Origin of the sequence: Bacillus infantis (assembly GCF_020171945.1) — a bacterium.
Classification (GTDB): Bacteria; Bacillota; Bacilli; order Bacillales; family Cytobacillaceae; genus Bacillus_AB; species Bacillus_AB infantis_A.
Map to the genome: position 1 here is coordinate 57,672 of NZ_JAIVAP010000010.1, position 109,565 is coordinate 167,236.

The window sequence follows — 109,565 nt, forward strand, 5'->3', positions numbered from 1 at the left end:
GGCCCGGATTTCCTTGACACAGTTTGGGGTTCTGTGTAAACTGTTTTATTGTAAAGGCTTTTCACTTAACAAGGGGGAATGAGCTATGCTGGAGAAGACGACGAGGATGAACTATCTGTATGACTTTTATCAGTCGTTGTTGACGCCGAAGCAGCGGAGCTATATGTCCCTGTACTATCTGGATGATTATTCTCTCGGTGAGATTGCCGAGGAGTATGACGTCAGCCGGCAGGCAGTGTACGATAACATCAAGCGTACCGAAGCGATGCTGGAGGAATATGAAGAAAAGCTGCTGTTATTTGAAAAATTTCAACAGCGCAGCAAACTTATTCGCGAAATGAGAACTTTTCTTGAAGAAGGCAGTCCTTCCCATCAAAGTCTGATGGAAGCAGTGGCTGAGCTAGAGAAATTAGATTAGGAGGCGGCATATATGGCATTTGAAGGATTAGCCGACCGACTGCAAAATACGATACAGAAGATCCGCGGCAAAGGGAAAGTATCCGAGGCGGACGTTAAAGAGATGATGCGCGAAGTACGCCTGGCCCTTTTGGAAGCAGACGTCAACTTTAAGGTTGTCAAAGAGTTTGTGAAAAAGGTCAGCGAACGTTCAATCGGCCAGGAAGTGCTAAAGAGCCTGACGCCGGGCCAGCAGGTTATAAAGGTTGTTAAAGAGGAGCTTACCGAACTGATGGGCGGGGAGCAGAGCAAAGTGGCGGTATCCAATCGCCCGCCGACCGTAATCATGATGGTCGGTCTCCAGGGTGCCGGTAAAACGACCACCACCGGAAAGCTTGCGAACCTGCTCCGGAAAAAGCATAACCGCAATCCTCTGCTTGTGGCCGCGGACATCTACCGTCCGGCTGCCATCAAGCAGCTTGAAACGCTCGGAAAACAGATCAATATGCCTGTATTCTCTCTCGGCGACCAGGTATCGCCTGTTGAAATAGCCAGGCAGGCCATCGCCAAGGCGAAGGAAGACCACCATGATTATGTGCTGATCGATACGGCAGGGCGCCTGCATGTGGATGAAGCCCTCATGGATGAGCTCAAGGAGATCAAGGAGCTTTCCAAGCCGGATGAGATCTTCCTTGTCGTAGATGCAATGACAGGGCAGGATGCAGTGAATGTCGCCCAAAGCTTCAATGAGCAGCTGGGGCTGACAGGCGTCGTCCTGACAAAGCTTGACGGCGATACACGGGGGGGAGCTGCGCTTTCCATCCGTTCCGTTACCAGCACGCCGATCAAATTCGTCGGACTCGGGGAAAAGATGGATGCGATTGAAGCCTTCCATCCGGAAAGAATGGCGTCCCGGATACTCGGCATGGGAGATGTCCTTACCCTGATCGAGAAGGCCCAATCCAACGTTGATGAAGAAAAAGCAAAAGAGCTCGAGAAGAAAATGCGGACTGCTTCCTTTACGTTTGATGACTTCCTTGACCAGCTGGGCCAGGTCCGCAATATGGGGCCGCTGGATGAAATCCTGAAAATGATGCCCGGTGCCAACAAAATCAAGGGACTTAATAACATGCAGATCGATGAAAAGCAGATCGCGCATGTCGAGGCCATCATCAAATCGATGACAAAGGAAGAAAAGACGCATCCGGAAATCATCAACTCGAACCGCCGGAAGAGGATTGCTAAGGGCAGCGGCAGGACCGTACCCGAAGTGAACCGTCTCCTCAAGCAGTTCGAGGATATGAAGAAAATGATGAAGCAGATGACAGGAATGCAGCAGAAGGGCAAGAAAAAAGGCTTCAAGCTGCCTTTCAATCCGTTCTGATTTTTGTCCTTCCGCGCCCGGAAATACTGTCCCGGCATGCTCTGAAATACAGCGGAACAGCCGTGGAAATCAAGTTTTTATAACATGTAAAGAAAAAACACTTTACAAACCATTTATCTATTGATATTATACTATCTTGTGTGAAACTATTCGGAGGTGCTTATTTAACATGGCAGTAAAAATTCGCTTAAAACGTATGGGAGCTAAAAAATCCCCTTTCTATCGTATTGTAGTAGCAGATTCTCGTTCTCCTCGTGATGGACGATTCATTGAAACAGTTGGAACTTACAATCCAGTTGCACAGCCTGCTAAGGTTGAAATCAACGAAGAGCTTGCTCTTAAATGGATGAACGATGGCGCTAAGCCTTCTGACACAGTTCGCAACCTGTTCTCTAAAGAAGGCATTATGGAGAAATTCCATAACGCTAAGAACGGCAAGTAATTCTGCACGTGATGAAAGAGCTTATCGAAACGATCGTTAAGCCCCTGGTTGATTTTCCCGATGATGTCCGGGTGGATGTCCGGGAAGATGACCACCGCGTTACCTATCAGCTTTCTGTCAACAAGAGTGACATGGGAAAAGTGATCGGGAAGCAAGGGCGCGTCGCAAAATCGATACGGACTGTTGTATATGCAGCAGGATCATCACAGCAAAAAAGAGTTTTCATGGAAATAACTGAATGAGCTTTTCCCGAGGCATAGCCGGAGGAATTAAAAAAAGGAGGGGGATCCCCTCCTTTTTTTCCCATTCAGAAAAGCTTTTATAAGTAGGTTCGGTACCAGGATGCTGAAGGAGGCTTAAGGGTGAAAATACTTCAAACCGCCACAGTTAAACAGATCTTAACCGAAAAAAGCAAAAGGAAGCTTCTTGAAACCTATATGGAAAGAAAAACGCAGCTTTTGAAAGAATGCGAACAGCTTCGCTTTGAAGTGAAAAAGATGGAGAAGTCGAAAAAGTTCCAGCAGGCAAGCCTGTCTGCCAATTTTGAAAAAGAAACAGACAGGCGCAAAGAAAAGATCAAGCTGCTGGAGTTTCAAATAGAACAACTACATATGCTACCATTAGGCAGTGAACTGAAGGAAAAAGAAGTTCAGGCTGTCGTGGAGATCGGCATTGGCGACGCCTGGGATAAGGTATCGGCAAACAAAACCATCATCATCGAGGATGGAGTCATTAAAGAAATTCGCTAGAGGTGATCGGCAAAGATGGAAAAGTGGTTCAATGTAGGGAAGATTGTCAATACACACGGTGTCAGGGGCGAAGTAAGGGTCGTATCACGCACCGATTTTCCGGAAGAGCGCTATAAGGCAGGCAGCCATTTATTCTTGTTCCTGGCGGGGTCAAAGGAACCTGTGAAGCTGACTGTAAAAACACACAGACAGCACAAATCGTTTGATCTGCTTACTTTTGAAGGCCTGGACAGCCTGAATGAGGCGGAAAAGCTTAAAGGCAGCCTTTTGAAGGTCTCAGAAGATCAGCTGGGGCAGCTGGAGGAGAATGAGTATTATTTCCATGAAATTCTCGGCTGTACCGTGAAAACAATTGATGAAGAAGAAATAGGGGAAATAACGGAAATCCTGACCCCGGGCGCCAATGATGTATGGGTGGTCAGCAAAAAGGGGCAGAAAGATATATTGATCCCTTATATTGAGGATGTTGTCAAGAAAGTGGATGTGAAAGAAAAAGTCATCATCATTGAACCGATGGAAGGCTTGCTGTCATGATGAAAATTGATGTACTTACTTTATTTCCTGAAATGTTCGGCGGTGTTTTCGGGCATAGCATCCTGAAGAAGGCAGAAGAAAATAACGCCGTCAGCTACAATGTAGTCAATTTCAGGGACTATGCCGACAATAAGCATAAAACGGTTGATGATTATCCTTACGGCGGGGGAGCCGGCATGGTGCTGAAGCCCCAGCCGATATTTGACGCGGTTGCTGACTTAAAGGGGAAGGCAGGCGGCGGAGAGCCGAGAGTCGTCCTCCTTTGCCCCCAGGGTGAGCGGTATACCCAGAAAAAGGCGGAGGAGCTTTCTTCCCTTGATCATTTGATTTTTGTGTGCGGCCATTATGAAGGCTACGATGAAAGGATAAGGGAGCATCTTGTGACAGATGAGATCTCCATCGGAGACTTCGTGCTTACCGGGGGGGAGCTTGGGGCCATGGTGCTGATTGACAGCATCGTCCGCCTTCTCCCGGGTGTCCTCGGAAATGAGGAGTCCCATATGAAGGATTCGTTCAGCACCGGATTTCTGGAGCATCCGCATTATACACGGCCGGCGGACTTCAGGGGGATGAAAGTGCCTGATATCCTGACCTCAGGCAACCACCGCCTTGTTGATGAGTGGAGGATGAAAGAGTCTCTGAAAAGGACCTATCTCCGCCGCCCGGATCTCTTTGAAGGGGCAGAGCTGACAAAAGAGCAGGTCCGCCTTCTCGAAGAAATAAAAAAAGAGCATAATAGCTATTGATGACAGGCATTGTTTATGTTATGATAGTTTTTGTGGCTTGGGCTGAGTGATCGGCCGGGTCTTATAACGATGTTCCGCTGCAATAAAGAAAGTCTGTGCAAGAGCATCTGTTGGAAGGAGTTGAAAACGATGCATAAATTAATCGAAGAAATTACAAAAGAACAGCTTCGCGCTGATGTTCCTGCGTTCCGTCCTGGTGATACTGTACGTGTACACGTTAAAGTTATCGAGGGTACCCGCGAACGTGTTCAGGTGTATGAAGGTGTTGTAATTAAGCGTCGTGGTGGTGGAATCAGCGAAACTTTTACAGTACGTAAAGTTTCTTATGGTGTAGGCGTTGAGCGTACATTCCCTGTACACACACCAAAAATTGCGAAGCTTGAAGTTATCCGCCGCGGTAAAGTACGCCGTGCGAAACTTTACTACCTGCGTAACCTGCGCGGTAAAAAAGCTCGTATCAAAGAAATCCGATAATAGTAAAGCGGCGGTGCTCCCTGCACCGCCAATTGCGAAGAAGGAGCTTGTATATCAAGCTCCTTTTTCACATAAAAGCGTTAAGTATGAAGTGCTAATCAGCCGGATCCGGCCTTGGCCAAACTCGGCGCCAGCCGGGTTTTTTCATTTGGCTTTTTTCACCCGATCTCCTTTTGCAGCTGCACGGCCTGACTTCCGGATTTTATCAGGCTCTGGAAGTGCCGGGCGCTTAAATGGCACAAAATAGGCCAATACTAGGAATTATACATCCCATCGTGTTTAGTGCAGTGAAATAATGTAAATGTAAAGAATGAACCATGCAGATTATCAGCAGGACGCTGGATTATATTTTTTAGCAGAGATTGGTGGGAACTAACATGGGAAAGAGCAAAAGTGAATTCTGGGAATGGACAAAGGCGCTGATCATCGCTGTGCTCCTTGCGGCCGTCATCCGCTATTTCTTATTCGCCCCGATAGTGGTGGATGGACTGTCGATGATGCCGACGCTGCACGATACGGACAGGATGATCGTGAATAAGTTCTCGTATAAGCTTGGTGAACCAAAGAGATTTGACATCATCGTCTTCCACGCCCCGGAAAATAAGGATTACATAAAAAGGGTAATCGGCCTGCCGGGTGACAGGATCGAATACAAAGATGATATTTTATATGTAAACGGCGAAGCGGTCGAGGAGCCTTATCTTGATGAATACAAGAAAGAGGTCATCGACGGGCCGCTGACAGAGCCTTTCACACTTGAAGATAAAATCGGGCAGGAGACCGTGCCTGAGGGCCATCTCTTCGTAATGGGCGATAACCGGCGCTACAGCAAGGACAGCCGCCATATCGGCACCATCCCGATGGAAAAGGTGCTTGGGGACACAAATATCATCTATTGGCCCCTTGAGGACTTCCGCATCGTAAAATAGCAATTATTATAAGTCAGGAAAGGGTGGCAGCCTTGACAATACAATGGTTTCCAGGGCATATGGCAAAAGCCCGCAGGCAGGTCACAGAAAAACTGAAGCTAGTTGATATAATCTTTGAGCTTGTCGACGCGCGCCTGCCGCAGTCTTCAAGAAATCCGATGATCGACGAAATCATCCAGCATAAACCGAGGCTTGTGCTCCTCAATAAAGCCGATATGGCTGATAAAGAAGCCACAAGGGCCTGGATCCGATATTTTAGCGATAGAGGGATCAAAGCGCTGGCCATCAACTCACAGGCAGGGTCCGGCATGAAGGATATCTCCTCTGCAGCACAGGAAATATTGAAGGAAAAGTTTGACCGGATGAGAGCTAAAGGTGTAAAGCCAAGGGCAATCAGGGGAATGATCGTTGGAATCCCAAATGTCGGCAAGTCAACGCTCATCAACCGCCTTGCAAAGAAAAATATTGCCAAAACAGGCAATATGCCCGGGGTGACAAAAGCCCAGCAGTGGATTAAGGCCGGCAAGGAAATGGAACTCCTGGATACACCGGGGATTTTATGGCCGAAATTTGAAGATCAGGAAGTGGGCCTCAAGCTGGCTCTTTCAGGTGCGATAAAAGATACGATATTAAATCTTCATGACATTGCCATTTATGCACTGAAGTTTCTTGAAAAACACTATCCTGAAAGACTGCTGGAAAGATACAGCCTTGAAGAATTCCCGGAGGAAGCGGTAGAAGCCTTCGATAAAATCGGAAGGCTCAGGGGCTGCTTAATGGGCGGGGGCGAAGTCGATTATGATAAAGTCGCAGAGCTGATCATCCGGGAAATCCGGACAGAGAAGCTTGGCCCTTTATCATTCGAACACCCGTCAGATTTTGCAGAAGGCGGACCGGCGGAATAAATCGTCTTATTTTTGTCCGCAATACCGTTTTAAAAATGTTAAAATAAAATAGCAGCAATGAATAAAGGCCTCTGCATGGGGCCTTTATTTTTTGATATATATCCGGAAGGGGCTGGCATGGCGACTGGCCCTTCCTTCTACATAACGGCATAAGGGTGGATGGAATGAAACAGCTTACAATCAGTGAAATCAGCGAGAAGCTGAAGGATCTGAAAGACAACAAAGACCCATTCTTGGGAGAGCTTAAATCGGATGGACGCAAAGGGGTACAGCAGCTGCTAGCGAGATGGGGCAGACAAAGGGCCGAGGAGGCCAGGCTTTACGGCCGGTACCAGGAAATGACCGTATACGAACGGAGGCTGAAGAAAAGCGGCTGGATGATGATCGCAGGTACGGATGAAGCTGGCAGAGGGCCGCTGGCCGGCCCTGTTATCGCAGCAGCAGTCATATTGCCGGAAGGATTCTATCTTCCGGGCCTTGATGACTCCAAGAAGCTGTCTGAAGCAAAGAGGGACGAGTTTTATAATGAAATCATGGCCGGCGCCGCTGCTGTCGGAGTGGGCCGGATCGGGGCGGAGGAAATCGACCGGATTAACATCCTTCAAGCTTCAAAGAAAGCAATGCTCCTGGCCTTGGCAGATATGGGCAGCACCCCGGATTATTTATTGACAGATGCGGTCGATCTGGATGTCCCCTATCCGGCAGAGGCAGTCATAAAAGGCGACAGCAAAAGTGTGACGATCGCTGCCGCCTCTGTTATAGCCAAGGTAACGAGGGACCGGTATATGAGGGAACTTGACGAACTGTATCCTCACTACGGCTTCGGCCGGAATATGGGCTACGGCACCCGGCATCATCTTGAGGCGATTGAAAAGCACGGGATCATCAATGAACATCGAAAAAGCTTTGCCCCGATCAAGGGCATGTATTAGAGGTGAAGAGGAATGGATCCGCTGAATATTGTCGGTTCAATACTGCAGAACAAAAACAGCGGCGGTCCTAAGCCGCTTGCCTTGAACCCCGGGCAAATCGTGAGCGCAAAGGTCATCAAGCTTCATCCCAATCAGACGGCAGAGGTCTTGATCGGAGGGCAGAAGGTGATAGCGCAGCTTGAAACAGCACTATCGGTAAATGAGCGGTACTGGCTGCAGGTCCTTCCGGGGGATGGGGCTCCGCGACTGAAGCTTCTTCCTGGGGCTGAAGCACAAAAGGGAATGAACGCTGAAGAAGTATTGCTTAATAAGCTGGCACTTGCAGCCGGCAAGACGAATATTGATATGGTTTCTTTTTTGGTAAAAGAGCAGCTGCCGATTACAAAAGAGGGCCTGTCCGCGATTGCAGAATGGCTCGGCGGCAGCCGTCCTTCACAGAATCAGCTTGAGGCAATCAAGCAGGCCCTGGCAAGGCAGCTGCCGGTATCAGGCAAGGTTTTGGATTCATTGATGGCTGCACAGGGTGGAAAGCCGATACAAGCCCTTCTCACAGAGCTTGTGGACCTGCTGGATCAGCCTGGTGTTAGCACTTCAGGAAAAGCGCTTCTCCATATAGCAGCAGATCTGGGTACTTCCTTGAAGATGAAGCAGGGGGAAGAATCACTCGCTTTCTTAGTGAAAGAATGGCTGGGCAGCCAGGACGGGAAGCGGGCCGAAGGGGCAAGGCACCTGCTGGAGGCAGCCGGTGCCCTGCCAAAAGGGCTGAAGGAGCCTGACATGCTTCAGCGGATTCTTCTAGCCGGCGGACAGGCTGGCAGGCCGGCAGGCTCCCAGGAAGACCTCTTAAAGGCTTTTGCCGGCAGATTGCAGGGGAATATGCCTTTATCCTTTACCGGGGCAGGAGAAGGGACGGAGGGGCCAAAAACTGCACAGAATGTTTCGTTATCAAATTCGAATAGAGAGAACCAGCCTGCGGGCCGCCCTGCTTCCGGTGCTCTGCAGACGGAACAAACTGAGGAAGCATGGAAGGGCCAGCTTTTTTCCGCGCTTGCCAGCAGAGGCATGAAGCCGGCAGATGCAATTCAGCTTCTGCGGATTTTGCATCCGCAAATGCCTGATCTTGAAAAGGTGTCCGAAAGCCTCCAGCTATTATCTGAAGGGAATCCAGAAGAGCAAGGAGATAAAAGTATGGACGCCAGGCAGGCGCTGCTGGGCGAAATCTCGGCAAAAACAGCCGCGGCTGCCGGAGCCGGGGACGGGCTGCTGCAATCAAGGCTGACGCACATACTGAAAAGCCTTGGCTATTCCCATGACCATGCAGTGCTCAGCTTCCTGTCGGGCGGTGATGAAAGCGGCTTAAAGAATGAATCACTTAAAATGATGCTTCTGCAATTCCTGGAGGAAGGTCCTCCCATCCAGCACAAAGAGGCAGCAGAACAGCTGCTGAATAAATTGACAGGAAACCAGCTATTAGCCCAGGAAACTGGGCCGCTGCAGCAGTATATATTCCAGCTGCCTGTCCCGCTGTGGAACAGGACAGCGGAAATGACCATGCAGTGGAGCGGAAGGAAGCTGTCTGATGGGCAGATCGATCCTGCCTATTGCCGCGTCATATTCTACCTTGACTTAGACCATTTAAAGGAAACGGCAGTCGATGTCCAGGTCCAGAACAGGATCGTGCAGATAAAGGTCTTTAACGGGGACAGCCGGATCAGGGAATGGGCAGCCCCTTTTATAGGCGGTCTGAAGGAAGGCCTGGAAAGGCTGGATTACCGGCTTTCTTCGGTAGTCTTTGAAAAAAGCGGCGGGATCCATGCGTATTCGAAAGGCCAGACTCAATACCGGCCATTGTCCGATTCAGGGAAATACAGCGGAGTTGATATTAAGATATGAAACAGAATGACCGGAACATCAGGAAGGAAGCAGTCGCCTTATCCTATAAAGAAGGGCATGAGGCCCCGAAGATTACGGCCAAGGGCAAAGGGCTGACAGCCGAGAATATCCTTGAAAAAGCGAAAGAGCATAATATTCCGATCCAGGAAGATCCGTCGCTGGTCGAATTGCTGGGAAAGCTGAACATAGATGAAAATATCCCGGAGGAGCTGTACCAGGCAGTGGCCGAAATTTTCGCCTTTGTTTATAAAGCCGACCGCCGGGCAGGAGAGCACAGCAGGGGACAGGGATCATAGCCTGTCCTTCTTCGTATTGTGCATTCAAAGCCATTTTGTGGGAAGAACGCTTTTCTAAGTCCTATATTTTCTCTTAGAGAGCGGCGGAAAAGGCCGGGCCCGAACGGTGAATGATCATCATTTTCTTAAATATATTTCTATGCTGCAAAAATAATTTCTTGATCCCAAAAATGAAAACGCTTTAATTTACAGGGTTTTTTATAGATACAAATTTTCAAATTTTTAAAGAAATATAATATTTTAGTCATAATTGTAGACAAGGTTGGACTCATTTTATAAAATGAAAGCGCAGTCTATTTTTTGAAGAGTTTGATAGGAGGATGGGAAATGAATATTCATGAGTACCAGGGAAAAGAAGTCCTCAGAAAATACGGGGTAACGGTTCCGAATGGAAAGGTCGCTTTTACAGTAGAAGAAGCAGTAGAAGCAGCCAAAGAACTTGGCACAGAGGTAGTTGTAGTTAAAGCGCAGATCCATGCCGGCGGACGCGGAAAAGCGGGCGGCGTCAAGGTTGCGAAAAACCTCGATGAAGTACGTACATATGCATCTGAAATCCTGGGGAAAACATTGGTCACGCACCAGACAGGCCCTGAAGGGAAAGAAGTAAAGCGCCTCCTTATTGAAGAAGGCTGTGATATCCAGAAAGAATATTATGTCGGCCTTGTGCTTGACCGTGCAACTTCCCGCGTAGTGCTGATGGCATCTGAAGAAGGCGGCACAGAAATCGAAGAAGTTGCTGAAAAAACACCAGAAAAGATTTTCAAGGAAGAAATCGATCCGGTCATCGGCCTGACAGCTTTCCAGGCGCGCCGCATCGCTTTCAATATCAATATCCCGGGCAAGCTTGTCAACCAGGCAGCAAAGTTCATGCTCGCGCTTTATAATGCTTATATTGAGAAGGACTGCTCTATTGCAGAAATCAATCCGCTTGTTGTCACTGGCGACGGCAAGGTAATGGCGCTTGATGCAAAATTGAATTTCGATTCAAATGCGCTTTACCGCCAAAAAGATATTCTTGAGTACCGCGATCTGGAAGAAGAAGATCCAAAAGAAATCGAAGCTTCAAAGTATGACCTGAGCTACATTTCCCTTGACGGAAACATCGGATGCATGGTCAACGGTGCAGGCCTGGCAATGGCGACGATGGATATTGTCAAGCATTACGGCGGCGACCCAGCCAACTTCCTTGATGTTGGGGGCGGTGCAACAGCAGAGAAAGTAACGGAAGCATTCAAAATCATCCTTTCTGATCCGAATGTAAAAGGAATCTTTGTCAACATCTTCGGCGGCATCATGAAATGCGATGTTATTGCAGAAGGCGTTGTTGAGGCTGCAAAGCAGGTTGGCCTGAAAGTGCCGCTTGTTGTACGCCTTGAAGGCACGAACGTAGACCTTGGCAAAAAGATTCTCGCAGAATCCGATATTGATATTATTGCAGCGGATTCCATGAGTGACGGGGCAGAAAAAATCGTTTCACTAGTAGGTTAAGAAAGGGGAATTTGACGTGAGTGTATTCATTAATAAAGATACAAAAGTAATAGTTCAAGGGATTACAGGTTCAACTGCCCTTTTCCATACAAAGCAGATGCTGGAATACGGCACACAAATCGTCGGGGGCACAACTCCAGGCAAGGGCGGCATGGAAGTGGAAGGAGTACCTGTATTCAATACAGTTCAGGAAGCTGTTAAAGAAACAGGTGCTACTGCCTCTGTCATTTATGTTCCGGCTGCTTTTGCTGCAGATGCCATCCTTGAGGCGGTTGATGCAGAGCTTGACCTGGCCATCTGTATTACAGAGCATATTCCTGTTCTTGATATGGTTAAAGTGAAGCGTTATATGGAAGGGAAGAAGACCCGCCTGGTCGGCCCTAACTGCCCTGGCGTCATTACGCCTGATGAGTGCAAAATCGGGATCATGCCAGGATACATCCATACAAAAGGGCATGTTGGCGTAGTATCCCGCTCAGGTACATTGACTTATGAAGCTGTCCACCAGCTTACACAGGCTGGAATCGGCCAGTCCACTGCAGTAGGAATCGGCGGAGACCCGGTCAACGGAACAAACTTCATCGATGTTTTAAAAGCATTCAATGAAGATCCGGAAACAAAAGCGGTCATCATGATCGGTGAAATCGGCGGAACGGCTGAAGAAGAAGCGGCTGAATGGGTAAAAGCTAATATGACGAAGCCTGTAGTCGGCTTTATCGGCGGCCGTACAGCACCTCCAGGGAAGCGCATGGGCCATGCCGGCGCCATCATCTCAGGAGGAAAAGGAACTGCTGATGAAAAAATCCGTGTTATGAACGAATGCGGAATCCAGGTTGCTGACACTCCGTCCGTAATGGGTGAAACCCTGATTAAGGTCCTGAAAGAAAAAGGCCTTTACGACGAATGCAAAACGCACTAAACCTATAGATTAGATTTTCCGGTCCCCTTGCTTCAAGGGGACTATTTCTCCTTCTTCTAACTCCCTCACCCAATAAAAATCCTATCAGGAGGTCCGCAAATGGACGAATTCAAGCTTAAATTCATCTCCCTCCACCACAGAAGTTCCTGGAGCAGCATTTATCATTACCTAAAGAAAGATCCCCACATGAAAACCTCCCTTTCGGCAGCCTTCTCTGAAAGAGACCATAAACTCCTATTCCCGAATAAAAGCAGCCTGGAGAAAACGATAGAGAAAATCAGACAATACGAGAAAAATGGGATTAACTCTATCACAATATTTGACCCGGAATATCCCCCGCTTCTTAAGGAAATTTATCAGCCTCCATGGGTCATATATGCAAAAGGTGACATCAGTTTTTTGCATATAGATCCAAAGCTTGCTGTCGTGGGCTCCAGGCAGATAACAGGATACGGCAGAAGCGCTATCAGAAAAGTTTTTCCAGGGCTGATGGAAAAGGGTGTCCTCATCGTAAGCGGACTGGCAGCGGGAGCGGATGCCGAGGCTCATGAAGCAGCCATTTCTCTCGGCGGCCGGACAATCGGTGTCATTGCTGGCGGCCTAAATCATATTTACCCAAAATCTAATGAACAGCTGGCCAAAAGGATGATGGAGGATCAGCTTGTCATTTCTGAATATCCGCCTGATGTGAGACCGGACAGATGGCAGTTCCCAATGAGGAACAGAATCATCAGCGGGCTTTCACAAGGGACCTTTATAATAGAAGCAAAAAGCAAGAGCGGGTCGCTGATTACGGCAAACTTTGCCGTGAACGAGGGCAGGGATGTGTTTGCTTTGCCGGGAAGCATTTTCAGCCCTGCATCCGCAGGAACAAATGAATTGATCCAGCAGGGTGCAAAGCTGATTGCGAATGCAAGTGAAATCCTTGAAGAACTGAATTTTTAAGAAAAAAGCGGTTGTCTTGAACAAAGAATTTTTTAGAAAAAGGCATAAAAGTATGCTTTTGAATTGTATAATTCATCACAGTCCATTTTCGCTGAAATAGTCTGAAATTAGAAAATTTATGTCAAAAAGGTTGAAATTATTTAAAATCTGTTATACATTGTGCAACAGACGCAATGTAAAGGCTGCAAAACAGGTTGAAACCGTTTGCGAGTCACGCAAGTAAGTTTGGACTTCAATACATGCTGCTATCAGAGATTTGACAATCAATGTCAGCATGGACAATAATAATGGAATATTTCTCCCCTGCAGGATTGCAGGATAAAAAATATTTAAAATTGAAATCTGCAGCTGCTGAGCTTCTGCAGAATAACTGACAAAAAAAAATAAAACCAGCGCCGCCTGAACACAAAAGACAGCAGGCGGCCAATCTTATCCCTCTTAAGGAGGATGTTTAATGGCAGATTATTTAGTAATCGTAGAGTCGCCGGCGAAGGCGAAGACTATTGAAAGATACCTTGGAAAAAAATATAAAGTAAGAGCATCCATGGGGCATATTAGGGATCTCCCGAAAAGCCAGATGGGCGTAGATGTTGAAAACCGTTTTGAACCAAAATACATCACGATACGCGGCAAGGGACCAGTATTAAAAGAGCTTAAAACAGCTGCAAAGAAAGCCAAGAAAATCTATCTCGCAGCTGACCCCGATCGCGAAGGGGAAGCCATTGCCTGGCATTTGGCGCACAGCCTGGACATGGATGTCCATTCTGACTGCCGTGTGGTTTTCAATGAAATCACAAAGGATGCCATCAAAGAATCTTTTAAAACTCCGCGGCCAATCAATATGGATCTGGTGGATGCCCAGCAGGCGCGCAGGATCCTGGACAGGCTCGTTGGCTATAATATAAGCCCGTTATTATGGAAGAAAGTGAAAAAAGGATTGAGCGCCGGAAGGGTTCAGTCAGTGGCAGTCCGGCTGATCATCGACCGGGAAAAGGAAATCAAAGACTTTGTCCCTGAAGAATACTGGTCGATCGATGGCGAATTCCTGAAAGGAAAGTCCGTGTTCGAAGCGTCCTTCTACAGTGCGCAGGGAAAGAAGACGGATTTGAAATCAGAACAGGATGTAAAAAAGATCCTTGGTATGATGAAGGGGAACAAGTTCACTGTTGCCTCCGTCTCGAAAAAGGAACGGAAACGGAATCCTGCTGCTCCCTTCACAACATCTTCCCTTCAGCAGGAGGCAGCCAGGAAATTAAACTTCAGGGCCAAGAAGACGATGATGCTTGCCCAGCAGCTGTATGAGGGCATTGACCTTGGTTCAGAAGGGACAGTCGGTCTCATCACATATATGAGGACAGACTCGACCCGGATATCTGAAATCGCACAGACCGAAGCGGCAGGATACATCACAGAGTCTTATGGCAAGGATTATCTTCCTGGAGAGAAGAAGAAAGAAACGAAGAAATCCAATGCACAGGATGCGCACGAAGCCATCAGGCCGACAAGCACCCTGCGCGAGCCGGCAGGCCTTAAAGAGTTTTTATCAAGGGACCAGCTCCGCCTGTATAAACTGATATGGGAAAGATTCGTGGCAAGCCAGATGGCATCAGCAATCATGGATACAATGAGCGTGGACTTGAAGAACGGGGAGGTTGTCTTCCGGGCAACCGGTTCTAAAGTGAAATTCCCGGGCTTTATGAAAGTCTACGTTGAAGGCAGCGACGACCAGGCTGAGGAAAAGGATAAAATGCTTCCTGATTTGAAGGAAGGCGACGAGGTCTTAAAGAAGGATATCGAGCCGAAGCAGCATTTCACCCAGCCGCCTCCGCGCTATACAGAGGCAAGGCTGGTCAAGACGCTTGAGGAGCTAGGGATTGGAAGGCCATCAACCTTCGCCCCGACATTGGACACGATCCAGAAGCGCGGCTATGTAGCGCTTGATAACAAACGCTTCATTCCTACAGAACTGGGAGAAATAGTCCTGGAACTGATTCTGGAGTTTTTCCCTGAAATACTGGATGTTGAGTTTACAGCCAAGATGGAGCAGGATCTCGATGACGTTGAAGATGGCAAAGAGAATTGGAAAAGTATTATAGAAGAATTTTATAAAGATTTTGAAAAGCACCTCGCCATAGCTGAAAAAGAAATGCAGGAAGTAGAAATCAAGGATGAGCCGGCAGGAGAAGATTGTGAAAACTGCGGCCACGAAATGGTCTTTAAAATGGGCCGCTACGGCAAATTTATGGCTTGCTCCAATTTCCCTGAGTGCAGGAACACAAAAGCGATTGTGAAAGAAATCGGTGTGAAATGCCCGAACTGCAAGGAAGGGAATATAATAGAAAGAAAAAGTAAAAAACGCCGCATCTTCTATGGCTGCGACCGGTTCCCGGAATGCGAATTCATCTCATGGGATAAGCCGCTTGCCAGACAGTGTCCGAAATGCGATAATGTCCTGGTTGAGAAAAAACTTAAAAAAGGCGTCCAGGTTCAATGCATTGAATGTGACTATAAGGAAGAAAAGCAAGGCTAAGGGTGGGCTTTATGCTCACTCTTTTCTGTTTTGCGGAAAAATGTGGCAGAGTAAGCCTTGAAACTTTTTTATTTTTCATACGTATTGTACAATGCAGATTGGATATGAATGAATGCCGTCTGTTTTGGGAACAAAATTAAAGATTGGACAGGCCTGTGAAAGAGATAAGAAATCCAGCTGGATCAATAAACCAGCTTAACTATTCATAAGTATACCTGGAGGTTCGTAAAATGAAAGAAGCAGTAATCAATGTTATCGGGGCGGGGCTTGCCGGAAGTGAAGCAGCCTGGCAGATCGCCAAAAGGGGAATAAAGGTAAATTTGTATGAAATGAGGCCTGTAAAACAGACCCCTGCCCACCATACTGATAAATTTGCCGAGCTTGTCTGCAGCAATTCACTGCGGGCAAATAACCTGACAAACGCAGTCGGCGTGCTGAAAGAGGAAATGAGGATGCTTGACTCAGTTATCATCCAGTCTGCTGATGCATGTGCTGTACCGGCTGGGGGAGCCTTGGCTGTCGACCGCCATGAGTTTGCCGGCAGGGTGACAGAGCAGGTCAGGAACCATCCTAATGTAACTGTGATGAATGAAGAGGTGACTGAAATTCCAGAGGGGATCACTGTCATTGCAACTGGTCCTCTAACGAGTGAGTCACTGTCCAAGCAGCTGAAGGAGCTGACAGGCGAAGATCATTTATATTTTTATGATGCAGCAGCGCCTATCATTGAAAAAGACAGCATCAATATGGAGAAGGCTTACCTTAAATCAAGATATGATAAGGGAGAAGCGGCTTATATCAACTGCCCGATGACGGAAGAAGAATTTGAAACATTCTATAACGCCCTTATCAGTGCTGAGACGGTTCCATTGAAAGAATTCGAAAAGGAAATTTTCTTTGAAGGCTGCATGCCGATTGAGGTTATGGCAAACAGAGGAAAGAAAACAATGCTGTTTGGGCCGATGAAGCCTGTAGGCCTGGAAGATCCGCGGACAGGCAAGCGCCCATATGCAGTTGTCCAGCTGAGGCAGGATGATGCGGCAGGAACTCTTTATAATATAGTAGGTTTCCAAACGCATCTGAAATGGGGCCCGCAAAAGGAAGTGCTGAGACTGATACCGGGATTGGAAGAAGCAGAGATTGTACGGTATGGCGTCATGCACCGCAACACTTTCATCAACTCGCCGAAAGTGCTGGAGGCAACTTATCAATTCAGGAACCGTGAAGGCCTGTTCTTTGCCGGGCAGATGACAGGTGTGGAAGGATATGTGGAATCAGCAGCAAGCGGCCTAATCGCAGGCATTAACGCAGCGAGGCTCTCAGAGGGCAAAGAACTCCTGGAATTCCCTCATGAAACGGCCATCGGCAGCATGGCAAGATATATCACGACAACAAACTCAAAGAACTTCCAGCCGATGAATGCCAACTTCGGCCTGTTCCCTGAACTGCCGGTTAAGATCAAAGGCAAACAGGAGCGCAATGAGCAGCATGCTAACAGAGCATTGGAAACAATTCAGAACTTTATGAAAAATATGTAAATTTTATTGCACGAGCTATTAAATTGTGATACTATTTAGTAGCTCTTGTGAGGTGAATCATTTTGAGCCCAAATGTGAACGATTCGTTACAATCATTTATTGAATATTTACAAATAGAAAGAAATTATTCACAATATACTATTGAACACTACCAGCATGATATTAAAGAATTTTTCTTGTTCATGTCTGAACAAGCCATTCAATCAGTTAATGATGTAGAATATTTTGATGTCAGGCTTTATTTGACCAAGTTATACGATCAAAAGCTTTCCAGGAAATCGGCAGCCCGCAAAATATCCAGTCTCAGGAGCTTCTATAAGTTTCTGGCAAGAGAGAAACTGGCAAATGACAATCCGTTTTCTGCCGTTTCGCTCCCGAAGCTGGAAAAAAGGCTGCCTGAATTTTTTTATGAAGAAGAGCTGAACTGCCTTTTTGAAAGCTGTGAAACAGATAGCCCCCTTGGCAAAAGGAATAAGGCTCTCCTGGAACTGCTGTATGCCACAGGCATGCGAGTCAGTGAATGCAGCCAGATCAGCCTGAAGGACATCGATATGGCTTTATCGACTGTGCTTGTGCACGGGAAGGGGCAGAAGGACAGATATATCCCTTTCGGAAGCTTCGCGCAGGATGCTCTGGAGCTATACATAACTGAAGGCAGGAAAGAACTTTTAACAGGCAGGGAAAGCCACGACAGACTATTTGTCAATTTCCGGGGCGGTCCCCTTACACCGAGGGGCATCCGGGAAATATTAAATAAAATGATCCAGAAATCTTCTTTGGAAGGCACTATTCACCCGCACATGCTTCGGCACTCCTTTGCTACGCACCTTTTGTCAAATGGTGCTGATATGAGGACTGTACAGGAGCTCCTGGGGCATGCCTTCCTTTCATCCACCCAGGTATATACACATGTTACAAATGAATATTTGCGCAAAACCTATTTGAACACCCACCCGCGGGCATAAGCTCCAAAAGGAGGAATAATCAATGTCTCAATTTCATGCTACAACTATTTTTGCCGTACAGCATAACGGGAAGTGCGCCATGGCCGGGGATGGCCAGGTCACATTTGGAAATGCCGTCGTCATGAAGCATACAGCAAGAAAAGTCAGGAAATTGTTCAATGGAAAGGTGATTGCAGGCTTCGCAGGATCGGTTGCGGATGCATTCACCCTGTTCGAATTGTTTGAAAGCAGGCTTGAGGAGTATAATGGCAACCTGCAGAGGGCGGCCGTTGAGCTTGCGAAAGAGTGGAGAAGCGATAAGGTCCTGAGAAAACTTGAAGCCATGCTCATCGTCATGAATGAATCAGATCTTCTTCTCATTTCCGGGACAGGGGAAGTGATTGAACCTGATGACGGGATATTGGCAATCGGGTCAGGCGGCAATTATGCATTGGCTGCGGGAAGGTCCCTGAAAAAATACGCAGGGGACCACCTGACAGCTAAGGAAATTGCCAGGTCATCGCTTGAGGTCGCAGCTGAAATCTGTGTATATACGAACGAAAATATAATAGTGGAAGAGCTGTAGAAGGCTGCTCCCCGGCAGCGGATAGTCCGTATGCAAGGGGAGGGCGCCTGAAATTTGAGGCTGATGCCATAGGCTTGCTTGTCTTGGCCGGCTAATACAAAGGAGTGCTGAATATGAGCTTAAGTACAAATTTAACACCCAGACAAATTGTTGAACGGCTTGACCAATATATCATTGGACAGAAAGATGCAAAGAAAGCAGTGGCAGTTGCTTTAAGGAACCGCTATCGCCGCGGTCTGCTCGAGGAAGCTATCCGCGATGAAATCAGCCCGAAAAATATCCTGATGATCGGACCCACCGGTGTAGGGAAGACGGAAATTGCCCGCAGGATGGCTAAGCTTGTCGGTGCTCCATTTGTTAAGGTCGAAGCGACGAAATTTACGGAAGTCGGCTATGTCGGCCGTGATGTAGAGTCTATGGTGCGTGATCTGGTGGAGACATCGGTCCGCCTTGTGAAGGAAGAAAAGATGCAAAGTGTGAAAGAAAGGGCAGAAGAGAATGCGAATCGCCGCATTGTAGATATGCTGGTCCCTTCCGGCAAAAAAGCTGCTTCCTACAAAAATCCGCTGGAAATGCTGTTTGGCGGGGGAAGCGGCCAGCAGGAGCAGGAAAACGAAACGGCGGAGGACTACAGCCTTTCAGAAAAACGGAAAATAGCCAGGGAAAAGCTGGCTATGGGCGAGCTTGAAAATGAATTGATCACTGTCGAGGTCGAAGAGCAGCAGCCGTCCATGTTTGATATGCTTCAAGGCTCCGGGATGGAGCAGATGGGCATGAACATGCAGGATGCACTGAGCGGCCTTATGCCAAAGAAAAGGAAGAAGCGCAAGCTGACTGTCCGGGAAGCGCGCAAAGTCCTGTCGAATGAAGAAGCCCAGAAGCTTATCGATATGGATGAAGTGACACAGGAGGCTGTCTTCAGGGCAGAGCAGAGCGGCATCATATTCATTGACGAAATTGATAAGATCGCCAGCAAATCAAGCGGGGGATCAAATGCCGACGTATCAAGGGAAGGCGTACAGCGTGATATCCTTCCTATTGTTGAAGGCTCAACAGTCGTAACAAAATACGGCTCCGTCAAAACAGATCATGTGCTTTTCATGGCAGCAGGGGCATTCCATATCGCCAAGCCGTCTGACTTGATCCCGGAGCTTCAGGGAAGGTTTCCGATCCGGGTAGAGCTGACAAAGCTGACAATAGAAGATTTTTATAAAATCCTGGTTGAGCCTGATAATGCCCTGACAAAACAATATACAGCATTATTGGAAACAGAAGGTATACAAATTGAATTTTCTGACGATGCTATTCGTAGAATCGCTGAAGTGGCATACGAGGTTAATCAGAATACAGACAATATCGGCGCAAGAAGACTTCATACAATCCTTGAGAAGCTGCTTGAGGATCTGTCCTTCGAAGCACCGGAAATTTCAATGGGCAAGGTGACCATCACCCCTCAATATGTAGAGGAAAAACTTGGTGCCATCTCCCGCAATAAAGACCTGAGCCAGTTTATCTTATAGTTTTAACAAAAAGGTGTTAGGGTACAACAAACACATACGTACCAATGCCACTAAGGGATGAACACAGGCTATATCAATTAATAAGCAGTGTGTCACAGCCAATAGGAGGAAGAACAATGGATTTATTAACGAAAACTAGAAAAATTAATGCAATGCTGCAGAAAGCTGCCGGAAAACCGGTAAACTTCAAAGAAATGTCCGAGACACTGAGTGAAGTGATCGAAGCGAATATCTTTGTGGTAAGCCGCCGCGGAAAGCTGCTTGGCTTTGCAGTGAACCAGCAGATCGAAAATGAGCGCATGAAAAAAATGCTTGAAGACAGGCAATTCCCTGAAGAATACACCAAGAGCCTGTTCAATATCCAGGAAACATCATCAAATCTTGATGTGGAAAGCGATTATACAGCATTTCCTGTTGAAAACAGGGAGCTGTTCAAGAACGGTCTGACAACTATCGTACCTATCATCGGGGGCGGAGAGCGCCTTGGCACGCTGATCCTTGCAAGGCTTCAGGAACAATTCCATGATGATGATCTGATTCTTGGCGAATACGGAGCAACAGTTGTCGGTATGGAGATCCTGCGTGAAAAAGCGGAGGAAATCGAAGAAGAAGCCCGCAGCAAGGCTGTCGTGCAAATGGCCATCAGCTCCCTTTCATACAGCGAGCTGGAAGCAATTGAGCATATCTTTGAAGAGCTTAATGGCAAAGAAGGCCTGCTTGTTGCTTCTAAAATTGCCGACAGAGTCGGAATTACGCGTTCTGTCATCGTAAACGCATTGAGAAAGCTGGAAAGTGCGGGAGTTATTGAATCGCGTTCACTTGGGATGAAGGGAACTTATATTAAAGTTCTTAACGATAAATTCCTCGTTGAACTGGAAAAACTGAAAACAAGCTGATGATATCCCAAAAAACCTGTTTCTTTAGAAACAGGTTTTTTTTATGGGGTTCTGGTTTTGACTTAAGGGATAAATTGTTACGGATGTTACGGGAATTTTACATAACCTTTCGGAAAAGCCTGGTAAATCATAGAAATATTATTATATCTTGATAATGATAAAAGTCATATTTTAGCTAAAAGGCGAGAGATGCAAAAAAAATTAGTGGGTTAAAAGACCTAATAGCCCGGCTCTATGATTTTGATTAATAAACCGCGGTCTGCAAGGAAAAAAAGCAAGAAAGGACAAAGGTTTCTGCATAAAAAAGGATTTTGTTCGTTCCAAAGAATGATTCCTTAAAATAGGACTTATGAATTATTAATTTTAACTTTAAGTTCATAGACATATTATTTCAAATTCATTACAATAGTGATTAAGATTGAAAATTCGCCTATTATCATCAAAATTCAACAAGAAATAACATTTTTTCTACTTTATGCTGGCAGGTGCTGAAATTGAATATTTTTTCTAATACTATATCGACACTTGAAACTTCTTTAAATCAAGCGTCCTTGAAACAAAAAGTCGTAGCGCAGAATATTGCGAATGCAGACACCCCGAACTATAAAGCAAAGGATGTAAGCTTTAAGTCTGTTCTTCAGTCAGAAATGGCCACAGGCGGGATAGAGGCGAAACGGACGGATGTCCGCCATTACAGCTTCAGTGCTGAAGGCAGCGGGCAGTCTGGAGTCATCATCAAAAAAAATACGGACTTTAATCATAATGGCAATAATGTGGATATGGATAAAGAAATGTCAGAGCTGGCAGAGAACCAGATATACTATAACGCACTGGTTGAAAGGATCAGCGGGAAATTCACGAGTCTTCAGAATGTAATAAGAGGTGGAAGATAATCATGAGCATGTTTCATAGCATGAATACAACGTCCTCTGCCCTGACAGCCCAAAGGCTGAGGATGGACGTCATTTCGTCAAATATGGCAAACGTTGATTCGACCAGGGGGAAGCTTGTCAATGGCGAGTGGCAGCCTTATGCAAGGAAAGAAGTTGTGCTGCAGCCGCAGGAAAAAAACTTTTCTTCATTCCTGAATACAGCTATGAATGCGGGAAGCGAAGGCAGCGGCGTGCGTGTATCAGAAATCCGGGAAGATCAGACTCCGTTCAAGCTTGTTTATGACCCAAGTCATCCTGATGCAAATGAAGCAGGCTATGTACAGATGCCGAATGTGGATCCCCTGAGAGAAATGGTGGACCTGATAAGCGCAACACGTTCTTACGAGGCAAACGTCACAGTATTCAATGCTTCCAAAAGCATGATGATGAAAGCCTTGGAGATAGGAAAATAAAGGAGACTAGATAATGAATAATATATCTTTTTCGCCTGTTTCAAGCATCATGCAGCCAGCGAAGATTACAGGACAGGCTGCCGGAAGCGCGGCAGAAGGACAAAAAAGCTTTGCTTCAATGCTTAAGCAATCAATTGATAATATTAACAGCTCCCAGCTGCAATCTGATGTTATGACAGAAAAGCTTGCCCGGGGAGAAGATGTCGGCCTGCACGAAGTGATGATTGCTTCGCAGAAAGCCAGCATTACCATGCAGGCTGCGCTTGAAGTCAGGAATAAAGTGATAGAGGCATATCAGGAAACCATGAGAATGCAGGTTTAATAGATTGCTGAATAAAGATTATGATGTTTAGCGGTTATTAGCTGCGGCTTGCTAGACAGGATAACCGGGGGATTGTGATGAAAGAAAAGCTTCAAAAATTTTTCAACCCATTAAAAGAATTTTGGCAGAGCCGGACTAAGAAGCAGAAGGGGCTGATGGCTGGCTCTCTTATTTTGCTCATATTGATTGCTTCCGCTGCTGTACTCCTGGCAGGGAGGACAACAATGGTTCCTTTATACAGCAATCTGTCACCTTCTGAAACAGGGGCAATAAAGGAAAGTTTGGACGGAAGAGGGATTGCTTCCGAAATCGCCGATGGGGGCTCAACTATCATGGTTCCAGAGGAAGTTGTGGATACTTTGAAGGTAGAGCTTGCCGCAGAAGGCATCCCGAAATCGGGCAGCATTGATTATTCATTTTTCAGCCAGAATGCCGGGATAGGAATGACTGAAAATGAATTCAACGTCCTGAAGCTGGATGCTATGCAGACAGAGCTGTCCAATCTGATAAAAGGGATAGAAGGTGTCAACGATGCCAAAGTCATGATCAATCTTCCTGAAAAGGGAATTTTTATAAATGACCAGACAGAAGAAGCATCGGCCAGCATCGTTTTGAATACAAAGCCGGGGTATCAGTTCGAAACTGAACAGATCAAATCCCTGTACCATCTGATTTCCAAAAGTGTTCCTAACCTTCCTACAGACAATATCGTCGTGACGAACCAATTCTTTGAATATTTTGATCTGGAAAACAGCAATAATACTTCAGGCAAAACGATCACGGCCCAGCTTGACGTGAAAAAACAGATTGAGAGAGATGTCCAGCGCCAGGTCCAAAGCATGCTCAGTACGCTGATGGGCCCGGAAAAAGTGGTGGTTTCCGTTTCTGCTGATATAGACTTTACCCAGGAAAACAGGGAAGAAAACCTGGTTACTCCTGTAGATGAAGAAAATATGGAAGGCATTGCGATCAGCGCCAAGAAAATCACTGAAACCTTTACTGGAAGCGCGGAAGAAGCAGGCGGTATTGCAGGCACCGGTGATAATGAGATTACTAATTATCCTGGAGCAGCTGAAGGCTCAAATGGGGATTACGAGCGGATTGAAGAAACGATCAATAATGAAGTGAATAAAATCCGGAAAGAAATTGTAGAAAGCCCTTATAAGGTAAGGGATCTCGGCATTCAGGTTATGGTAGAGCCGCCGACGGCTGACGATCCGACTTCTCTTCCGCAGGAGCGGGTCGATGATATTACACAGATTCTCAGCACCATTGTCAGGACCACGATCGATAAGAAAGCTGCTGGTGCAGAGCTTACCGATGAAGATATTGCTGACAAAGTGGTTGTATCTGTTCAGCAGTTCCAGGGCAAAACTGAATTCCCTGAAGAAAGTGCCGCCGTTATTCCTTGGTGGGTATACGCCATTGGCGGTGTTCTGGTTGCAATCATCCTTCTTCTGGTGTTCCTGTTTATCAGGGCGAGGAGGAAGAGCCAGGAAGAGCAGGCAGAACTTGAAGAACAGCTTGAACCCGTCACCATCAAAGATGTGAACGAAGAACAGGAAACAGAAAGCAGCCTGAGAAGGAAGCAGCTTGAAAAGATGGCAAAAGAAAAACCGGAGGACTTTGCGAAGCTTCTGCGGTCATGGATTGCAGAAGACTAGGAGGGTTTTTAATTGGCAAAAAAAGAATTGAAAGAATTAACGGGAAAGCAAAAAGCAGCCATACTGCTGATCTCACTTGGACCTGATGTGGCCGCTTCGGTGTACAAGCATTTAAGTGAAGAAGAAGTAGAAAAGCTGACTCTTGAGATCTCAGGGGTAAGAAAGGTCGAGTCCCATTCCAAGGAGGAAATTCTTGAAGAATTCCATAATATTGCCCTGGCGCAGGATTATATCTCCCAGGGAGGCATCGGCTACGCAAAAACGGTTCTGGAAAAAGCGTTAGGAGAGGAACAGGCAGCCCTGATCATTAACAGGCTGACCTCATCCCTTCAGGTCCGGCCATTTGATTTTGCCAGGAAGGCAGATCCGGCGCAAATCCTTAATTTTATCCAGAATGAGCATCCACAGACAATCTCGCTGATTCTTTCCTATCTGGATCCTCCCCAGGCTGGGCAGATATTGTCTGAGCTGCCGCAGGAGATGCAGGCGGATATTGCCAGAAGGATAGCGGTGATGGACAGTACTTCACCTGAGATCATCAATGAAGTTGAGCAGATTCTTGAACGGAAGCTTTCTGCAACAGTGACCCAGGATTATACGCAAACCGGCGGTATTGAAGCGGTTGTTGATGTTCTTAACGGCGTAGACAGAACAACAGAGCGGACAATCCTGGACGCTCTTGAAATCCAGGATCCTGAACTTGCAGAGGAGATCAAGAAGAGAATGTTTGTATTCGAGGATATTGTCACCCTTGACAGCCGAGCAATCCAGCGGGTGATCAGGGACTGTGAGAGTGAAGACCTGATGCTTTCATTGAAGGTCTCCAGTGATGACGTCAAAGACATTGTCTTTAAAAACATGTCCACCAGGATGGTTGAAACCTTCAAGGAGGAAATGGAATATATGGGTCCTGTCAGGCTGAGAGATGTAGAAGAAGCCCAATCAAGGATCGTGGCCATTATCCGCCGTCTTGAAGAAGCCGGGGAAATCGTCGTAGCCCGCGGCGGAGGGGATGATATCATTGTCTAGGCTGATCAAGTCACACTGGGCCCAGCCTTCAGAACTGCAGAAAAAAGTCATATCCATTAAGCAGCTGAATCAGGATTTGCCTGCTGCCGAGATGCAGGAAGAAGCGCCATTCAATCAGCAGCTGCTTATAGATGAGGCCCGCAGGGAAGCAGAGGCCATCATTCAGCAGGCGAATGAAGAATCCCGGCAGCTCCTTGAGCATATAGAACAGGAGCGGATTCGATTCGAGCAGGAGAAAGAAGAGGCAAGAGAGTCAGCGAGGCATGAGGGCTTCCAGGAGGGCCTGGCGGAGGGAAGGCAATCTGGCTTTATGGAGTTCAGTGAAACGATTGGTTTTGCAAAAGATATTGTAGAGACATCCAAGGCTGACTATCAGAAAACGATAGAATCTTCAGAAGGAACTATCCTTGACATTGGCATCAAAGTAGCTGAGAGGATACTCAGCGGGGTGCTGGAAGAAGACAGCAGCAAATTCCTGCCGGTTGTCAAAAGAGCCCTTAAGGAGTCGAGGGAATACCGGGAAGTCCAGCTCCATGTCCATCCCAGCCGCTACAGCTTCCTGCTTGAGCATAAGGATGAACTGCTGGCCCTTTATCCAAGGGAGACTAATCTTTATATTTACCCTGACGAAGAGCTTAAAGAGGACAGCTGCTTCATTGAATCTCCCGGCGGAAGGATAAATGCCGGTGTTGACAGCCAGCTTGAAGTAATGAAAAGGAAGCTGATTGAACTGCTGGAGAGTGAAGACAGTTGAAGGCTGAAGATCTAATTAACGAGATCGGGCAGATTGATACGTATAAACGCTATGGAAAAGTAAAAAAAGTAGTAGGGCTGATGATTGAGTCCCAGGGGCCTGAAAGCTCCATCGGGGATGTCTGCATCATCCATGTGGGTTCAGGGAAAAAGCGGAAGATTATGGCCGAGGTTGTAGGCTTTAAAGAAGAGAATGTAATTCTGATGCCTTATACAGCCATAAGTGAAATAGCTCCGGGAAGCCTGGTGGAAGCGACTTTAAAGCCTTTGGAAATCAAAATCGGCACTTCCCTTATTGGCGAGGTCATAGATGCACTGGGGCATCCGCTTGACGGGAAGGCTTTGCCAAAGGGGCTGGCATCTGTTCCGACTGAACAGGACCCGCCTAACCCGATGAGCCGGCCGCCCATCTCTGCACCGGTAGAGGTAGGTGTAAGGACGATTGACAGCCTTCTTACAGTCGGCTACGGCCAGCGTGTAGGCATATTTGCAGGGAGCGGCGTCGGCAAGAGTACACTGCTGGGAATGGTCGCAAGAAATACAAAGGCGGACCTGAATGTCATAGCGCTCATAGGCGAGCGCGGCAGGGAAGTCAGGGAATTCATCGAGAATGACCTTGGCGAAGAGGGCCTTAAAAGGTCCATCGTCATTGCCGCTACGTCCGACCAGCCTGCACTTATGAGGATAAAGGGAGCATATACAGCCACCGCCATTGCAGAATATTTCCGGGATAAAGGCTTGAATGTCGTGTTAATGATGGATTCTGTTACACGGGTAGCAATGGCGCAGAGGGAGGTCGGCCTTGCCATAGGAGAGCCTCCGACCACGAAAGGCTATACGCCGTCTGTATTCGCGGTGCTGCCAAAGCTGCTTGAACGTACAGGGACGAACCATAAAGGGTCGATCACAGCCTTTTACACGGTGCTGGTCGACGGAGATGATATGAACGAACCAATCGCAGATACGGTAAGGGGAATACTTGACGGGCACTTTGTCCTTGACAGGGCGCTTGCCAACAAAGGGCAGTACCCGGCCATCAATGTATTAAAAAGCGTCAGCAGGGTGATGAATAATATCGTTCCGCATGAACATAAGAAAAGCGCAGAAATTCTGCGCGAACGACTGAGCACTTATATAAACTCCGAAGATCTTATCAATATAGGAGCCTATAAAAAAGGGACGTCAAGGGATATTGACCAGGCTGTCAGCCTCTACCCGGAAATCATCTCATTTTTGAAACAGGGGACAGAAGAAAAAGTAACGATGCAGGATAGCATACAGCGTCTGCTCCGTTTAATGGAAACAGGTGAATAATTCATGCAATATCAATACAGATTTGAAAAGGTAATGTCGATACGGGAAAGGGAAAAGGATGAAGCCCTGAACAGCTATAACCAATCAGTCCAAAGATTTGAAGAAGCGGCAGGAAAACTTTATGAGCTTCTAAAGAAGAAAGAAGACCTGGAAGAGTTCCAGTTCTCCAAACTGGCCAGCGGTTTGCCGGTCCAGGAAATCAGACATTATCAGCATTTTATCCATAGCCTGGAAAAAACCATCGAACACTATCAGCAGGTTGTATTTAATGCAAGAAATCAAATGAATTATTATCAGGATAAATTAACGGAGAAAAATATTGAAGTAAAAAAATACGAAAAGATGAAAGAGAAAGATATTGTCCGTTTTACTGAATCTATGAAACTGGCAGAAAGCAGGCAAATGGATGATATCTCGATTCAGCTGTATGCCAATCGGGGAAGCCAGGTGGGCCAATGAATAAAACGGTAGAAGAAACAGAAAAAAAATACAGCAAGTTTCAAATGTTCTTCATATTGGTAGTGATTCCTCTTCTTTTTGCGGTAGCCGTTACTCTGGTTGTATTAACGGTAACAGGGAGAAACGTATTCGAAACCGGCAGGGAAATTGGCAGCAAAATTCCGGTTATCTCAGAGATGATCGATAAGGAACAGTCAGCTGCTGATAAAGTGGCTGATCAGAAAATCGTCGAACTGGGCGCTGCTATTGAAGACAGAGAAGCGCAGATCGAGCGGCTTGAATCCCAGCTGGAATCAAAGGACAGCGAGATTGAGGAAAATGAGCTGGAAAAGCAGCAGCTGCAGAATCAGATTGACGAACTCCTGGCCATACAAGAGGAAAACAAGCGTGCGTTCAAGGATATTGTAAAAACATATGAAACGATGTCAGCCAAAAATGCTGCGCCTATCCTTGCACAGATGAATGATGATGAGGCACTTCAGATCCTTACCAATGTAAAGCCTGACACGCTGGCAGGCATTATGGAAAACATGCTGCCTGAAGATGCTGCAAAATACACAGAGCTTTTGACAAATGAAAGCAGCCAGTCAGCTGCAGAATGATAAAGGGTGATATGAAAGGGGGTGAAAGAATGCAGCTAACAGGTTTGGGGGCAATTGTCAGTGCAGGTCCGGCCGCTGCAAATGCGGGGAAAACTGAGGCAGGCCAGGGATTCACAGCTATGATGTCATTGCTTTTGGCAGGACAGGGAGAAATCCAGCAGGAGTCCAGCGCTAAACCCCCTGAAGTTGATCAGGAGGCTCTTCTATCATTGGCTGAATTCATGTCTGCTAGTTCCCTGCTTGATCTTGAGGGCGGTTATCAGCTGCTCGACCAGCTTTTGAGCGGTGAAGATACCGGTTTGCTTGAACAGATTCAGAGCTATCTGGGATTGTCTGACGAAAGGATGGCAGACATACTGGATCAATTGAAGTCTTTGCTTACAGATAATGTGGAATTAATACCAGAGGGAACCGATGCTCGTATTGAAACTGATGCAGCAGAAAAAGAAGAGACGATGCACTACTTGGAAACCATCATGAGCGTCCTTGATCAGTTGACAGCTCTTCCGGAAAATAAGTCACCCGGCGCTTTATCCAAAGAATTTATGGATGGGGCTAAAATCGTAAAATTATACGACCTTCTTCAAAAAAATGCCGACTTTGCAGGTGAACAGCCTTTGGCCAAAGAAACAAGGCAATTGCTTGAAAAGCTCGATGCTTTTATCATGTCGGCAGCAAGCAAAGAAAAGGTCCAACATTTGCAGAAAGCATTTACCCAGCTTTCAAATGAATTAAACTTAAGGCAGCAAAAAAGCAATGAAGGTAAATATCAGTTGCCAGATGGCGGGAAAACCACTTCCAGGCTGGATGCAGGTGCACCTTCGTTCACTCTTGTGCCGCAGATGACAAAAGTTGAGCACCTGACACTGATGCAGCCTAACCAGGGGAAAATGGTCTCAGCTGAACAGCTAATCGAACAATTTGAATCTATCCTGGCAAAAAGCCAGCTCACGAAAACAGGCGGGGTCCAGCGGATGTTTTTGCGGCTCAATCCCGAAAATTTAGGATCGCTGCGAATTGAATTGATCCAAAAGGATTCCCAGCTTACAGCCAGGATCCTGACTTCGACAGGAGCAGCTAAAGATATGCTTGATGCCCAGGTCAATGGACTTAAACAGGCACTTCATTCACAGAATATCCAGGTAGAACGGATTGAAATTACACAGCAGCTGAGCCAGCAGGAAAGGATGCCGAACCGTGACGCCCAACAGCAGCAAGGGCAGAATCAGCCTGACAGGCAAAAAGAACAGGCTCGAAGAGATGAAGAATCAGCCGGTGAATCTTTTGAAGAAATTCTATTAAATACAGAAGCATAGGTGGTAGCATGGCAAATACAATTGATTCGTCTTTGATGCTTTCAAGCTATAAAAAGGAAGAACGGAAAACCGGGTCAGATATTTTGGGCAAAGATGATTTCTTAAAGATATTGATGGTCCAGCTGCAAAACCAGGATCCGACTAATCCCTTGCAGGATAAAGATTTTATTGCCCAGATGGCAACATTCTCATCTCTTGAGCAGATGACAAACATGAACACTAACATGCAAAAGCTGGTCCAAATGCAGGAACAGGATTCTCTCATTGCCTATAGTGAATTTGCCGGCAGGGAAATCAAATGGCATAAAGTTGCAGAATCAGAAGATCCGAATGCACAGCCTTCTATTGAGGAAGGAACAGGAAGAGTTGCTTCCATCCAGTTCAAGAACGGCAATGCTGTTTTTATCCTGGAAGATGGGACAGAGCTGGCACCGGCCAATATTTCTGAAGTCAAGGGAGGCTCCCAGGATAATAGCCTTATGCAGGCGAGTATGCTGATTGGAAGATTGATAACCTATGTTGGGGAAGATGGGACTGAGCAAAAGGATAGTGTTAAATCGGTCAGTCTTAAAGGCGGAGTTACGCTCTTCCAGCTTGGCAATGGTACAGCTGTGAATTCATCTCAAATTACCGAAATCGAATAGGATAGGAAGTGATTGGATGGGCAGGAAAATGTATCTTCCAATTCAATCGCAATTAAATCCGGCAGTTCCAAGAAAGCCGCAGGCACACAAAAGTTCACATCTGGCTTCTTTTTCAGATCATCTGCAGAATGCCATTAATAATCCAACAAAGCTGAGTATCAGCAGGCATGCCAGTGAAAGGCTGCAGCAGAGGGATATACATATCACCGCTGACCGCTGGGATCAGGTTGAAAGTAAAGTGGCAGAAGCAAAGGGAATGGGAATCGCAGAATCGCTTGTGCTGCTGCCGGAAGCCGCATTGATAGTAAGCGTCCGGAATAACACGGTGATTACGGCGATGGAACGAAAGGAAGCAAACAGCCAGATTTTTACGAATATTGACGGAACGATACTGATGGATTAACACTAATTTGGCCGGACCTCATTGAGGAAGCCATAGTCTGCCGACTGACTGAAGCAGACTTATCATGAAAGGAGCAGATAAAATGCTGCGTTCAATGTACTCAGGAATTAGCGGAATGAAAAACTTCCAGACAAAGCTCGATGTAATCGGCAATAATATTGCCAATGTTAATACTTTTGGATACAAAAAGGGCAGGGTTACATTCAAGGATATGGTTAGCCAAACCGTTTCTGGGGCTACACAGGCAGGCGAGAACCTTGGCGGCATGAATCCAAAGCAGGTAGGATTAGGTTCCCAGCTTTCTGCAATTGACACTATTGATACCCAAGGAAGCCTTCAGACTACGGGAAGAGTTCTTGACTTAGGAGTACAGGGGGATGGATACTTCCAAGTGAAGAAAGGCGACAATATTTTCTACACTAGAGCAGGTAATTTTTATTTTGACAACACAGGAAATATGGTTACCGGTTCAGGTGAATTTGTTTTGGATACCGAGGGAGAAGCAATAAAAATTGATGATATTGACACTATTGAAAATTTGAGTATTGGTGCTGACGGAACCATTTCCTTTGTTCAAAATGGCACAGCTAATAGTGAATTTCAGATAGGAGTTGTAAGGTTCGCCAATAACGGAGGACTTGAGAAAGTAGGAAATAATCTTTACCGCGAGACTAATAATTCGGGTGAGCCTAGCGAAGAAGCAATTCCAGGAGACAACGGCGCCGGAACAATTGTCTCAGGATCCCTCGAAATGTCCAATGTAGACCTTTCTGAGGAATTCACAGAAATGATCGTGGCGCAGCGCGGATTCCAGGCGAATACCCGCATCATCACAACTTCCGACGAAATCCTGCAGGAACTGGTAAACTTAAAACGTTAAGCTGAGGAGGGACAGGGCTGAAGGCTTCCTTCAGTCCTGGCGCTTAAAATGATTACTGTTACAAGGCTGAATGGAAAGACATTTACAATTAACGCTGTTTATATAGAAACGGTCGAATCTTTTCCCGATACGACTATTACACTGGCCAATGGAAGAAAGTATGTGGTGAAGGATGATGAGGACTCTGTGAAAAGGAAGATTATCGAGTTCTATCAGTCTATCGGATTGCTTGGGCAAAAACAGCTGGAGGGAATGGAAAATGAAGAATAATAAGCTCTTAATGATCATGCTGTTTTTGCTCATAGCTATCACTCTGGTTGGTGCGGTGGCATTGGTCGTTTTCATGAAATATACAGACGGTGCAGAGGCAAAAGAGCCTTCAATTGAAGAAGTGCTGGAAGCATCTGTAGACATCAACCAGATTACAACGAACCTGGCCAGCGATGATTTTATACGCATCTCCTTCAAGGTTGAGACTGACAGCAAAAAGGCGAAGGAAGAGCTCGAGAAGAGGGATTTCCAGGTCAAGAATATTATCATCCAGGAGCTTTCAGAGAAGAAGGCGGAAGACCTGCAGGGCAAAGAAGGAAAAATCAGCCTGCAGGAGGACCTTAAATCGAAAATTAACAGCCTGATGCAAAACGGAAAAGTAGAGAGTGTCTATATCACTGAGTCTCTCCTCCAATAATCCGGATTTTCCTCGGCAGATTACGAAGATGGAGGTGAGGGTTCATGTCTGGTGAGGTTTTATCGCAAAATGAAATTGACGCACTGCTTTCCGCTATATCAACAGGGGAAATGGATGCAAATGAATTAAAGAAAGAACAGTCTGAGAAGAAAGTGAAAGTTTATGATTTTAAGAGGGCACTCCGGTTTTCAAAAGACCAGGTCAGGAGCCTGACCAGGATTCACGAAAATTTTGCCCGTCTATTGACGACCTTCTTCTCGGCGCAATTGAGGACATATGTCCAGATCTCTGTGGCTTCGGCCGACCAGATACCATATGAGGAATTTATCAGATCAATTCCTAAAATGACGATATTGAATGTATTCGAGGTACCCCCGCTTGACGGAAGGATCCTGATGGAGGTCAACCCTAATATTGCCTATGCGATGATGGACCGGATGATGGGCGGCAGGGGTTCGAGCATCAATAAAGTCGATACATTGACAGAAATCGAGACAAAGATCATGTCCAATACTTTTGAACGGGCATTTGAGCATTTGAGGGAGGCATGGAGCACGATTAACGAAATCGATCCTTTCCTTGCCGAATTTGAAACCAATCCGCAGTTTCTGCAGATGGTCTCACCTAATGAAACGGTTGTCGTCATATCGCTGAACACCATGATCGGCGAAACAAGCGGGATGATTAATATTTGCATTCCCCATGTTGTGCTTGAGCCTATCATTCCCAAGCTTTCTGTCCATTACTGGATGCAGACAGAGAAAAAGGAAAGGGAGCCTGAGGAGCTCGGCAGGCTTGAGGACAGCATACAAAAGGCACTGGTGCCGGTTTCCGCAGAACTGGGTTCTGCCGATATTTCCATCCAGGATTTCCTGATGCTTGATCTCGGGGATGTCATTGAGCTGAACCAGGCGATTGACCGTCCGCTGACTATCAAAATCGGGGATATCCCTAAATTTACGGGGCAGCCCGGTAAGGCGAATAAAAAGCTGGCTATTCAAATACTTGATACATTGAAGGGGGGAGACAGCGATGATGAGTGACGATATGCTCTCGCAAGATGAAATAGATGCCCTTTTAAGAGGAACCGACGACATAGAAGAAGATGATAGTTTTTCAGTTGAAGATTACCTCTCCATGATGGAGCAGGATGCGCTTGGTGAAATCGGGAATATCTCTTTTGGCAGTTCTGCCACTGCTTTATCTACACTTTTGAATCAAAAGGTTGAAATAACAACCCCGACTGTTTCTGTCATATTAAAAAGAAAGCTGCAAGAAGAATTCCCGCATCCGTATGTGGCCATCCAGGTCAGTTATACAGAAGGGTTCTCAGGAAGCAATCTGCTTGTAATCAAACAATCAGATGCTGCAATCATTGCTGACCTTATGCTTGGGGGAGACGGGATAAACCCGGCTGATCTGCTTGGCGAGATCCAGCTGAGCGCTGTGCAGGAAGCAATGAACCAGATGATGGGTTCTGCTGCGACTTCCATGTCCACCATTTTCAGCAAACGGGTTGATATTTCGCCTCCATCCATTGATATTCTGGATGTGCAGCAAGGGGAAGGGACAGATAGGATCCCGGATGAGGATATGCTTGTAAAGGTATCTTTCAGGCTGAAAATTGGGGATCTGATTGATTCAAGCATCATGCAGGTGGTCCCGCTGGAATTTGCAAAAAGGCTAGTTGAAGAGCTTATGAATCCAGGTGCGCAGGCTGAAAACCCGGCTGCAGATTTGAGCAAGCCGGAACCCGTGCAGACACAGGAGCCTGCATTCCATCAGCCGCCTGCAGAACCAATGCCTGACATGGCAGCGGCCCCTCAAGGCTATGGACAAGGAACAGGGCAGTACGCAGGGATGGAACCTCAAATACAGCGCCAGACTGCCCAAACGGCTCCCCAGCATCTTGGGGCCCAGTATCCAGGAGGCCAGGCGCCGCAGGTTCAGCCTGCTGTGTTTTCAAGCTTCGAGCCCCATCAGCTTCAGGAGGCAGAAACAAAGAATCTGAATATGCTTCTTGACATACCTTTACAGGTTACTGTAGAGCTGGGAAGAACTAAACGGTCTGTTAAGGACATTTTAGAGCTTTCCGCAGGATCTATCATTGAGCTGGACAAGCTTGCAGGGGAACCGGTCGATATTCTGGTAAACAGCCGCCTTATCGCAAAAGGTGAAGTGGTTGTAATAGAAGAGAACTTTGGTGTCAGGGTCACAGATATCATCAGCCAGAGCGACAGGATCAAAAATTTAAGATAACTAATATGGGGGTTAAGTATTATGGCACAGAAGATTTTAATAGTGGACGATGCGGCATTCATGCGAATGATGATTAAGGACATCCTGTCCAAGAACGGCTACGATGTTGTCGGCGAGGCAGCGGATGGCGCCCAGGCTGTAGAAAAATACAAAGAAACACAGCCTGACCTTGTGACAATGGACATTACGATGCCGGAAATGGATGGCATCACTGCACTGAAAGAAATCAAAAAGCTTAATCCTTCTGCAAAGGTCATCATGTGTTCTGCAATGGGTCAGCAGGCAATGGTTATTGATGCTATCCAGGCCGGAGCAAAGGATTTTATCGTTAAGCCTTTCCAGGCTGACAGGGTTTTGGAAGCTATCTCAAAAACCTTAGGCTAAAAGCAATTTTAAAAATAGAGGGTGCATCATGTTGCAAATAGTTAAACAATTGCTCATAACCCTGCTTCTTGCTGCAGCTGCTCTGCCGGGCCTTCAAACTGTGGTCCATGCAGAGCAGCTGAATAACAGCGTCAAAGACTGCTTAGAGAAGAAGGCGGGAGATTGCGCAGAGCCTGCAAAGGGAGCCGGCTCGGCTGCAGAAGGAGAAGGATCAGGCGGGGTTGGAATTAACAGCTGGGATATAGCTAAGATGATTTTTGCAACAGCATTTGTCATTGGCCTGCTATACTTCCTTCTGAAATTCATCAACAAAAAAAGCCGTTCCTATAAATCTTCCCAGCTTGTCGAAAATCTCGGCGGCGCTTCGCTTGGAGCCAGCAAAAGCATTCAAATCATCAAGGTGGGCAGGCAGCTCCTTGTAGTAGGTGTGGGTGATAATATACAGCTGTTGAAAGAAATAGATGATGAAGAAGAATATCATCAGATCCTCAATGATTATAACAACAAAATGGAACAGCTTGTTCAGCCAAGCGATATTGTGACAAAAGTGATTCAAAGAGCAAAGGAAGCCAGAACGGCAAACGCGGCTAAAATAAAATCTGCTGAAGGCAGGAATGGCGATTTTCAGTCTGTCTTAAAAGGACAGCTGGAAGAGCTGAGCAAGGAGCGCAAGAAAATTCACCAGGAGATGGAGCAGAAGGGGCCAAAAGATCAATGAATGAATTTATGGAATTTTTCAATGCAAGCGCCCCTGATAATGTATCCACTTCAGTAAAAATGCTCCTGCTGCTGACGGTTTTATCGCTGGCGCCAAGCATATTGATTTTAATGACATGTTTCACCAGGATCATCATTGTTCTTTCTTTTGTCAGAACGGCGCTTGCTACCCAGCAAATGCCACCCAACCAGGTGCTTGTAGGCCTCTCGCTATTTTTGACATTTTTTATCATGGCACCTACCTTCCAGGAGGTGAATGAACAGGCACTGACTCCGCTTTTTAATGAGGAAATCAATCTTGAACAGGCCTATGAAAAAGCTTCTGCTCCCTTCAAGGACTTTATGAGCGCTCATACAAGGCAGAAGGATTTGGCTTTGTTCCTGGAATATTCAGGTGCAGAAACGCCGGAGTCCATCCAGGATATTCCGCTGACCGCACTGGTTCCGGCATTTGCCATAAGTGAGATAAAAACCGCTTTCCAGATTGGATTCATGATTTTTATCCCTTTTCTTGTGATTGATATGATAGTTGCCAGTGTACTCATGTCCATGGGGATGATGATGCTTCCGCCGGTCATGATATCACTGCCTTTCAAAATTCTGCTGTTCGTTCTTGTGGATGGATGGTATCTCGTGGTCAAATCTTTACTACAAAGTTTTTAAGCAGGTGAGTTAAATGAGTCCCGAAACGGTTATATCGATCGCAGAGCAAGGGATAATGAGTGTTATATATATAAGCGGGCCGCTTTTGGTGCTTGCGCTTGTCGTGGGGCTGATTGTCAGTATCTTTCAGGCGACAACCCAGATCCAGGAACAGACCTTGGCATTTGTGCCAAAGATCGTTGCTGTCCTTCTCGGTGTTGTTTTTTTCGGTCCGTGGATGCTCAGCCATATGCTTTCTTATACAAATGAAATATTTTCAAATCTGACTAGATTTGTAGGATGATGACATGCTAGATTTACTCCCGGCGTTTCCTGCTTTTTTACTGATATTTGTAAGAGTGACTTCATTCTTTCTGCTGATGCCGCTCTTTTCTTACCGGTCAATCCCGAACACACATAAAATTGGACTGGGCTTCTTTCTTGCCTGGATCATTTTTTATACAGTGGATGCCCCGGTATTGGAGATCAACGGCGCGTATTTTCTGCTTATTATGAAAGAAGCACTGGTTGGACTTGTTATAGGCTTTATATCATATTTAATCCTTTCAGCCATTCAAATAGCAGGCGGACTGATCGACTTTCAGATGGGTTTTGCCATCGCCAATGTGATCGATCCGCAAACAGGAGCGCAAAGCCCGCTCATGGGCCAGTATTTATACACAATTTCGCTGTTTTTCCTCCTGATGGTCAACGGGCATCACTTGCTCATTGACGGTATTTTCTACAGTTACCAGGCCATACCGCTCGACCAGCCGTGGATTCCATTCGGGAATGAAGCTATGGCGGAATATATGCTGAGGGCCTTTAATTCGATGTTCATATCGGCATTCCAGATGTCTGTGCCGGTGGTCGGCTGCCTGTTCCTGGTGGATGTAGCACTCGGGATTGTAGCAAGGACCGTTCCCCAGCTGAATGTGTTTGTAGTCGGGCTTCCACTGAAAATCGGCGTCAGCTTCATTGTTCTTGTCGCTGTTATGAGTGTCATGCTATATGTGGTGTCCCAGCTTTTCGGAGCGATGGCCAGTACAATGAAAGGTCTGATGGATCTGATAGGGGGAGCGTCTGGATGAATAGGATCAGGCTGGATCTACAATTTTTCAGCGGAGAGAAGACAGAAAAGGCCACCCCTAAGAAACGTCAGGACTCCCGTAAAAAAGGTCAGGTTGCCAAAAGCCAGGATGTTAATACAGCTGTAGTTCTGCTGGCTGTATTCCTGTTTCTCCTGTTTGCAGGCGGATATTTAAAAAATATCATCATGTATTTGCTGACGCACTCTTTTCAGGAATTCATGCTCATGGAACTGACAGAAAGCAATGTACAGGCAGTCTTCCTGGCAGTCATGAAGGAATTGGCTTTGTTTCTGGGGCCGATCATGCTGATTGCCATGATTGCCGGGGCAGCGGCCAATTATATGCAGGTTGGATTTTTATTCTCAACCGAAGCCATCCAGTTTAAGCTGGAGAAAATCGATCCCATTAAAGGATTTAAAAGGATTTTTTCAATGAGGGCCATTGTGGAGCTGCTGAAGTCGATCTTAAAGATCGGTTTTGTCGGTGCCGTCACATTTGTGGTTTTGTGGATGCGGATTGATGAAATCCTGATGCTTTCACAGAAATCTCCGGGGGCTGCGCTGATCACTTTGGCCAGTCTCACAGTGCAGATGGGCTTATTTGCATCAGCTGCGCTTCTTTTTTTATCTGTCCTGGATTATCTCTATCAGAAGTATGATTTCGAAAAAAACATCCGTATGTCCAAGCAGGATATAAAGGATGAATATAAAAACATTGAAGGCGATCCTTTAATCAAGTCAAAGATCAAGCAGAAGCAAAGAGAAATGGCGATGAGCCGCATGATGCAGGAAGTGCCGAATGCTGATGTGATCATCACCAATCCTACCCACTTTGCCATTGCCCTGAAGTATGACGAAGACAAGCAGGATGCCCCGTATGTGGTGGCAAAAGGCGCAGATTTTGTCGCACAGAAAATTAAATATATAGCTAAAGAAAATGACGTTATTACGGTGGAGAACAGGCCGCTGGCAAGGGCCCTGTACTCCCAGACCGAAATTGGCAGCACCATACCTGAGGAGTTTTTTAAAACGGTTGCGGAAATCCTCGCTTATGTATACCGCACCAAGAACAAAATGTAGCAGCAATGAGGCCTGAAGGATCGGCCATGGAAATGCTGCCGATTGAAGCGGCGTTCTTAGTCTGCGTTCCATCGAACCAAGTGCCTTACGCATTTCTGTTAGGAGAGAGATTATGTCTGGTAGAGATTTATCGGTTGTCGTCAGTGTGATCCTGATTGTCGCCATGCTTATCATACCGTTTCCATCGTGGCTGTTAAGCATTTTGATCATCATGAATATATCACTGGCGCTTCTCGTTTTGCTGATTTCCATGAATATGAATGAACCGCTGCAGTTTTCCATCTTTCCATCGCTCCTGCTGCTGCTGACATTATTCAGGCTTGGACTGAATGTATCCACGACCCGGTCTATTTTATCTAAGGGTGAAGCGGGCGGCGTCGTTGAGACGTTCGGTACATTCGTTGTCGGCGGCAATGTAATCGTCGGGATGGTTGTTTTCCTTATCCTGATTATTATTCAATTTATCGTAATTACAAAAGGATCTGAGCGTGTTTCAGAAGTTGCGGCAAGATTTACACTCGATGCAATGCCAGGAAAGCAGATGAGCATCGATGCTGATCTGAATGCCGGGATGATTTCTGAGCATGAAGCAAGGGAAAGACGGGAAAAGGTCAGCAGAGAAGCTGATTTCTATGGCTCTATGGATGGGGCGAGCAAATTTGTAAAAGGGGACAGTATTGCCGGGATCATCATTGTCCTGATCAACCTTATATTCGGGATTGTCATAGGCATGATGCAGCAGGGACTTGGCTTTGCTGATGCGGCCAGCCGCTATTCGCTGCTGACAGTGGGGGACGGTATCGTCAGCCAGATCCCTGCATTGCTCATTTCAACCGCGACAGGGATTGTCGTGACACGGGCAGCATCGGAAGGGAATCTGGGCAAGGATATTACTTCACAGATACTCGCATATCCAAAGATGCTTTATGTAACCGGAGCGACGATATTCCTGCTTGGACTGTTTACGCCTATCAGCAATATCCTTACCTTCCCGATCGCCGGATTATTTGTTTTTGGCGGATTTATGTTATCAAGGGTGAAGGAGCCTGATAAAGAGCAGCTTCAGGAGATAGAGGAAGAGCTTGAAACGGATGAAATGAAGAGTCCGGAAAGCGTGGTCAGCCTTCTGAATGTCGATCCGATTGAATTTGAGTTCGGGTATGGGCTTATCCCGCTTGCCGACGCCAATCAGGGCGGAGACCTTCTGGACAGGATCGTGATGATCCGCAGGCAGCTTGCGATTGAACTGGGGCTTGTCATTCCTGTGGTGAGAATCAGGGATAATATTCAGCTGCAGCCGAATGAGTACAGGCTGAAGATCAAAGGCAATGAAATGGCCCGCGGTGAGCTGCTTCTTGACCACTATCTGGCCATGAGCCCCGGGATTGAAGATGATAGCATCGACGGGATTGATACGGTCGAGCCTTCCTTTGGGCTCCCTGCCAAGTGGATTACAGAGGAAACGAAAGAACAAGCAGAAATTTTCGGCTACACGGTAGTGGATCCCCCTTCTGTGGTCTCTACCCATATTACTGAAGTCATTAAAGCGAACGCATATGATCTGCTCGGAAGACAGGAGACAAAGCAGCTGATTGACCATCTGAAGGAAAGCTACCCGATCCTTGCAGACGAAGTGACGCCAAATCCATTGTCAGTTGGCGAAGTTCAAAAGGTGTTAGCCAAGCTCCTCAAGGAGAATGTCTCTATCCGCAACTTGCCGATCATCTTTGAAACGCTGGCTGATTTTGGCAAGGTGACATCTGATACAGATCTGCTTACTGAATATGTAAGGCAGGCGCTGGCACGTCAGATCACCAACCAATATTCCGTACAGGGCGATTCTCTCAAAGTTGTTACATTATCAGGAAAAATTGAAAAGCTGATAGCAGAGGGCATCCAGCAGACTGAGCATGGGAATTATCTTTCAATGGATCCTGCCGTTTCACAAAGCATCCTGGAATCGATCGCTTCCCAGGTGGAGCAGCTTTCCATCATGGATCAGTCGCCTATCGTTCTTTGCTCGCCGGCAGTAAGAATGTATGTCAGACAATTGACAGAACGGTATTTCCCGCTCGTGCCGATTCTTTCATATAATGAACTGGAAGCAAATGTAGAAGTACAAAGTGTAGGGGTGGTGAACATCGATTGAAAGTAAAAAAATTCACGGCACCTTCAATGCCGGAAGCAATGAAAATCATCCGCGAAGAGCTTGGCAGCGATGCAGTCATCCTGAATTCCAAAATGGTGCAGACGAACGGATTTCTAGGGTTCTTTAAAAAAAGGAATATTGAAGTCATTGCTGCAATAGATCCTGATTCTGTTCCCGGCCAGCAAAAGGAAGTATTGAAAGAAAAAATGATCGAGCCTCCGCCTGTTAAGGCTGCTGAATCTTTTCCAAAAGCAGGGGGACCGACTTCGGGAGAGCTGGCAGCTGAAATCCGGGAGCTTAAACGTTTAATGCAGCAGTCCTCTGCCGGAGGGAGCTTTAGTGCACTATCTTCCCTGCCGCTTCCGCTCAAAAAAGTGCAGGAAGACCTGGCAGGCCAGGAAGTGGAACCTTCAATCATTGAAGAGCTCCTGGAAAAGCTTTTGGTAAGGTGGTATAAATCTGATTCAGAACCGGATTTTAACAAGGTTAGCGGCTGGCTGAAGGAACTTTTGACAGCAAAGCTCGGCTCAGCCGAATTTGGCGCCATTACATTTGATCACAAAATCATAAACTTTGTCGGACCTACAGGCGTTGGAAAAACGACTACTCTGGCTAAAATAGCAGCTGAATGTGTGATAAAGCAAAAGAAAAAAACCGCCTTTATCACTACAGATACGTATAGAATTGCTGCCATCGACCAGCTGAAAACATATGCGGATATTCTCGATGTTCCTATGGAAGTATGCTATACAGAAGAAGATTTCAAGGCGGCAGTAGAAGCTTTTAAGGATTTTGACGTCATTTTGCTTGATACAGCCGGACGGAATTTCCGCAACCCGAAATATGTCCAGGAGCTTAAAAGCCTGCTGGAGGCAGAAAGCAGCCTGACTTATCTCGTCCTATCCTTAACATCCAAGCAAAGGGATATGGAAGAAACAATCAAACAATTTTCAGTTGTGGATATTAATAGGTTCATATTCACAAAGGCAGATGAAACGTCGACTTTTGGACCGCTGCTTAACATAATTGACAAAACAGGAAAAGGGGCAGCCTATCTGACTACCGGCCAGAATGTCCCGGATGATCTTGTGCCCGCCGGCCCGAAGACAATAGCCGCGGCGTTAATGGGAGAATCAAAGTATGACTGACCAGGCAGAACAGCTTAGAAGGAAACTGATGATCGGGGAAGATAAGGCTGCAGCAAAGACTATTGCTGTAATAAGCGGGAAGGGAGGAGTAGGGAAATCGAATTTTTCCCTGAACTTCGCCCTTTCGCTCCAGGAAAAAGGGCATGCTATTCTGCTGCTGGATCTTGATATCGGAATGGGGAATATAGATGTCCTGATGGGCCTGGCTTCTCCCTATTCTGCTGCAGATTATTTTGCAGGCAATGCTTCTCTCGAGAAGATAATTTCTGTGGGACCTCATGGGCTGCATTACATAGCAGGGGGAACAGGCCTTTCTCAGCTGGCCGATATATCCGCACCGGTGCTTGACCAATTTTTCAGGGATTTTTCTGACCTGTTTTCCAGATATGAATATATCATCCTGGATATGGGTGCTGGAATCAGCAGCCAATCTCTTCATTTTATCCTATCAGTGAATGAACTGATTGCAGTAACGACCCCTGAGCCGACTTCTTTGACCGATGCTTATGCTGCTTTGAAGTTCATCCATCTCAGGGACGGGAAGATGCCGGTGCATATAGTCGTCAATAAAGCAGAAACAGAGAAGGAAGCAGTCTCGGCATTTAACAGGATCGCAAATGTAATGGAAAGCTTTCTGGGAAAAAAGGTCACAAGGCTTGGAGCTGTACCTGATGACCGCAGTGTCCAGCAGGCAGTCAGGAAGCAGACACCATATCTGCTCTATAAAAGAAGCTCGGCAGCTTCAAGGGCCACTCTGGACATAGCCGATTTTTTCCTGCAGCAGAATGGAAAGCAGCAGGCGGACGGGAAGCTTCCATTTATGTCCCGGCTAAAGCAATTGCTGTTTGAAAAAGGGAGGAGCTAGATGGGCAAGATCAATGTACTCGTAGTGGATGACTCTGCTTTCATGAGAAAGCTTATCTCTGACTTCCTCTCTGAGAATGAACAAATCAATATATGCGGAACCGCTAAAGATGGTGAAGATGCATTAAAGAAGATAGAGGAACTGAAGCCTGATGTCGTTACCATGGATGTGGAAATGCCAAAGCTGAATGGACTGGATGCTTTAAAGAGAATCATGGAAGTTCATCCGCTTCCTGTCGTCATGCTGGCCAGTGCCACCAAAGAGGGCGCAGAAAAGACCATGAACAGCATACAGCTCGGGGCTGCCGATTTTATATCCAAGCCTTCAGGTTCTATATCACTGGACTTGTTCAAAATTAAGCAGGAGCTTGCAGAAAAGGTCATTGCTGCAAGCAGGATATCAGCTGCCAAACTGGCAGACAAGCCTTTATATGGAAAAAATACTATTAAGCTATACGAAAATTATAGTAAAATAGAACCAGAGACTTTCGGACCGCTCCTCAAGCCAGGCAGAATGCCCGCAGCAGACAAGCTTGTGTGCATAGGGACCTCAACCGGCGGGCCGAGAGCGCTTCAAAAGGTGTTTTCCAAGCTTCCAGGGACCTTGGATGCACCAGTCCTTGTTGTCCAGCATATGCCCCCGGGCTTTACCAAGTCATTGGCTGACAGGCTGAATCTCTTGTCAGAACTGTGTGTAAAAGAAGCCGAGCATGGTGAATTGCTGAAAAAAGGGACAGCTTACATAGCGCCCGGCGGACTGCACCTGACAGTACAGCAGACCAAAGCCGGCTTGATTGCTGTCTTGAGTGAAGCACCGCCGGTCAATGGGCACAGGCCATCAGTAGATATGCTGTTTGAGTCGGCAAGCATGGTTGGAAATTGCCATATAATCGCTGTGATCCTGACCGGCATGGGTTCGGACGGAACGAAAGGACTGGCGGCAATCAAACGCAAAGGAAATGCTTCTGCTATTGCAGAATCAAAAGATTCAGCGATTGTATTTGGAATGCCGAGGACGGCAATAGAAACTGGACTTGTTGATAGTGTTGCGAATATAGAAGTAATTGCTGAAAAAATAAAGAGCTATGTTTAATTCAGAGGGGTGAACGCGCCATGGAAATGAGCCAATATTTAGAAGTATTTATCGAAGAAAGCAGGGAGCATCTGCAAGCGATCAATGAACATCTGCTTGAACTTGAAAAGAATCCTGCCGATTTGAAAATCATCAATGAAATATTCAGATCTGCCCATACGTTAAAAGGGATGTCTGCCACAATGGGTTATGAAGACCTGGCCAGTCTGACCCACCAGATGGAGAATGTCCTTGACGCTATCAGGAACCAAAAGATAGGCGTAACGCCTGAACTGCTGGATACCGTTTTCCTGGCAGTCGACGATTTGGAAGCAATGGTATTGTCCATTTCAGAAGGCGGGGATGGAAAACGCGACGTCAGTACGGCGGTTAAGCAGCTGGAGCTGATTGAAAATGGCCAAAGCCCTGTACTTGAGTCGCGGCAGGAAGCTGCGGCCGGGGCGGTTGCAGAAGCAGAAGTGCCTGCAGAGCTGAAAGGTGATTATGATGAATTTGAACGGACTGTGCTCACCCAGTCAAAAGAACAGGGATTTGACGTTTTCGAAGTTTCAATCTCTTTGAGGGAAGATTGCCTCCTGAAGGCTGCCAGAGTATTTATGGTCTTTGAAATATTGGAGAAGTCCGGTGAAATCATTAAGTCCTATCCTCCTGTAGACCAGCTCGAGGAAGAACAATTTGATTCAGCCTTTACGGTCACTCTGGTTACAAAGGAACCAAAAGAAGAGATTCAGGCGAAGATCATGAAGGTTTCAGAAATTGAAAAGGCAGAAATCATAAACATAGACCTGACGCCTGCCAAGCCGGCTGAAGAAGAACCGGCGCCAGCAGCTGCTGCAGCCGGCAGCCTCCAGCCTGTGGAAGAATCAAAAGAAGACAGCAGGAATGGTGCACCGGCCAAACAGGCAAGCAGCAAAACGATCCGGGTGAATATAGAGCGTCTGGATATATTGATGAATCTGTTTGAAGAGCTTGTCATCGACAGGGGGAGGCTTGAGCAGATTTCGAAAGAGCTGAACAACCAGGAGCTTCACGAAACAGTTGAAAGAATGTCCCGCATCTCAGGAGACCTTCAGAATATTATTCTCAATATGAGGATGGTGCCTGTTGAAACGGTATTTAACCGCTTCCCTCGGATGGTCCGCCAGCTGGCAAGGGATCTGAATAAAAAAATTAATCTTGAAATCATCGGGGCGGAAACAGAGCTGGATAGAACGGTTATAGATGAAATCGGCGATCCTTTGGTACATTTGATACGCAATGCACTGGACCACGGAGTTGAAACGCCGGAAGTCAGGAAGGCGAACGGAAAAAGTGAAGAAGGTACAGTCGTTCTGAAAGCCTACCATAGCGGCAACCATGTCTTTATTGAGCTGATCGATGACGGAGCTGGCATAAACCGGGATAAAGTCCTGCAAAAGGCTGTCAAAAATGGCATTATAACTGAGCAGGCAGGCGCTTCCTTAACAGATAAACAGGTGTACGAGCTCATTTTTGCATCCGGTTTTTCAACTGCTGACAAAATTTCAGATGTTTCCGGCAGGGGCGTAGGCCTTGATGTGGTGAAAAGCACCATTGAATCATTGGGCGGAACAGTCACGATTGATTCGCAGGAAGGAAAAGGCTCAACCTTCTCCATCCAGCTTCCGCTGACGCTTTCCATCATTTCTGTCATGCTGATTGAAGTACAGAAGGAAAAGTATGCAATTCCTCTTTCTTCTATTATCGAAACGGCAATCATTAAAAAAGAAGATATTATGAATGCCCACAACCAGAAAGTCATAGATTTCCGCGGCAAGGTCGTTCCGCTTCTGTTCCTGAAGGATGTATTCGATGTTCCTGTGCATTTGGAGGAAGATGGATACTATTCAGTGGTCATCGTCCGCAAAGGGGATAAGATGGCTGGACTGGTAGTCGACTCATTTATTGGACAGCAGGAAATCGTGCTCAAATCACTCGGAGGCTATCTGAATGATATTTTTGCGATATCCGGAGCTACTATCCTGGGGGATGGGCAGGTTGCATTGATTGTTGACTGCAATGCTTTAATAAATTAATAGACTGGCATGAAAGCTACTGCCAATTCAGGGAGTGTATGAAATGAGTGAAACAATGACCGCAGATTTAAAACTGATCATTTTCTTATTAAAAGATAAAGAATATGCGATACCGGTCTCTCAAGTAAGATCAATCGAGAAAGTGCAGCATATTACAAGGGTGCCCGGGGCCGCCTCCTCTGTCAAAGGAGTGATCAATCTGCGCGGCGTGGTTACCCCGATCATTGACCTGAGGACAAGGTTTGGCCTTGAACAGAAAGATTACAGTGACAGCACAAGGGTTATCATTGCATCGGCAGGTGAGATGGAAGTCGGCCTCGTGGTTGACGGGGCCAATGATGTGATCGACGTATCCGAAGATTCAATAGAACCTTCGCCGAACGTGATCGGCGCCGAGGAGGCGGAGTTCATAAGCGGTGTCGTCAAAGTGGAAAAACGCCTGCTGATTCTGATAGACCTTGGAAAGATTCTGGAAGGCGGAGAAATGATGCTGGCAGGCCATGAGTGAGCAGACCGGCAGCTTTCTGAGCGGCATTTCCTCCCTGCACCTTGATCTGCTGAAGGAGATCGGCAATATTGGGGCTGGGCATGCTGCAACCGCCCTGTCAACTTTGCTGGATAAAAAGATTGATATGAGAGTCCCGAATGTAAAGGTTGTCTCCTTTGATGAAATGATGGAAATGGCGGGGGGCCCGGAAAATGTAGTTGCCAGCGTATTTCTAAGGATCGAGGGCGATGCCCCAGGAAGCATGTTCTTCATCCTTCCGGTGGAGCAGGCTGAATCCTTCATCCGGCAGATGACTGGCGATGACAGGTTTCAGCTGGCAGAACCGCCTTTTGATGAAATTGGGCTGTCAGCACTGCAGGAAATGGGCAATATCCTGGCGGGCTCCTATTTGACCTCACTTTCTGATTTTACAAATCTTTCACTCTATCCTTCAGTGCCTGCACTCGGAATCGATATGGCAGGAGCAATCATCAGCTTCGGGCTTATAGAGCTTTCGCAGGTGAGCGACAGCGCCATTGTCATTGAGACAGCTTTGACTGAAGTGGCACCGGCTGTGACGCATACAGTAAAAGGCCATTTTTTTCTGCTGCCGGATCCCTGCTCCTTCGAAGTGATTTTCAGCTCTTTGGGAGTATCGGGCGATGAATGAAAGTGTCAGCATCATCAAGGTCGGTATAGCAGATATGAAAATTGCATCTATGCCGGACATACTGCGCACCTCGGGGCTTGGCTCCTGCGTAGGAGCGGCGGTATATGACCAGTCATCAGGCCTCGCGGGGATGGCGCATATCATGCTGCCGGATTCTTCGCTTGCGAGAGCCGGTTCAATCAATAAGCTGAAGTACGCCGATACAGCGATTGAAGAACTTGTACGGCAGATGGCCCGGCACGGGGCAAGTGTGGGGTCCCTAAAGGCAAAGATTGCAGGCGGGGCGCAAATGTTTCAATTTACTTCAGGCAGCGACCTGATGAGAATCGGACCGAGAAATGTGGAAGCAGTCAAAACAGCCCTGCAGGTGCATCATATCAGGCTGATTGCAGAGGATGTCGGGGGAAACAGCGGCAGAACAATAGAATTCAGCCCAAAGACGTCCATGCTCCAGATCAAGACCGTCAATAAAGGGGTCACTGAGCTGTAAGGCAATACTCCGCGGCCATGAAAATAAATTTATAGAAACGATCCATCTTCTGAAAAAAGTCAGCCATTTGCATGGGGCTGATTTTTTTCCGCTTTTGGCCCAGTGAAAAAACGGGTGAGCTGGTTCCTCGAATATATAGGAAATGTTTCCTGAATCTGAGAATTTCGACAGCTGCAATACTAATAGGAAAGCAATTTTGATATAATTTACAAATACTACACCGGGCTTGCGCTTAAGGAGGTATACGTACGAATGCATGAACAATCATCTGATGAACAAGCATATTGGGCATTATGGCAGCAATGCCGTGATGCTGAGGCCGGCAATTTTCTTGTAAAAAGATATATGCCTCTAGTGAGCTATCATGTTCAGAGAGTCTCTGCCGGCCTCCCGAAAAATGTTTCCAGGGATGAGCTGAGGAGCCTCGGCTTGATGGGGTTGTATGATGCGCTTGAAAAGTTCGATCCCACAAGGGACCTGAAGTTTGATACGTACGCTTCCTTCCGGATCAGAGGATCGATTATAGACGGGCTGAGAAAAGAGGACTGGCTTCCAAGGAGCACAAGGGAAAAAGCAAAAAAGATCGAAGCGGCAGCTGAAAGGCTTGAGCAGCATCTAATGAGAAAGGCGACTGCAGCTGAAATCGGGAAGGAAGTGGACCTCCACGAAGAAGAAGTGCAGACTGTCATGAGTGAGCATTTTTTCGCTAATGTCCTGTCGATGGATGAACAGCCGCAGGATCAGGAGGAGAAGGATGGAGCAACCTTTATCCTAAAGGACCATCGGGCAGTCGTCCCGGAGGAGAAGGTGGCAAAAGATGAGCTTCTGTCTGAGATGGCCGGCGCTGTTTCCTGCCTGAATGAAAAAGAACAATTGGTCATCAGCCTCTTCTATAAAGAAGAGCTGACACTGACAGAGATTGGCCAGGTGATGGGGCTGTCCACTTCAAGGATTTCCCAGATCCATACAAAAGCCATATTCAGCTTGAGGCATACACTTCAGAAGATCATGTGAATGGCTTGGCCCGAAGGTTTCATGCACTGCTGATAACAGCAGGAGCGATCTGAAGGGAAGTGTCCTATATGAGTTTGAAGCTGATTGAAATGCAGATTGCCCTTCCAAGGATGCAGGATGCATCCAAGATCCAGGAGCAGCTGCAGCAGAGAGGCCAAATGATGAATGATCAGGCGGCAAGGGCGGTGCAGAAGCAGGGGGAGAAGGACAGGAAGTCTGTCGTGAAGAAGCATTCCCGGCTCGAGGCCGGCTGGCAGAAGGAACGCAGCCCGAACAGCCGCGGATCGCTGCCCGAAAAAGCAAGGGAAGAAAAGGATGAAATAGGGAAAGAGATTCATCCTTACAAAGGAATATCAATCGATTATAGAAGATAGAGGGATTCAATGACTATTTTTCTGCTGGCAGTCAGTTTGATTATCAATCTGATTCTCATTTTTGCAGTGGCTCTATTGTATATGCGCCAAAATCGCCTTTTTGAAATGGAAAAAAGGCAGGGACAGTCTTTCAGGGAAGTGGAAGACAGCATAGCCGCTTTCATAGTGGAAATAAAAGAAGATAACGAAAAACTTTTGAGGAATATTCAAAAAAACTCCCAGCCTGCAGGGGATGTTCATTCTGAAGCAAATGGGGCTGAAGCTGTCCAAGCGGCAGATGCCGGAGCAGGACTGAAAGGTCCGCCCGCACCCAATCTGCGAAAAGGGTCCGCGATGCAGAAAGCTGTCCATGCTTATAGCAAAAAGAAGGAGCAGATGCCGGAGCAGGGCCTGCTTTTTCCTGAGGATATTGTCGAGCTTGGGGAAGCTTCCCGGAGCGGGAATGAACCTTCCCCGGCAGAACCTCAAGCTGGCGGACAGGCAGACGGATCCATCCTGGAACAGGCCCAAACCCTTCAGGAGCAGGGCTTTGCCGAAGAGGAGATAGCCAAAAAACTCGGCAGGGGAAAAACTGAAATATCACTATTATTGAAATTTCGTCAAAATCGGCAGTAATAACTTGATTGTAAAAGTCACTTGTGCTATATTTACTCATGGTGTTAATACACACGCCTATGGATTCAGGCAATTGGTGCTGTTTTGTACAGTTTTTGACTGAAGATGATATGGGCGGAGGCAAACAAACCATTAGGAGGAACTAACATGTCAGTAATTTCAATGAAACAGCTGCTTGAAGCTGGTGTACACTTCGGTCACCAGACTCGCCGCTGGAACCCTAAGATGAAGAAATATATCTTCACTGAGCGTAACGGCATCTACATCATCGACCTTCAAAAGACGGTCAAGAAAGTAGAAGAAGCTTATAACTACGTGAAAGAACTTGCTGGTAACGGCGGAACTATCCTTTTCGTTGGTACAAAGAAGCAAGCTCAGGATTCTGTTAAGGAAGAAGCTCTCCGTTCTGGTATGTACTTTGTAAACCAGCGCTGGTTAGGCGGAACTTTAACTAACTTTGAAACAATCCAAAAGCGTATCACTCGCTTGAAGGACATCGAAAGAATGTCTGAAGACGGAACTTTCGAAGTGCTTCCTAAGAAAGAAGTTGTACAGTTAAGAAAAGAACAAGAACGTCTTGAGAAATTCCTTGGCGGAATTAAAGATATGAAGACTCTTCCAGACGCTCTATTCATCATTGACCCGCGCAAAGAGCGCATTGCTGTTGCAGAAGCTCACAAGCTGAACATCCCTATCGTCGGCATCGTTGATACTAACTGTGATCCGGACGAAATCGATGTTGTTATCCCTGCAAACGATGATGCAATCCGCGCTGTTAAGCTTCTGACAGGTAAAATGGCTGATGCTATCCTTGAAGCTAAGCAAGGGGAAGAAGTAACAACTGCTTAATGTCTGTAAAGGTGATAATAGGGAGCACCCTTTATCACCTTTTTTTAAAGAAAATATGAATTGATTACATATATTTAAGGAGGATTTCAATATGGCAATTACTGCTCAACTCGTTAAAGAATTGCGTGAAAAGACTGGCGCTGGAATGATGGACTGCAAAAAGGCGCTTCAGGAAACAGATGGTGATATGGAAAAAGCAATCGATTTCCTTCGCGAAAAAGGAATCGCTAAAGCTGCTAAGAAATCTGACCGCATCGCGGCAGAAGGGACAACTTACATCCTTGCAGAAGGCAATGAAGCTGTCATCCTTGAAGTGAACTCTGAAACAGATTTCGTTGCGAAAAACGAAGGCTTCCAAGTTCTTGTAAAAGAATTGGCAGAGCACCTGCTTAAAAACAAGCCTGCTTCTGCTGAAGAAGCTTCTTCACAAACGATGGAAAACGGTGCAACTGTTGAAGCGCACATCAATGCTGCAATCGCTAAGATCGGTGAAAAGCTTTCCCTTCGCCGTTTTGAAGTGAAAAGCAAGACTGACAGCGACGCTTTCGGTGCTTACCTGCATATGGGCGGCCGCATCGGCGTTCTGACTGTTCTTGAAGGTTCAACTGATGAGCAGGCTGCTAAAGACGTAGCTATGCACATCGCTGCATTGAACCCTAAATATGTGTCACGCGATGAAGTTTCTGCTGAAGAAGTAGAGCGCGAGCGCCAGGTTCTGACTCAGCAGGCTCTAAACGAAGGCAAGCCTGAAAACATCGTTGCTAAAATGGTAGAAGGCCGTTTGAGCAAATATTTCGAAGACGTCTGTGTCCTTGACCAGGCATTCGTTAAGAATCCTGACCAAAAGGTCCGTGACTTCGTAAAATCAACTGGCGGAACTCTTCGCGAATTCGTTCGCTATGAAGTAGGGGAAGGCATTGAAAAGCGCGAAGATAACTTCGCGGAAGAAGTTATGAACCAGGTGAAAAAATAATAGATAAAAGCCGTTAAATCTGCTTTTTATGAAGGTAATCGGGGAACACATTGTGTTCCCTCTTTTTCAAGAAATCATGTAATTCCAATACATATGGAGGTTCTTATGAGCAGCCCTAAATACAAACGAGTTGTCTTAAAATTAAGCGGTGAAGCTTTAGCAGGAGAGCAGGGCTTCGGCATTAATCCTTCTGTCATCAAGTCGGTCGCACAGCAGGTGAAGGAAGTTTCCGATCTTGGAGTCGAGGTGGCGGTCGTCGTAGGCGGCGGCAACATCTGGCGCGGGAAGATCGGGGAAGAGATGGGGATGGACAGGGCGAATGCAGACTATATGGGCATGCTTGCAACTGTCATGAATTCCCTTGCCCTTCAGGACAGCCTTGAAATGCTGGATGTTGAATCACGCGTTCAGACATCCATTGAAATGCGCCAGGTTGCAGAGCCTTATATCCGCAGGCGTGCAATCCGCCATCTGGAAAAGAAGCGTGTCGTGATCTTCGCAGCCGGCACTGGCAACCCGTATTTTTCAACAGATACTACGGCAGCATTGCGTGCTGCTGAAATCGAAGCTGAAGTTATCTTAATGGCGAAAAATAATGTAGATGGGGTATACTCCGCAGATCCTCGGTTAGATGTAAATGCGGTTAAATATGAAGAATTGTCTTATCTTGATGTCCTGAAAGAGGGGCTTGCCGTAATGGATTCTACAGCTTCCTCTTTATGCATGGACAACAATATTCCGCTTCTTGTATTCTCAATTATGGATAACGGCAATATTAAGCGTGCCGTATGCGGTGAAAAAATCGGAACGATCGTCAGGGGGAATAAATAATGCCAAAACAAGTTATTTCAAACTCGAAGGAACGTATGACAAAAGCAATCCAGGCGTATTCACGGGAGCTTGCAAGCATCCGTGCAGGCCGGGCAAGCGCTTCGCTTCTTGACAGGATCACTGTGGATTATTATGGGGCGCCTACACCGGTCAACCAGCTTGCCGGAATCTCCGTGCCTGAGGCCCGCCTTCTCGTCATCCAGCCTTATGATAAGAGCATTCTGGGAGAAATCGAAAAGGCGATCATCAAATCTGATCTTGGCCTGAATCCTACTAATGACGGGAATCTGCTCCGCCTTGCCATCCCTGCCCTGACTGAGGAACGCAGGAAAGAGCTTGTGAAGGTAGTCAAAAAAGAATCAGAAGATGCAAAGGTCGCAATCCGAAATATCCGCCGCGATGCCAACGATGATCTGAAGAAGCTGGAGAAAAACGGCGAGATCACAGAAGATGACCTTCGCGGCTATTCAGATGACATCCAGAAGATGACAGATGAGCATATCACTAAGGTCGACAGCATCACAAAAGACAAAGAAAAAGAAATTCTTGAGGTTTAATTCTTTTTCCGGGTTATATCAGCTAAATATACAAGAACCCTCTATGTATATAGGGGGTTCTTTTGCTCATATGGCGATATGGAGCACAATTAGGGCATCCTGCAATAATTGCGCTGCTTTCTTGTATTCTTATTTTTATTATGTTTACATATTCTTTTTTATAGAGATATCTTTATTTATTTTTGGTATGATAAGAACGTGCGGATTTTGGGAATAGGCAAATCGTACATTTTGGGGAAAGATCTTTTTTCGGAGGATAAGAGAAACGCATTTTGAAGGAGCCGTCTTATGTTAAATAAAATTAAAAAATGGAAGAACCAAGCACCTTCTTCCGATCTCCGAGAGCGCATAATAAAAATAAGGGAACAAAAAGTACCTTCTCATGTAGCGATAATAATGGATGGGAATGGCCGCTGGGCCAAAAAGCGGGCCTTGCCGAGAATAGCGGGGCACCATGAAGGGATGAAGGTGGTCAGGAGGACGACTAAACTTGCCAACGAGCTCGGAATCAAGACTCTGACCCTTTACGCTTTTTCGACTGAGAACTGGAAACGTCCGAAGCTTGAAGTGGATTATCTCATGAAGCTTCCGGAAGAATTCCTGGGGACTTTCCTGCCTGAACTGGTTGAGGAAAATGTCCGTGTCCAGATGATAGGCTATAAAGATAAGCTTCCGGGCCATACACTCAGAGCGATTGAAAAGGCTATGGAAGAAACAAAGGACAATGATGGCCTCATTCTGAATTTTGCTCTCAATTACGGCAGCCGGGCAGAAATACTCGAAGCCGTCAAACAGGTCTTAAATGATTGCCAAAGTGGCATAATGGAAGAAAGCGAATTAAATGAAGAAGTTTTTTCAGCCTACTTAATGACTGAAGGGCTGGAAGATCCCGATCTTCTGATCCGGACAAGCGGAGAAATCCGCCTGAGCAATTTCATGCTGTGGCAGCTGGCTTATACGGAGTTCTGGTTCACAGATGTATTATGGCCCGACTTCACTGAGGGAGAATTGCTCGAGGCCATTGAGGTGTTCCAAAACCGGCAGAGGCGGTTCGGAGGAGTATAATAAAGGTGTTGAAAACTAGATGAAGCAAAGAATCATAACAGCGATCATATTTGGAGCTATACTAATCCCTGTTGTCATATACGGAGGGACACCGGTTGTGCTGCTTGCCTATGTGCTTGCCGCCGCGGCTTTATTTGAAGTATTGAAAATGCGCAGGCTTAAGATGTTATCAGTGCCGGGCATTATTGCACTTGCCTTACTGTGGGGGCTGATGCTTCCTGATGGTGCAAAAGAATGGCCGGCATTGCAGTTTGCTGCCGGATCAAAAACGGAAATCGGCCTGCTTGCTGTCCTGCTTTTACTGACCTATACTGTAGCATCAAAGAACAGGTTCACTTTTGATGATGCAGCCTTTTCAATTCTTGCATCGGTATATGTGGGGATTGGCTTCTACTATTTTATTGAAACACGTGAAGCAGGCATTTTATTTATTTTTTTCTCTTTATTCATTGTATGGGCAACAGATTCCGGTGCTTATTTCATCGGGAAAGCCATGGGGAAAAACAAGCTTTGGCCTGAGATCAGCCCGAATAAAACAGTGGAAGGCTTTATAGGCGGGGTAGTATGTGCAGTCGTCGTTGCAGTTCTGTTCGTCCTGCTGACTGATATAGACGCAACACTGCTGCAGCTTACTTTGATCACGATAGTTCTGTCTATCTTCGGCCAAATAGGAGACCTGGCAGAATCAGCGCTAAAGAGGCATTATGAAGTGAAAGATTCCGGGACAATCCTTCCTGGGCACGGCGGCATCCTGGACAGGTTTGACAGCCTTCTATTTGTCTGGCCGCTTCTGCATTTCTTTCAGCTGCTTAACTAGCCGGGAGAGAGTCTAGCTTGTTGAAACAATAGGAGTTGAACATTAGTGAAATATATTAGTTTAATGGGGGCAACCGGTTCTATCGGCACCCAGACCCTTGATGTGATAAGGGAGCATCCAGAGCAATTCAGCCTGGCCAGCATGAGCATCGGCAGGAACCTTGAACTTGGCAGGAAGATTATTGGGGAATTCAAGCCGGAGCTGGTTGCGGCTGCAGAGAAGCATGATGCAGACACACTAGCAGGCGAGTTCCCGGGAATTAAGTTTGTCTATGGCCAGGAAGGGCTTATTGAAACAGCCGTACATCCAAAAGCAGATGTCCTCGTTAACGCGGTCCTTGGCAGCGTAGGCCTTCAGCCGACCCTGCAGGCCATTGAAGCCAAAAAAACGATTGCGATTGCCAACAAGGAAACCCTTGTCACTGCAGGCCATATCGTTATGGATGCAGCCAGGAGAAACGGTGTGGAGCTTCTTCCTGTCGACAGTGAGCACTCTGCTATCTTCCAGGCGCTTCAGGGGGAAAAAGAGAAGAATATCGATAAACTCATCCTTACAGCGTCAGGGGGCAGCTTCCGGGATAAAACAAGGGAAGAGCTCAAAAATGTGACTGTTGAACAGGCCTTGAACCACCCAAACTGGTCCATGGGAGCAAAAATAACCATTGATTCTGCAACAATGATGAATAAAGGGCTCGAAGTAATTGAGGCCCATTGGCTGTTTTCCATGGCTTATGAAAAAATTGAAGTCCTTCTCCATAAAGAAAGCATCATCCATTCTATGGTGGAATTTCATGACAGCTCTGTCATCGCCCAGCTGGGGACGCCGGATATGAGGGTGCCCATACAATACGCCCTGACATATCCGGACCGTCTTCCCCACAGGACAGGCAAGAAGCTTAACCTGGCAGAAATCGGACAGCTTCATTTCCAGGAGATGGACTACAGCCGATTCCGCTGCCTTCAATTCGCATTTGATGCCGGCAGGCGGGGAGGCACACTTCCTGCCGTCCTGAACGCAGCTAACGAAGCGGCGGTTGCAGCTTTCCTGAAAGGGAAAATCACTTTCCTCCAGATAGAGGATCTAGTCGAAAAGGCTATGGAAAAGCATGCTGTTTCAGATAACCCGGGACTCGAGGAAATCCAGGAAGTTGATCGTCAGACAAGGCAGCTGGTAAACTCGCTTCTATAAGCTGGTGTTCAGTACAGGAAAGAGGAGATCCAAAGAGGGTTTTTGCGCTTGAAAATTGCCGGTTTTCCGGCTCCAGGCACCATCTGCCCCAGGGCATAACCGAAATGGCCATAACAGCAAAGTGCAAACCTTTAGGCCAGCCCTTGAAGCCCGCTGGATGCGAGCCAGGCAGACTGCCGCACAATGCGGACGCCCTTTCGCTTTTCTTACTGAACAACCTCTAAAAAAAGGTGGTTATATTTTTGGATACTGTGATAGCCTTTATTATCATTTTTGGAGCCCTTGTTTTTTTCCATGAGTTGGGGCATTTTGTATTCGCCAAAAGGGCCGGCATTCTTTGCCGTGAGTTTGCAATAGGTTTCGGCCCGAAGGTGTTCTCCCATAAAAAAGGAGAGACTGTCTACACCATCCGTCTGCTTCCGATCGGGGGATTTGTCAGGATGGCAGGGGAAGATCCTGAAATGGTGGAAATCAAACCGGGCTATCGTGTTGGTTTGATTTTGGATGAAGACGAACGGGTCAGCAAAATCATTCTTAACAATAAAGATAAATATCCGGATGCAAGGCCGATTGAAGTGGAATATGCCGACATCGAGCATGATCTTGTCATCCGCGGCTATGCCGAGGGTGAAGAGGAAGAAAGGCTTGTATCATATCCGATCAACAAGGATGCTCTCCTTGTTGAGGATGGTGTGGAAACACTCATCGCCCCGTATGACAGGCAGTTTGCTTCCAAGACGCTCGGGCAGAGGACTATGGCCATATTTGCCGGACCGATGATGAACTTCATCCTTGCATTTGTCGTCTTTGTACTGATCGGCCTTCTTCAGGGAATGCCGACAAACGAACCTGAGCTTGGGCGACTGACGCCTGATGGAGCTGCCAAGGACTCAGGCCTCCTTGAAGGAGATCAGGTCCAGAGCATCAATGGCGCTGAAATCTCAAGCTGGAACGATGTGGTGGAAATCATCCAGCAGAGTCCGGGTAAAGAGCTGGATTTCATCCTTAGCCGCGATGGAGAAGAGCTTGAAATACCTGTAACCCCTGAGGCAAGGGAAGTTGAAGGGGAAAAAGGCAAAGAAACCATTGGCATAATCGGCGTATACAGCCCGATGGAGAAATCTCCTCTGAAAGCCATCGCTTATGGCGCAGAGGAAACATACACATGGACGAAAGAGATTTTCGTCATGCTTGGAAAGCTAGTCACAGGCCAGTTCTCCATTGATGCTTTATCAGGCCCTGTCGGCATCTATGTTTCAACAGATACAGTGGCTAAATCAGGCATCTATTATCTGATGAAATGGGCAGGGATACTGAGCATCAACCTAGGAATCATGAATCTATTGCCGATTCCGGCGCTTGATGGCGGAAGGCTCATGTTCTTTGCAGTTGAAGCATTGCGGGGCAAGCCGATCGACCGCAACAAAGAAGGGATGGTCCATTTTATCGGATTTGCCCTCCTTATGCTGCTGATGCTTGTTGTCACATGGAATGATATCCAGCGTTTCTTCCTGCAATAGAATAAAATGAAACATCTGCGGCTATCTCCAGAACCGGCGATAGCCCAGTTTTTTCTCCGGATACCCGGGAAACGGGACAAGCCTTACCCTGATTAAGAATTAATTTTGAAACGAAGAGGTGCTGATAATGAAGCAAAGCATGACACTTATACCAACTTTAAGAGAAGTACCGGCAGATGCCGAGGTCAGAAGCCATCAGCTTCTCCTCAGGGCAGGATTCATCCGCCAGAACGCAGCGGGTGTGTACAGCTATCTGCCAATGGCGCGCAAAGTGCTGCAGAAAATTGAAGCCATTGTCCGGGAAGAGATGGATGATGCAGGGGCAAGTGAACTGTTGATGCCGGCGCTCCAGCAGGCTGAGCTGTGGCAGGAATCAGGAAGATGGTATACATACGGGCCAGAGCTAATGAGATTAAAGGATCGTAATGACCGGGAGTTCGCTTTGGGTGCAACCCATGAAGAAGTAATCACCAGCCTGGTTCGTGACGAAGTAAAATCATACAAAAGACTGCCATTGACGCTGTATCAGATCCAGACAAAATTCAGGGATGAACAGAGGCCGCGTTTCGGAATTCTGCGCGGACGCGAATTCATCATGAAAGATGCGTACTCTTTCCATTCTTCACAGGAAAGCCTTGATGAAGTATACAGCAGGCTCTTTACAGCATACTCCAATATCTTCACGCGCTGCGGTCTGAACTTCAGGGCAGTTATTGCTGATTCAGGCGCGATGGGCGGAAAAGATACCCATGAATTCATGGTGCTTTCCGATATCGGTGAAGATACGATTGCTTATTCCGATTCTTCGGATTATGCTGCAAATGTTGAAATGGCGCCAGTCATCAACGCATATGCGAAAAGTGATGCCGCTCCAAAGGAATTGGAAAAGGTCCAGACGGAAAATCAAAAATCGATCGAAGAAGTGTCTTCATTCCTGAATGTGTCAAGTGAGGAATGCATCAAATCTCTTCTTTTCAAGGTTGATGACAAACATGTACTGGTTCTTGTCCGCGGTGATCACGAGGTAAACGACATTAAACTGAAGAACCTCTTCTCAGCTGCAACGGCTGAATTGGCTTCTCCAGAAGAAACACGCAGCATCCTTGGCTGTTCTGTCGGATCACTGGGCCCAATCGGCGCTAAGGATGTTGAAATTGTTGCAGACCATGCTGTAGAAGCAGTAGTGAACGGCATATGCGGTGCGAATGAAGAAGGATTCCATTATATCAATGTGAACGCCGGACGCGATTTTGAAGTCTCTCAATTTGCCGATCTCCGCTTTATCCAGGAAGGCGACCTCTCTCCGGATGGAAACGGAAAAATCCTTTTTGCAAAAGGCATTGAAGTCGGCCATGTCTTTAAACTTGGCACCCGCTACAGTGAAGCAATGAACGCCGTTTACCTTGACGAAAACGGCCGTACACAGCCGATGATCATGGGCTGCTACGGCATCGGTGTATCCCGTATCCTTGCTGCAATAGCAGAACAGTACAATGATGACAAAGGCTTCACATGGCCGGCAGACCTCGCGCCATTCAAGGTCCATGTCATTGCCGTCAACATGAAGGACGAAGCGCAGGCCAGCCTCGGAGAAGAGCTTTACAAAGAACTCCGCAGCAAAGGCTACGAAGTCCTCTTTGACGAAAGACCGGAAAGAGCCGGCGTAAAATTTGCCGACGCCGACCTCATCGGACTGCCAATCCGAGTAACAGCCGGCAAAAAAGCCTCCGAAGGCATTGTCGAAGTAAAAGTAAGAAGCACAGGCGAAATGGAAGAAATCCATAAAGACCAGCTGTTGGAGCATATTGCTTCCATCCTTACTGCACAAAAGTAATTTAAACTAAAAACGGATCCCGCTGCGGGGTCCGTTTTAATTTGTGGGAAGACTTTAATGTTGGTATTTTAGTTTAAGTTTTTTTTCGTAAGGATTGTTGATTTTAATGATATTCATCTGAGATTTACATTTTGTGGTATTGTATCCTAATTTGAGTAGCCAGCAAGCCTTTAAATAAGCGGAAAATTTCCGGTTAGACTGCTGAATATGGCACGGGTGGGTGTAAATAAGGGGAGAATTTCCGGTTAAACGGAGCGAAGTTGCTCATTTCCCTGTTTTTTGAGTCGATAGACGGAAATTCTCCGTCTATTTGAGCTGTTTTTAGAGCTTTTTTGAAATGAGGGGGAATTTCTCCGCTTATTTTTCAACCTGTCAATGATTCCTTCAATCAGGTCCGGAAAGGCAAGCTCTTTTATGAAACGGCGGGAACAAAACGCCTACTGAAGAGGTATTTTATCATATCTTAAAAGGATGACAAGATAGCAAAACCTGTGCGAAAAGAGCCTTTTAAAAAACCCCAGAAAGTTTATAAGCCTGTTGAGTGGAGTGGTAGGCACGAAGAATCCTCATTTTTCTCGTGCGATGAATCTACATGAAAGGTTATTCAACATCCTGCGGGAAATAGCGGCAAGGCTGAGACCCCGCAAGAGCTTGCTCTGAGGAGCTCAGCGTCGCCCCGGGGAAAGCGAAGTGCCTGCAACGGAAATCAACAGGCTCATCTACAGCAGACAATTTTTCTGCAAATCACAACCAGATTACTCCAGGTGTTAAACATCATGGCTCTTGTATAACATTTTAAAAAGTAGGCATGCCAAATCAGAACCAACTTCATTTTCACACTATTTCTTTTTCAAAACACACCCACTCTTTATGGTATAATGACTAATGTTTCTAACCAAAAAAACAATCACATATATAAAATAGATTTTAAGGATAGGAGAGAGAACGATGAGCGATGCCACAGGCAAAAAAGAGCGATTCCACCTCTTGCTCCAGCAGCTTCAACTCACAGAAGATGCCTTTGTAAAGCATTTTGAGAATGCGCAAATAGACAAAGTAGTAATAGAAAAGCAGGCAAAGAAATGGCATTTCTACTTCCTGTTTGACAGCATATTGCCATGCAGTGTCTTCAGCCGGTTTTCTGTCCAGCTGGAAAAAACATTTTCACATATAGCCAACACTTCTTTCACTATAGAAGTGGCAGACCAGAACTTCACAGAAGAACTGCTCCTGGATTACTGGAAAAGCTGCATCCAGGAAATCGAGGGGATATCGCCTCCGCTGATCAAGCTTCTGAATGAACAGACGCCAAAGGTGCAGGGGACGAAGGTCATATTGAACGTCCGCAATGAAATGGAAGGACTGGCGATCAAGCGGAAGTATGCCGGCATGATAGCGAATGTCTTCCAGACGTTTGGTTTCCCTATGCTGACTATCGATACAGAAATAAATGCCGATTCCTCATCCAATGCTGAGTATGAGCAGTTCCTGAAGGCAAAACAGCAGGAAGACCAGGAACGGGGCCGCCAGGCAATGATCGATATGCAGAAAAAAGAAGCCGAGGGCGATTCAGGCTCAGGCGAACTGCAGGGACCGCTGTCTATCGGCCTTACCATCAAGGACGATGCAGACTTCAGGCGTCTTGAGGAAATTGTCGATGAAGAGCGCAGAGTTGCGGTTGAAGGCTTTATTTTTGCAGCTGAAACGAAGGAGCTCCGAAGCGGCAGGACTCTGCTGACCTTTAAGGTCACAGACTACACAAGCTCCATCATGGTCAAAATGTTTTCGCGCGACAAAGAGGATGCAGCTCTGTTCCAGCATGTCCAAAAAGGCATGTGGGTGAAGGTCCGCGGAAGCATCCAAAATGATACATTTGTGCGCGACCTGGTCATGATCGGAAACGACATTAATGAGATTAAGCCGGTCCTAAGAAAAGACACTGCACCTGAAGACGAGAAACGGGTCGAGCTTCACCTCCATACCCCTATGAGCCAGATGGACGCAGTTTCATCGGTAAGTGCGCTGGTATCACAGGCCAAGAAATGGGGCCATAAGGCGATTGCCATTACAGACCATGCCGTGGCACAGTCTTTCCCGGAGGCATTTGGTGCAGGAAAGAAAAATGATATTAAAATCCTTTATGGAGTCGAAATCAATCTGATTGATGACGGCGTTCCGATTGCCTATAATTCTGCCCCGATCCACCTGGCAGAAGGTACGTATATCGTCTTTGACGTGGAAACAACAGGGCTTTCCGCTGTTTATGATACAATCATCGAGCTTGCAGCTGTCAAAATACACGACGGCGAAATCATCGACAGATTCGAATCATTTGCCAACCCGCATCATCCTCTGTCAGCGACAACGATAAATTTAACAGGCATCACTGATGACGATGTCAGAAATGCCCCAGAGGTTGAAGAGGTGCTCCGCAGGTTTAAAGAGTGGTCCCAGAACGATATCCTGGTTGCCCATAACGCATCATTTGATATGGGCTTTCTGAATACAGGATATAAAAGATATGGTGTCGGCAAAGCCGCCAACCCTGTCATCGACACGCTGGAGCTTGCAAGGTTCCTGCTTCCGGAGATGAAGAACCACCGCCTCAACACACTGGCTAAGAAATTCGATGTTGAGCTTACACAGCATCACAGAGCCATTTATGATGCAGAAGCCACAGGCTATCTATTGATCAAGATGCTCAAAGAGGTTATGCAAAAAGGCATTGAATACCATAATCAGCTTAATGACAATATGGGCAAGGGCAATGCCTACCAAAGGGCACGTCCATCCCATTGCACGCTGCTGGCCCAGACAGAAGCCGGCCTTAAGAATCTGTTCAAGCTTGTGTCCATTTCACATATGAACTATTTTTACCGGGTTCCGAGGGTTCCCCGTTCATTACTTGAAAAGTACAGGGATGGCATCCTTGTCGGTTCGGGCTGCGACCGCGGCGAGGTTTTTGAAGCTATGATGCAGAAGGGGCCGGAAGAAGCTGAAGACTTGGCCTCCTTTTACGACTATCTTGAGGTTCATCCCAAAGCTGTCTATGCACACCTGATTGAAATGGAGCTGGTCAGGGATGAAAAAGCACTGGAAGAAATCATTTCGAATATCGTAAAACTTGGTGAAAAACTGGACATCCCTGTCGCTGCTACCGGAAATGTCCATTATCTGAATCCTGTTGATAAAATATACAGGAAAATCCTGATCAATTCACAGGGCGGCGCCAATCCGCTGAACCGCCATCAGCTCCCGGATGTACATTTCCGGACAACAAATGAAATGCTCGACGCCTTCTCTTTCCTCGGCAAAGAAAAGGCAAAGGAAATTGTTGTCGAAAACACGAATAAAGTTGCGGATATGATAGACAGCATCAAACCGATCAAGGACGATCTGTACACCCCGAAAATCGAAGGTGCTGATGAAGAAATGCGCAATATGAGCTATGACATGGCTAGGCGGATCTATGGGGATGAACTGCCGGAAATCGTCGAGGCCAGGCTTGAAAAAGAGCTTAAGAGCATCATTGGCCACGGGTTTGCCGTCATTTACCTGATCTCTCATAAGCTAGTAAAAAAATCGCTGAATGATGGGTACCTCGTTGGTTCGCGGGGATCGGTCGGTTCTTCCTTTGTCGCAACCATGACCGAGATTACGGAAGTAAACCCGCTGCCGCCGCATTATGTCTGCCCGGCCTGCAAGCATTCCGAGTTCTTTAACGACGGCTCTGTCGGATCGGGCTTTGATCTGCCTGACAAAAACTGCCCGACTTGCGATATTCCATACCGCAAAGACGGCCATGACATCCCGTTTGAAACGTTCCTCGGATTCAAAGGGGACAAAGTCCCTGATATTGACTTGAACTTTTCAGGCGAATATCAGCCGAGGGCACATAATTACACAAAGGTGCTGTTCGGTGAAGACAATGTTTACCGTGCCGGAACGATCGGCACTGTAGCAGATAAGACGGCTTACGGTTATGTTAAGGCATATCAGCAGGACAACAACCTGCAGATCCGCGGTGCAGAGATTGACCGCCTTGCATCAGGCTGCACAGGCGTTAAAAGGACGACCGGCCAGCACCCTGGGGGCATCATCGTTGTTCCTGATTATATGGATATCTTCGATTTCTCGCCGATCCAGTTTCCGGCTGATGACAGAACATCAGAATGGAAGACGACCCATTTTGACTTCCATTCGATCCATGACAATCTCCTGAAGCTCGATATACTCGGCCATGATGACCCGACTGTCATCAGGATGCTCCAGGATCTGAGCGGAATTGATCCGAAGACGATACCGACTGATGATCCTGAAGTCATGAAGATTTTCTCCGGAACTGAATCATTGGGCGTCACTCAAGATCAGATCATGTGTAAAACAGGGACGCTTGGCATACCGGAATTCGGGACGCGCTTTGTCCGCCAGATGCTTGAGGATACGAAGCCGACCACCTTCTCTGAGCTTGTACAGATCTCAGGCCTGTCGCACGGGACGGATGTATGGCTCGGCAATGCACAGGAGCTGATCCATAACAGCATCTGTACCCTGAGTGAGGTTATCGGCTGCCGTGATGACATTATGGTGTATTTGATCTATCAGGGCCTTGAGCCTGCCTTCGCCTTCAAAATCATGGAGTCAGTCCGTAAAGGGAAAGGGCTCTCTGATGAAATGGAAGAAGAAATGCGCAGAAATGAAGTGCCTGAATGGTATATTGATTCCTGCAAAAAGATAAAATACATGTTCCCGAAAGCACACGCCGCCGCTTATGTTTTGATGGCTGTCCGGATTGCGTATTTCAAAGTGCATCACGCCCTTCTATATTATGCTGCCTACTTTACGGTCAGGGCTGAAGACTTTGATGTAGAAGCAATGGTCCGCGGATCTCAGGCCATCAGGGCGAAGATCGAGGAAATCAACGCAAAAGGACTTGACGCTTCACCAAAGGAAAAGAACCTTCTTACCGTCATGGAGCTTGCTCTGGAAATGAACGAACGCGGCTATAAATTCTCCAAAGTGGACTTGTACCGTTCGGATGCAACTGATTTCATCATCGACGGAGATTCTCTCATCCCGCCATTCAATGCAATACCGGGGCTTGGCACAAATGCAGCCCTTAACATTGTAAAGGCAAGGGGAGAAGGGGAGTTCCTCTCTAAAGAAGATCTCCAGCAAAGAGGAAGGATCTCCAAAACGATCCTTGAGTACCTGGATAACCACGGCTGCCTGGAGTCTCTCCCAGATCAAAACCAGCTGTCATTATTCTAAACCAGGAGTTTGGCTGCAGTATCCGCTGGCATGGCAAACCCTTGCCAGTACCGCTGTTCCATTTGCATAAAAAATTTGGTTATGGTATAGTTTTATTGGAAATACTAAGGATAACTCTCGAAAAAGAGTGGGGCAACCCACTCTTTCGTGTTGTGTACGCTAATTTCTGAACGCTTCTCCAGGCATCTGCTCTGTAAAAGAAGCATGTTCCGGCTGAGAGCCCCCCCTTAGAGGGGGGTCTCTTTAAATGCCGGGGCCAGGCTTTTTGCAGGCATGGGCCTGAGCATCCCGGGATATTACATACGGGTTTAAGGATGCCTTAACACCAAAGGAGGGAAATTATGAGCAAAGTGACTGAAACCGTCGAAGAGCTGGTCACCCCTATCGTGGATGATCTTAATCTGGAGCTGGTTGATATTGAATATGTTAAAGAAGGAAAAGAGTGGTTCCTTCGCGTATTTATTGATAAGGAGCAGGGTGTAGACATTGAAGAATGCGGCCTTGTCAGCGAAAGGCTCAGCGAAAAGCTCGACGAACTCGATCCTATTCCTTATAACTATTTCCTGGAAGTCTCATCACCGGGTGCTGAACGCCCTCTGAAAAAAGAGAAGGACTATAAAAGTGCAATCGGAAAAAATGTCCTCATTAAAACGTATGAACCAATAGATGGCGAAAAAACGTTTGAAGGTAAGCTCACTCAATTTGATGGTGAAACAGTGACTGTGGAAGTCAGGGTCAAAACAAGAATAAAAACAATTTCCATTCCATACGAAAAAGTGGCCAATGCCCGTTTGGCAGTTACTTTCTCATAAGGAAGAAACGAGATTTAGGAGATTAAAGGGGGATACAATCTCATGAGCAGTGAATTGCTGGATGCTCTGACGTTGCTGGAAAAAGAAAAAGGAATTTCTCGGGATATCATTATTGAGGCAATTGAAGCAGCCTTGATTTCAGCCTACCGCCGCAACTTTAACCAGGCGCAAAATGTCCGCATCGACTTGAACCTTGGAAGCGGAACAATGAGGGTTTTTGCCCGCAAGGAAGTAGTAGAGCAGGTCTTTGACCCGCGCCTGGAAATCAGCCTTGACGAAGCAAAGGCCATCAACCCGAATTATCAGGTTGAAGATGTGGTTGAATTGGAGGTCACTCCGAAGGACTTTGGCCGCATAGCTGCACAGACTGCCAAGCAGGTTGTGACACAGCGTGTCCGCGAGGCAGAGCGCGGGATCATCTATTCGGAATTCATCGACCGCGAAGAAGACATCATGACCGGGATTGTCCAAAGGCAGGACCCTAAATTCATTTATGTCAGCCTCGGCAAGATCGAAGCCATTCTTCCGGCCAATGAGCAGATGCCTAATGAGCAATACAAGCCTCATGACAGGATCAAGGTCTTTATCACAAAAGTCGAAAAAACGACTAAAGGGCCGCAGATTTTTGTTTCCCGGACACATCCCGGCTTATTGAAGCGCCTGTTTGAAATTGAAGTGCCTGAAATTTATGACGGCACCGTAGAAATCAAATCGGTTTCAAGGGAAGCGGGAGACCGCTCCAAGATCTCAGTTCATGCTGACAACAGCGAAGTCGACCCGGTAGGATCCTGTGTAGGTCCAAAAGGGACTCGTGTACAGGCAGTCGTCAATGAGCTGAAAGGCGAGAAGATCGACATTGTCAAATGGTCGCCGGATCCGGTTGTTTTTGTGGCAAATGCATTGAGCCCTTCCAAAGTGCTGGATGTAATTGTGAATGAAGAAGATAAGGCAACCACGGTTATCGTGCCGGATTACCAGCTTTCGCTTGCAATCGGGAAGCGCGGGCAGAATGCGCGCCTTGCTGCCAAGCTGACCGGCTGGAAAATCGACATTAAATCTGAGACTGAAGCCCGTGAATCAGGCATTTTCCCGCGTGAAGAGTCACTTCTTTCTTTTGATGAAGAAGATTACGCTGATGATGCGGATTATGACTCTGATTCAGATTACACTTCTGAAGAAGATGCTGATTTCGAATCTGACTATGATGCAGATGAAGACAGGGAGTAAGAAAGGGTGAATGATCGTGAACAAGAATAAAAAGGTTCCAATGCGTAAATGTGTCGCTACCGGTGAAATGAAGCCGAAAAAAGAACTGGTTCGCATCGTTCGCTCTAAGGAAGGTGAGGTCTCTTTGGATCTGACCGGGAAAAAGTCAGGCCGGGGAGCTTATCTTTCCAGAGATAAAGAAGCAGTCTTATCAGCACAAAAGAAAAATATACTCTCAAATCATCTCGATGCAGCAGTGGATGATTCTATATACGAAGAGCTTTTAGAGCTCATAGAGAAGGAGAAACGACTATCCTGATGAACTCAAATCAATGGATGTCATTGCTTGGCTTGGCCAATCGAGCACGCAGGATCATATCGGGTGAAGAGCTTTCCGTCAAAGAAATCAGAGGCGGCAAAGCGAAGCTCGTGCTGCTGTCAGCAGATGCATCTGCGAATACAGCAAAAAAAGTGACAGACAAATGTAAATCCTATAACGTTCCATATAAAATAGTGGAAAATCGTCACCTTCTTGGTCAAGCGATCGGAAAAGAAGCACGTGTAGTTGTGGCTGTCCTTGACAGCGGGTTTGCAAAAAAACTGTTGACGCTGCTCGATTAATTCTACCGGGGGTGAAAATATGAGTAAAATGCGCGTCTATGAATATGCAAAGAAATTCAATATTTCAAGCAAAGACGTTATTACAAAATTGAAAGACATGAACGTGGAAGTTTCAAACCATATGACAACGATTGAAAATGATGCTGTTAAAAAACTGGATGAGATTTTTGCCAAGAAGGCGGACAGCAAACCAGCCAGACCTAATCAGTCAGCCGGAAATCAAAAGCCGCAGCAGAACAGCCAGCCAAGGCCAAAAGCTTCTGGCGAGCAGAACAGCAACAGCAACAGCGGCAGCCGCGACAAAGCGAGGTCTTCTGCACCGGCAAACCGTTCAGGCGGAGGCAGTCAGGCTAAGTCCTTCGGCGGCAATAACAATAATAGCAATAATAACAACCGCAATAATAACAATCGCAACAATAACAACAATCGAAACAACAATAATAATAATAATAATAATAATAAAAACCGCAACAACCGCAATAACCAGAATAAAGGGAAGCAGCATACTAACCATGCTCCTCAGCCCCGCAAAGAAAAAGAGCTTCCGGCTAAAATCACCTTCAGTGATTCATTGACAGTAGCGGAGCTCGGTAAAAAGCTGCACCGCGAACCTTCAGAAATCATCAAAAAGCTCTTTATGCTTGGAGTAATGGCTACAATCAACCAGGACCTTGATAAAGATGCCATCGAGCTGATTGCCGGTGAATACGGCGTGGAAGTTGAGGAAGAAATCCTCATCGATACATCGGACCTTGAGGTTTATTTCACAGAAGATGAAAGTGCTGAACTGATTGAAAGGCCATCTGTTGTAACGATCATGGGACACGTTGACCATGGTAAAACGACTCTTCTTGACAGCATCAGGAATACAAAGGTGACTGCAGGCGAGGCTGGCGGGATTACCCAGCATATCGGTGCCTATCAGGTAGAAGAAAACGGCAAGAAGATTACCTTCCTTGATACACCTGGACACGCAGCGTTTACAACTATGCGTGCCCGTGGAGCTAAGATCACGGATATTACAATCCTGGTTGTTGCAGCTGACGACGGGGTTATGCCTCAGACTGTAGAAGCAATCAACCATGCAAAGGCAGCCGAGGTGCCAATCATCGTTGCCGTCAATAAAATGGATAAGCCTGCTGCCAATCCTGACCGCGTGATGCAGGAATTGACAGAGCACGGGCTTGTGCCTGAAGCATGGGGCGGAGAAACGATCTTTGTTCCGCTTTCAGCCCTGACTGGAGATGGAATCGACTCCTTGCTTGAGATGATCCTTCTTGTGAGCGAGGTTGAAGAATACAAGGCCAATCCTGACCGCAATGCAGTCGGAACGGTCATTGAAGCACAGCTTGACAAAGGCAGGGGTTCAGTTGCCACCCTTCTTGTCCAGAATGGAACACTGAAGGTCGGCGATCCGATCGTAGTCGGCACAACGTTTGGACGTGTGCGTGCAATGGTCAATGATCTTGGCCGCCGCGTCAAAGAAGCAGGTCCATCCACACCGGTTGAAATCACCGGACTGAATGATGTGCCGCTTGCAGGCGACCGTTTTGTCGTGTTCAACGATGAGAAAACAGCCCGCCAGGTCGGGGAAGTACGTTCACAGCAGGCGATCCAGGCTCAGAGAAGCGAAAAGACGCGAGTCAGCCTTGATAACTTGTTTGAACATATGAAACAAGGGGAAATGAAAGATCTAAACATCATTATTAAAGCGGATGTACAAGGTTCCGCCGAGGCGCTCGCAGCTGCTTTGAATAAGATAGATGTTGAAGGAGTCAATGTAAGGATCATTCATACAGCAGTCGGTGCGATCAATGAATCAGACATCACCCTTGCCGCTGCTTCAAATGCCATTGTCATCGGCTTTAACGTAAGGCCTGATAATAATGCGAAGCGTGCAGCAGATACTGAGGAAGTGGATGTTCGCCTGCACAGGATCATCTACAAAGTGATCGACGAGATCGAATCAGCCATGAAAGGCATGCTTGATCCGGAATTTGAAGAGAAAGTCATCGGCCAGGCTGAAATCCGCCAAACCTTTAAGGTATCTAAAGTCGGAACGATTGCCGGCTCCTATGTTACAGATGGGAAAATCACACGCGACAGCGGCATCCGCCTCATCCGTGACGGAGTGGTCATTTTTGAAGGCGAAATCGATGCCCTCAAACGCTTTAAGGATGATGCGAAAGAAGTCAGCCAGGGCTATGAGTGCGGAATTACCATCAAAAACTTCAATGATGTAAAAGAAGGCGACGTAGTCGAAGCATATATCATGGAAGAAGTGGAACGTTAATGGTAGTTGGCCTAGCAGCCTGCGAATGCATTATTTATGATGCACATTCTTTAAAAGAAAAAAGAGCTGTTCTGCAGCGGATCATCATGCGGCTCAGGCAGAGGCATAATCTGTCTGTTGCCGAAGTTGATTTCCAGGATACGTGGCAGAGGACCAAAATTGCCGTTGCGGCAGTTGCCTCTGCCCGTGTCTCCGCAGAAGCGGAGCTGCAGAACGCTCTCAAGCTAATTGATTCGTTTCCGGAAATAGAACGGACAATCACAGATATAGAGTGGCTTTAACAAGAGGTGATCATATGAGCCATAGAGCAAATAGAGTTGGAGAACAAATGAAGAAGGAGCTTGGCGAGATCATTGGACGAAAGATCAAGGATCCGCGCATTGGCTTTGTGACTGTAACTGATGTTGCTGTTACCGGTGACCTGCAGCAGGCAACCGTGTATATCTCGGTTCTTGGCGATGAAGAGCAAAGGGAAAACACGCTTAAGGGACTTGCCAAAGCAAAAGGGTTCATCCGTTCAGAAATTGGACAGCGCATCCGGCTTCGCAAAACACCTGAAATCATCTTTGAGTTTGATGAATCAATCGATTATGGAAATCGCATTGATACACTTCTTCATAAAATTCAGGAAGAAGGCCAATCTAAAGAAGAACAGGATAAAGAATAAGCTTCCGGAAAGGATAGACTCTGGTCTATCCTTTTTTTGGCTGCCCTGCAATAAAGAAGGCCGGGCAGCCAGCGTACATATAGTAATGGAGGGGTATGGAAATGGAAGGAATCATACCGTTATTTAAACCTAAAGGGATGACATCCCATGATTGTGTGTTCAAGCTTCGCAAAATCCTGAGGATGAAAAGGATCGGCCACACCGGCACACTTGATCCGGACGTGACCGGAGTCCTTCCCATCTGCATTGGCAGGGCCACTAAAGTCGCGGAATACATCACCGATGCCGGGAAGGCTTATGAGGGTGAAGTCACCCTCGGCTTTTCCACATCAACAGAAGACGCATCTGGTGAAAAGATTGAAGAAAAACCTGTTGCCGGTAGAGTTGCAAGAACACAAATCATCGATGTCCTGGAGAGTCTGAAGGGTGAAATCACACAGACGCCGCCAATGTACTCGGCTGTAAAGGTGAATGGCAAAAGGCTTTATGAATACGCTAGAAAAGGAATTCAGGTTGAGAGGCCGACACGAAAGGTCAGCATCTACTCAATTGAGCTGCTGAGCGGGGGGCAGGAATTCGAAGGGCCCAATCCGTCTTTCCGCTTCCGGGTAGAATGCAGCAAAGGGACTTACATCCGTACGCTTGCTGTAATGATCGGGGAAGCCCTGGGTTATCCTGCCCATATGTCTGATCTTGAAAGAATCCGCTCGGCCTCTTTTGAGAAAGGGGAGTGCCTGACATTCGAAGAGATTGAAGCTCTTCAGGAAAGCGGGGAGCTTGCTGCAAAAATCAGGCCGCTCGAAGAGGGGATTTCTCATTTGCCGAAATACACGATTAGTGATACAGTTGCAGAGAAAGTAAAAAATGGAGCACTTCTGAATATACCGGATTTCCTGGAGAAAGAAACAGGCCCGATTGTCGTCCAGACAGAGGGCGGGACTGCCCTGGCCATCTATCTTCACCATCCGGCAAAGCCCGGCCTTATGAAGCCGTCCAAAGTGCTTAGAAACGAAGCATAGTATCCAGCAATAGAAAAAGGTGAGTATCATCAATGGAAGTCATTGCTATTAAACATCCCCATCAATTTGCCAGAACGGATTTTCCCGGGCTGTCCATGGCCCTGGGTTATTTTGACGGGGTCCATCTCGGACATCAGAAAGTCATTCTTGAAGCGAAAAAAGCGGCAGGGCAAAAAGGGCTGAAAAGCGCAGTCATGACCTTTGATCCCCACCCTTCTGTCGTACTGGGGAAAAGCGTACAGCATATAGAATATATAACGCCTCTTGAAGATAAAATCAAAGAGATAGAAAAGCTTGGCGCAGATTATTTATTTGTCGTCGAATTCAGCAGCAGCTTTGCCAGCCTGCTGCCGCAGGAGTTTACAGACCAATACCTGATCGGCCTCAACGCCAGGCATGTAGTGGCTGGTTTCGACTACAGCTATGGCAGGATGGGCAAAGGCACAATGGAGACCCTTCCGTTTCATTCAAGGGAAGAATTTACATACACGGTGGTCGACAAGCTTACAGACGGCACAGAAAAAATCAGCTCAACCATCATCCGCCAAAAGATCAGGGAAGGCCAGACAGAGGAACTTCCGGGGCTGCTGGGCAGATATTATACAACACGCGGCACTGTCATCCATGGGGATAAGCGGGGCAGGACGATCGGCTTCCCAACCGCCAATATCGACATCGGAACCAGCTATATCTATCCGCCGACAGGAGTGTATGCCGTAAGGATGTGCGTTGATGGGAGCTGGGTAGAAGGCGTCTGCAATGTCGGCTATAAACCGACATTCAATAAGCCTGCTGCTGACCGGCCTTCAATAGAGGTCCACCTTTTTGATTTCAGCAGGGAAATTTACGGCTCTGAAGTTGAGATCGAATGGCACCGCTACTTGCGTTCAGAGAGGAAGTTCTCCGGCGTGGATGAACTGGTTGCCCAAATTTCGAGGGATAAAGACGCAGCTGTCGGCTACTTTGAAAATAATGAAGGTTTAACTTGATTTTTGTCCTGAAAAGCTGTATTCTTATAAACGTACCAAAAATAAGAACCTTTGCTTGGCAAGTCGAGTCACCGACGCTTGCTCAGTGACAGGGGATAAACATTAGGAGGTGAACAGGATGGCAATCACTCAAGAACGTAAAAATGAACTGATCAATGAGTACAAGACTCATGAGAACGATACTGGATCTCCAGAAGTTCAAATCGCTGTCCTTACAGAATCAATCAACAACTTAAACGATCACTTACGCACTCACAAGAAAGACCACCATTCACGCCGCGGTCTTCTTAAGATGGTAGGTAGACGCCGTAACCTATTGACTTACCTTCGTAACAAGGATGTTACTCGTTACCGTGAGTTAATCACTAAGCTTGGTTTACGCCGATAGTATTGAAAGCGGGATTTTTTTCCCGCTTTTTTATCGTCTTTAAGTGATAATTACAGAAAGCCGGCTTATAAAAAAGCAGGCTTTCTGTATACATAGATTGATTTTTTACATAGAAATTGTGCATACTAAATACAACTATGTCTTTTTTTGATTTATAAAAGAATTTTACGATGGTTTAGGCTAATACAATAATTCGCTAAACCTCTAAAAAGTTTACACGCAGAGAGGGGTTTATAAAGCAATGGGACAAGATAAGAAGATTTATTCCTTGGACTGGGCCGGACGTACGCTAACAGTGGAAATCGGGCAGCTTGCAAAGCAGGCCAATGGAGCAGCGCTGATCCGTTATGGAGATACAGCAGTCCTCAGTACAGCAACAGCATCAAAAGAGCCGAAAAACCTTGACTTTTTCCCGCTGACAGTCAATTACGAAGAGCGTCTGTATGCAGTAGGGAAAATACCTGGAGGCTTCATTAAACGTGAAGGCCGCCCAAGTGAAAAGGCCATTCTTGCCAGCCGCCTGATCGACAGGCCGATCCGCCCGCTGTTTGCTGACGGTTTCCGAAATGAAGTACAGGTTGTAAGCATGGTAATGAGCGTTGACCAGGACTGCTCATCCGAAATGGCCGCTATGTTTGGCTCATCTTTGGCACTGAGCGTTTCTGATATTCCTTTTGGAGGCCCGATTGCCGGGGTGACAGTAGGAAGAATCAACAATGAATTTGTCATCAACCCGACAGTGGACCAGCAGAACGAGAGCGATATGCATCTTGTTGTAGCCGGGACAAAGGATGCCATCAACATGGTTGAGGCAGGTGCAGATGAAGTGCCTGAAGAAACGATGCTTGAAGCCATCATGTTCGGCCATAACGAAATCAAGCGCCTTATTTCCTTCCAGGAGCAGATTGTTTCTGAAGTCGGAAAAGAAAAAACAGAAATTAAATTATACGAAATAGATGCAGACATCGAATCCCGTGTTCGTGAAACTGCTGAAAAAGATATGGTCTCAGCCATCCAGGTGCAGGAAAAGCATGCCCGTGAAGCTGCCATTAAAACAGTGAAAGATGCTGTGCTGGCACAATACGAAGAGCAGGAAGCAGACGAAGATACCATCAAACAGGTGAAAAAGGTGCTGGACAAGCTTGTCAAAGCCGAAGTCCGCAGATTGATCACTGAAGACAAAGTTCGCCCGGACGGCCGCGGACTTGATGTAATCCGCCCTCTGTCTTCTGAGATTGGCCTCCTTCCGCGTACACACGGTTCAGGGCTGTTTACAAGGGGCCAGACCCAGGCTCTGAGCATTTGTACACTTGGCGCACTCGGCGATGTCCAGATCCTTGACGGCCTTGGCATTGAAGAAGAGAAACGCTTTATGCACCACTATAATTTCCCTAACTTCAGCGTAGGGGAAACCGGACCGATGAGAGGTCCAGGACGCCGTGAAATCGGGCATGGAGCTCTTGGTGAGCGCGCTCTAGAACCAGTTATCCCGAATGAAAAGGATTTCCCTTACACCGTCCGCCTTGTATCAGAGGTTCTTGAATCAAACGGCTCCACTTCCCAGGCCAGCATCTGTGCGAGCACACTTGCGATGATGGATGCCGGTGTTCCGATTAAAGCTCCAGTTGCAGGTATTGCGATGGGTCTTATTAAGTCAGGAGAGCATTACTCAATCCTTACTGACATCCAGGGGATGGAAGACCATCTTGGGGACATGGACTTTAAGGTAGCAGGTACATCCAAAGGTGTAACAGCTCTGCAGATGGATATCAAGATTGAAGGACTTTCCCGCGAAATCCTTGAAGAAGCACTCCAGCAGGCCAAGAAAGGCCGGATGCAGATCCTTGATTCTATGCTTGCGACAATTGCTGAGCCGAAGAAGGAGCTTTCCAGGTACGCGCCAAAAATCCTTACGATGACGATCAATCCGGACAAGATCCGTGATGTTATCGGGCCAAGCGGGAAGCAGATCAATAAGATCATCGAAGAAACCGGCGTTAAAATCGATATCGAGCAGGATGGAACAGTCTTCATTTCTTCTATAGACCAGGAAATGAACGACAAAGCTAAAAAGATCATCGAAGACATCGTCCGTGAAGTTGAAGTCGGCCAGATGTACCTTGGCAAGGTCAAAAGAATTGAAAAGTTCGGAGCATTCGTTGAGATCTTCAACGGAAAAGACGGACTTGTGCATATTTCCGAGCTTGCCGAAGAGCGTGTAGGCAAAGTGGAAGATGTCCTGTCTCTAGGAGACGAACTGCTTGTAAAAGTCACAGAAATCGACAGGCAGGGCAGAGTCAACCTTTCCCGCAAAGCGGTCCTTAAGGAACAGCGTGAAAAGCAGGAGAAGGCACAGGATTAATATCCAGCCGATTTAGCATAAAATGAAGGCTTAGCCGGTATGCCGAGGAACGCAGACGAAAATGCAGCTTCCTGCTGGCTTTGGCGGCAGCTATTTTGAAGCCAGGGAGATCCCTGGCTTTTTCTATACATAAAGAATCACCTGAACCGTGCAGGCAGCAGGATATTTCCAGCCGCTGTTCTACCCTGTCCACCATTCACATAAAAATTAGTGAAGGAGGGCTGAATAAATGAAAAGACTAGCTGGTATGCTGATCATCGGTGCCGTTTCGCTGATACTGGTCAATAACCCTTTTACAGATCACTATGTATCCCAATTAAAGATGGATAATCCCGCTGTAACTGCAGTGTCAGATCCTTTGATTCAAAGAATCGAGGAGGAATCCCCAAAATACTACATAGCTCCACAGGATGCGAAGATCGACCCGGTCTGGAAGGCAATACCCGGCTACAATGGGGTAAAGGTTGACACATTGGCATCATATAAAAAAATGAAGAGCGATAGGAAATTCGATCCTGATAAATTGGTGCTAAAGCAGATCGAGCCGGAAAAGAAGCTGGGTGATTTGCCTCCTGCACCTGTTTATAAAGGGAATCCCGACAAACCGATGGTCTCATTCATTATAAATGTTGCCTGGGGGAATGAGTATTTGTCCGGCATGCTTGCCACCTTGAAGAAACATAAGGTAACAGCGACTTTTTTCCTTGAAGGAAGATGGGTCCAGCAAAATCCTGATCTTGCCAAGATGATTACAGAAGCAGGCCATGAGGCCGGGAATCATTCCTTCACCCATCCGGATATGAAAACCTTATCCTCGGCACGCATCAGGGAAGAAATTGAAAAGACCAATCAGGTCATTAAAGCAACAACCGGGCAGGAAGTTACCTGGTTTGCTCCGCCGAGCGGAAGCTACCGTGATGAAACGGTCCAAATTGCCGCTGAAAAGAAACTGAAGACAGTCATGTGGAGCCTTGATACGGTGGACTGGCGCAAGCCTTCCCCTGAAGAGCTGCTGAATAGGGTGGTCCCCAAAATACATAATGGCGCCATCATTCTGATGCATCCAACAGATTCCACAGCTAAATCACTCGACAGGCTGATTACGCAAATTAAAGAGAAAGACCTCGAAATTGCCTCAGTTTCAAGATTATTGAGCGAAGAGCGGATTATGGACAAAACATTGAAAGAAAAACAGGATTTTGGAAAAAATAACAATAATGAGATATACTAACTAAACCGCGATAAATGCACCAGGATAGAGAACAGGAGGAGTTGCTTTGATTAAGAAATATACATGCCAAAATGGTGTAAGAGTAGTTTTGGAAAATATACCGACAGTCCGTTCAGTGGCAATCGGCGTCTGGATCGGAACCGGTTCAAGAAATGAGCATCCCGGCAATAATGGAGTTTCTCATTTTCTGGAGCATATGTTCTTTAAAGGAACAAAAACAAGGACAGCCAGGGAGATAGCAGAATCCTTTGACAGCATTGGCGGCCAGGTCAATGCTTTTACATCAAAGGAATACACATGCTATTATGCGAAGGTCCTTGATACACATTCAAAATTTGCACTGGATGTACTGGCAGATATGTTCTTCAATTCCACCTTCGATGGCGAAGAATTGAATAAAGAGAAAAATGTTGTGCTCGAGGAAATCAAGATGTATGAAGATACGCCTGATGATATCGTCCATGACCTTCTCGGAAAAGCCATATATGAGAGCCATCCGCTTGGCTACCCGATCCTCGGGACTGAGGAAACGCTCGAGACTTTTAAAGGGGATACACTCAGGGAATATATGCATGAAACCTATACACCGGAAAATGTCGTCATCTCCATTGCCGGAAACATCTCAGATTCTTTCATTCAGGAAGTGGAGAAGCTTTTCGGTTCTTATGAAGCCGGAAAGCAGGAAAGAAATGAGGATAAGCCTGTCTTCCATTCAAACCGTGTTTCCCGGAAAAAAGAGACTGAACAGGCACATCTTTGCTTAGGCTATGAAGGCCTTCCGGTCGGGCATAAAGATATGTACAGCCTGATCCTTCTGAACAATATCCTCGGCGGAAGCATGAGCAGCCGCCTGTTCCAGGATGTAAGGGAACAAAGAGGGCTGGCGTATTCAGTCTTTTCTTATCACTCATCATTCCAGGATACCGGGATGGTCACGATATACGGCGGCACCGGTGCCAAGCAGCTGGATGTACTGTATGAAACAATCCAGGAAACGCTTGCTACATTAAAAAGGGACGGCATCACTGAGAGAGAGCTGAAAAACAGCAAGGAGCAGATGAAGGGAAGCCTGATGCTGAGCCTTGAAAGCACAAACAGCCGCATGAGCCGCAATGGCAAGAACGAACTGCTGCTCGGAAGGCACCGCTCACTCGATGAGATAGTCGAACAAATTGATGCAGTCACAGAAACTGGAGTTAACAAAATGGCAAACTCCGTCTTCTCAGACCAATTCTCTGTTTCGTTGATCAGCCCTGACGGGGTACTCCCGAAGAATCTAGCTTAAATAGAGAAATGACTTGAGCCCGGCGTGAGTGCCGGGTTTTTGTTATGTTTCGGCTAAAAGCTCAAATGGAACTCTGAGAAAACTGGATTGAGGATGCAAGTGGAGCTAACTAAGGCCCTCAGAGAGCCAGTTTGACTGAATAGAGGGTGTTAGTGGGGGTAACTAAAGCTTTGAGAGCCAGTTATGCCTGGGTAGAGGGTGGTAGTCCTGTCGACTGAAGCCCTCTGAAAGTCAATTTGCGGAATAGAGGGTGTTAGTCCGGCCGACTGAGGCCCTCTGAAGGCCAGTTTGCAGTATAGAGGGTGTTAGTGGGACCGACTAAGACCCTCTGAGAGCCAGTATGCCTGGATAGAGGGTGTTAGTCGAGCAAACTAAGAACCTCTGAGAGCCAGTATGCCTGGATAGAGGGTGTTTGTGCAGCCAACTAAGTCCCTCTGAGAGCCAGTATGCCTGAATAGAGGGTGTTAGTGCAGTCAACTAATGCCCTCAGAGAGCCAATTTGCAGAATAGAGGGTTTTAGTTCTCCCGGCGAAAACTCCCCATATGTTTTTATCAATCGAAAAGCTGGATTACTTCTAAAATCATTTTCCTGCCGTAAATATATATTGAGGACAAAGACTGGGGGGATTTGCGGTGAGACTCAGTGAGCTGAGCGGGAAGGAAATTGTTGATGCGAAAAAAGCTGAGCGCCTCGGAGTGCTGGGCCAGACCGACCTTGAAATAAATGAAAAGGACGGACAGATCAAGGCCCTTCTCATTCCGTCGCTGAAATGGTTCGGCTTGAAGCGTCAGGGAGGGGAAATCAAAGTCCCCTGGCAGCATATCAAGAAAATCGGCAGCGATATGATAATCATTGATATGCCTGATGATGAAAGCTGAGCATAACGGAGGAAAAGCCGGACACGGCAAGGCGTTCGGAGTTTTGGCAAAAGGGGTGCGGAATGGTCATTACATTCCGCACCCCTTTTGTTTTCTATGTTACCTAAAGTTCCGTGCATGTATAATTCAGTAAACCAAAAGCCTCGGCTTTCTCCTTTTCCAGCTCCGCCGCCGGAGCATCGAGCCATTAGCTTCAGGACGTGGCGCTATTTTCTGCGTTCTTTAAAGGCAAGCAGCCTCCTCTTTTCTGTCCGCCCATTTTTCTTCTTCGAACAACTCACCTTATCTGAGCTGCTGTCATAGGATGTTGGAGTAGTTATTTATGAGACTTTAGATTCCTGTAAGATTCTTTAGAAGAAGGTGAATATTTCATGCTGACAGGGATGCAAATAGCAGTAATGGGCGGGGATGCCAGGCAGCTGGAGATAATCAGCAAGCTGACGGAACTGGATGCGAAAACCCTGCTCATCGGCTTTGAGCAGCTGGACCATGCTTTTACCGGAGCATCGAAGGAGAAAGTGGATGAAGTCGATTTTTCAGCTCTGGATGCCATAATCCTGCCTGTGCCAGGCACCAACCTGGAAGGGCAGGTTGAGACTATATTTTCAAATGAGAAGGTTTTTTTAACAGAAGATATGATCGCCCAAACACAGCCGCACTGTACCATATATTCCGGCATTACGAATTCCTATCTGGATTCTATCACCAGTAAGAATGACAGAAGGCTGGTGCAGCTGTTTGAAAGGGATGACATAGCCATTTATAATTCGATTCCTACTGTTGAAGGGACAATCATGATGGCCATCCAGCATACTGATTTCACCATTCACGGATCCAACGTGGTGGTGCTTGGCATGGGCAGAGTCGGTATGAGCGTGGCAAGAACCTTTCACTCTTTGGGGGCAAAGGTAAAGGTTGGCGCAAGAAGGAGCGAGCATATTGCGAGAATTACTGAAATGGGGCTGACTCCGTTCCATTTGGATGATATTCAGTCATTTGTCAAAGACACGGACATTTGCATTAACACCATACCGCATCTGATTGTCAGTGCTTCGGTCATCAGCAAGATGCCTGTCCATACCCTGATCATTGACCTGGCATCAAAACCTGGCGGGACAGATTTCCGCTATGCTGAAAAGAGGGGCATAAAGGCATTGCTGGCACCGGGCCTTCCGGGAATAGTGGCTCCGAAAACAGCAGGGCAGATTCTCGCCAATGTGCTGGCCCAGCTGCTTGCCGAAGACTTTCAAAATAAAAGGGGGCAATACCATGACGCTTAAAGGTAAAAAGATCGGGTTTGGCCTTACTGGTTCACATTGTACTTATGATGCCGTTTTCCCTGAGATAGAAAAGCTTGTCAATGCAGGAGCAGAGGTGCTCCCGGTTGTAACAAGCACTGTTCAGAATACTGAAACGAGATTTGGAGCGGGGGAGGATTGGATTGAGAGAATTGAGAACCTGACCGGCAATAAGGTGATTGATTCGATTGTAAAGGCAGAGCCCCTCGGACCGAAGATACCGCTGGACTGCATGGTCATTGCGCCATTGACAGGAAACTCCATGAGCAAATTTGCCAATGCGATGACAGATTCCCCGGTTCTGATGGCGGCAAAGGCAACGCTCAGGAATCAAAGCCCTGTTGTAGTCGGCATCTCCACAAATGATGCCCTGGGGCTGAACGGAATGAATCTGATGAGGCTGATGGCAGTGAAGAATATTTACTTCATCCCATTCGGACAGGATGATCCGGTTAAAAAACCCAACTCAATGGTGGCCAGGATGACCCTGCTTTCAGAAACGATTGAAGCGGCCATCACGGGAAAACAGCTCCAGCCGGTTATTGTTGAACGCTATAAAGACGGTAACTGATCTCCATGCCTTCCATCATAAAAAAGTTTATTTCTTTAACAGGTGAATATGTTAAAATGAAAATATTAAATATGAGTTTGTCCACCTATTCAATCATTGGACCATCATCTCATATACTGGAAGCATAGTGAATGCTATACTACAATAAGAATGGCGGTGGCGAAGAAAACAACAGCTGCCGTCCTCTTATATTGCCTGCAAAAGAAATGCAGCCTAAAATCGATCAATAATTTTGTATGCTGGAAGGGGAAGTTTTGGATGGAGAACAAAAAAGGATTTCACGTTGCAGTCGTCGGGGCTACCGGAGCTGTTGGACAGCAGATGCTGCAGACTTTAGAAAGCAGAGATTTCCCTGTATCGAAATTAACTTTACTATCTTCTGCCCGCTCAGCTGGCACTAAGGTAAGTTATAAAGGAAAAGAATATATCGTGGAAGAAGCCAGGCCGGAGAGCTTTGCCAGTGTGGATATCGCTTTATTCTCAGCAGGCGGCGGCGTTTCAAAAGAACTGGCTCCGCATGCTGTTGAGCATGGCGCCATTGTGGTTGATAATACAAGCGCCTTCCGTATGGCAGAAAATGTACCGCTCGTTGTCCCTGAGGTGAATGAAGAAGACCTCAGGAAGCATAATGGGATTATCGCCAATCCTAACTGCTCTACCATCCAGATGGTTGCAGCCCTTGAACCGCTGCGGAAGAAGCATGGCTTAAGCAAGGTCATCGTGTCTACGTATCAGGCTGTTTCCGGTTCTGGCGCTGCGGCAGTTGAAGAGCTGTACAGCCAGACTAAGGCGATCATTAATAATGAGGAGCATGAGCCAAAGATCCTTCCGGTCAAAGGCGACAAAAAGCATTATCAGATTGCCTTTAATGCTATCCCTCAAATTGATATGTTCCAGGAAAACGGATTTACATTTGAAGAAATGAAAATGATCAACGAAACAAAGAAAATCATGCATATGCCTGATCTTCAGGTGGCAGCTACCTGTGTCCGCCTTCCTGTAGCAACCGGCCACTCAGAGTCAGTATACTTTGAGCTGGAAGCCGGTGGCGTGAATGCACAGGAAATCAAAGACATCCTCAAGGATGCCCCTGGTGTTGTGCTTCAGGATGACCCTGAAAATCAAATCTACCCGATGCCTGCAGATTGTGTAGGCAAAAATGATATCTTTGTCGGACGGATCCGCAAGGACCTTGACAATGATAAAGGCTTCCATATGTGGGTAGTCTCTGATAATCTCTTAAAAGGCGCAGCGTGGAATTCAGTCCAGATCGCCGAAAGCTTAATCAAGCTGGAACTGGTAAAATAAGTGGAAACGGATATTTTTGAGGTGTTACGATGAAGATAATCGTCCAGAAGTTCGGAGGCACATCCGTACGGGATGACAGCAGCCGGGCGCATGCAAAAAGGCATATAAAAAAAGCTTTGTCAGAAGGATATAAAGTAGTGGCAGTCGTTTCTGCGATGGGGCGCCAGGGCGATCCCTATGCAACCGATACCCTCTTATCGCTGATCGGCGGAGCCGGCAGCAAAATCAGCAAGCGGGAAAACGACCTTCTTTTATCATGCGGTGAAACCATTTCAAGCATTGTGTTCACCAACATGCTGAGGGAGGAAGGCATCGAGGCCGCAGCACTGACCGGTGCACAGGCCGGATTCAGGACCAACAGCGATTTCACGAACGCGAAGATCATTGAAATGAAATGCGACAGATTGCTAAGGGAGCTTGAGGAATCCGATGTAGTCGTCGTGGCAGGCTTCCAGGGAGCAGCAAAGAATGGCGATATCACAACCATCGGCAGAGGCGGGAGCGACACTTCAGCCGCTGCGCTCGGGGCTGCGCTTCAGGCAGAGTGGATTGATATCTTTACAGATGTAGAAGGCATCATGACTGCCGACCCGCGCATTGCCGAGAATGCAAGGGCGCTTTCAGTCGTCACATATACAGAGGTCTGCAATCTTGCCTATCAGGGAGCCAAGGTCATCCATCCCCGGGCGGTGGAGATCGCCATGCAGGCGAAGGTGCCGATCAGGATCAGGTCCACTTATTCCGACGGACTTGGAACACTGGTCACAGCCATTAATAAAAACAGCCGGGGCAGCGACATCAAAGAGCGGCCTGTAACAGGCATCGCGCATTTGTCCAATGTAACGCAGATCAAGGTCTTTGCCAAAAAGGACCAGTACAACCTCCAGGCAGAGGTCTTCAAGGCGATGGCCAATGAACAGATCAGCGTTGATTTTATCAATATTTCGCCGAATGGCGTTGTATATACCGTTTCTGAGGATATGGCTGACAAAGCGGTCAAAACGCTTGAGCAGCTGGGCCATGATCCTGTGCTGGAGCGCCACTGCGCCAAGGTTTCCGTTGTAGGAGCCGGGATGGCAGGAGTGCCGGGTGTCACTTCAAAGATTGTCACAGCACTTTCAGAGGAGAGCATCAGGATCCTCCAGTCAGCGGACAGCCATACAACCATCTGGGTGCTGGTCAAGCAGAAGGATCTTGTCAAGGCAGTCAATGCCCTTCATGATGCCTTCCAGCTTGAGCAGGAGTCATTGGAATTCGAACAGACAGATATATAGGCAGGGAGTTGTAAAGAATGGTTCTATTTGGAAGAGTTTCTACAGCAATGGTGACGCCTTTTGATAAAAAAGGCCATATAGATTTTACAAAAACAACGCAGCTTATCAACCATTTAATCGAGAACGGAACAGATTCCCTCGTGGTTGCCGGCACAACAGGGGAATCGCCGACACTGACAAAAGAAGAAAAGCTGGCGCTGTTCAAGCACGTCGTCAAGGTTGTCGACAAAAGGATCCCTATCATTGCAGGAACAGGCAGCAATGATACGTATGCTTCTGTTGAAATGACAAAGAAAGCGGAGCAGATCGGCGTGGATGCCGTTATGGTCGTAGCTCCGTATTATAATAAACCAAATCAGGAAGGCTTGTACCAGCACTTCAAAACGGTTGCTGAAAGCACATCCCTGCCTGTCATGGTTTACAATATCCCGGGAAGGTCTGTAGTCAATATCGCGCCGGAAACAGTGATCAGGCTGTCGAAGATTCCTAATATTAAGGCTGTAAAAGAAGCGAGCGGCGATTTGAACAGCATGACAGCGATCATAGCCGGCACTGATGAAGACTTCCTCCTGTATTCAGGAGACGATGGACTGACGCTTCCGGCAATGGCGATTGGCGCAGCAGGAGTGGTTTCTGTAGCATCGCACGTGATTGGAATTGAAATGCAAAGCATGATCTCTTCTTTCCTTGATGGGAATGTTGGAGAAGCTGCTGTTAAGCATCAGAAGCTCCTTCCGCTCATGGAAGGCCTTTTTGCCGCACCAAGCCCGGTGCCAGTCAAGACTGCCCTTCAGCTGAAGGGCATCGACACGGGTTCAGTAAGGCTGCCGCTGGTTCCTCTGACAGAACAGGAAAGAGCTGCACTGCTCAGCTTGTTCCAAAACTAAATAAAACGGTCCTTATCAGGCCGGAGAGCACCTGCTCCCGGTCTTTTCCTATAGGGGCTGACTGATTCCTGCAGATACGAAAAAATTAAATTGGTTGTCATAAAATTCATAAATCAAGTATAATGGGTGTAACTGAACTCGTCCGATTATGCAATGCATTTTTTGAATATTCTTTCATAGAAAAAGCGGTCTCGAAATGGGCTGCTTTGCAATAAAGCAGGCCAGCTGTGAGGAAGGCCAGAAATCAGTGTGGGCTGCTCCGGATTCAGGAAGGAATAGTGACGGCTTATCCTAGGAAGTAGGTTTGCCTGTCAGCTCCGTTCCTAAGCCGGTCCCGGCTATAGGCCGCTATCATGCTTTTTTGCTGAACCATGTCAGTCAGTATACATAAAAGTTTTCAGGACGTTTTCTGTTTATAAGAGTGTCAAGCTATACAGCTATATATATTAAAAAGGCTGGCCCCTGTCCGGGGTACAGCCGAAACAGCATTGGAGGAGCTTTTAGGTGAATAATAGAAAAAATGAAAGCATCAGGCTGATCGCCCTTGGCGGCGTAGGGGAAATCGGCAAAAATATGTACCTTGCAGAAGTGGATGATGATTTGTATGTCATCGATGCAGGGCTAATGTTCCCGGAGAACGAAATGCTAGGGATTGATATTGTGATTCCGGATGTTTCTTATCTGGTCCAGAATAAAGACAGGATCCGGGGTATTTTCCTGACACACGGACACGAGGACCATATCGGGGCACTTTCTTATGTGCTTAAAAAGGTATCTGTCCCTGTGTATGGTACAAAGCTTACACTTGCCCTGGCCAAGGCCAAGATGAAGGAGCAGGACTACAGGGGCAAAGCAGAACTGATTGAAATCAATTCCGATTCAGTGCTTGAATTTGAACATTCAAGTGTGTCGTTTTTCCGGACCAATCACAGCATCCCTGATTCAGTGGGGATATGTGTCCATACTTCAGAGGGGAGCATCGTCTACACCGGCGATTTTAAGTTTGACCAGGCTGCCCCTGAACTGTACAAAGCGGAAATCGGAAAGATGGCCGGAATCGGCGACAATGGGGTGTTATGCCTCCTTTCAGACAGTACAGATGCAGAAAGGCCGGGATACTCAACATCCGAGGCAGTCGTGCAAAAGGCAATGGCACATGCATTCTATAGCGCAAAAGGAAGGGTCATCGCAGCCTGCTTTGCTTCTGATCTTATTCAGATCCAGCATATATTCGATGCGGCAAAGGAAAGCGGCAGGAAAGTTGCAGTGGCCGGGAAGAGCATCCAAAAGGTATATGATCTTGCAGTTCAGCTCGGTTATTTGGCTGTCAAAGATGATATGCTCATCCCTTTGTCAGAGCTTGGCAGCTTCAGGGACCATGAAGTGGTCATCCTGACGGCCGGCTCCCAGGGCGAGCCGATCGAGGCGCTGCAGAAAATGGCGAAAAGAACGCACAGGCAGGTGACGATCCAGGAAGGAGACACCGTCTACCTCGCTGCTGCCCCGATCAGGGGAGGGGAAGTGTTCATCTATAAGACGATGGATATGCTTTACAGGGCCGGAGCGACCGTAATCACCGGTAAGAACAGTGCAACAGCATCAAGCCATGGAAGCCAGGAAGAATTGAAATTCATGATCAATCTGATGAAGCCGAAATATTTCATCCCGGTTCATGGAGAATATAAAACATTGAAGACACATGGAAAGCTCGCCGCAGAATGCGGAATCAGCCAAGACTCGATCCTGATTCCTGAAAAAGGGGATGTCTTCGAGATCAAAGAAGGCAGAATCAAGCAAAGCGGCCGCGTTCCGGCTGGAAATGTTCTCATTGACGGAATCGGCGTCGGTGATGTCGGCAATATCGTCCTGAGGGACAGAAGGCTGCTTTCACAGGACGGGATCTTGATCGTTGTCGTGACGCTGAACCGCCATGATAAGCAGATAGCTGCAGGGCCTGAAATCATTTCCCGCGGTTTTGTGTATGTGCGTGAATCTGAAAAGCTGCTGGTTCAGGCAGCAGATATGGTCAAGGAGATCGTACACCGCGGCTCCCAGAAAGAAAGTTTTGACTGGGCTGCTGTCAAACAGGATATGCGCGACGAGCTTAATCAGTTCTTCTACGAAAAAACAAAGCGCCGTCCGATGATCCTGCCGATCATCATGGAAGTGAAGCAATAGACTATATTTTATAATAAGAGGCCATGAAGCAGCTGCTTCATGGCCTCTTATTGCAATAATAAAGGTTCTGCCCGTCCTCTGATGAAAGAATTGCCCGTCCCGTTTTTTTGGCTGCCCCGGAATGAAAAAGGCATTGGCGTCCATACTAACGATATTAAGCCTTGAAAGGAGAATACAGGATGGATGAGAATTTTTTTCAAAATGCCAATGAAGGCGGAGGAAGCCCGGAACAGCCTAAGGAAGATAAACCATCAGCCCTGATGGAGAAAATACAGCAGCTTGGCCAGACGAATGTGCCCCAGCTCCCGCAGGATACAACCATCCATTGTTTGACGATTGTCGGACAAATTGAAGGGCATCTTCAGCTGCCGCCGCAAAATAAAACGACGAAATATGAGCATCTGATCCCACAGATCGTCGCAATAGAGCAAAACCCTAAAATTGAAGGGCTGCTTGTTATCCTGAATACAGTGGGGGGAGACGTGGAGGCAGGACTGGCCATTTCTGAAATGCTTGCGTCCCTTTCTAAGCCGACCGTTTCAATCGTACTTGGAGGCGGCCATAGCATCGGTGTTCCGATTGCTGTATCCTGTGATTATAGCTTTATTGCGGAAACGGCAACGATGACGATCCATCCAATCCGCCTGACAGGATTGGTCATCGGGGTGCCGCAGACTTTTGAATATCTGGACAAGATGCAGGACAGGGTCATCAATTTTGTGACGGGGCATTCAAAGGTGTCAGAGCAGAATTTCAAGGATCTGATGTTTGCAAAAGGAAATCTGACCAGGGATATAGGAACGAATGTAGTCGGTGCAGATGCGGTCTCCTACGGTTTGATTGATGCAGTCGGCGGCGTCGGGCCTGCCCTTAAGAAGCTGAATGAGCTGATTGACCTGAACAAAGGCAAGGAAGAGGGGCTGGTGCAATGATTTTATACACATCGATGCCCCAGGAATTGATCTTCCAGCCGGAAGAAAGTGCATACAGCAGACAGAAATTCCTTTCTTTTGAAGGAATACCTGTGCTTGCTGAAGCTGTCGGGGATACGCCTCAGCAATATACAGTAATCAGAGTCATGAGCACAGACCCGAATCATTTTCTGGATGAAAGATGCATGCCCGGCTCTAAAATTACAATAGTATAACCCAAAATTCGGGCTTTATGCTATAATATTGTTATACTACTAAGAGCAGCCAGATGGCTGCTTTCCTTGTAATGCTTTGGCTTTCAAGGAAGAAGCGGGGCGGCCGGATTGCCGGGATGGGGAAAGGCAGTTCCGGTTTATGCTCCGCCTTTATAGGGCTCGGCAGTCTGCCGGGTTTTCTTTGTTTTTAAGGTGTGTGACGAATGTCTGCCGCATGTCAGCTAAGGCAATAATGAATCAGGATAGAAATCTGCAGTACAGGGTGATGAAATGGCAAAAAGAAAAAGAAGGCAATCGAAGAGCAAAGAAAAACTGAAAAAAACCGTTCAATATGAACTGACTGGATTGATACTGATTGCCCTGTCAGTGATTTCAATAGCAAAACTCGGGGCGGTCGGGACATCGATCGTCATGTTCTTCCGTTTTTTTATGGGAGAATGGTACATACTGGGGCTTCTGGGGATGGCTGTCTATGGAGGATATCTGATGTGGAAAAGGGAGCGGCCGTATCTTTTTCCTACAAAGCTGATGGGGCTGTACCTGATTATTGCCTCTATGCTGCTCCTTAGCCATGTGACACTTTTCCAGCTGCTTTCAAACGGCGGCAAGTTTGAAGATCCAAGCGTCATCGGCAACACATGGGAGCTATTCTGGATGGAGGCAGGCGGCGAAACGAGCACGACCGATCTCGGCGGCGGGATGATCGGCTCGGTGCTGTTCGCGATGTCTTACTTCTTGTTCGATGAAGCCGGCACAAAGCTGATTGCTGCTTTACTGATTATAATCGGTCTCGTGCTGCTGACCGGAAAGACCTTTGGTGAAGCGGCAGGCAAGCTGTTTATCTCCATTTGGGGCTTCATCAAGAAGCAATGGGCAGCGTTCCTGGAAGATATGAAGGAATCGAAGCGGAAGTTCCGTGAAAGAAGCGATGAGCGGAGGCAGAGGCAGGGAGAGCTTCGCCAGGCAGCCGAGGAGCGGGAGCCTGAACCGTCCGCCAATATTACCCAGCCGCCTCTGCCGGCTGAAGAAGAGCCTTCGCCTGAGCCGATCATTTCAAGCTTCGCTGAGCGGGCTTACCAGCAGCAGCCAGAACCTGTGCAGGAAGCGGCAAAGCGGAAGTCCAAGCCGGGCGGCCAAGAGGCAGCAGAGGATGAGTCTGCACCAGCCATCACTTTTACGGAAGTGGAGAATGTGGAGAATGTCGACTATGAGCTTCCTCCGCTGAGCCTCCTCACTATGCCGAGGCAGGCTGACCAGAGCGGTGAGTATGAACAGATACATGCCAATGCAGCCAAGCTTGAGCGCACCTTCCAGAGCTTTGGGGTCAAGGCCCGGGTCACACAAGTCCACTTAGGGCCTGCTGTAACCAAATATGAGGTCCATCCTGATGTGGGCGTGAAGGTAAGCAAAATCGTAAGCTTGAGTGATGACCTGGCGCTTGCCCTTGCAGCAAAGGGAATCAGGATCGAGGCCCCGATTCCGGGCAAATCGGCGGTCGGGATTGAAGTGCCGAACACAGAGGTAGCAATGGTCTCCCTGCGTGAGGTGCTCGAATCCAAGCAGAACGACAGGCCGGACAGCAAGCTGATGATCGGCCTTGGGCGCGATATCACCGGTGAAGCTGTCCTGGCTGAGCTGAATAAGATGCCCCATCTGCTTGTTGCCGGGGCAACGGGCAGCGGGAAAAGTGTCTGCATCAATGGCATTATCACAAGCATCCTGATGCGCGCCAAGCCGCATGAAGTGAAATTGATGATGATCGATCCGAAAATGGTCGAGCTGAATGTGTATAACGGTGCACCCCATCTGCTGGCACCTGTTGTCACCGACCCAAAGAAGGCTTCACAGGCGCTGAAAAAAGTGGTCAGTGAGATGGAACGGCGCTACGAATTATTTTCCCATACAGGGACCCGCAACATTGAAGGCTATAATGAGCATGTCAAACGGCATAATGCAGAGGAAGAGGCACAGCAGCCCCTCCTGCCTTATATCGTCGTCATTGTGGACGAGCTGGCTGACCTGATGATGGTCGCATCTTCGGACGTTGAGGATGCCATTACAAGGCTCGCACAGATGGCGAGGGCCGCAGGAATCCATTTGATCATCGCGACCCAGCGTCCATCTGTAGATGTAATAACAGGTGTCATCAAGGCGAATATTCCTTCAAGAATCGCTTTTGCAGTATCCTCCATGACTGATTCCAGGACCATCCTGGACATGGGAGGAGCAGAAAAGCTCCTTGGACGGGGGGATATGCTGTTCCTTCCTGTCGGCGCTTCTAAGCCGGTCAGGGTCCAGGGCGCCTTTCTTTCGGACGAAGAAGTTGAAGAGGTAGTCGATTTCGTCATTTCCCAGCAGAAGGCTCAGTATCAGGAAGAGATGATTCCTGATGATGTGCCAGAAACATCGGCAGAGGTTGATGACGATCTTTACGAAGAAGCTGTGGAGCTTATAGTGGAGATGCAGACTGCATCTGTCAGCATGCTTCAGAGGCGCTTCAGGATCGGCTATACCCGGGCGGCAAGGCTCATTGATGAAATGGAGCTGAGGGGGATAGTGGGACCCTACGAAGGCAGCAAGCCGAGGGCGGTCCTGGTTGCGAAGTCATCAGAGGAAGCAAGTTCTTAAGCAGATGAAAACCGGTCCAGGGGGGGCCGGTTTTTTTTGTAAAAAAAAAGATAGCAGAACAGCAGTGAATAAGGTTATACTATTAAAAGCGCTTTCATAAAATGGAGGGCCGGCTTTATTTTTATAGTCAGCGAGTCTTGCAGAATGGAAATATCTTTAAATTAGTTAGGGAATAAATAACAGGAAAGCGCTTAAAAAAGAATGATTTTTCCTGGTATTTCCGTTTCTGAATACGGTGATTTTTATGTGTTTTCTGATAAATGGTTTTAAACCACCTTTTTTCGACAAATTCTCGAAATTCTATTTATTTATTAAATAAAAAGTGTTATAGTATTTTCGATTAGTAGGAATCATTAAACATCAGAGGTCTGATGTCTTGAGAAAAAAGGTTGGAGGAACCCTGCATGTCAATTAAGTCAGATAACCGGCATCTATACCTGCAAGTCATCGATCGATTAAAGCAGGACATTGAAGAGGGACTCTATAAAGAAAGAGAAAAGCTTCCTTCTGAATTTGACCTTGCAAAGCAGCTTGGAGTAAGCAGGGCTACACTGCGTGAAGCGCTCCGTATTCTTGAAGAAGAAAACGTGATTATCCGCAGGCATGGTGTAGGAACCTTTGTGAATGCAAAGCCTCTCTTCACTTCAGGGATCGAGCAGCTTAACAGCGTGACGAACATGATTCTGCAGGCAGGGATGAAACCAGGAACAGTTTTCTTAAGCTCAGTCACTCAGGGGCCTACCGAAGAGGATGTGCGCCGTTTCTCATGTTCGGCGGAGGAAGGGATTGTGGTTATCGAAAGGGTCAGGACAGCGAATGGGGAGCCTGTGGTCTACTGTGTGGACAAGCTGCCGGAAAAGATACTCCCGGAAAGCTTCACGCACGACCAGGAATCGATTTTTAATGTGCTCGAAGAAGAAGCCAATAAAAAAATCACCTATGCCGTTGCCCAGATTGAACCGATCGGCTATCACGAAAAGATTTCCCCGATCCTTGAATGTGAACCGGAAACTGCACTGCTTGTGTTAAAGCAGATGCATTACGACGAAATGGATGAACCGGTCCTCTATTCGGTGAATTATTTTAAGGCCGACAAGTTCAGCTTCCATGTCCTGCGCAGGAGAATATAATTTTTTTGCGGATATGAAAGCGAAAACAAATCTGTTTTTCAGAATATTCCTGCTAAAATTTCAAACAAATTCCTTGGGGGGTACAAACCTTGAAAAAGCGTAAATTTGGTTTGGCGCTGTCACTTGTTCTTGCAGCCGGCACAATTCTTGGTGCATGCGGAAACAATGATGAAAAAGACAATGCAGCTGGTGAAGGCGGAAAAGAAAAAGAAAAAGCATTCTCTGTTGCAATGGTAACTGATGTCGGCGGTGTTGATGATAAATCATTCAACCAATCTGCCTGGGAAGGTCTTAAGGCATTTGGTGAAGAAAACGGCCTTGAAAAAGGCAAAGGCGGCTATGACTATCTGCAGTCACAATCAGATGCTGACTACGCTACAAACCTGAACAACCTGGTTCGTCAGGACTTTGACCTTGTTTTCGGAATTGGTTTCATGATGCAGGGAGCAGTTGATGAAATCGCTCAGCAGCAGAAAGATGCACACTTCGCGATCGTTGATGCAGAAGTTCAGCAGCCTAATGTTGCAAGCATCCTGTTTAAAGAACAAGAAGCTTCTTTCCTTGCTGGAATCGCAGCAGGTTTAACAACTAAATCAAATAAAATCGGCTTCATCGGCGGTATCGAAGGAGCAGTTATCGAGCGCTTTGAATCCGGCTTCCTTGCAGGTGTACAGGCGATCAACCCTGAAGCACAAGTAGATGTACAGTACGCTGGCGCATTTGATAAAGCAGAGCTTGGCCAAACGATTGCAGCTAAGATGTACTCTTCTGGAGCAGATGTTATTTTCCACGCTGCCGGAGGAACTGGAAACGGACTATTCAAAGAAGCCCGCGACCTTAAGCAGAAAGATCCTTCTAAAGAAATCTGGGCAATCGGCGTTGACTCCGACCAGACAGCTGAAGGTGTTGTCGGCGACCATAACGTCATCATCACTTCTGCACTTAAGCGCGTTGACAATGCTGTGAAAGACCTTTCAACTAAAGCTATGGAAGGCAACTTCCCTGGCGGCGAAATCACTACTTACGGACTGGCTGAAGACGGTGTAGGCCTTGCAGAGATCAATGACGAAGTTTCTGCGAAAGCCGATATCGAAGCTGCTGTAACTGAGTGGCAGGATAAAATCAAGAGCGGCGACGTTGTTGTACCTGGTACAAGAGCTGAGCTGGAAAACTTCAAGGCTGAATAATACAAAAGGGAATAAGGGGGTTGTATGGCCCACTTATTCCTTTTTAATGCAAATCTGCAGGCTGGAACATTAATTGAAGAGCAGAATGCTTCTGCCTTTCACTTAGTGTTTTAGATTATCTTCTCTGAAATATAGATGTTTAAGAAACCTTGAAAACCGGAATGCAAAAACGCAGGCCGGAGGAATCGGCCCCGGCCGGATTTTTTTACAGCTTCTAAGGTATGACCTCTTACTACTATATTTTCTATTAATTTGTGCGAGGAGTGGAAGAATGGAATACGTTATTGAAATGCTCAATATCCGCAAAGAATTTCCGGGCATCGTCGCAAACGACAATATTACTCTTCAATTGAAGAAGGGTGAGATCCATGCTCTCTTAGGTGAGAATGGTGCAGGGAAATCGACGCTGATGAACGTGCTGTTTGGCCTCTATCAGCCTGAAAAAGGTGAAATCCGTGTCAACGGAAAGCCAGTCAGCATCACAAACCCGAACATAGCCAATGACCTTGGCATCGGGATGGTCCATCAGCACTTCATGCTGGTCGACACGTTTACAGTCACTGAAAATATCATTCTCGGAAAAGAAACAACCACCGCCGGCAGAATCGATATTAAAAAAGCTGAACAGGAAGTAAGGGAAATCTCTGAGCGCTACGGCTTATCTGTAGATCCCCAGGCAAAGATATCCGATATTTCTGTAGGGATGCAGCAGCGTGTTGAAATCCTGAAGACGTTATACCGCGGAGCCGAAATCCTGATCTTTGATGAGCCCACCGCTGTTCTTACTCCGCAGGAAATCGGCGAGCTTATCCAGATTTTCCGGACATTGATCAAGGAAGGCAAATCCATTATCCTGATCACGCACAAGCTGAAAGAAATCATGGAGGTCTGTGACAGGGTTACGGTCATCCGCAAAGGCGTTGGCATCGGCACAGTTAACGTAAGCGAGACAGATCCCAATGCGCTGGCAAGCCTGATGGTCGGACGTGAAGTTACGTTCAAGACCGAAAAGAAGGCTGCAGATCCGAAAGAGGTTGCATTTGAGATCAATGGACTTACTGTTAAGGATTCCAGGGGCGTCCCTGTTGTAAACAATCTCAATTTAAAGATAAAAGCAGGCGAAATTGTCGGGATTGCCGGTGTTGACGGCAATGGACAATCAGAACTGATCGAAGCGATCACCGGACTGAGAAAAGCAGAGGGCGGCACCATCAGCCTGAATGGCAAGGATATCAGAAATCTGTCTCCGAGGAAGATCACTGAAAGCGGGATTGGCCATATCCCTCAGGACAGGCATAAGCACGGTCTGGTGCTCGATTTCCCGATCGGCGATAATATCGTACTGCAGACATACTACAAAAAGCCTTTCTCCAAATTCGGTGTATTGAATTTTAAAGAAATTTACGATAAGGCCCGCAAACTGATAAAAGAATATGATGTCAGAACGCCGACTGAATATACAGAGGCGAGGGCATTGTCAGGCGGAAATCAGCAAAAAGCGATCATCGGCCGTGAAATTGACCGCGACCCTGATTTGCTCATCGCTGCCCAGCCGACAAGGGGGCTTGATGTAGGGGCCATCGAATTCATCCATAAGCGCCTGATCGAGCAGCGTGATAACGGGAAAGCCGTTCTGCTTCTTTCTTTCGAGCTGGATGAAATCATGAATGTCAGCGACCGTATTGCCGTTATTTACGAAGGCGGGATTGTAGCGGTTGTAGATCCGGCTGAAACGACTGAGCAGGAGCTTGGGCTGCTGATGGCAGGGTCGAAAAGAAAGGAAGCGGGTGAAAAGTCTAATGTCTAGTCGTTTGAAAAATATAATGGTTCCTTTAATAGCCGTTCTGCTTGGAGTTGTTGTCGGCACCATCATCATGATTGCGACCGGCTATGATGCGGTTGCAGGTTATACAGCATTATGGAACGGAGCATTTGGCGAGGTGTACTACACTGGTGAGGTAGTCCGCCAGGTAACGCCATATATACTGGCAGGTTTGGCGGTTGCGTTTGCATTCAGGACTGGGCTGTTCAATATAGGTGTCGAAGGGCAGCTGATTGTCGGATGGCTTGCCGCTGTCTGGGTCGGCCTGGCTTTTGATGATCTCCCTAAGTTCATTCACCTTCCGCTTGCTGTACTGGCTGCAGCGGCTGCAGGTGCACTATGGGCCTTCATCCCAGGCCTGCTGAAGGCTAAGTTCAAGGTTCACGAAGTTATCGTAACCATCATGATGAACTATATCGCCTTGCATGTAACAAACTATATTGTCCGATCAGTATTGACTGACAATGCGGACAGAACTGAAAATATTGCAGATTCGGCTTCTCTGAGATCGCCTTTCTTTGAAAGCATCACAGACTATTCCAGGCTTCACTGGGGGATTTTGATTGCAATCGTTTGTGTGTTCATTATGTGGTTCCTGCTTGAGAAGACTTCAAAAGGATATGAACTGAAAGCAGTAGGATTCAACCAGCATGCTTCCCAGTATGCCGGAATGAATGTAAGTTCCAATATTATTTTATCTATGGTCATTTCTGGTGCTTTTGCCGGGCTTGCCGGAGCCATGGAAGGTCTTGGCACCTTCGGCTATGCTGCAATCAAAGGCGGCTTCACCGGCGTCGGCTTTGACGGGATCGCGGTTGCGCTTCTTGGGGCAAACGGTCCGATCGGTATCGTATTTGCCGCTATCCTGTTCGGCGGCCTTAAAGTAGGGGCACTGAATATGCCTCTTGAGGCTGGAGTGCCGAATGAACTGGTAGATATCATCATCGCGCTGATTGTATTCTTCGTAGCAGCCAGCTACATGATTCGCATCGTCATCGATAAGTTTGGCAAGAAGGGGGTGAAATAAGTGGGCTTTATGGATATTTTGCTGATCATTGTTCCTTCCACGCTTTTATGGGCGGCACCGCTTATTTTCACTGCATTGGGCGGAAATTTCTCTGAGCGCTCCGGTGTTGTCAACATCGGACTCGAAGGGCTAATGGTTATAGGAGCGTTCACTGCAATCGTATTTAACCTGACATTTGTTGATTCTCTGGGAAAAGCAACTCCATGGCTCGCTTTGGTTGCAGCGCTGGTTGTGGGCGGACTGTTTGCCCTTATCCATGCGGTAGCCTCCATCACGTTCCGTGCTGATCAGACCGTTTCCGGGGTTGCCATCAACCTGCTGGCTATCGGACTGGCATTATTCCTTGTCAAGTTCATCTATGATAAAGGGCAGACAGATATCATCCAGGTGGGCTTCAGCAAGGTCGATATACCTTTATTAAGCGATATACCATTCATAGGGGAAGTCCTTTTCTCCAATACCTATTACACATCCTTTGTCGCTATCATCGTTGCTTTCATCGCATGGTATGTGATGTTCAAAACGCCATTCGGACTCCGTCTCAGATCAGTCGGTGAACATCCGATGGCTGCTGATACGATGGGGATCAATGTGACAAGAATGCGTTATATCGGCGTAGTCATCTCAGGTGCGCTGGCAGGTGTCGGCGGCGGTGTATATGCCCAGTCAATTTCCTCTGACTTCGGGCACGCTACCATCAGCGGGCAGGGCTTTATGGCTTTGGCGGCATTGATCTTCGGAAAATGGCATCCGCTTGGTGCAATGGGTGCTGCTTTGTTCTTCGGCTTTGCCCAAAGCTTGAGCATTGTAGGCTCAAGCCTGCCGCTGCTTGAGAACATCCCGAATGTTTATCTGCTGATTGCGCCATATGTCCTGACAATCCTGGCATTGACAGGCTTCATAGGCCGCGCAGATGCACCAAAGGCACTCGGTACTCCATATATAAAAGGAAAAAGATAATAATACTGAACCCGGTCATGCAGACCGGGTTTTTCTGTGAATTAAAAATTAACTGAATAGATTGACTCTTGGAAAAAACTGCCTTAAAATTAAATAGTTAATATTCTATCATTTCTGATCGGGGCCGTCATATGCCAAATTCCTTGTTTTTAAATGATTATCATACAGATAAGATAGTTTCCTATAGCAGATGGCTCATCCTCCTTCTGATCCTCTTCATATGCCATTCACCAGCTGCTCCAATTCAGGCAGAGAAGACAGTGATTCCGGCTGTCCTTGCTGCATTTTCTGTCCTCTATATCGCAGCCGCCCATATATCCACAAGTTTTATGAAAAAAGGAAAAGCAAGCAGGCGCCTTGCGGCTGTGTGGACTGGCTGCGACCATATTGCAGCTTCTGTCCTGTTCTGGATTTATGGAGCTGGGTCCGCCGTCTTTTATCCGCTGGCCATTCTTCTTACTATGAATGCGGCCATCAGAATGCGCACTAAAGGAGCATTGTTTTCAGCTCTGTTCTTGTCAGTTTCAATTCTTGCCGGATCAAATTTGGGGGAGGATGCGGGACTCGTTCTTCTGCCTTTAGGTATTCTTTGGGTTGCCGGGATTCTGTCCGGCGGTGCTGCCGTAAGGGAAATGAAGCAACAGGCACAGATCGATAAACTTAAAAGAATGGTGTATACAGATTTCCTTACCGGGCTTGCCAATAGAAGAGCATTCCATGAGCACCTTAACCTTATAGAAAAAACAGCTGAGCCCTGCTTCATCCTGTTAGGCGATGTAGATAACTTCAAAAGTATCAACGACCATTACGGCCATCTTGAAGGCGATGAAGTGCTGAAAAAGCTGGGGAGCATATTTATGAGAGCTGAAAAGCTGAGCGGCTGCAGAATATACCGTTATGGGGGAGAGGAATTTGCCTTCCTTTTCCCGGGGCACCGCGAGGATAAGGTCATTGGCATGCTGACCGGCCTCCTGGACAGTGTGGTTCAGGAAGTTATGGCCGGAGGGAAACAATCTGTCACAATGAGCTTTGGCGCCAGCTTCTTAAGGAGCGGAAATACGAAGCATGCACTCGAAGAAGCGGACGCGCTGCTTTACCAGGCCAAAACAAGCGGGAAAAGCAGGGCTATTTTCAGCAGCGGCCTTATCCTGAAGAATACTCTGCCATCAGCGAAAATCAAAAACGCAAATAGCGGATAAGCATCTTTAAAGAAAGCAGTCTCCATCAAAGAGGCTGCTTTGTTTATCGCAAAATAACCCAATTGGCATACTCTCCCTGCGCATCAATCATTTGCTATCTCAATTTAGGAAGCGTTATAGTTAGAATATGTTTTATTTTTATGGAGAAGATTAAAAAATAACCTGAGCAGCGCCTACATAAGATAAAAAAAGCAGGAAATTTAGGAGGATGTATATGGCCGTTATGGATGAAATCGTAAAAAAGATGGAAGGTTATGACCTCCATATAGTCAAGACCGGCAAATTTAAAACCAATACACTGATCTGGAAAATGAAAGCTCCTCTTCAAAAAGAAGATGCGACTGTAAGAGCGCTTTTACCGTATGTCCTGCAGAGCAGTTCAAGAAGGTTTCCAGCCACAGGGCTTCTCCGTTCGCATCTTGATGATCTATACGGCGCCAGCCTGTATGTGGATTTGGCGAAAAAGGGCGAGTATCATGTTGTCACTTTTTCAATGGATATCGCCAATGAGAAATTCCTTTCGGATCCAGCACCTCTGTTAAGGAAGGCTTTTGAATTCCTGGCTGAAATCCTGCTGAAGCCAAATGCGCAGGATGGGAGATTCAATGAGGAAACAGTCAGGCAGGAAAAAAGGACGCAAAAGCAGCGGATTCAATCTGTCTTTGATGACAAGATGAGATATTCCAATTTCAGGCTCGTTGAAGAAATGTGCAAAGGGGAGCCTTATGCCCTTCATGTAAACGGTGAAATGGATGAAGTCGACAGCATCACACCTGAAAAGCTCTATCAGTATTATGAACGGGCATTTGCAGAAGATCAGCTCGATTTTTATGTGATCGGTGACGTTGAACCTGCTGAAGTAGAAGCGATGGCAGGGGAGTATCTGAAATTCTCTCCGAGGGAGCCTAAGCAGCTTGCGGGCGGATCCGCGGCAGAAGCAGGGGATGTAAACGAAGTCAAAGAAATCCAGGATGTAAAACAAGGGAAGCTTAACATAGGCTACCGGACCAACATCCTCTATGGAGATAAAGATTACTACGCCCTCCAGGTTTTCAACGGCATTTTCGGCGGCTTTTCACATTCGAAGCTGTTTATCAATGTCAGGGAAAAAGCAAGCCTTGCCTACTACGTTGCCAGCAGGCTTGAAAGCCATAAAGGATTGATGATGGTCATGTCCGGCATCGATAATAAAAACTATGACCAGGCGGTCGGCATCATCAAAGACCAGATGGAAGCCATGCGAAACGGCGACTTTACGGAAGAAGAAATGGCACAGACAAAGGCAGTGATCAAGAATCAGCTGCTTGAGACAATCGACACTGCCAGGGGAATGACAGAGATCCTTTATCATAATGTAGTCGCCGGCCAGGAAATTTCTCTTGACCTGTGGATGGAAGAGATGGACAAAGCCACGAAAGAAGATATTGTCACCGCAGCAAAAAAAATCAGCATGGATACCGTATATTTCTTAACAGGAACGGAGGCGGGCGAATAAATGGAAACGATTGTTTTTGACCAATTGAAAGAAAAATTATATTACGAAAAAATGGCCAATGGCCTTGATGTCTATATACTGCCGAAGCAGGGATTCAACAAAACATATGCCACCTTCACAACCAAATACGGCTCTGTTGACAATCACTTTGTCCCGCTTGGGAAAGAGGAGTTTGTCAAGGTTCCTGATGGCATCGCCCACTTCCTTGAGCATAAATTGTTTGAAAAAGAAGACGGCGACGTTTTCCAGCAGTTCAGCAAACAGGGCGCATCGGCCAATGCTTTTACATCCTTCACAAGGACAGCATATCTGTTTTCCAGCACCTCTGAGGTTGAGCGGAACCTGGAGACACTGATTGATTTTGTCCAGGATCCTTATTTTACGGAAAAGACCGTAGAAAAGGAGAAAGGCATCATCGGGCAGGAAATCACCATGTATGATGACAACCCGGACTGGCGTCTTTATTTCGGCCTCATCCAGAATATGTACCAGAATCATCCTGTGAAAATTGACATTGCAGGGACAGTGGAATCAATCTCCCACATTACTAAAGATCTATTGTATGAATGCTATAACACATTCTACCACCCGAGCAATATGCTGCTTTTTGTTACCGGTCCAGTTGACCCTGAAGCGATAATGGGGCAGATCAGGAGCAACCAGGAGAAAAAGGAATATAAGGACCAGCCGGCAATCGAACGCAGGTTTGAGCAGGAAATGACTGGTGTTGCGGAGAAGAAGCAGGTTCTGAAGATGAATGTGCAAAGCTCGAAATGCCTATTGGGCGTCAAAGCGCTTAATGTGAAGCAGGAAGGCACTGAAATGCTGAAGAATGAACTGACGCTGAATGTTATGCTCGATATCCTGTTCGGCAAAAGCTCCAAAAATTACGAAACTCTGTACAGGGAAGGGCTTATTGATGAAACCTTCTCATATGATTACACGCAGGAGCAGGGATTCGGCTTTGCGATGCTTGGCGGGGATACAAGCGACCCGGATCAGCTTGCAGGCACATTGAGGAGCATGCTGCTTGAAGCAAAGACTGGCGATGTATTCAGCCAGGAAGCGCTGGACAGAACGAAAAAGAAAAAAATCGGGGCATTCCTCCGTTCCGTCAATTCACCTGAATATATCGCAAACCAGTTTACACGATATGCTTTTAATGGGATGGACCTGTTCGAAGTGGTGCCTGAAATAGAGAAGATCAGTTTAGAACAGCTAAAAGAGACAGCAAATGTATTTCTGTCCGAGGACAGATTTACTGTCTGCCAGGTTGTTCCCAAATAAAAAGGAAAGCGCCGGTTTCCGGCGCTTTCTGTCATTGTGAAAAATAGTGAGCGGGAGCGGAACAGAGAATGAAGAAATTTACATTGATAACCGGTGCAAGCGGAGGCATAGGAAGGGCGATTGCCCTCAAGCTTGCTGGAGAAGGGCACTCGCTCTATCTGCACTATAACAGAAACAAAGAGGCCATTGAGGAGCTTCTGGGGGATCTCGCACAATTCGAGGGGGAATATATCCCTGTCCAGGGTGATCTGGCAGATCCCCTTGGATATAAAAAAATCGCTGAAAGCATCTTCTCCCTCGATGCGATTGTCCATAATTCAGGGACAGGCTTTTATGGAATGATGGAAGATACAGATGACCAGGTTCTCGAACAGCTGATGCGGGTGCATGTGATGTCCCCTTATGCGCTTACCAGGGAGCTGCTGCCTAAATTGGTCCAAAAGCGGCAGGGGAACATAATCATGGTCTCTTCCATCTGGGGCCAGGCAGGCGCTGCCTGCGAAACAGCCTATTCAGCTGCAAAAGGTGCGCAGATTGCATTTGTAAAATCTTTAAGCAAAGAGGTCGCCCTGAATGGGGTGAGAGTGAATGCGATTGCCCCTGGCGCTGTAAAAACACCGATGATGGAGTCATTCAGTGAATCGGAAATAATGGAGATAGAGGAAGAAATACCGATGGGGAGGCTGGCAGCACCTGAAGAGATTGCGAATGCTGCAGCTTTCCTGCTTTCTGAAGGTTCTTCCTATATCACTGGCCAGGTGCTCGGCATAAATGGCGGCTGGTACATGTAAAATTACAGACAGATGCATATTTTGTGCCTCCAGAAAGCAAAATAACTTTGTACTATACTACAAGGAGGTACGAACAATGTCTGTATTGGATAACTGGAATCATTGGAAGGATTTCTTGGGGGACCGTCTTCACCATGCCCAGAATGAAGGCATGAATAAAGATGTAGTGAATGACCTTGCTTACCAGATCGGTGACTATCTTGCGAAGCAGGTTGATCCGCAAAATGATCAGGAAAAAGTATTGGCTGATCTATGGTCAGTTGCGAGCCCGGAAGAGCAGCATGCGATTGCCAATATGATGGTTAAGCTTGTTCAGAACGACGGTTCACAGCAGCAATAGAACTTTCCATACAGGTTCATTCCAAAGAGAGGCCAACCCTCTCTTTTTTTCTGCATTTGGAGGCTGATTTGCAGGCAATGAAAAAAAATCAGGAATGATTCGAAAGACATTGGTTTTTTCTTTCATCTTCAGGGAAAATCATTTATTATAGAAGCTAGACAAAAATATGCAGGAAAATGTCGGATTTGGGATGATCTGGGAGGTTTACCTATGGAAAAAACGGAATGGTACCTGGAATATGAAATTCAAAAAAACCGGCCTGGGCTGCTTGGTGACATTTCTTCGCTCCTGGGAATGCTTTCCATTAATATCGTCACCATTAATGGAGTGGATGAAGGGCGAAGGGGATTGCTGATCCTTGCAAAAGATCATGAACAAATCCAAAGACTAGAGTCTATTTTACATACAATGGACACAATAAAGGTAATAAAGCTCAGGGAACCAAAGCTGAGGGACAGGCTGGCGGTGCGCCACGGCCGATACATACAAAGGGACGCAGACGATAAGAAAACTTTCCGTTTCGTCCGGGATGAACTGGGGCTGCTCGTTGATTTCATGGCTGAGCTGTTCAAGCAGGAAGGACATAAGCTGATTGGCATCAGGGGCATGCCCCGCGTCGGCAAAACAGAATCGATCGTGGCATCAAGCGTCTGCGCCAACAAAAGATGGCTGTTTATGTCGTCAACACTGCTTAAGCAGACCATCCGGAATCAGCTGATCCAGGATGAATACAATGAAAATAATCTGTTTATCATTGATGGAATTGTTTCAACCAGAAGAGCAAATGAAAGGCACTGGCAGCTGGTGAGGGAAATCATGCGCCTCCCTGCAGTCAAGGTCGTTGAGCATCCGGATATTTTTGTGCAGAATACAGAATATTCGATGGAGGATTTTGACTATATTATTGAACTGCGCCATGATCACAATGAAGAGATCAAATATGATGTGGTTGAAAATAATGATATGTTCTCCGGGACCGATTTTGGGGGATTTGATTTTTAGTAAGGTGGAAGGTGTTTGTATTGACAGAACTAGGCAATCATTTAAAAGAAGCTAGGATCGAAAGAGGCATGAGCCTTGATGATCTCCAGACAGCGACAAAGATCCAGAAGCGCTATCTCGTAGGAATTGAAGAAGGAAACTACAGCATGATGCCCGGCAAATTCTATGTCCGGGCATTCATCAAGCAATACGCCGAGGCTGTCGGCATTGATCCGGAAGAGCTTTTTGAGCAGTACAAGAATGACATCCCTGTCACCGCTGCGAGTGATGACATACCTGAAAAGCTTTCAAGGGTTCAGACCAGGAAGAATATTTCCGGCAGCAGTTCAAAGTTTGCGGACCTGCTCCCCAAAATTCTGATTGGTGTCTTTGTTGTCGGCGTCATCGCGCTTCTCTATTATTTCATCGTTATGGCAAACAACGGCAAAGATGAGGGTGAGCCGGCCGATAACGGCAATACCCAGGGTGTTGAATATGGCCAGTCGGATGATCTTGCAAAAGAAGAGCCTAAAGAAGAGGAAGGCAAGGAAGAAGGCGATGGTGCTGCTGAGGAAGAAGAGCCGGCTGAGGAAGAAAAGCCGGAACCGCCTGCACAGGAAGTTGCTGTCGTCGAGTCAGCTGGCAATGATACCGTATATGAAGTGAAAAACGCTGATAAATTCGTTCTGAAAGTGGTCAGCACAGGCGAAACCTGGGTGAGCATCAAGAATGGCAAAGGCTATTCCTTCTTCGAGGGAATGCTTTTAAAAGGTTCTGCCGAAAGCCAGACAATCGATTTGTCGAAAGAGTCTGAGGCTGTACTCGTAGTTGGGAACACCTCCCAGACTGAACTGTATATCAATGACCAGAAGCTGGAATATGCTATTCCTTCTTCCAAGAGTGTTAAGCAGGATATTACCATCCGCTACACAAAAACGACAGAATAGCCATCCATGTGATGGCTATTTTTTTCTCTCAGCGGCCAAAATAGAAGGGTGGAACAAGATAAAAAAGTGAAAAAATTGCTATATTTATTTTTTTGCTGTAAAACTATAGAGTAAGACTTTTCTGAGGGCATGGATGTTTTCTCCGCCTTTAGCGCAAGTCTGCCGAAACTACATAGCTTTTTGGAGGTACATAATGAACTTGCCTAATAAAATAACCGTATCAAGGATCTTCTTGATTCCGCTTTTTTTAATTGTGATGCTTGTTCCCTTCTCATGGGGGGAGACAGCCTTTTTAGGGGCTGAAATGCCTGTCACGCATCTTGTCGGGGCCTTGATCTTTATCATTGCTTCCGCGACAGACTGGGTTGATGGCTATTACGCAAGGAAGCTGAATATGGTCACCAATCTTGGGAAATTCCTTGATCCGCTCGCAGATAAACTGCTTGTGTCGGCAGCACTGATTGTTCTGGTCGATCTTGAACTGGCGGCTTCCTGGATTGTCATCGTCATTATCAGCCGTGAGTTTGCCGTTACAGGCCTCAGGCTTGTCCTTGCAGGGGAAGGGGAAGTTGTTGCAGCCAATATGCTTGGCAAGGTGAAAACATGGGCACAGATCGTCGCCATTTCCGCACTCTTGCTGCACAACATCATCTTTGAATTAATTTCCGTGCCGTTCGATGACATTGCGCTTTGGGTGGCAATGATCTTTACAATCTGGTCAGGCTGGGATTATTTCTACAAAAATAAAGCAGCCTTCATCAATTCAAAGTAATATCAATGAGACTGTAATATGAGGCTTCAACAGGAGGGGACAAAGGATATGAATGCAGAAATCATTGCGGTGGGTTCGGAGCTTTTGCTTGGGCAGATCAACAATACAAACGCCAGATTCCTCTCCATGCAGCTGGCGGATATCGGCATCAATGTGTTTTACCATACAGTTGTTGGAGACAATCCTTCCAGGCTCAAAGCTGCGATCGGGATAGCCGAGGAGCGCTCTGACCTGGTCATTTTCACAGGGGGCCTCGGCCCGACCAAGGATGATTTGACAAAAGAGGCCATTGCAGAGCATCTTGGCGCCGAGCTTGTCCATAACGAAGAGGCGCTCCGCCAGATCGAGCTTTATTTCGATAGGGCCGGCCGGGTGATGACAGAGAACAACAGGAAGCAGGCGATTGTACTTAAAGGGTCTGAAGTGCTTCCGAATGACCACGGCATGGCGCCTGGAATGGTATATGCAAAAGGAACTAAAACGTATATGCTCCTTCCCGGCCCTCCGAAGGAAATGGAGCCGATGTTCCTCGCCTACGGACACCCTGCACTGCTTGCCAGAATGGATTCTCAGGAAAAAATCCTCTCCAGGGTGCTCCGGTTCTTCGGAATCGGGGAAGCGATGCTTGAGACAGAGATCGAGGACCTGATTGACAGCCAGTCCAATCCAACTATAGCGCCTCTCGCTGGAGACGGGGAAGTGACCCTGCGGCTGACAGCCAAGCATCAAAGTCTTGACACGGCCCTGCAGCTGATAGAAGAAACGGAAGAAAAGATACTCAGCAGGACCGGCGAATTCTTCTATGGCTATGACGATTCTTCCTTAATGATTGAGCTGACAAAAGCGCTGAAGGAAAAAGGCCTTACGATTGGCTGTGCTGAGAGTCTGACAGGCGGTATGTTCCAGCAGGAGTTCACTTCCATTCCGGGAGCAGGGAGCCTTCTTAAAGGCGGGGTTGTCTGCTATACAAACGAAGTGAAGGAAAAGGTCCTGAATGTAAAAAAAGAAACCATTGAAAAAGATGGTGTTGTCAGTGAAGCGTGTGCCACTGAGCTGGCTGAGAATGCGGCCGCACTGACAGGGGCCGACATTGGGATCAGCTTTACCGGGGTTGCGGGTCCTGATGAGCTTGAAGGAAAACCTGTCGGCACCGTCTATATCGGGATAGCCATCAAAGGCAGGCCCACACATGTGGAGAAGCTGAACCTCGGCGGATCCCGTGCAGCCAATCGGTCACGATCGGTGAAGTACGGCTGCCATTTCTTACTAAAAGAGCTGAAAGAAAAATAGAGGGAACAGGCCGTTAACAATGGCCTGTTTTCTATTTTATTGAAATCCCTGCTTCTTCGGTCTTCATATAATTCTTATCTTATCTGGCAATATGGCAAACTGCGAAACTGCGCTGATTTCCCTTTCTATTATTCAGACAGCTGGCCGATTTTCCGTTTCTGTATTAAAAGAGGCGGCTGAAAAGAGTTTTCTCTTGAAGGAATCGGGGTATTTACCCATCAATGTCCCTCTCAAAAAAAACGAATGAATGTTCGACTTTTTGCTCGACAAACAAGCAGAAAAAGTATATAGTAAAGATAGGTTCTTTGAGAAAGATTTTGAAATATGCAATGCATATTTTTCTTTATATATAAAGGAGGAAATCACTAGTGAGTGAACGTCAAGCTGCATTAGATATGGCTTTAAAGCAAATAGAAAAACAATTTGGTAAAGGTTCGATCATGAAGCTTGGGGAGCAGACCGACCGCAAGATATCAACTTCTCCGAGCGGCTCCCTGGCGCTTGATGTTGCGCTTGGAGTGGGAGGCTACCCTAAGGGGCGCATAGTTGAAATCTATGGTCCGGAAAGCTCGGGTAAAACGACTGTTGCCCTTCATGCGATTGCAGAGGTGCAGGCGAATGGCGGACAAGCTGCCTTTATCGATGCTGAGCATGCCCTTGACCCGGTATATGCCCAAAAGCTGGGCGTAAACATTGATGAATTGCTGCTTTCCCAGCCTGATACTGGGGAACAGGCGCTTGAAATTGCTGAAGCCCTTGTACGAAGCGGTGCCATTGACATCCTTGTCATCGACTCAGTAGCTGCCCTTGTACCGAAAGCAGAGATTGAAGGGGAAATGGGTGACTCGCATGTCGGTCTCCAGGCCCGCCTTATGTCCCAGGCCCTTCGTAAATTATCAGGTGCCATTAATAAATCAAGAACGCTTGCCATCTTTATCAACCAAATCCGTGAAAAAGTCGGAGTCATGTTCGGAAACCCTGAAACCACTCCAGGCGGCCGTGCTCTTAAGTTCTACTCTTCCGTACGTCTGGAAGTGCGCCGTGCTGAAACTTTAAAGCAAGGCAATGAAATGGTCGGTAACAAAACCAAAATCAAGGTCGTCAAAAATAAGGTTGCTCCTCCATTCCGTGTCGCAGAAGTCGACATCATGTACGGGGAAGGCATCTCAAAAGAAGGCGAAATCATTGATATGGGCTCTGAACTGGATATTGTCCAGAAGAGCGGCTCCTGGTATTCATACAATGAAGAGAGACTTGGCCAGGGACGCGAAAATGCGAAGCAGTTCCTTAAGGAGAATCCTGACTTAAGGCTGACCATCCAAAAGCAGATCCGTGACCACTACGGCCTCGATGAAGAGAAGGTATTAGAAGAAAACCAGGATCAGGATCAGGAGCATTTCGAACTGATTGATTGATCACTTGAGGCAAAGCCACAGGCTTTGCCTTTTGCTTTTTCGTGCTGCGGTGTTAAGATGGGCTGTAAAGGCATGGTGCGGGGGGAAGGTTCTGGAGGAGAAAGAGATACTTTCGGCCCAGTTGGCAGACTTGTCCGAAATATTAAAAAAAGCCGCAAGGACAAACCCTTGACAATAAAAATCCACAGCTTTACAATTATATTGTATATTTTACATTTTTATGAGTATTTGAAAACGTTTAAAGCCTTAGTGCTGTATGTTGATCTTAAACAATGTACATGCCGACACTTTAGAAACGTAACACAAAAAAGTTCATAGCAAGAGGAGGTGAAATGATGGATATTTTATTAGTCATCTCCATTTTGCTTGCCCTAGTCGTCGGTGCAGTTGTTGGCTATTTTATTCGCAAATCGATTGCCGAAGCAAAAATTGCAGGAGCTAAGAACGCTGCTGAGCAAATCCTTGAGGATGCAAGGCGTGAAGCTGATGCTTCAAAGAAGGAAGCCCTGCTGGAAGCAAAAGATGAAATTCACAAGCTTCGGACTGAAGCTGAACAAGAAGTTCGTGATCGAAGAAATGAGCTGCAAAAACAAGAAAATCGTTTACTGCAAAAAGAGGAGAATCTTGACCGGAAAGATGAATCGCTTGATAAGCGTGAGTCAATCCTGGAGAAAAGAGACGATTCTCTTAACAAAAAACAACAGCATATTGAAGAGATGGAAAGCAAAGTGGACGAGATGGTACGAGCACAGCAATCTGAGCTGGAACGCATCTCAGGCTTAACTCGTGAAGAGGCAAAATCCATCATTTTAGATCGGGTCGAGCAGGAAGTTGCTCACGATATTGCCATTATGGTGAAGGAAACGGAAAACCGCGCGAAGGAAGAGGCTGACAAGAAGGCGAAGGAAGTATTGTCATTGGCCATTCAGCGCTGCGCTGCAGACCATGTTGCAGAAACGACCGTATCAGTGGTCAATCTGCCTAACGATGAAATGAAGGGACGTATCATCGGCCGTGAAGGACGTAATATACGTACACTTGAAACGCTTACCGGAATTGATCTCATCATCGATGATACTCCGGAAGCAGTCATTTTATCCGGGTTTGATCCCATCCGCCGTGAGACAGCAAGGCTTGCTCTCGAAAAATTAGTTCAAGATGGACGCATTCACCCGGCGAGGATTGAGGAAATGGTGGATAAAGCGCGCCGCGAAGTGGACGAGCATATCCGTGAAATCGGTGAACAGACGACCTTTGAGGTCGGCGTACACGGACTTCATCCGGATCTTATCAAAATTCTCGGCCGCCTGAAATTCCGTACCAGCTACGGACAGAATGTGCTGAAACACTCAATGGAGGTTGCCCAGCTTTCAGGGCTGCTGGCTGCTGAACTTGGCGAGGATGAAACACTTGCCCGCCGTGCTGGTTTGCTACATGATATCGGTAAAGCAATCGACCATGAAGTAGAAGGAAGCCATGTTGAAATCGGAGTTGAGCTTGCGACTAAGTACAAAGAGCATCCGGTTGTCATCAACAGCATTGCTTCTCACCATGGCGATACAGAGCCTACATCCATTATCGCTGTACTTGTTGCTGCAGCAGATGCTTTATCAGCAGCAAGGCCTGGGGCGAGAAGGGAAACGCTTGAAAACTATATCCGCCGTCTGGAAAAACTGGAGGAGATTTCCGAATCCTATGATGGAGTCGAGAAATCATTTGCCATCCAGGCCGGAAGGGAAATCAGGATCATGGTTAAGCCTGATCAGATTGATGACCTTGAATCACACAGGCTCGCAAGGGATATACGCAAGAAGATTGAAGAAGAGCTTGATTATCCAGGACATATCAAGGTTACGGTCATCCGTGAAACGAGAGCCGTTGAATACGCAAAATAAAGCAGTGCTTCGGCGCTGCTTTATTTTTTTGCCGAAATGATACGAATGGAATTCATCCTTTTTGTGTTACAATGTTAACAGTGAAGAAATTGAAGTTAGGAAGGGTTAGCTGAATGAATATTTTGTTTGTTGGAGATGTAGTTGGTTCTCCCGGGCGTGATATGGTAAAAGAATATCTGCCCAAATTAAAAGACAAGTACCGTCCGCAGGTGACCATTATTAATGGTGAAAATGCAGCCGGCGGAAAAGGAATCACTGAAAAGATATACCGGGGCTTTTTGGAAGCAGGCGCGCAGGCGGTGACCCTCGGCAATCATACATGGGATAACAGAGAGATATTTGAGTTTATTGAGAGTGCGAAATATTTAATCAGGCCTGCCAACTTCCCGGATAATAATCCTGGCAAAGGCATTGTATATTTAAAGGTGAACACTGATGAAGTGGCTGTTATAAATCTTCAGGGAAGGACCTTTTTACAGCCGTCCGACTGTCCGTTTAAAAAAGCCGATGAACTCATCGAGGAAGCGCGGCAGCGCACTCCCTTCATCTTTGTCGATTTCCATGCAGAAGCGACAAGCGAAAAGCAGGCAATGGGCTGGTATCTCGATGGAAAGGTTTCTGCTGTGGTTGGTACGCACACGCATGTCCAGACGGCAGATAACCGGATCCTTCCGGACGGGACAGCCTTTATAACCGATGTGGGCATGACTGGCCCCTATGACGGAATCCTGGGCGTTGAGAAGGAAGCTGTATTGAAGCGATTCATTACAAATCTTCCTGTCCGTTTTGAGGTGCCGAAGGAAGGCAGGGACCAGCTGAGCGCAGTATCGGTTGAACTGGACCGGAAAACAGGGCTGGCCAAGAAAATAGAACGGATCCTGATTAACGAAGATCATCCTTTTTTCAGCTGAAGAATAAAGGGCTGCCTTTCCATAGGCAGTCTCTTTTTGTTTTAAGGGGTCCTTGAAAGTACGCAATTTTCCAATATTTTGTCCAAGCTGGAATATGTTTTTTATCCTCTGAATATAGTAGCAATGGAATGATATACCTGATGTGTCCGGGGCAAGTATCCTAAGGGCATGCAGGACGGGATAAACAAGGAGGAGCTAGGAATGGAAATATTAAAAGTTTCAGCAAAGTCTAATCCTAATTCTGTAGCTGGTGCGCTTGCTGGTGTTCTGCGTGAAAGAGGCGGCGCAGAGATCCAGGCAATTGGTGCGGGTGCATTGAACCAAGCGGTTAAAGCAGTAGCGATCGCCCGAGGATTCGTAGCGCCTAGCGGAGTGGATTTGATCTGTATCCCTGCTTTCACCGATATTAAGATTGACGGTGAAGAACGGACAGCGATAAAGCTGATTGTGGAGCCAAGATAACAAAAGGGGAAAAGCAGTGGCATATAAAAAAAATGCCCTTTGCTTTGGGCAATAAATAGCCGGCAGCACATCATCTTTGCCTGTTTGCTTATTGAAAGCAAACAGGCTTTT

At 46.9% G+C, this 109,565-nt stretch carries 107 protein-coding genes; all 107 read left to right on the forward strand.

All coding sequences use genetic code 11. The features are described from left to right. The first annotated feature begins 85 nt into the window (after positions 1-85). The 107 genes from LCM00_RS14625 to spoVS all read left to right on the forward strand — a co-directional run bounded on the left by LCM00_RS14625 (position 86) and on the right by spoVS (position 109,454). Positions 86-418, forward strand: coding sequence for a putative DNA-binding protein (locus LCM00_RS14625; protein ID WP_224903385.1), 333 nt, complete (start codon positions 86-88; stop codon positions 416-418). Between the two features lie 12 nt (positions 419-430). After that, positions 431-1,780 carry a signal recognition particle protein gene (gene ffh, locus LCM00_RS14630; RefSeq protein WP_224903388.1) on the forward strand — a complete coding sequence of 450 codons (1,350 nt, stop codon included), beginning with the start codon at positions 431-433 and terminating at the stop codon, positions 1,778-1,780. A gap of 169 nt (positions 1,781-1,949) precedes the next feature. Beyond that, complete coding sequence (gene rpsP, locus LCM00_RS14635; RefSeq protein WP_009795931.1) at positions 1,950-2,222, forward strand: 30S ribosomal protein S16; 273 nt, start codon at positions 1,950-1,952, stop codon at positions 2,220-2,222. Between the two features lie 11 nt (positions 2,223-2,233). Continuing rightward, entirely contained in the window at positions 2,234-2,464 is a 231-nt protein-coding gene (locus LCM00_RS14640) for a KH domain-containing protein (protein ID WP_224903391.1), read from the forward strand. A 120-nt stretch (positions 2,465-2,584) separates the two neighbouring features. Further along, the gene (locus LCM00_RS14645) at positions 2,585-2,971 is read left to right on the forward strand and encodes a YlqD family protein (RefSeq protein WP_224903393.1); all 387 of its coding nucleotides are present in this window, start codon (positions 2,585-2,587) and stop codon (positions 2,969-2,971) included. A gap of 15 nt (positions 2,972-2,986) precedes the next feature. Next, positions 2,987-3,505: a ribosome maturation factor RimM gene (rimM, locus tag LCM00_RS14650; RefSeq protein WP_224903396.1), complete on the forward strand. Its 519-nt coding sequence runs from the start codon at positions 2,987-2,989 to the stop codon at positions 3,503-3,505. Then, on the forward strand, positions 3,502-4,251 hold the full coding sequence (gene trmD, locus LCM00_RS14655) for a tRNA (guanosine(37)-N1)-methyltransferase TrmD (protein ID WP_224903399.1): 750 nt from the start codon (positions 3,502-3,504) through the stop codon (positions 4,249-4,251). Before rimM ends, trmD begins: the two co-directional genes overlap by 4 nt. Before the next feature lie 129 nt (positions 4,252-4,380). After that, positions 4,381-4,725: a 50S ribosomal protein L19 gene (gene rplS, locus LCM00_RS14660; RefSeq protein ID WP_224903403.1), complete on the forward strand. Its 345-nt coding sequence runs from the start codon at positions 4,381-4,383 to the stop codon at positions 4,723-4,725. A 377-nt stretch (positions 4,726-5,102) separates the two neighbouring features. Next, complete coding sequence (gene lepB / locus LCM00_RS14665; protein ID WP_224903407.1) at positions 5,103-5,654, forward strand: signal peptidase I; 552 nt, start codon at positions 5,103-5,105, stop codon at positions 5,652-5,654. Positions 5,655-5,686: 32 nt separating this feature from the next. Next, positions 5,687-6,559, forward strand: a complete 873-nt coding sequence (gene ylqF / locus LCM00_RS14670) for a ribosome biogenesis GTPase YlqF (RefSeq protein WP_224903410.1) — start codon at positions 5,687-5,689, stop codon at positions 6,557-6,559. A 164-nt stretch (positions 6,560-6,723) separates the two neighbouring features. Further along, positions 6,724-7,491 (forward strand): ribonuclease HII, encoded by a 768-nt coding sequence (locus LCM00_RS14675; RefSeq protein WP_224903412.1) that lies wholly within the window; start codon positions 6,724-6,726, stop codon positions 7,489-7,491. A 12-nt stretch (positions 7,492-7,503) separates the two neighbouring features. Then, positions 7,504-9,384, forward strand: a complete 1,881-nt coding sequence (locus LCM00_RS14680; RefSeq protein ID WP_224903415.1) for a hypothetical protein — start codon at positions 7,504-7,506, stop codon at positions 9,382-9,384. Next, positions 9,381-9,680: an EscU/YscU/HrcU family type III secretion system export apparatus switch protein gene (locus LCM00_RS14685; protein ID WP_224903418.1), complete on the forward strand. Its 300-nt coding sequence runs from the start codon at positions 9,381-9,383 to the stop codon at positions 9,678-9,680. The genes LCM00_RS14680 and LCM00_RS14685 overlap by 4 nt, the downstream gene beginning before the upstream one ends. Positions 9,681-10,007: 327 nt before the next feature. Beyond that, positions 10,008-11,168 (forward strand): ADP-forming succinate--CoA ligase subunit beta, encoded by a 1,161-nt coding sequence (gene sucC, locus LCM00_RS14690; RefSeq protein ID WP_009795918.1) that lies wholly within the window; start codon positions 10,008-10,010, stop codon positions 11,166-11,168. 16 nt (positions 11,169-11,184) lie between these two features. Beyond that, positions 11,185-12,087, forward strand: coding sequence for a succinate--CoA ligase subunit alpha (sucD, locus tag LCM00_RS14695; protein ID WP_224903421.1), 903 nt, complete (start codon positions 11,185-11,187; stop codon positions 12,085-12,087). Positions 12,088-12,186: 99 nt separating this feature from the next. Continuing rightward, positions 12,187-13,032: a DNA-processing protein DprA gene (gene dprA, locus LCM00_RS14700; RefSeq protein ID WP_224903424.1), complete on the forward strand. Its 846-nt coding sequence runs from the start codon at positions 12,187-12,189 to the stop codon at positions 13,030-13,032. A 454-nt stretch (positions 13,033-13,486) separates the two neighbouring features. Next, complete coding sequence (gene topA, locus LCM00_RS14705; RefSeq protein WP_224903427.1) at positions 13,487-15,562, forward strand: type I DNA topoisomerase; 2,076 nt, start codon at positions 13,487-13,489, stop codon at positions 15,560-15,562. A 230-nt stretch (positions 15,563-15,792) separates the two neighbouring features. Continuing rightward, on the forward strand, positions 15,793-17,100 hold the full coding sequence (trmFO, locus tag LCM00_RS14710; protein ID WP_224903431.1) for an FADH(2)-oxidizing methylenetetrahydrofolate--tRNA-(uracil(54)-C(5))-methyltransferase TrmFO: 1,308 nt from the start codon (positions 15,793-15,795) through the stop codon (positions 17,098-17,100). 62 nt (positions 17,101-17,162) lie between these two features. Continuing rightward, the gene (gene xerC, locus LCM00_RS14715) at positions 17,163-18,065 is read left to right on the forward strand and encodes a tyrosine recombinase XerC (protein ID WP_224903436.1); all 903 of its coding nucleotides are present in this window, start codon (positions 17,163-17,165) and stop codon (positions 18,063-18,065) included. Positions 18,066-18,087: 22 nt separating this feature from the next. Further along, a complete protein-coding gene (gene hslV, locus LCM00_RS14720; protein WP_224903442.1) occupies positions 18,088-18,630 on the forward strand; it encodes an ATP-dependent protease subunit HslV in 543 nt (180 codons plus the stop codon). Between the two features lie 113 nt (positions 18,631-18,743). Beyond that, complete coding sequence (gene hslU / locus LCM00_RS14725; RefSeq protein ID WP_224903445.1) at positions 18,744-20,150, forward strand: HslU--HslV peptidase ATPase subunit; 1,407 nt, start codon at positions 18,744-18,746, stop codon at positions 20,148-20,150. A 116-nt stretch (positions 20,151-20,266) separates the two neighbouring features. After that, the gene (gene codY, locus LCM00_RS14730) at positions 20,267-21,046 is read left to right on the forward strand and encodes a GTP-sensing pleiotropic transcriptional regulator CodY (protein ID WP_224903449.1); all 780 of its coding nucleotides are present in this window, start codon (positions 20,267-20,269) and stop codon (positions 21,044-21,046) included. A 494-nt stretch (positions 21,047-21,540) separates the two neighbouring features. Beyond that, positions 21,541-21,939 carry a flagellar basal body rod protein FlgB gene (gene flgB / locus LCM00_RS14735; RefSeq protein WP_224903453.1) on the forward strand — a complete coding sequence of 133 codons (399 nt, stop codon included), beginning with the start codon at positions 21,541-21,543 and terminating at the stop codon, positions 21,937-21,939. A 2-nt stretch (positions 21,940-21,941) separates the two neighbouring features. Continuing rightward, on the forward strand, positions 21,942-22,391 hold the full coding sequence (flgC, locus tag LCM00_RS14740) for a flagellar basal body rod protein FlgC (protein ID WP_224903456.1): 450 nt from the start codon (positions 21,942-21,944) through the stop codon (positions 22,389-22,391). Positions 22,392-22,404: 13 nt separating this feature from the next. Further along, positions 22,405-22,713 (forward strand): flagellar hook-basal body complex protein FliE, encoded by a 309-nt coding sequence (gene fliE / locus LCM00_RS14745; protein ID WP_148975399.1) that lies wholly within the window; start codon positions 22,405-22,407, stop codon positions 22,711-22,713. A 77-nt stretch (positions 22,714-22,790) separates the two neighbouring features. Then, on the forward strand, positions 22,791-24,377 hold the full coding sequence (gene fliF, locus LCM00_RS14750) for a flagellar basal-body MS-ring/collar protein FliF (RefSeq protein WP_224903459.1): 1,587 nt from the start codon (positions 22,791-22,793) through the stop codon (positions 24,375-24,377). A gap of 12 nt (positions 24,378-24,389) precedes the next feature. Next, the gene (gene fliG / locus LCM00_RS14755; protein WP_009795903.1) at positions 24,390-25,406 is read left to right on the forward strand and encodes a flagellar motor switch protein FliG; all 1,017 of its coding nucleotides are present in this window, start codon (positions 24,390-24,392) and stop codon (positions 25,404-25,406) included. Beyond that, positions 25,390-26,160: a flagellar assembly protein FliH gene (gene fliH, locus LCM00_RS14760; protein ID WP_224903462.1), complete on the forward strand. Its 771-nt coding sequence runs from the start codon at positions 25,390-25,392 to the stop codon at positions 26,158-26,160. The genes fliG and fliH overlap by 17 nt, the downstream gene beginning before the upstream one ends. Next, a complete protein-coding gene (gene fliI / locus LCM00_RS14765; RefSeq protein ID WP_224903465.1) occupies positions 26,157-27,473 on the forward strand; it encodes a flagellar protein export ATPase FliI in 1,317 nt (438 codons plus the stop codon). The genes fliH and fliI overlap by 4 nt, the downstream gene beginning before the upstream one ends. Positions 27,474-27,476: 3 nt before the next feature. After that, positions 27,477-27,932 carry a flagellar export protein FliJ gene (gene fliJ, locus LCM00_RS14770; protein WP_224903469.1) on the forward strand — a complete coding sequence of 152 codons (456 nt, stop codon included), beginning with the start codon at positions 27,477-27,479 and terminating at the stop codon, positions 27,930-27,932. Continuing rightward, complete coding sequence (locus tag LCM00_RS14775; RefSeq protein ID WP_224903472.1) at positions 27,929-28,534, forward strand: MotE family protein; 606 nt, start codon at positions 27,929-27,931, stop codon at positions 28,532-28,534. The genes fliJ and LCM00_RS14775 overlap by 4 nt, the downstream gene beginning before the upstream one ends. 29 nt (positions 28,535-28,563) lie before the next feature. Beyond that, complete coding sequence (locus LCM00_RS14780) at positions 28,564-29,850, forward strand: flagellar hook-length control protein FliK (protein WP_224903475.1); 1,287 nt, start codon at positions 28,564-28,566, stop codon at positions 29,848-29,850. An 8-nt stretch (positions 29,851-29,858) separates the two neighbouring features. Then, positions 29,859-30,494: a flagellar hook assembly protein FlgD gene (gene flgD / locus LCM00_RS14785; protein WP_224903479.1), complete on the forward strand. Its 636-nt coding sequence runs from the start codon at positions 29,859-29,861 to the stop codon at positions 30,492-30,494. A 16-nt stretch (positions 30,495-30,510) separates the two neighbouring features. Continuing rightward, complete coding sequence (locus LCM00_RS14790) at positions 30,511-30,897, forward strand: TIGR02530 family flagellar biosynthesis protein (protein WP_224903483.1); 387 nt, start codon at positions 30,511-30,513, stop codon at positions 30,895-30,897. 82 nt (positions 30,898-30,979) lie between these two features. Then, entirely contained in the window at positions 30,980-31,777 is a 798-nt protein-coding gene (gene flgG, locus LCM00_RS14795) for a flagellar basal body rod protein FlgG (RefSeq protein WP_224903616.1), read from the forward strand. A 48-nt stretch (positions 31,778-31,825) separates the two neighbouring features. After that, a complete protein-coding gene (locus LCM00_RS14800; RefSeq protein WP_224903488.1) occupies positions 31,826-32,047 on the forward strand; it encodes a flagellar FlbD family protein in 222 nt (73 codons plus the stop codon). Next, positions 32,037-32,465, forward strand: a complete 429-nt coding sequence (gene fliL, locus LCM00_RS14805) for a flagellar basal body-associated protein FliL (protein ID WP_224903491.1) — start codon at positions 32,037-32,039, stop codon at positions 32,463-32,465. The genes LCM00_RS14800 and fliL overlap by 11 nt, the downstream gene beginning before the upstream one ends. 44 nt (positions 32,466-32,509) lie before the next feature. Next, entirely contained in the window at positions 32,510-33,508 is a 999-nt protein-coding gene (fliM, locus tag LCM00_RS14810) for a flagellar motor switch protein FliM (RefSeq protein WP_224903494.1), read from the forward strand. Then, positions 33,498-34,724, forward strand: coding sequence for a flagellar motor switch phosphatase FliY (gene fliY, locus LCM00_RS14815; protein WP_224903497.1), 1,227 nt, complete (start codon positions 33,498-33,500; stop codon positions 34,722-34,724). Before fliM ends, fliY begins: the two co-directional genes overlap by 11 nt. 21 nt (positions 34,725-34,745) lie before the next feature. Continuing rightward, positions 34,746-35,108, forward strand: a complete 363-nt coding sequence (locus LCM00_RS14820; protein WP_009795890.1) for a response regulator — start codon at positions 34,746-34,748, stop codon at positions 35,106-35,108. Between the two features lie 28 nt (positions 35,109-35,136). After that, the gene (locus LCM00_RS14825; RefSeq protein ID WP_224903500.1) at positions 35,137-35,826 is read left to right on the forward strand and encodes a flagellar biosynthetic protein FliO; all 690 of its coding nucleotides are present in this window, start codon (positions 35,137-35,139) and stop codon (positions 35,824-35,826) included. After that, positions 35,823-36,488, forward strand: coding sequence for a flagellar type III secretion system pore protein FliP (gene fliP, locus LCM00_RS14830; protein ID WP_224903502.1), 666 nt, complete (start codon positions 35,823-35,825; stop codon positions 36,486-36,488). The genes LCM00_RS14825 and fliP overlap by 4 nt, the downstream gene beginning before the upstream one ends. Positions 36,489-36,501: 13 nt before the next feature. Then, the gene (gene fliQ, locus LCM00_RS14835) at positions 36,502-36,771 is read left to right on the forward strand and encodes a flagellar biosynthesis protein FliQ (RefSeq protein WP_224903505.1); all 270 of its coding nucleotides are present in this window, start codon (positions 36,502-36,504) and stop codon (positions 36,769-36,771) included. A gap of 4 nt (positions 36,772-36,775) precedes the next feature. Then, entirely contained in the window at positions 36,776-37,558 is a 783-nt protein-coding gene (gene fliR, locus LCM00_RS14840) for a flagellar biosynthetic protein FliR (RefSeq protein ID WP_224903507.1), read from the forward strand. Then, positions 37,555-38,637, forward strand: a complete 1,083-nt coding sequence (gene flhB, locus LCM00_RS14845) for a flagellar biosynthesis protein FlhB (RefSeq protein ID WP_224903510.1) — start codon at positions 37,555-37,557, stop codon at positions 38,635-38,637. The genes fliR and flhB overlap by 4 nt, the downstream gene beginning before the upstream one ends. A gap of 112 nt (positions 38,638-38,749) precedes the next feature. Continuing rightward, positions 38,750-40,786, forward strand: a complete 2,037-nt coding sequence (flhA, locus tag LCM00_RS14850; protein WP_224903512.1) for a flagellar biosynthesis protein FlhA — start codon at positions 38,750-38,752, stop codon at positions 40,784-40,786. Continuing rightward, positions 40,783-41,934 (forward strand): flagellar biosynthesis protein FlhF, encoded by a 1,152-nt coding sequence (gene flhF, locus LCM00_RS14855; RefSeq protein WP_224903514.1) that lies wholly within the window; start codon positions 40,783-40,785, stop codon positions 41,932-41,934. Before flhA ends, flhF begins: the two co-directional genes overlap by 4 nt. Further along, positions 41,927-42,799 carry a MinD/ParA family protein gene (locus LCM00_RS14860; protein WP_224903516.1) on the forward strand — a complete coding sequence of 291 codons (873 nt, stop codon included), beginning with the start codon at positions 41,927-41,929 and terminating at the stop codon, positions 42,797-42,799. Before flhF ends, LCM00_RS14860 begins: the two co-directional genes overlap by 8 nt. After that, entirely contained in the window at positions 42,800-43,891 is a 1,092-nt protein-coding gene (locus LCM00_RS14865; RefSeq protein WP_224903519.1) for a protein-glutamate methylesterase/protein-glutamine glutaminase, read from the forward strand. A 20-nt stretch (positions 43,892-43,911) separates the two neighbouring features. Further along, complete coding sequence (locus LCM00_RS14870; RefSeq protein ID WP_224903521.1) at positions 43,912-45,945, forward strand: chemotaxis protein CheA; 2,034 nt, start codon at positions 43,912-43,914, stop codon at positions 45,943-45,945. 43 nt (positions 45,946-45,988) lie between these two features. After that, a complete protein-coding gene (locus LCM00_RS14875) occupies positions 45,989-46,453 on the forward strand; it encodes a chemotaxis protein CheW (protein ID WP_318247618.1) in 465 nt (154 codons plus the stop codon). After that, a complete protein-coding gene (locus LCM00_RS14880; protein WP_224903525.1) occupies positions 46,446-47,102 on the forward strand; it encodes a chemotaxis protein CheC in 657 nt (218 codons plus the stop codon). The genes LCM00_RS14875 and LCM00_RS14880 overlap by 8 nt, the downstream gene beginning before the upstream one ends. Further along, positions 47,095-47,592 carry a chemotaxis protein CheD gene (locus LCM00_RS14885; RefSeq protein ID WP_224903526.1) on the forward strand — a complete coding sequence of 166 codons (498 nt, stop codon included), beginning with the start codon at positions 47,095-47,097 and terminating at the stop codon, positions 47,590-47,592. The genes LCM00_RS14880 and LCM00_RS14885 overlap by 8 nt, the downstream gene beginning before the upstream one ends. 252 nt (positions 47,593-47,844) lie before the next feature. Then, the gene (locus LCM00_RS14890) at positions 47,845-48,606 is read left to right on the forward strand and encodes a FliA/WhiG family RNA polymerase sigma factor (protein WP_224903527.1); all 762 of its coding nucleotides are present in this window, start codon (positions 47,845-47,847) and stop codon (positions 48,604-48,606) included. A gap of 68 nt (positions 48,607-48,674) precedes the next feature. Further along, positions 48,675-48,980 carry a hypothetical protein gene (locus LCM00_RS14895; RefSeq protein ID WP_224903528.1) on the forward strand — a complete coding sequence of 102 codons (306 nt, stop codon included), beginning with the start codon at positions 48,675-48,677 and terminating at the stop codon, positions 48,978-48,980. 9 nt (positions 48,981-48,989) lie between these two features. Next, a complete protein-coding gene (locus LCM00_RS14900; RefSeq protein WP_224903529.1) occupies positions 48,990-49,595 on the forward strand; it encodes a hypothetical protein in 606 nt (201 codons plus the stop codon). A 147-nt stretch (positions 49,596-49,742) separates the two neighbouring features. Beyond that, entirely contained in the window at positions 49,743-50,444 is a 702-nt protein-coding gene (gene rpsB, locus LCM00_RS14905) for a 30S ribosomal protein S2 (protein WP_009795872.1), read from the forward strand. A 91-nt stretch (positions 50,445-50,535) separates the two neighbouring features. Then, the gene (gene tsf / locus LCM00_RS14910) at positions 50,536-51,417 is read left to right on the forward strand and encodes a translation elongation factor Ts (protein WP_224903530.1); all 882 of its coding nucleotides are present in this window, start codon (positions 50,536-50,538) and stop codon (positions 51,415-51,417) included. A 105-nt stretch (positions 51,418-51,522) separates the two neighbouring features. Further along, complete coding sequence (gene pyrH / locus LCM00_RS14915) at positions 51,523-52,248, forward strand: UMP kinase (RefSeq protein ID WP_224903531.1); 726 nt, start codon at positions 51,523-51,525, stop codon at positions 52,246-52,248. Next, a complete protein-coding gene (gene frr / locus LCM00_RS14920) occupies positions 52,248-52,805 on the forward strand; it encodes a ribosome recycling factor (protein WP_009795869.1) in 558 nt (185 codons plus the stop codon). Before pyrH ends, frr begins: the two co-directional genes overlap by 1 nt. 288 nt (positions 52,806-53,093) lie before the next feature. After that, on the forward strand, positions 53,094-53,870 hold the full coding sequence (locus tag LCM00_RS14925; RefSeq protein ID WP_224903532.1) for an isoprenyl transferase: 777 nt from the start codon (positions 53,094-53,096) through the stop codon (positions 53,868-53,870). Between the two features lie 19 nt (positions 53,871-53,889). Further along, complete coding sequence (locus LCM00_RS14930) at positions 53,890-54,687, forward strand: phosphatidate cytidylyltransferase (RefSeq protein ID WP_224903533.1); 798 nt, start codon at positions 53,890-53,892, stop codon at positions 54,685-54,687. A 45-nt stretch (positions 54,688-54,732) separates the two neighbouring features. After that, entirely contained in the window at positions 54,733-55,875 is a 1,143-nt protein-coding gene (locus tag LCM00_RS14935) for a 1-deoxy-D-xylulose-5-phosphate reductoisomerase (RefSeq protein WP_224903535.1), read from the forward strand. Between the two features lie 242 nt (positions 55,876-56,117). Next, entirely contained in the window at positions 56,118-57,395 is a 1,278-nt protein-coding gene (rseP, locus tag LCM00_RS14940; protein WP_224903537.1) for an RIP metalloprotease RseP, read from the forward strand. A 127-nt stretch (positions 57,396-57,522) separates the two neighbouring features. Beyond that, complete coding sequence (locus LCM00_RS14945) at positions 57,523-59,229, forward strand: proline--tRNA ligase (protein WP_224903540.1); 1,707 nt, start codon at positions 57,523-57,525, stop codon at positions 59,227-59,229. A gap of 948 nt (positions 59,230-60,177) precedes the next feature. Beyond that, the gene (locus LCM00_RS14950; protein ID WP_224903542.1) at positions 60,178-64,500 is read left to right on the forward strand and encodes a PolC-type DNA polymerase III; all 4,323 of its coding nucleotides are present in this window, start codon (positions 60,178-60,180) and stop codon (positions 64,498-64,500) included. Between the two features lie 338 nt (positions 64,501-64,838). Beyond that, complete coding sequence (gene rimP, locus LCM00_RS14955) at positions 64,839-65,312, forward strand: ribosome maturation factor RimP (RefSeq protein ID WP_224903618.1); 474 nt, start codon at positions 64,839-64,841, stop codon at positions 65,310-65,312. Between the two features lie 42 nt (positions 65,313-65,354). Beyond that, a complete protein-coding gene (gene nusA / locus LCM00_RS14960; RefSeq protein WP_224903545.1) occupies positions 65,355-66,539 on the forward strand; it encodes a transcription termination factor NusA in 1,185 nt (394 codons plus the stop codon). A gap of 16 nt (positions 66,540-66,555) precedes the next feature. Continuing rightward, positions 66,556-66,837: an RNase P modulator RnpM gene (gene rnpM, locus LCM00_RS14965; RefSeq protein WP_035403514.1), complete on the forward strand. Its 282-nt coding sequence runs from the start codon at positions 66,556-66,558 to the stop codon at positions 66,835-66,837. Continuing rightward, entirely contained in the window at positions 66,837-67,139 is a 303-nt protein-coding gene (locus LCM00_RS14970) for a YlxQ family RNA-binding protein (protein WP_224903548.1), read from the forward strand. The genes rnpM and LCM00_RS14970 overlap by 1 nt, the downstream gene beginning before the upstream one ends. A 19-nt stretch (positions 67,140-67,158) precedes the next feature. Continuing rightward, positions 67,159-69,432: a translation initiation factor IF-2 gene (gene infB, locus LCM00_RS14975; protein WP_224903550.1), complete on the forward strand. Its 2,274-nt coding sequence runs from the start codon at positions 67,159-67,161 to the stop codon at positions 69,430-69,432. Next, a complete protein-coding gene (locus LCM00_RS14980; RefSeq protein ID WP_224903552.1) occupies positions 69,432-69,713 on the forward strand; it encodes a DUF503 domain-containing protein in 282 nt (93 codons plus the stop codon). The genes infB and LCM00_RS14980 overlap by 1 nt, the downstream gene beginning before the upstream one ends. Positions 69,714-69,727: 14 nt before the next feature. Next, the gene (rbfA, locus tag LCM00_RS14985) at positions 69,728-70,099 is read left to right on the forward strand and encodes a 30S ribosome-binding factor RbfA (protein ID WP_224903554.1); all 372 of its coding nucleotides are present in this window, start codon (positions 69,728-69,730) and stop codon (positions 70,097-70,099) included. Between the two features lie 101 nt (positions 70,100-70,200). Then, positions 70,201-71,118, forward strand: coding sequence for a tRNA pseudouridine(55) synthase TruB (truB, locus tag LCM00_RS14990; protein WP_224903556.1), 918 nt, complete (start codon positions 70,201-70,203; stop codon positions 71,116-71,118). Positions 71,119-71,150: 32 nt separating this feature from the next. Next, positions 71,151-72,107, forward strand: coding sequence for a bifunctional riboflavin kinase/FAD synthetase (ribF, locus tag LCM00_RS14995; protein WP_224903559.1), 957 nt, complete (start codon positions 71,151-71,153; stop codon positions 72,105-72,107). A 118-nt stretch (positions 72,108-72,225) separates the two neighbouring features. After that, entirely contained in the window at positions 72,226-72,495 is a 270-nt protein-coding gene (gene rpsO / locus LCM00_RS15000) for a 30S ribosomal protein S15 (protein WP_009795996.1), read from the forward strand. A 241-nt stretch (positions 72,496-72,736) separates the two neighbouring features. Further along, complete coding sequence (gene pnp, locus LCM00_RS15005; protein WP_224903561.1) at positions 72,737-74,857, forward strand: polyribonucleotide nucleotidyltransferase; 2,121 nt, start codon at positions 72,737-72,739, stop codon at positions 74,855-74,857. 229 nt (positions 74,858-75,086) lie between these two features. Then, a complete protein-coding gene (locus tag LCM00_RS15010; protein ID WP_224903563.1) occupies positions 75,087-76,088 on the forward strand; it encodes a polysaccharide deacetylase family protein in 1,002 nt (333 codons plus the stop codon). 46 nt (positions 76,089-76,134) lie between these two features. After that, positions 76,135-77,373, forward strand: coding sequence for a M16 family metallopeptidase (locus tag LCM00_RS15015; protein WP_224903565.1), 1,239 nt, complete (start codon positions 76,135-76,137; stop codon positions 77,371-77,373). Between the two features lie 633 nt (positions 77,374-78,006). Next, positions 78,007-78,252: a YlmC/YmxH family sporulation protein gene (locus LCM00_RS15020; protein WP_224903568.1), complete on the forward strand. Its 246-nt coding sequence runs from the start codon at positions 78,007-78,009 to the stop codon at positions 78,250-78,252. 371 nt (positions 78,253-78,623) lie between these two features. After that, on the forward strand, positions 78,624-79,532 hold the full coding sequence (gene dpaA, locus LCM00_RS15025) for a dipicolinic acid synthetase subunit A (protein WP_224903570.1): 909 nt from the start codon (positions 78,624-78,626) through the stop codon (positions 79,530-79,532). After that, on the forward strand, positions 79,522-80,121 hold the full coding sequence (locus LCM00_RS15030) for a dipicolinate synthase subunit B (RefSeq protein ID WP_224903572.1): 600 nt from the start codon (positions 79,522-79,524) through the stop codon (positions 80,119-80,121). The genes dpaA and LCM00_RS15030 overlap by 11 nt, the downstream gene beginning before the upstream one ends. 258 nt (positions 80,122-80,379) lie before the next feature. Next, positions 80,380-81,429 carry an aspartate-semialdehyde dehydrogenase gene (asd, locus tag LCM00_RS15035; protein WP_224903574.1) on the forward strand — a complete coding sequence of 350 codons (1,050 nt, stop codon included), beginning with the start codon at positions 80,380-80,382 and terminating at the stop codon, positions 81,427-81,429. A 29-nt stretch (positions 81,430-81,458) separates the two neighbouring features. Continuing rightward, the gene (dapG, locus tag LCM00_RS15040; protein WP_224903576.1) at positions 81,459-82,703 is read left to right on the forward strand and encodes an aspartate kinase; all 1,245 of its coding nucleotides are present in this window, start codon (positions 81,459-81,461) and stop codon (positions 82,701-82,703) included. A gap of 17 nt (positions 82,704-82,720) precedes the next feature. Further along, the gene (gene dapA, locus LCM00_RS15045; protein ID WP_224903579.1) at positions 82,721-83,590 is read left to right on the forward strand and encodes a 4-hydroxy-tetrahydrodipicolinate synthase; all 870 of its coding nucleotides are present in this window, start codon (positions 82,721-82,723) and stop codon (positions 83,588-83,590) included. A 504-nt stretch (positions 83,591-84,094) separates the two neighbouring features. Continuing rightward, on the forward strand, positions 84,095-85,768 hold the full coding sequence (locus LCM00_RS15050) for a ribonuclease J (RefSeq protein WP_224903581.1): 1,674 nt from the start codon (positions 84,095-84,097) through the stop codon (positions 85,766-85,768). 179 nt (positions 85,769-85,947) lie between these two features. Continuing rightward, positions 85,948-86,700, forward strand: coding sequence for a ClpP family protease (locus LCM00_RS15055; protein WP_224903583.1), 753 nt, complete (start codon positions 85,948-85,950; stop codon positions 86,698-86,700). Beyond that, positions 86,697-86,915 carry a YlzJ-like family protein gene (locus LCM00_RS15060; RefSeq protein ID WP_224903585.1) on the forward strand — a complete coding sequence of 73 codons (219 nt, stop codon included), beginning with the start codon at positions 86,697-86,699 and terminating at the stop codon, positions 86,913-86,915. The genes LCM00_RS15055 and LCM00_RS15060 overlap by 4 nt, the downstream gene beginning before the upstream one ends. Positions 86,916-87,185: 270 nt before the next feature. Further along, positions 87,186-89,543, forward strand: a complete 2,358-nt coding sequence (locus LCM00_RS15065; protein ID WP_224903587.1) for a DNA translocase FtsK — start codon at positions 87,186-87,188, stop codon at positions 89,541-89,543. A gap of 404 nt (positions 89,544-89,947) precedes the next feature. Continuing rightward, on the forward strand, positions 89,948-90,673 hold the full coding sequence (locus tag LCM00_RS15070) for a GntR family transcriptional regulator (RefSeq protein ID WP_009791684.1): 726 nt from the start codon (positions 89,948-89,950) through the stop codon (positions 90,671-90,673). A gap of 89 nt (positions 90,674-90,762) precedes the next feature. Then, positions 90,763-91,860, forward strand: coding sequence for a BMP family lipoprotein (locus LCM00_RS15075; protein ID WP_224903589.1), 1,098 nt, complete (start codon positions 90,763-90,765; stop codon positions 91,858-91,860). Positions 91,861-92,131: 271 nt separating this feature from the next. Next, positions 92,132-93,667 carry an ABC transporter ATP-binding protein gene (locus tag LCM00_RS15080; RefSeq protein ID WP_224903591.1) on the forward strand — a complete coding sequence of 512 codons (1,536 nt, stop codon included), beginning with the start codon at positions 92,132-92,134 and terminating at the stop codon, positions 93,665-93,667. Next, positions 93,660-94,709, forward strand: a complete 1,050-nt coding sequence (locus LCM00_RS15085; protein ID WP_224903593.1) for an ABC transporter permease — start codon at positions 93,660-93,662, stop codon at positions 94,707-94,709. The genes LCM00_RS15080 and LCM00_RS15085 overlap by 8 nt, the downstream gene beginning before the upstream one ends. Next, the gene (locus tag LCM00_RS15090) at positions 94,710-95,669 is read left to right on the forward strand and encodes an ABC transporter permease (protein ID WP_224903594.1); all 960 of its coding nucleotides are present in this window, start codon (positions 94,710-94,712) and stop codon (positions 95,667-95,669) included. A gap of 131 nt (positions 95,670-95,800) precedes the next feature. Then, positions 95,801-96,868 carry a GGDEF domain-containing protein gene (locus LCM00_RS15095; protein WP_224903595.1) on the forward strand — a complete coding sequence of 356 codons (1,068 nt, stop codon included), beginning with the start codon at positions 95,801-95,803 and terminating at the stop codon, positions 96,866-96,868. Positions 96,869-97,082: 214 nt separating this feature from the next. Further along, on the forward strand, positions 97,083-98,363 hold the full coding sequence (yfmF, locus tag LCM00_RS15100; protein ID WP_224903596.1) for an EF-P 5-aminopentanol modification-associated protein YfmF: 1,281 nt from the start codon (positions 97,083-97,085) through the stop codon (positions 98,361-98,363). Then, complete coding sequence (gene yfmH, locus LCM00_RS15105; RefSeq protein ID WP_224903597.1) at positions 98,364-99,650, forward strand: EF-P 5-aminopentanol modification-associated protein YfmH; 1,287 nt, start codon at positions 98,364-98,366, stop codon at positions 99,648-99,650. 68 nt (positions 99,651-99,718) lie between these two features. Beyond that, the gene (gene ymfI / locus LCM00_RS15110; RefSeq protein ID WP_224903598.1) at positions 99,719-100,441 is read left to right on the forward strand and encodes an elongation factor P 5-aminopentanone reductase; all 723 of its coding nucleotides are present in this window, start codon (positions 99,719-99,721) and stop codon (positions 100,439-100,441) included. Positions 100,442-100,517: 76 nt separating this feature from the next. Continuing rightward, positions 100,518-100,781 carry a DUF3243 domain-containing protein gene (locus LCM00_RS15115; protein WP_224903599.1) on the forward strand — a complete coding sequence of 88 codons (264 nt, stop codon included), beginning with the start codon at positions 100,518-100,520 and terminating at the stop codon, positions 100,779-100,781. Positions 100,782-100,991: 210 nt separating this feature from the next. Then, complete coding sequence (locus tag LCM00_RS15120; protein ID WP_224903601.1) at positions 100,992-101,783, forward strand: YmfK family protein; 792 nt, start codon at positions 100,992-100,994, stop codon at positions 101,781-101,783. A gap of 20 nt (positions 101,784-101,803) precedes the next feature. Next, on the forward strand, positions 101,804-102,709 hold the full coding sequence (locus LCM00_RS15125; RefSeq protein ID WP_224903603.1) for a helix-turn-helix domain-containing protein: 906 nt from the start codon (positions 101,804-101,806) through the stop codon (positions 102,707-102,709). A gap of 193 nt (positions 102,710-102,902) precedes the next feature. Then, positions 102,903-103,481 (forward strand): CDP-diacylglycerol--glycerol-3-phosphate 3-phosphatidyltransferase, encoded by a 579-nt coding sequence (gene pgsA, locus LCM00_RS15130; RefSeq protein WP_224903605.1) that lies wholly within the window; start codon positions 102,903-102,905, stop codon positions 103,479-103,481. Positions 103,482-103,529: 48 nt separating this feature from the next. After that, positions 103,530-104,771, forward strand: a complete 1,242-nt coding sequence (locus LCM00_RS15135) for a competence/damage-inducible protein A (protein ID WP_224903619.1) — start codon at positions 103,530-103,532, stop codon at positions 104,769-104,771. Positions 104,772-105,139: 368 nt separating this feature from the next. Further along, positions 105,140-106,186: a recombinase RecA gene (gene recA / locus LCM00_RS15140; protein WP_224903607.1), complete on the forward strand. Its 1,047-nt coding sequence runs from the start codon at positions 105,140-105,142 to the stop codon at positions 106,184-106,186. Positions 106,187-106,518: 332 nt separating this feature from the next. Beyond that, on the forward strand, positions 106,519-108,081 hold the full coding sequence (gene rny, locus LCM00_RS15145) for a ribonuclease Y (protein ID WP_009791524.1): 1,563 nt from the start codon (positions 106,519-106,521) through the stop codon (positions 108,079-108,081). 113 nt (positions 108,082-108,194) lie between these two features. Beyond that, on the forward strand, positions 108,195-108,992 hold the full coding sequence (locus tag LCM00_RS15150) for a TIGR00282 family metallophosphoesterase (protein ID WP_224903609.1): 798 nt from the start codon (positions 108,195-108,197) through the stop codon (positions 108,990-108,992). 201 nt (positions 108,993-109,193) lie between these two features. After that, a complete protein-coding gene (gene spoVS, locus LCM00_RS15155) occupies positions 109,194-109,454 on the forward strand; it encodes a stage V sporulation protein SpoVS (RefSeq protein WP_009791522.1) in 261 nt (86 codons plus the stop codon). Positions 109,455-109,565 lie beyond the last annotated feature (111 nt).

Excerpts from the sequence above, each read along its gene's own strand:
- LCM00_RS14625 (WP_224903385.1), top strand. The coding sequence starts at position 86 with ATGCTGGAGAAGACGACGAGGATGAACTATCTGTATGACTTTTATCAG.
- ffh (WP_224903388.1), top strand. The coding sequence starts at position 431 with ATGGCATTTGAAGGATTAGCCGACCGACTGCAAAATACGATACAGAAG.
- rpsP (WP_009795931.1), top strand. The coding sequence starts at position 1,950 with ATGGCAGTAAAAATTCGCTTAAAACGTATGGGAGCTAAAAAATCCCCT.
- LCM00_RS14640 (WP_224903391.1), top strand. The coding sequence starts at position 2,234 with ATGAAAGAGCTTATCGAAACGATCGTTAAGCCCCTGGTTGATTTTCCC.
- rimM (WP_224903396.1), top strand. The coding sequence starts at position 2,987 with ATGGAAAAGTGGTTCAATGTAGGGAAGATTGTCAATACACACGGTGTC.
- trmD (WP_224903399.1), top strand. The coding sequence starts at position 3,502 with ATGATGAAAATTGATGTACTTACTTTATTTCCTGAAATGTTCGGCGGT.
- rplS (WP_224903403.1), top strand. The coding sequence starts at position 4,381 with ATGCATAAATTAATCGAAGAAATTACAAAAGAACAGCTTCGCGCTGAT.
- lepB (WP_224903407.1), top strand. The coding sequence starts at position 5,103 with ATGGGAAAGAGCAAAAGTGAATTCTGGGAATGGACAAAGGCGCTGATC.
- LCM00_RS14675 (WP_224903412.1), top strand. The coding sequence starts at position 6,724 with ATGAAACAGCTTACAATCAGTGAAATCAGCGAGAAGCTGAAGGATCTG.
- LCM00_RS14680 (WP_224903415.1), top strand. The coding sequence starts at position 7,504 with ATGGATCCGCTGAATATTGTCGGTTCAATACTGCAGAACAAAAACAGC.
- LCM00_RS14685 (WP_224903418.1), top strand. The coding sequence starts at position 9,381 with ATGAAACAGAATGACCGGAACATCAGGAAGGAAGCAGTCGCCTTATCC.
- sucC (WP_009795918.1), top strand. The coding sequence starts at position 10,008 with ATGAATATTCATGAGTACCAGGGAAAAGAAGTCCTCAGAAAATACGGG.
- dprA (WP_224903424.1), top strand. The coding sequence starts at position 12,187 with ATGGACGAATTCAAGCTTAAATTCATCTCCCTCCACCACAGAAGTTCC.
- topA (WP_224903427.1), top strand. The coding sequence starts at position 13,487 with ATGGCAGATTATTTAGTAATCGTAGAGTCGCCGGCGAAGGCGAAGACT.
- trmFO (WP_224903431.1), top strand. The coding sequence starts at position 15,793 with ATGAAAGAAGCAGTAATCAATGTTATCGGGGCGGGGCTTGCCGGAAGT.
- hslV (WP_224903442.1), top strand. The coding sequence starts at position 18,088 with ATGTCTCAATTTCATGCTACAACTATTTTTGCCGTACAGCATAACGGG.
- hslU (WP_224903445.1), top strand. The coding sequence starts at position 18,744 with ATGAGCTTAAGTACAAATTTAACACCCAGACAAATTGTTGAACGGCTT.
- codY (WP_224903449.1), top strand. The coding sequence starts at position 20,267 with ATGGATTTATTAACGAAAACTAGAAAAATTAATGCAATGCTGCAGAAA.
- flgC (WP_224903456.1), top strand. The coding sequence starts at position 21,942 with ATGAGCATGTTTCATAGCATGAATACAACGTCCTCTGCCCTGACAGCC.
- fliE (WP_148975399.1), top strand. The coding sequence starts at position 22,405 with ATGAATAATATATCTTTTTCGCCTGTTTCAAGCATCATGCAGCCAGCG.
- fliF (WP_224903459.1), top strand. The coding sequence starts at position 22,791 with ATGAAAGAAAAGCTTCAAAAATTTTTCAACCCATTAAAAGAATTTTGG.
- fliH (WP_224903462.1), top strand. The coding sequence starts at position 25,390 with ATGATATCATTGTCTAGGCTGATCAAGTCACACTGGGCCCAGCCTTCA.
- fliJ (WP_224903469.1), top strand. The coding sequence starts at position 27,477 with ATGCAATATCAATACAGATTTGAAAAGGTAATGTCGATACGGGAAAGG.
- LCM00_RS14775 (WP_224903472.1), top strand. The coding sequence starts at position 27,929 with ATGAATAAAACGGTAGAAGAAACAGAAAAAAAATACAGCAAGTTTCAA.
- LCM00_RS14780 (WP_224903475.1), top strand. The coding sequence starts at position 28,564 with ATGCAGCTAACAGGTTTGGGGGCAATTGTCAGTGCAGGTCCGGCCGCT.
- flgD (WP_224903479.1), top strand. The coding sequence starts at position 29,859 with ATGGCAAATACAATTGATTCGTCTTTGATGCTTTCAAGCTATAAAAAG.
- LCM00_RS14790 (WP_224903483.1), top strand. The coding sequence starts at position 30,511 with ATGGGCAGGAAAATGTATCTTCCAATTCAATCGCAATTAAATCCGGCA.
- flgG (WP_224903616.1), top strand. The coding sequence starts at position 30,980 with ATGCTGCGTTCAATGTACTCAGGAATTAGCGGAATGAAAAACTTCCAG.
- LCM00_RS14800 (WP_224903488.1), top strand. The coding sequence starts at position 31,826 with ATGATTACTGTTACAAGGCTGAATGGAAAGACATTTACAATTAACGCT.
- fliL (WP_224903491.1), top strand. The coding sequence starts at position 32,037 with ATGAAGAATAATAAGCTCTTAATGATCATGCTGTTTTTGCTCATAGCT.
- fliM (WP_224903494.1), top strand. The coding sequence starts at position 32,510 with ATGTCTGGTGAGGTTTTATCGCAAAATGAAATTGACGCACTGCTTTCC.
- fliY (WP_224903497.1), top strand. The coding sequence starts at position 33,498 with ATGATGAGTGACGATATGCTCTCGCAAGATGAAATAGATGCCCTTTTA.
- LCM00_RS14820 (WP_009795890.1), top strand. The coding sequence starts at position 34,746 with ATGGCACAGAAGATTTTAATAGTGGACGATGCGGCATTCATGCGAATG.
- LCM00_RS14825 (WP_224903500.1), top strand. The coding sequence starts at position 35,137 with ATGTTGCAAATAGTTAAACAATTGCTCATAACCCTGCTTCTTGCTGCA.
- fliP (WP_224903502.1), top strand. The coding sequence starts at position 35,823 with ATGAATGAATTTATGGAATTTTTCAATGCAAGCGCCCCTGATAATGTA.
- fliQ (WP_224903505.1), top strand. The coding sequence starts at position 36,502 with ATGAGTCCCGAAACGGTTATATCGATCGCAGAGCAAGGGATAATGAGT.
- fliR (WP_224903507.1), top strand. The coding sequence starts at position 36,776 with ATGCTAGATTTACTCCCGGCGTTTCCTGCTTTTTTACTGATATTTGTA.
- flhB (WP_224903510.1), top strand. The coding sequence starts at position 37,555 with ATGAATAGGATCAGGCTGGATCTACAATTTTTCAGCGGAGAGAAGACA.
- flhA (WP_224903512.1), top strand. The coding sequence starts at position 38,750 with ATGTCTGGTAGAGATTTATCGGTTGTCGTCAGTGTGATCCTGATTGTC.
- LCM00_RS14860 (WP_224903516.1), top strand. The coding sequence starts at position 41,927 with ATGACTGACCAGGCAGAACAGCTTAGAAGGAAACTGATGATCGGGGAA.
- LCM00_RS14865 (WP_224903519.1), top strand. The coding sequence starts at position 42,800 with ATGGGCAAGATCAATGTACTCGTAGTGGATGACTCTGCTTTCATGAGA.
- LCM00_RS14870 (WP_224903521.1), top strand. The coding sequence starts at position 43,912 with ATGGAAATGAGCCAATATTTAGAAGTATTTATCGAAGAAAGCAGGGAG.
- LCM00_RS14875 (WP_318247618.1), top strand. The coding sequence starts at position 45,989 with ATGAGTGAAACAATGACCGCAGATTTAAAACTGATCATTTTCTTATTA.
- LCM00_RS14880 (WP_224903525.1), top strand. The coding sequence starts at position 46,446 with ATGAGTGAGCAGACCGGCAGCTTTCTGAGCGGCATTTCCTCCCTGCAC.
- LCM00_RS14885 (WP_224903526.1), top strand. The coding sequence starts at position 47,095 with ATGAATGAAAGTGTCAGCATCATCAAGGTCGGTATAGCAGATATGAAA.
- LCM00_RS14890 (WP_224903527.1), top strand. The coding sequence starts at position 47,845 with ATGCATGAACAATCATCTGATGAACAAGCATATTGGGCATTATGGCAG.
- LCM00_RS14895 (WP_224903528.1), top strand. The coding sequence starts at position 48,675 with ATGAGTTTGAAGCTGATTGAAATGCAGATTGCCCTTCCAAGGATGCAG.
- LCM00_RS14900 (WP_224903529.1), top strand. The coding sequence starts at position 48,990 with ATGACTATTTTTCTGCTGGCAGTCAGTTTGATTATCAATCTGATTCTC.
- rpsB (WP_009795872.1), top strand. The coding sequence starts at position 49,743 with ATGTCAGTAATTTCAATGAAACAGCTGCTTGAAGCTGGTGTACACTTC.
- tsf (WP_224903530.1), top strand. The coding sequence starts at position 50,536 with ATGGCAATTACTGCTCAACTCGTTAAAGAATTGCGTGAAAAGACTGGC.
- pyrH (WP_224903531.1), top strand. The coding sequence starts at position 51,523 with ATGAGCAGCCCTAAATACAAACGAGTTGTCTTAAAATTAAGCGGTGAA.
- frr (WP_009795869.1), top strand. The coding sequence starts at position 52,248 with ATGCCAAAACAAGTTATTTCAAACTCGAAGGAACGTATGACAAAAGCA.
- LCM00_RS14925 (WP_224903532.1), top strand. The coding sequence starts at position 53,094 with ATGTTAAATAAAATTAAAAAATGGAAGAACCAAGCACCTTCTTCCGAT.
- LCM00_RS14930 (WP_224903533.1), top strand. The coding sequence starts at position 53,890 with ATGAAGCAAAGAATCATAACAGCGATCATATTTGGAGCTATACTAATC.
- LCM00_RS14945 (WP_224903540.1), top strand. The coding sequence starts at position 57,523 with ATGAAGCAAAGCATGACACTTATACCAACTTTAAGAGAAGTACCGGCA.
- LCM00_RS14950 (WP_224903542.1), top strand. The coding sequence starts at position 60,178 with ATGAGCGATGCCACAGGCAAAAAAGAGCGATTCCACCTCTTGCTCCAG.
- nusA (WP_224903545.1), top strand. The coding sequence starts at position 65,355 with ATGAGCAGTGAATTGCTGGATGCTCTGACGTTGCTGGAAAAAGAAAAA.
- LCM00_RS14970 (WP_224903548.1), top strand. The coding sequence starts at position 66,837 with ATGAACTCAAATCAATGGATGTCATTGCTTGGCTTGGCCAATCGAGCA.
- infB (WP_224903550.1), top strand. The coding sequence starts at position 67,159 with ATGAGTAAAATGCGCGTCTATGAATATGCAAAGAAATTCAATATTTCA.
- LCM00_RS14980 (WP_224903552.1), top strand. The coding sequence starts at position 69,432 with ATGGTAGTTGGCCTAGCAGCCTGCGAATGCATTATTTATGATGCACAT.
- rbfA (WP_224903554.1), top strand. The coding sequence starts at position 69,728 with ATGAGCCATAGAGCAAATAGAGTTGGAGAACAAATGAAGAAGGAGCTT.
- truB (WP_224903556.1), top strand. The coding sequence starts at position 70,201 with ATGGAAGGAATCATACCGTTATTTAAACCTAAAGGGATGACATCCCAT.
- ribF (WP_224903559.1), top strand. The coding sequence starts at position 71,151 with ATGGAAGTCATTGCTATTAAACATCCCCATCAATTTGCCAGAACGGAT.
- rpsO (WP_009795996.1), top strand. The coding sequence starts at position 72,226 with ATGGCAATCACTCAAGAACGTAAAAATGAACTGATCAATGAGTACAAG.
- pnp (WP_224903561.1), top strand. The coding sequence starts at position 72,737 with ATGGGACAAGATAAGAAGATTTATTCCTTGGACTGGGCCGGACGTACG.
- LCM00_RS15010 (WP_224903563.1), top strand. The coding sequence starts at position 75,087 with ATGAAAAGACTAGCTGGTATGCTGATCATCGGTGCCGTTTCGCTGATA.
- dpaA (WP_224903570.1), top strand. The coding sequence starts at position 78,624 with ATGCTGACAGGGATGCAAATAGCAGTAATGGGCGGGGATGCCAGGCAG.
- LCM00_RS15030 (WP_224903572.1), top strand. The coding sequence starts at position 79,522 with ATGACGCTTAAAGGTAAAAAGATCGGGTTTGGCCTTACTGGTTCACAT.
- asd (WP_224903574.1), top strand. The coding sequence starts at position 80,380 with ATGGAGAACAAAAAAGGATTTCACGTTGCAGTCGTCGGGGCTACCGGA.
- dapG (WP_224903576.1), top strand. The coding sequence starts at position 81,459 with ATGAAGATAATCGTCCAGAAGTTCGGAGGCACATCCGTACGGGATGAC.
- dapA (WP_224903579.1), top strand. The coding sequence starts at position 82,721 with ATGGTTCTATTTGGAAGAGTTTCTACAGCAATGGTGACGCCTTTTGAT.
- LCM00_RS15055 (WP_224903583.1), top strand. The coding sequence starts at position 85,948 with ATGGATGAGAATTTTTTTCAAAATGCCAATGAAGGCGGAGGAAGCCCG.
- LCM00_RS15060 (WP_224903585.1), top strand. The coding sequence starts at position 86,697 with ATGATTTTATACACATCGATGCCCCAGGAATTGATCTTCCAGCCGGAA.
- LCM00_RS15065 (WP_224903587.1), top strand. The coding sequence starts at position 87,186 with ATGGCAAAAAGAAAAAGAAGGCAATCGAAGAGCAAAGAAAAACTGAAA.
- LCM00_RS15070 (WP_009791684.1), top strand. The coding sequence starts at position 89,948 with ATGTCAATTAAGTCAGATAACCGGCATCTATACCTGCAAGTCATCGAT.
- LCM00_RS15080 (WP_224903591.1), top strand. The coding sequence starts at position 92,132 with ATGGAATACGTTATTGAAATGCTCAATATCCGCAAAGAATTTCCGGGC.
- LCM00_RS15085 (WP_224903593.1), top strand. The coding sequence starts at position 93,660 with ATGTCTAGTCGTTTGAAAAATATAATGGTTCCTTTAATAGCCGTTCTG.
- LCM00_RS15095 (WP_224903595.1), top strand. The coding sequence starts at position 95,801 with ATGCCAAATTCCTTGTTTTTAAATGATTATCATACAGATAAGATAGTT.
- yfmF (WP_224903596.1), top strand. The coding sequence starts at position 97,083 with ATGGCCGTTATGGATGAAATCGTAAAAAAGATGGAAGGTTATGACCTC.
- yfmH (WP_224903597.1), top strand. The coding sequence starts at position 98,364 with ATGGAAACGATTGTTTTTGACCAATTGAAAGAAAAATTATATTACGAA.
- ymfI (WP_224903598.1), top strand. The coding sequence starts at position 99,719 with ATGAAGAAATTTACATTGATAACCGGTGCAAGCGGAGGCATAGGAAGG.
- LCM00_RS15115 (WP_224903599.1), top strand. The coding sequence starts at position 100,518 with ATGTCTGTATTGGATAACTGGAATCATTGGAAGGATTTCTTGGGGGAC.
- LCM00_RS15120 (WP_224903601.1), top strand. The coding sequence starts at position 100,992 with ATGGAAAAAACGGAATGGTACCTGGAATATGAAATTCAAAAAAACCGG.
- pgsA (WP_224903605.1), top strand. The coding sequence starts at position 102,903 with ATGAACTTGCCTAATAAAATAACCGTATCAAGGATCTTCTTGATTCCG.
- LCM00_RS15135 (WP_224903619.1), top strand. The coding sequence starts at position 103,530 with ATGAATGCAGAAATCATTGCGGTGGGTTCGGAGCTTTTGCTTGGGCAG.
- rny (WP_009791524.1), top strand. The coding sequence starts at position 106,519 with ATGATGGATATTTTATTAGTCATCTCCATTTTGCTTGCCCTAGTCGTC.
- LCM00_RS15150 (WP_224903609.1), top strand. The coding sequence starts at position 108,195 with ATGAATATTTTGTTTGTTGGAGATGTAGTTGGTTCTCCCGGGCGTGAT.
- spoVS (WP_009791522.1), top strand. The coding sequence starts at position 109,194 with ATGGAAATATTAAAAGTTTCAGCAAAGTCTAATCCTAATTCTGTAGCT.